Annotated in this window: 80 protein-coding genes, 4 tRNA genes, 8 pseudogenes and 1 CRISPR repeat array (2 of these 93 only partly in view); of the genes and pseudogenes, 39 read left to right on the top strand and 53 right to left on the bottom strand. The window is 45.8% G+C overall.

The window, feature by feature from the left end:
* The 3 genes in view from AADH33_RS03630 to scpB are tightly spaced (at most 45 nt apart) and all read left to right on the top strand, a layout consistent with a single transcriptional unit that may run on beyond the window.
* On the top strand, positions 1–323 hold the end of the coding sequence (locus AADH33_RS03630) for a tryptophan--tRNA ligase (RefSeq protein WP_348549596.1). Its footprint begins 745 nt before the window's first position; the window shows 323 of its 1068 coding nt (coding positions 746–1068); its start codon lies off the left edge, out of view; its stop codon occupies positions 321–323.
* A 45-nt stretch (positions 324–368) separates the two neighbouring features.
* A complete protein-coding gene (locus AADH33_RS03625) occupies positions 369–1298 on the top strand; it encodes a segregation and condensation protein A (RefSeq protein WP_348549595.1) in 930 nt (309 codons plus the stop codon).
* Positions 1299–1323: 25 nt separating this feature from the next.
* Positions 1324–1890: an SMC-Scp complex subunit ScpB gene (gene scpB, locus AADH33_RS03620; RefSeq protein WP_207969657.1), complete on the top strand. Its 567-nt coding sequence runs from the start codon at positions 1324–1326 to the stop codon at positions 1888–1890.
* 81 nt (positions 1891–1971) lie between these two features.
* On the opposite strand, the gene lolA is transcribed toward scpB, so the two are convergent.
* From lolA to rplU, 3 genes are all read right to left on the bottom strand, one after another.
* Positions 1972–2658, bottom strand: coding sequence for an outer membrane lipoprotein chaperone LolA (gene lolA / locus AADH33_RS03615; protein ID WP_348549594.1), 687 nt, complete (start codon positions 2656–2658; stop codon positions 1972–1974).
* A 533-nt stretch (positions 2659–3191) separates the two neighbouring features.
* Complete coding sequence (gene rpmA, locus AADH33_RS03610) at positions 3192–3449, bottom strand: 50S ribosomal protein L27 (RefSeq protein WP_075100627.1); 258 nt, start codon at positions 3447–3449, stop codon at positions 3192–3194.
* 92 nt (positions 3450–3541) lie between these two features.
* Entirely contained in the window at positions 3542–3853 is a 312-nt protein-coding gene (rplU, locus tag AADH33_RS03605; protein ID WP_075100626.1) for a 50S ribosomal protein L21, read from the bottom strand.
* Between the two features lie 579 nt (positions 3854–4432).
* On the opposite strand from rplU, the gene AADH33_RS03600 reads away from it, so the two are divergent.
* The 5 genes from AADH33_RS03600 to hemB all read left to right on the top strand — a co-directional run bounded on the left by AADH33_RS03600 (position 4433) and on the right by hemB (position 13756).
* Positions 4433–5458: a polyprenyl synthetase family protein gene (locus AADH33_RS03600; protein WP_348549593.1), complete on the top strand. Its 1026-nt coding sequence runs from the start codon at positions 4433–4435 to the stop codon at positions 5456–5458.
* A 594-nt stretch (positions 5459–6052) separates the two neighbouring features.
* The gene (locus AADH33_RS03595; RefSeq protein WP_348549592.1) at positions 6053–7465 is read left to right on the top strand and encodes an efflux RND transporter periplasmic adaptor subunit; all 1413 of its coding nucleotides are present in this window, start codon (positions 6053–6055) and stop codon (positions 7463–7465) included.
* A gap of 35 nt (positions 7466–7500) precedes the next feature.
* Positions 7501–10731 carry an efflux RND transporter permease subunit gene (locus AADH33_RS03590; protein WP_348549591.1) on the top strand — a complete coding sequence of 1077 codons (3231 nt, stop codon included), beginning with the start codon at positions 7501–7503 and terminating at the stop codon, positions 10729–10731.
* Positions 10728–12536 carry an efflux transporter outer membrane subunit gene (locus AADH33_RS03585; RefSeq protein ID WP_348549590.1) on the top strand — a complete coding sequence of 603 codons (1809 nt, stop codon included), beginning with the start codon at positions 10728–10730 and terminating at the stop codon, positions 12534–12536. Before AADH33_RS03590 ends, AADH33_RS03585 begins: the two co-directional genes overlap by 4 nt.
* A 212-nt stretch (positions 12537–12748) precedes the next feature.
* Entirely contained in the window at positions 12749–13756 is a 1008-nt protein-coding gene (gene hemB, locus AADH33_RS03580; RefSeq protein WP_348549589.1) for a porphobilinogen synthase, read from the top strand.
* A 162-nt stretch (positions 13757–13918) separates the two neighbouring features.
* On the opposite strand, the gene AADH33_RS03575 is transcribed toward hemB, so the two are convergent.
* Positions 13919–14896: a glutathione S-transferase family protein gene (locus tag AADH33_RS03575; RefSeq protein WP_348549588.1), complete on the bottom strand. Its 978-nt coding sequence runs from the start codon at positions 14894–14896 to the stop codon at positions 13919–13921.
* A 290-nt stretch (positions 14897–15186) separates the two neighbouring features.
* On the opposite strand from AADH33_RS03575, the gene AADH33_RS03570 reads away from it, so the two are divergent.
* Positions 15187–15263 (top strand) — tRNA-Val (locus AADH33_RS03570).
* 220 nt (positions 15264–15483) lie between these two features.
* On the opposite strand, the gene AADH33_RS03565 is transcribed toward AADH33_RS03570, so the two are convergent.
* Entirely contained in the window at positions 15484–15708 is a 225-nt protein-coding gene (locus AADH33_RS03565; RefSeq protein ID WP_348549587.1) for a helix-turn-helix domain-containing protein, read from the bottom strand.
* A gap of 149 nt (positions 15709–15857) precedes the next feature.
* Here AADH33_RS03565 and AADH33_RS03560 point away from each other — a divergent pair, with 149 nt between their 5' ends.
* Entirely contained in the window at positions 15858–16073 is a 216-nt protein-coding gene (locus tag AADH33_RS03560) for a DeoR family transcriptional regulator (protein WP_075102692.1), read from the top strand.
* Between the two features lie 26 nt (positions 16074–16099).
* Positions 16100–16282 (top strand): annotated as a pseudogene (locus AADH33_RS03555) (DUF3596 domain-containing protein); the annotation flags it as partial.
* A 145-nt stretch (positions 16283–16427) separates the two neighbouring features.
* A CRISPR array of direct repeats spans positions 16428–16914; the repeat unit is 32 nt; unit sequence TTCGCACCCATCACGGGTGCGTGGATTGAAAC.
* A 539-nt stretch (positions 16915–17453) separates the two neighbouring features.
* Here the strand turns inward: AADH33_RS03555 and AADH33_RS03550 are convergent.
* Positions 17454–17576: a hypothetical protein gene (locus AADH33_RS03550; protein WP_348549586.1), complete on the bottom strand. Its 123-nt coding sequence runs from the start codon at positions 17574–17576 to the stop codon at positions 17454–17456.
* Positions 17577–18149: 573 nt separating this feature from the next.
* Here AADH33_RS03550 and AADH33_RS03545 point away from each other — a divergent pair.
* Positions 18150–20441: a TonB-dependent receptor gene (locus AADH33_RS03545; protein ID WP_348549585.1), complete on the top strand. Its 2292-nt coding sequence runs from the start codon at positions 18150–18152 to the stop codon at positions 20439–20441.
* A gap of 284 nt (positions 20442–20725) precedes the next feature.
* On the opposite strand, the pseudogene AADH33_RS03540 reads toward AADH33_RS03545, so the two are convergent.
* The 5 genes and pseudogenes from AADH33_RS03540 to AADH33_RS03520 form a co-directional block, all read right to left on the bottom strand.
* A pseudogene (locus tag AADH33_RS03540) lies at positions 20726–21175 on the bottom strand (pre-peptidase C-terminal domain-containing protein).
* A gap of 238 nt (positions 21176–21413) precedes the next feature.
* Positions 21414–22639: pseudogene (locus AADH33_RS03535) on the bottom strand (IS3 family transposase).
* 132 nt (positions 22640–22771) lie between these two features.
* Positions 22772–23236: an NUDIX hydrolase gene (locus AADH33_RS03530; protein ID WP_207969678.1), complete on the bottom strand. Its 465-nt coding sequence runs from the start codon at positions 23234–23236 to the stop codon at positions 22772–22774.
* Between the two features lie 104 nt (positions 23237–23340).
* Positions 23341–23985 carry a type B chloramphenicol O-acetyltransferase gene (gene catB, locus AADH33_RS03525; RefSeq protein WP_348549584.1) on the bottom strand — a complete coding sequence of 215 codons (645 nt, stop codon included), beginning with the start codon at positions 23983–23985 and terminating at the stop codon, positions 23341–23343.
* Between the two features lie 258 nt (positions 23986–24243).
* Entirely contained in the window at positions 24244–24672 is a 429-nt protein-coding gene (locus AADH33_RS03520; RefSeq protein ID WP_348549583.1) for a hypothetical protein, read from the bottom strand.
* 136 nt (positions 24673–24808) lie between these two features.
* On the opposite strand from AADH33_RS03520, the pseudogene AADH33_RS03515 reads away from it, so the two are divergent.
* Both AADH33_RS03515 and AADH33_RS03510 read left to right on the top strand, forming a co-directional pair.
* A pseudogene (locus AADH33_RS03515) lies at positions 24809–26034 on the top strand (IS3 family transposase).
* 313 nt (positions 26035–26347) lie between these two features.
* On the top strand, positions 26348–26503 hold the full coding sequence (locus AADH33_RS03510; RefSeq protein ID WP_207970338.1) for a hypothetical protein: 156 nt from the start codon (positions 26348–26350) through the stop codon (positions 26501–26503).
* 183 nt (positions 26504–26686) lie between these two features.
* Here the strand turns inward: AADH33_RS03510 and AADH33_RS03505 are convergent, their stop codons facing one another.
* Genes AADH33_RS03505 through AADH33_RS03495 form a run of 3 tightly spaced genes read right to left on the bottom strand, consistent with a single transcriptional unit; the run spans position 26687 to position 28464 of the window.
* Complete coding sequence (locus tag AADH33_RS03505; RefSeq protein WP_348549582.1) at positions 26687–27304, bottom strand: hypothetical protein; 618 nt, start codon at positions 27302–27304, stop codon at positions 26687–26689.
* Positions 27255–28124, bottom strand: coding sequence for a DUF1376 domain-containing protein (locus tag AADH33_RS03500; RefSeq protein WP_207970336.1), 870 nt, complete (start codon positions 28122–28124; stop codon positions 27255–27257). Before AADH33_RS03500 ends, AADH33_RS03505 begins: the two co-directional genes overlap by 50 nt.
* Positions 28117–28464 carry a hypothetical protein gene (locus AADH33_RS03495; protein WP_207970335.1) on the bottom strand — a complete coding sequence of 116 codons (348 nt, stop codon included), beginning with the start codon at positions 28462–28464 and terminating at the stop codon, positions 28117–28119. The genes AADH33_RS03500 and AADH33_RS03495 overlap by 8 nt, the downstream gene beginning before the upstream one ends.
* Positions 28465–28566: 102 nt before the next feature.
* On the opposite strand from AADH33_RS03495, the gene AADH33_RS03490 reads away from it, so the two are divergent.
* Complete coding sequence (locus AADH33_RS03490) at positions 28567–29145, top strand: LexA family transcriptional regulator (protein ID WP_207970334.1); 579 nt, start codon at positions 28567–28569, stop codon at positions 29143–29145.
* An 11-nt stretch (positions 29146–29156) separates the two neighbouring features.
* Here AADH33_RS03490 and AADH33_RS03485 read toward each other — a convergent pair whose 3' ends face one another.
* The 3 genes from AADH33_RS03485 to AADH33_RS03475 are packed head-to-tail and all read right to left on the bottom strand — an operon-like array spanning position 29157 to position 35348.
* Entirely contained in the window at positions 29157–32501 is a 3345-nt protein-coding gene (locus AADH33_RS03485) for a site-specific integrase (RefSeq protein ID WP_348549581.1), read from the bottom strand.
* Positions 32483–34837: a hypothetical protein gene (locus AADH33_RS03480; protein WP_348549580.1), complete on the bottom strand. Its 2355-nt coding sequence runs from the start codon at positions 34835–34837 to the stop codon at positions 32483–32485. Before AADH33_RS03480 ends, AADH33_RS03485 begins: the two co-directional genes overlap by 19 nt.
* Positions 34818–35348 (bottom strand): hypothetical protein, encoded by a 531-nt coding sequence (locus AADH33_RS03475; protein WP_348549579.1) that lies wholly within the window; start codon positions 35346–35348, stop codon positions 34818–34820. Before AADH33_RS03475 ends, AADH33_RS03480 begins: the two co-directional genes overlap by 20 nt.
* Positions 35349–35551: 203 nt before the next feature.
* Between AADH33_RS03475 and AADH33_RS03470 the strand changes: the two are divergent.
* Positions 35552–35743: pseudogene (locus AADH33_RS03470) on the top strand (DUF4236 domain-containing protein); the annotation flags it as partial.
* Between the two features lie 439 nt (positions 35744–36182).
* Complete coding sequence (locus AADH33_RS03465) at positions 36183–36623, top strand: transposase family protein (protein ID WP_348549578.1); 441 nt, start codon at positions 36183–36185, stop codon at positions 36621–36623.
* A 53-nt stretch (positions 36624–36676) separates the two neighbouring features.
* Here the strand turns inward: AADH33_RS03465 and AADH33_RS03460 are convergent.
* The 4 genes and pseudogenes from AADH33_RS03460 to AADH33_RS03445 all read right to left on the bottom strand — a co-directional run.
* Positions 36677–36793: pseudogene (locus AADH33_RS03460) on the bottom strand (IS5/IS1182 family transposase); the annotation flags it as partial.
* A 231-nt stretch (positions 36794–37024) separates the two neighbouring features.
* Complete coding sequence (locus AADH33_RS03455) at positions 37025–38194, bottom strand: HlyD family type I secretion periplasmic adaptor subunit (RefSeq protein WP_348549577.1); 1170 nt, start codon at positions 38192–38194, stop codon at positions 37025–37027.
* Entirely contained in the window at positions 38187–40505 is a 2319-nt protein-coding gene (locus tag AADH33_RS03450; protein WP_348549576.1) for a type I secretion system permease/ATPase, read from the bottom strand. Before AADH33_RS03450 ends, AADH33_RS03455 begins: the two co-directional genes overlap by 8 nt.
* 12 nt (positions 40506–40517) lie before the next feature.
* Positions 40518–41936: a TolC family protein gene (locus AADH33_RS03445; protein WP_348549575.1), complete on the bottom strand. Its 1419-nt coding sequence runs from the start codon at positions 41934–41936 to the stop codon at positions 40518–40520.
* Positions 41937–42183: 247 nt separating this feature from the next.
* On the opposite strand from AADH33_RS03445, the gene AADH33_RS03440 reads away from it, so the two are divergent.
* A complete protein-coding gene (locus AADH33_RS03440) occupies positions 42184–42894 on the top strand; it encodes a hypothetical protein (RefSeq protein WP_348549574.1) in 711 nt (236 codons plus the stop codon).
* A gap of 71 nt (positions 42895–42965) precedes the next feature.
* On the opposite strand, the gene AADH33_RS03435 is transcribed toward AADH33_RS03440, so the two are convergent.
* Together AADH33_RS03435 and AADH33_RS03430 are read right to left on the bottom strand one after the other, a co-directional pair.
* Positions 42966–47738 carry a VCBS domain-containing protein gene (locus AADH33_RS03435; RefSeq protein ID WP_348549573.1) on the bottom strand — a complete coding sequence of 1591 codons (4773 nt, stop codon included), beginning with the start codon at positions 47736–47738 and terminating at the stop codon, positions 42966–42968.
* Positions 47739–47816: 78 nt separating this feature from the next.
* Entirely contained in the window at positions 47817–48731 is a 915-nt protein-coding gene (locus AADH33_RS03430; RefSeq protein ID WP_348549572.1) for an OmpA family protein, read from the bottom strand.
* 275 nt (positions 48732–49006) lie between these two features.
* Here AADH33_RS03430 and AADH33_RS03425 point away from each other — a divergent pair, with 275 nt between their 5' ends.
* Together AADH33_RS03425 and AADH33_RS03420 are read left to right on the top strand one after the other, a co-directional pair.
* On the top strand, positions 49007–49363 hold the full coding sequence (locus AADH33_RS03425; protein WP_201585383.1) for an IS630 transposase-related protein: 357 nt from the start codon (positions 49007–49009) through the stop codon (positions 49361–49363).
* Positions 49284–49856, top strand: a complete 573-nt coding sequence (locus tag AADH33_RS03420; protein ID WP_348549149.1) for an IS630 family transposase — start codon at positions 49284–49286, stop codon at positions 49854–49856. The genes AADH33_RS03425 and AADH33_RS03420 overlap by 80 nt, the downstream gene beginning before the upstream one ends.
* An 82-nt stretch (positions 49857–49938) precedes the next feature.
* On the opposite strand, the pseudogene AADH33_RS03415 reads toward AADH33_RS03420, so the two are convergent.
* Positions 49939–50344 (bottom strand): annotated as a pseudogene (locus AADH33_RS03415) (transposase); the annotation flags it as partial.
* 277 nt (positions 50345–50621) lie between these two features.
* On the opposite strand from AADH33_RS03415, the pseudogene AADH33_RS03410 reads away from it, so the two are divergent.
* Together AADH33_RS03410 and truC are read left to right on the top strand one after the other, a co-directional pair.
* Positions 50622–50911 (top strand): annotated as a pseudogene (locus AADH33_RS03410) (transposase); the annotation flags it as partial.
* 713 nt (positions 50912–51624) lie between these two features.
* The gene (truC, locus tag AADH33_RS03405) at positions 51625–52383 is read left to right on the top strand and encodes a tRNA pseudouridine(65) synthase TruC (protein ID WP_348549571.1); all 759 of its coding nucleotides are present in this window, start codon (positions 51625–51627) and stop codon (positions 52381–52383) included.
* Between the two features lie 19 nt (positions 52384–52402).
* Here truC and AADH33_RS03400 read toward each other — a convergent pair whose 3' ends face one another.
* From AADH33_RS03400 to AADH33_RS03345, 12 genes are all read right to left on the bottom strand, one after another.
* Positions 52403–53341: a response regulator gene (locus tag AADH33_RS03400; RefSeq protein ID WP_348549570.1), complete on the bottom strand. Its 939-nt coding sequence runs from the start codon at positions 53339–53341 to the stop codon at positions 52403–52405.
* A 24-nt stretch (positions 53342–53365) separates the two neighbouring features.
* The gene (locus tag AADH33_RS03395) at positions 53366–55726 is read right to left on the bottom strand and encodes a sensor histidine kinase (RefSeq protein WP_348549569.1); all 2361 of its coding nucleotides are present in this window, start codon (positions 55724–55726) and stop codon (positions 53366–53368) included.
* Between the two features lie 289 nt (positions 55727–56015).
* Positions 56016–56429, bottom strand: a complete 414-nt coding sequence (locus AADH33_RS03390; RefSeq protein WP_100749932.1) for a PaaI family thioesterase — start codon at positions 56427–56429, stop codon at positions 56016–56018.
* Between the two features lie 50 nt (positions 56430–56479).
* A complete protein-coding gene (locus tag AADH33_RS03385) occupies positions 56480–57439 on the bottom strand; it encodes a DMT family transporter (RefSeq protein WP_348549568.1) in 960 nt (319 codons plus the stop codon).
* 401 nt (positions 57440–57840) lie between these two features.
* Positions 57841–58305: an outer membrane protein assembly factor BamE gene (locus AADH33_RS03380; RefSeq protein WP_348549567.1), complete on the bottom strand. Its 465-nt coding sequence runs from the start codon at positions 58303–58305 to the stop codon at positions 57841–57843.
* Between the two features lie 81 nt (positions 58306–58386).
* A complete protein-coding gene (locus AADH33_RS03375) occupies positions 58387–66756 on the bottom strand; it encodes a YadA-like family protein (RefSeq protein ID WP_348549566.1) in 8370 nt (2789 codons plus the stop codon).
* Between the two features lie 901 nt (positions 66757–67657).
* A complete protein-coding gene (locus AADH33_RS03370; protein ID WP_348549565.1) occupies positions 67658–68152 on the bottom strand; it encodes a M48 metallopeptidase family protein in 495 nt (164 codons plus the stop codon).
* A 259-nt stretch (positions 68153–68411) separates the two neighbouring features.
* The gene (betT, locus tag AADH33_RS03365; RefSeq protein WP_100749778.1) at positions 68412–70457 is read right to left on the bottom strand and encodes a choline BCCT transporter BetT; all 2046 of its coding nucleotides are present in this window, start codon (positions 70455–70457) and stop codon (positions 68412–68414) included.
* A gap of 356 nt (positions 70458–70813) precedes the next feature.
* Positions 70814–72514, bottom strand: a complete 1701-nt coding sequence (betA, locus tag AADH33_RS03360) for a choline dehydrogenase (protein WP_348549564.1) — start codon at positions 72512–72514, stop codon at positions 70814–70816.
* Between the two features lie 158 nt (positions 72515–72672).
* On the bottom strand, positions 72673–74172 hold the full coding sequence (betB, locus tag AADH33_RS03355) for a betaine-aldehyde dehydrogenase (protein ID WP_348549942.1): 1500 nt from the start codon (positions 74170–74172) through the stop codon (positions 72673–72675).
* Between the two features lie 144 nt (positions 74173–74316).
* Complete coding sequence (locus AADH33_RS03350; RefSeq protein WP_348549563.1) at positions 74317–74892, bottom strand: TetR/AcrR family transcriptional regulator; 576 nt, start codon at positions 74890–74892, stop codon at positions 74317–74319.
* Positions 74893–74923: 31 nt separating this feature from the next.
* Positions 74924–75268 carry a DMT family transporter gene (locus AADH33_RS03345; RefSeq protein ID WP_100749782.1) on the bottom strand — a complete coding sequence of 115 codons (345 nt, stop codon included), beginning with the start codon at positions 75266–75268 and terminating at the stop codon, positions 74924–74926.
* A gap of 617 nt (positions 75269–75885) precedes the next feature.
* On the opposite strand from AADH33_RS03345, the gene AADH33_RS03340 reads away from it, so the two are divergent.
* The 3 genes from AADH33_RS03340 (at position 75886) to AADH33_RS03330 (ending at position 77551) form a co-directional block, all read left to right on the top strand.
* Positions 75886–75961, top strand: a tRNA-Asn gene (locus AADH33_RS03340).
* Between the two features lie 202 nt (positions 75962–76163).
* On the top strand, positions 76164–76493 hold the full coding sequence (locus AADH33_RS03335) for a CopG family transcriptional regulator (protein WP_075100607.1): 330 nt from the start codon (positions 76164–76166) through the stop codon (positions 76491–76493).
* A gap of 323 nt (positions 76494–76816) precedes the next feature.
* On the top strand, positions 76817–77551 hold the full coding sequence (locus AADH33_RS03330; protein WP_348549562.1) for a hypothetical protein: 735 nt from the start codon (positions 76817–76819) through the stop codon (positions 77549–77551).
* A 128-nt stretch (positions 77552–77679) separates the two neighbouring features.
* Here AADH33_RS03330 and AADH33_RS03325 read toward each other — a convergent pair.
* From AADH33_RS03325 to AADH33_RS03315, 3 genes are all read right to left on the bottom strand, one after another.
* A tRNA-Ser gene (locus AADH33_RS03325) sits at positions 77680–77770 on the bottom strand.
* Positions 77771–77862: 92 nt separating this feature from the next.
* Positions 77863–78951, bottom strand: coding sequence for a type I glyceraldehyde-3-phosphate dehydrogenase (locus AADH33_RS03320; protein ID WP_348549941.1), 1089 nt, complete (start codon positions 78949–78951; stop codon positions 77863–77865).
* A gap of 126 nt (positions 78952–79077) precedes the next feature.
* Positions 79078–80991 (bottom strand): AAA family ATPase, encoded by a 1914-nt coding sequence (locus tag AADH33_RS03315; RefSeq protein WP_348549561.1) that lies wholly within the window; start codon positions 80989–80991, stop codon positions 79078–79080.
* Positions 80992–81275: 284 nt separating this feature from the next.
* Between AADH33_RS03315 and AADH33_RS03310 the strand changes: the two genes are divergently transcribed.
* From AADH33_RS03310 to AADH33_RS03295, 4 genes are all read left to right on the top strand, one after another.
* On the top strand, positions 81276–82802 hold the full coding sequence (locus AADH33_RS03310; protein WP_348549560.1) for an acetaldehyde dehydrogenase ExaC: 1527 nt from the start codon (positions 81276–81278) through the stop codon (positions 82800–82802).
* A gap of 97 nt (positions 82803–82899) precedes the next feature.
* Complete coding sequence (gene adhP, locus AADH33_RS03305) at positions 82900–83928, top strand: alcohol dehydrogenase AdhP (protein WP_348549559.1); 1029 nt, start codon at positions 82900–82902, stop codon at positions 83926–83928.
* Positions 83929–84305: 377 nt separating this feature from the next.
* Positions 84306–84632, top strand: coding sequence for a DUF779 domain-containing protein (locus AADH33_RS03300; protein WP_075100601.1), 327 nt, complete (start codon positions 84306–84308; stop codon positions 84630–84632).
* 194 nt (positions 84633–84826) lie between these two features.
* Positions 84827–86455: a GMC family oxidoreductase gene (locus tag AADH33_RS03295; RefSeq protein ID WP_348549558.1), complete on the top strand. Its 1629-nt coding sequence runs from the start codon at positions 84827–84829 to the stop codon at positions 86453–86455.
* Positions 86456–86579: 124 nt separating this feature from the next.
* Here the strand turns inward: AADH33_RS03295 and tkt are convergent, their stop codons facing one another.
* Positions 86580–88577 carry a transketolase gene (gene tkt, locus AADH33_RS03290; protein ID WP_348549557.1) on the bottom strand — a complete coding sequence of 666 codons (1998 nt, stop codon included), beginning with the start codon at positions 88575–88577 and terminating at the stop codon, positions 86580–86582.
* A 279-nt stretch (positions 88578–88856) separates the two neighbouring features.
* Positions 88857–90143, bottom strand: a complete 1287-nt coding sequence (serS, locus tag AADH33_RS03285; RefSeq protein ID WP_348549556.1) for a serine--tRNA ligase — start codon at positions 90141–90143, stop codon at positions 88857–88859.
* 583 nt (positions 90144–90726) lie between these two features.
* On the opposite strand from serS, the gene AADH33_RS03280 reads away from it, so the two are divergent.
* Together AADH33_RS03280 and AADH33_RS03275 are read left to right on the top strand one after the other, a co-directional pair.
* Positions 90727–91386 carry a YcxB family protein gene (locus AADH33_RS03280; RefSeq protein ID WP_317053483.1) on the top strand — a complete coding sequence of 220 codons (660 nt, stop codon included), beginning with the start codon at positions 90727–90729 and terminating at the stop codon, positions 91384–91386.
* Positions 91387–91878: 492 nt separating this feature from the next.
* Entirely contained in the window at positions 91879–92358 is a 480-nt protein-coding gene (locus AADH33_RS03275) for a Dps family protein (protein WP_105243933.1), read from the top strand.
* Positions 92359–92477: 119 nt separating this feature from the next.
* Here AADH33_RS03275 and AADH33_RS03270 read toward each other — a convergent pair whose 3' ends face one another.
* From AADH33_RS03270 to AADH33_RS03260, 3 genes are all read right to left on the bottom strand, one after another.
* The gene (locus AADH33_RS03270; RefSeq protein WP_100749789.1) at positions 92478–93182 is read right to left on the bottom strand and encodes a DUF2057 family protein; all 705 of its coding nucleotides are present in this window, start codon (positions 93180–93182) and stop codon (positions 92478–92480) included.
* A gap of 190 nt (positions 93183–93372) precedes the next feature.
* Positions 93373–94176 carry a DnaA regulatory inactivator Hda gene (gene hda / locus AADH33_RS03265; RefSeq protein WP_075100594.1) on the bottom strand — a complete coding sequence of 268 codons (804 nt, stop codon included), beginning with the start codon at positions 94174–94176 and terminating at the stop codon, positions 93373–93375.
* A gap of 323 nt (positions 94177–94499) precedes the next feature.
* On the bottom strand, positions 94500–95606 hold the full coding sequence (locus AADH33_RS03260) for an AI-2E family transporter (protein WP_348549555.1): 1107 nt from the start codon (positions 95604–95606) through the stop codon (positions 94500–94502).
* A gap of 428 nt (positions 95607–96034) precedes the next feature.
* On the opposite strand from AADH33_RS03260, the gene purM reads away from it, so the two are divergent.
* Together purM and purN are read left to right on the top strand one after the other, a co-directional pair.
* A complete protein-coding gene (purM, locus tag AADH33_RS03255) occupies positions 96035–97096 on the top strand; it encodes a phosphoribosylformylglycinamidine cyclo-ligase (RefSeq protein ID WP_100749791.1) in 1062 nt (353 codons plus the stop codon).
* Positions 97096–97782 (top strand): phosphoribosylglycinamide formyltransferase, encoded by a 687-nt coding sequence (gene purN / locus AADH33_RS03250; RefSeq protein WP_348549554.1) that lies wholly within the window; start codon positions 97096–97098, stop codon positions 97780–97782. The genes purM and purN overlap by 1 nt, the downstream gene beginning before the upstream one ends.
* A gap of 155 nt (positions 97783–97937) precedes the next feature.
* On the opposite strand, the gene AADH33_RS03245 is transcribed toward purN, so the two are convergent.
* Positions 97938–99317: an NAD-dependent succinate-semialdehyde dehydrogenase gene (locus AADH33_RS03245; protein WP_348549553.1), complete on the bottom strand. Its 1380-nt coding sequence runs from the start codon at positions 99315–99317 to the stop codon at positions 97938–97940.
* Positions 99318–99703: 386 nt separating this feature from the next.
* The gene (locus tag AADH33_RS03240; protein ID WP_075100589.1) at positions 99704–100693 is read right to left on the bottom strand and encodes a LysR family transcriptional regulator; all 990 of its coding nucleotides are present in this window, start codon (positions 100691–100693) and stop codon (positions 99704–99706) included.
* An 813-nt stretch (positions 100694–101506) separates the two neighbouring features.
* Between AADH33_RS03240 and AADH33_RS03235 the strand changes: the two genes are divergently transcribed.
* Both AADH33_RS03235 and AADH33_RS03230 read left to right on the top strand, forming a co-directional pair.
* The gene (locus AADH33_RS03235) at positions 101507–103093 is read left to right on the top strand and encodes an isocitrate lyase (RefSeq protein WP_075100588.1); all 1587 of its coding nucleotides are present in this window, start codon (positions 101507–101509) and stop codon (positions 103091–103093) included.
* 131 nt (positions 103094–103224) lie between these two features.
* Positions 103225–104865, top strand: coding sequence for a CYTH and CHAD domain-containing protein (locus tag AADH33_RS03230; protein WP_348549552.1), 1641 nt, complete (start codon positions 103225–103227; stop codon positions 104863–104865).
* 119 nt (positions 104866–104984) lie between these two features.
* Here AADH33_RS03230 and AADH33_RS03225 read toward each other — a convergent pair whose 3' ends face one another.
* Together AADH33_RS03225 and AADH33_RS03220 are read right to left on the bottom strand one after the other, a co-directional pair.
* Positions 104985–105599: a nitroreductase family protein gene (locus AADH33_RS03225; RefSeq protein ID WP_100749795.1), complete on the bottom strand. Its 615-nt coding sequence runs from the start codon at positions 105597–105599 to the stop codon at positions 104985–104987.
* 207 nt (positions 105600–105806) lie between these two features.
* Positions 105807–106346: a L,D-transpeptidase gene (locus tag AADH33_RS03220; RefSeq protein WP_348549551.1), complete on the bottom strand. Its 540-nt coding sequence runs from the start codon at positions 106344–106346 to the stop codon at positions 105807–105809.
* A 146-nt stretch (positions 106347–106492) separates the two neighbouring features.
* On the opposite strand from AADH33_RS03220, the gene AADH33_RS03215 reads away from it, so the two are divergent.
* Complete coding sequence (locus AADH33_RS03215; RefSeq protein ID WP_348549550.1) at positions 106493–107755, top strand: hypothetical protein; 1263 nt, start codon at positions 106493–106495, stop codon at positions 107753–107755.
* A 168-nt stretch (positions 107756–107923) separates the two neighbouring features.
* Here the strand turns inward: AADH33_RS03215 and AADH33_RS03210 are convergent, their stop codons facing one another.
* Positions 107924–109162: an argininosuccinate synthase gene (locus AADH33_RS03210; protein WP_075100583.1), complete on the bottom strand. Its 1239-nt coding sequence runs from the start codon at positions 109160–109162 to the stop codon at positions 107924–107926.
* Positions 109163–109496: 334 nt separating this feature from the next.
* Here AADH33_RS03210 and pyrC point away from each other — a divergent pair, with 334 nt between their 5' ends.
* The 3 genes from pyrC to AADH33_RS03195 all read left to right on the top strand — a co-directional run bounded on the left by pyrC (position 109497) and on the right by AADH33_RS03195 (position 112113).
* The gene (pyrC, locus tag AADH33_RS03205) at positions 109497–110567 is read left to right on the top strand and encodes a dihydroorotase (RefSeq protein WP_198336562.1); all 1071 of its coding nucleotides are present in this window, start codon (positions 109497–109499) and stop codon (positions 110565–110567) included.
* Positions 110568–110790: 223 nt separating this feature from the next.
* Positions 110791–111549, top strand: a complete 759-nt coding sequence (gene rnt / locus AADH33_RS03200; RefSeq protein WP_075100582.1) for a ribonuclease T — start codon at positions 110791–110793, stop codon at positions 111547–111549.
* Between the two features lie 488 nt (positions 111550–112037).
* A tRNA-Glu gene (locus tag AADH33_RS03195) sits at positions 112038–112113 on the top strand.
* A 411-nt stretch (positions 112114–112524) separates the two neighbouring features.
* Here the strand turns inward: AADH33_RS03195 and AADH33_RS03190 are convergent.
* The 4 genes from AADH33_RS03190 to eno all read right to left on the bottom strand — a co-directional run.
* Positions 112525–113148, bottom strand: a complete 624-nt coding sequence (locus AADH33_RS03190; protein ID WP_348549549.1) for a BLUF domain-containing protein — start codon at positions 113146–113148, stop codon at positions 112525–112527.
* A 376-nt stretch (positions 113149–113524) separates the two neighbouring features.
* Positions 113525–114238 (bottom strand): 2-C-methyl-D-erythritol 4-phosphate cytidylyltransferase, encoded by a 714-nt coding sequence (ispD, locus tag AADH33_RS03185; RefSeq protein WP_348549548.1) that lies wholly within the window; start codon positions 114236–114238, stop codon positions 113525–113527.
* A 164-nt stretch (positions 114239–114402) separates the two neighbouring features.
* Complete coding sequence (locus tag AADH33_RS03180; protein ID WP_100749800.1) at positions 114403–114711, bottom strand: FtsB family cell division protein; 309 nt, start codon at positions 114709–114711, stop codon at positions 114403–114405.
* Between the two features lie 119 nt (positions 114712–114830).
* Positions 114831–115343, bottom strand: partial view of a phosphopyruvate hydratase gene (eno, locus tag AADH33_RS03175; RefSeq protein WP_348549547.1) — the 3' end only. The gene runs 804 nt beyond the window's last position; only the last 513 of its 1317 coding nucleotides appear in the window; its start codon lies beyond the right edge, outside the window — the gene reads right to left on this strand; its stop codon occupies positions 114831–114833.

Raw genomic sequence — 115343 nt, 5'->3', positions numbered from 1 at the left:
AATTGCCTGATGAGCCAAAAGACCCTGATGACTCAGCACTCTTTGAGATTTACAAAGCGTTTGCCACTGCTGAAGAAATCGCTGATATGCGCGCACAGTATGCCGCTGGTATCGGCTGGGGTGATGCCAAGCAAGTATTGTTTGATAAAATAAATAGTGAGATTGCGCCATTTCGCGCGCGTTATGAGGAGCTGATGGCCAACCCCAAAGAGCTTGAAGAGATTCTACAAATGGGGGCAAACAAAGCTCGTCGCCATAGCCGCAAACAGCTAGATAAGGCGCGCCGTGCTATTGGGATACGCCCACTTGCCAAACTTAAATAGCTCCTTACGTGGCAAAGTACGTCGCCATCAGGACAGGTGCTAAACATGCAAACCTCAACGACCAAACAATCAGCCGCTTTAGATAAAGCGGCTTTGTCTGCTAGCACACCTGGCAAAAAAGACAGCACCGCTATCAGCCAAATACCGCTACGTATCTATCAAACGCCCGTACAACATCTGCCCGATGATCTGTACGTGCCGCCTGGAGCCTTTGCCATTTGGCTTGAGCAATTTGCAGGACCACTTGATTTTTTATTGTATCTGGTCAAAAAAAACAACGTCGATCTCACGCAAATGCCCATCTTGCCTATCACAGAGCAGTATTTGGCTTATATCAGTGAGCTAGATACCGAGCATTTTGAGCTGGCGGGCGACTACTTACTGATGGCATCCACATTGATTGCGATCAAGTCTGAACTGCTGCTGCCCACGCCTGAGGTGCCAAGTGATGAGCGTGACCCAAAGGCAGAGCTGATCGAGCGCCTTGAAGAATACGCACAGATCAAGGCGGTCAGTCAGCGCTTGGACAATCTGGTGCGTCTTGAGCGTGATGTGTTTTTGGCGATGGTCAGCATGCCCAGCACCGAGGTGATGAGCGCCGAATTACCTAGCTATTCACCAACTCTGTTGATCGATAGTTTGTTTAAGATGCAATTGCAGCCTGATTATCAGATGCACACCATCAAGGTCGATGCCGTACCGCTGTCTGATCGCATCGCCAGCATCAGCCGTCAGCTAAGCACGGATGGCGCGCGCTCATTTTATGAGCTGCTGGACAAAACCCAAGGTAAGATCGGTGTGGTGGTCAGCTTCGTTGCCGTACTGGAGCTGATAAAACGGCAGCTGGTTGGCGTGATAAATACCGATTTAGAAAGTCGCCCTAACGATGCTGGTACTGATGCTGATGCTGATGCTGATACAGGATCTGCAGAAGACGACCACATAGGACAACTAACGCTACAGTGGCTGGCTTAATATTTTTTAGTAGAGAATATATGCAATGACAGACAACCAGCACCAATCGCCAACACAGACGGACGATTATTTAGAGACGATGAGTAAGCATATCGAAGTGCTGTTGCACGCATCAGAGACACCTCTTACTGACACGGTCTTAAAAAAACAGCTGTCGTTAACGGTCGAAGAGCTGACCCAAGCGCTAGAGCGGTTACAATTACGCTTAGCCAGCGGCGTGCTTAGGCTGTACAAGACCGCCAGTGGTTATCGACTACAAATCTCTGACGACTATAGCGCGCTCATTCAGCGCGTGTTTCCGCAGCGTCAAGAGCGCCTAAGCCAAGCCTTGCTTGAGACTCTAAGCGTCATCGCCTATAAGCAGCCTGTGACCCGTAGCGATATCGAGCATGTCCGCGGCGTGACGCTATCGAGTAACATCTTGCGCCAACTGTTTGATAAAGGCTGGATCGTCGAGGATGGCTATAAAGACACCTTAGGACGCCCTGCACTGCTGCATACCACGCCGCAGTTTTTGGACGCCTTTGGGCTGACGCATTTGGATGAACTGCCGCCTATGCCAGACATGGAAGCTATCCGAGCGATGTCTTAGAGTCTTGCTGCCATAAAAAAGGACAAACCACGCAAGGCTTGTCCTTTTTTTATCCATAGTCGTTTGTTTTGATGGCTAAACTTACTGATTGATGACGTCCACACCCTTTGGCGGAGTGAATTTAAACTGGCTACTACCAATACTGGGGTTTAGCTTGATATTGCTAAACTTGATAGACGTAGTCTGACCCAAACTGTCATTGAGCACCATCATCACAGGCTTGCCGCCGCTAAAGCTCATCGACAGGCTCTTAAAGCTCGCGCTATCGGCTTTTGGATAAAGCACGTAGTAGTTTTTATTGTCATAAGGCTGGGTGATTTTGAAGTTTTTATCAATTTTACTGGGATCACCTGACAGCAATAACGCTGGCGTGTTGCCTACTTGGCTATCGACATTTTGTTTGGTCGCTTGCTCTAAGTCTTTGTCATAGACCCACATCGAGTTGCCGTTGGCCACGATAAGCTGCTGCGACGGGGATTTGGTTTCCCAGCGAAAATTATTGGGACGCTGTACACTCATCGTGCCTGTAAAGGTGCCGCTATTGGCGCCTTTGGTGGTTTGGCTAAAGTTTGCGGTCATACTTTTGGTGTTTGCCAAAAGCTTATTTAAGCGCTTAGCGGCTGTTAAATTGTCCGCAGGGGCGGCGGTTGCTGATTGGCTGATCGCCATCATAGGAGCAGCCACGCCAAGCGATGTCATCAATACACCTGTCAACGCACTGCTCATCAGTTTTTGTGTTAAAGTGGTTGGTTTGCTAGATACAGTCATACTCATTCCTCTCTCAACATGCAAATCGCATAAAAATAAAATGTCTTCATTAAAATTGTTTTTTTCAATAAGTGCTCATCCCGCGCCAAAAAATCGACGTGAGTAAACAATGCAGACAGTGTGCCAGTTTTTTTATTACACGCCTAGTCATCGTTTGCAATCTTTACTACGGCTGCCATACACGCTTGTAACTGATTGACGCGCGGCGATTGTACATCATAAACCAAACGCACTGCCCTATGGCGCGCGATTGGGCAATTGTTTTAGATTCCTTCCAAACCGGTCGTCTAATAGACCAGTAGCCGTCTTTTAAACTCGTAAGCGGGCATACAATCGCTGATACAAAGCGCCCAACAAAACACTTAGCTCAAAGCACTTAGTACAAAACGCTCAATAACGTTCGTGAGAAATGACTGGCATAAAAAAAGCTCCTACTGACCTCAGACAGTAGAAGCTTTTTTGTTGTCATTTTATACAAATGAAAGATAAATAAAATGACGTCGCATCATTGCTAAGCCGTTATAGGCCATGAATTATGCGCTTTCAACCGATACATAACGACGGTTGAACTTACCTTTGGTCGCAAACTTTACAACGCCGTCATTTAGGGCAAATAAAGTATGGTCACGACCCATGCCAACGCCTTCGCCTGCGTGGAACTCTGTACCACGTTGACGTACGATGATGTTACCAGCTGTGATAGCTTGGCCACCAAAGATTTTTACGCCGAGCATTTTTGGGTTTGAATCACGACCGTTACGAGTCGAACCGGCAGCTTTTTTATGTGCCATGAGAAAATCTCCTTGTTAATGTGACTTACCGCCAATGCGATAACTCTTAAGCATTTAGTGCGCTAGTTTAGCGATAATCGCTAAATAGGGAATTAGGCATTAATGGCTTTGATTTTTAACAAGGTGTACCATTGGCGGTGACCTTGCTCTTTGTGATAGTGCTTACGACGGTTGTGCTTGATGATACGGATTTTTTCGCCGCGACCATGCTCAACCACTTCAACTTCTACGCTAGCGCCTTCAACAACAGGCTGACCGATTTTGACGTTATCGCCGTCAACAACCATCAACACGTCTTCTAGTTTGATTGTCTCGCCTTTTTCTGCTTTTAGTAGCTCAACTTTTAAAAGCTCATCGACGACAACGCGGTGCTGCTTACCACCAGTTTTGATTACTGCGTACATTGTATGACTCCGTTTAACCCGTGTGCCGTGGCTGATGTTATATCAACGCTTCGATAACGAACACGACAGGGAAAAATTAAAGGCAAGATTTTACGGCTTTTTGCTCATAAAAGCAAGCCGCGCCTCTTGTTTTTGTAAGGTGGTTACCTAGATACCATCGTCCGTATCTCTCTGCTTGTCAGTGACGATCAAGCTTTATAAAGGTGTTCGCTATTGCTACACACTTTTTATGGCCTGTGACTGTTTATAACCTACAATCAATGATTGTGAATGCCCAGTTACTTAGTCTAGCAGACACGCTAGCAAATACGACGCATGGCTAATCCCTAACGGTGGCCATTATAGCTTATACAATCAGTGACTTACAGTGCTTTATTTACTCTTTGGTTGTTTTTAATGTCTATTCTCGGTTGGCTTTTAGCGTCTACCTTCCCAGCCCAGCACCTATCCGCATCAGCGCACTACACTTTAACCAACCATTCAAAAACACAGCTATGCTATTATAACCAAAACGACGCCTTTGCTATATAAGACCGAGGCTACCAAACTTTTTTATTTTGACTGATATGACGATTTATTATGACCAGTACCCTTTTAGACACGAATACGCCTAACGCTCAGCCCACGCCCAGCTATGCCGATATCCAAAGTATCGTGGCCGATGATTTTGAGATCATGGACAAACAAGTATTTGGCAGCCTGAACTCCAAAGTACAACTCGTCATGAGCGTCTCACAGCATGTGATCAATGCAGGGGGCAAACGTATGCGCCCACTTATCACCTTGCTATGTGCTCGTATGTTTGATGACCACCCATCACAATCAGCCATGCATTTGGCGGCCATCACAGAGATGCTGCATACTGCGACGCTGGTACACGATGATGTCATTGATGAGTCAGGTCAGCGCCGTGGCAAGCCCACGGCCAATGCTACGTGGGACAACGCCACCGCCGTACTGGTCGGTGATTATCTGATCGCCCGCGCCTTTAATTTATTGGTTGGCTTTCAAAGCTTGCCGCTATTGCAAGTATTCTCTGATGGCACCTGTGATATCGCTGAAGGCGAAGTCTTGCAGTTGCAGCATCAGCATAATCCTGAGGCCACTGAGACCGATTATCTCAACATCATCGATGGCAAAACCTCACGGCTGTTTATGATGGCGACCCAAGGCGCGGCGATTTTGCAAGGCAAGACAGAATATATGCCAGTGCTTGGCAATTTTGGCCAACACTTCGGCAATGCCTTCCAAATCATCGACGATGTGCTCGACTACAGCGGCGACAGTGAGCTGATGGGTAAAAACCTTGGTGATGACTTGGCTGAAGGCAAGCCGACACTACCGACCATCAAAGCTCTTGAGCTCCTCAAGCAAAGCGACCATGAGGGTTATGAGCAATTAAGAATCGCTGTACAAACGGGCAAAACCCCCAATGCCGCGCAGCTCATCGAACTGGTCCGCCAATCAGGTGCGTTAGACTACTGTAAGCTGCGCGCCTTAGAAGAAACCAAGCTGGCGCAACAGGCGCTTGAGAGCTTGCCTGACAACCGCTACCGTCATGGTCTGTATCAATTGACTGAGCTTGCCAGCGCGCGCTTGCTATAGGCTGTAGTGTCATTAGCAGTAATATCGTCGCACTCTTTACCCAATGACCGGGTGATTAAGCGTTTATTTCCGCGGTCACAATTATGGCTTGCCAACGCCGATTTTTTGTAGACAGAGGCGACTTAGGAAGCAAAAAACACCTTAATGATTATAGGGCTTTGCATTTTTAACAAAAGTTAACATTTATTTTTGCTGATTAATAGCCGGTTATTGCTGCTCAGTTATTTGACATAACGCTGATATCACGGATAGTTAGCACTTATAGCGCTGCCAACATTGCTGATTTTTATGACAATCCGCGATATTAGTCACTTGACTGTGGGGTTACCCCTATAGTTTATAATTATTTATTCATTTTATACATCCATGTTGCCGCTTACTCATAGGTCTTCTACCCCTAAGCGGCGACTAAAACACAAAGCGTCTTACCGCGGTACCTCATTTATATAGCGCTATCAGATGTCCTAGTAGCGAGGTTTTGAAGATGGTATAGGTGCTTTGAATCAATATTAACTTTTATATTCAATACGCTTAGGTTTATTGATAAACTTTTTATACTGCCATTATTCTTTATACATATTGCCGAGGACATTGATGAAGCATTCTACTCTTGCGCTTGTAATAGCATCTGTACTATCTGGAGCTGTACTGGTTGGCTGTGACAAAAACGAGGACGCCGCTGGCGCTGAAGCCGCTCAGCAGCAGATGCCGCCTGCGGTCGTCAACGTCCAAACCGTTACATTTGATACCGTCCCTCAAGTACAGACATTCTCTGGACGTACCGCCGCGTATCAAACCGCTGACGTCCGCCCACAGGTCAATGGTGTCATCGACGAAGTGCTGTTCCGTGAAGGAAGCAACGTCAAAAAAGGCCAGCCCCTTTATCGTATTAATACCGACAACTATGCGTCTTCTGTCGCCAGTGGGCAAGCCGCGGTGCAGCAAGCACAAGCCAACTATCAGACAGCACAGGCCAACAACGCCAATGCCAAAGCTGAGCTAGCCAGCCGTCAAGCCTCATTGGCACAGGCGCAAAACGACTTACAACGTCTGCAAGGGTTGGTCGATATCGATGCCATCTCCAAGCAGCAATACGAACAAGCACAAACCGCGGTACGCACCGCACAAGCTGCTGTACAAAGCGCGGCTGCCGCTGTCGGACAGACCCAAGCGGGCATCGAAAGTGCCAAAGCAGGCATTCAAACGGCTAAGGCTGGGCTACAAGCCAGCACGCTAGACCTCAACCGTACCATCGTACGTGCGCCATTGACGGGTCGCACGGACCGCTCAAGCGTAACGGCGGGTACACTAGTGAGCGCAGGTCAGCCTGATCCGTTGGTGACCATCTCTCGCTTAGACCCTATCTATGTCGATATCAGTCAGTCATCATCTGAGCTACTAAAGCTACGCCAACAAATATCTGAAGGCAAAGCACAGCCAGGTATGAACTCTGTGGAGCTGGTATTAGAAGACGGCTCGGTCTATCCGGTACGCGGTAAGCTTGCGCTGTCTGAGGCCAAAGTCGATGAATCCACAGGCGCGGTCACCTTGCGCGCGATTTTCCCAAATAGCAACAATATCTTGTTGCCAGGCATGTACGTCACCGCTCGCCTCACGCAGAGCGTCATCACCAACGCCGCCTTAGTACCACAAAGTGCGGTCATGCGTACGCCTAAAGGCGACACGCAAGTGTACATCGCTGACAAAAACAACAAAATCCAAGTGCGTCCAGTCACCATCAATGGTACTTATGATGGACAATGGATCGTCACAGATGGCCTGCAAGCGGGTGATAAAGCGGTCGTGATTGGTGGCTCGAAGGTCAAACCTGAGCAAGAAGTGGTGGTAAAACCACTAGAGAGCGCCAATCCAGCACCATCTGCAAAAGGCTCTGAGGCCAAAACACCGCAGCAAGCGGCAAAAACAATGGATAAGAAGCCAGCTGGTAATGACACCTCTGAAAACAACGCTACCAAAGAAAAATCTACAGAAGCCGCTGCTAAATAATTCCATTCAAAGATAGGAAGACTTAGGGAAATACTATGTCACGTTTTTTTATTAATCGCCCTATTTTTGCATGGGTGCTGGCTATTTTGGTCATGCTCATCGGGGTGATATCGGTCATCAATCTACCGATCGAACAGTATCCACGTATTGCACCGCCGACGATTTCGGTGAGTGCCAGCTATCCTGGTGCCAACGCCCAGACCGTCGAAGACTCCGTTGTCCAGATCATTGAACAACGTATGAAGGGCCTTGATGGCCTGATGTATATGTCATCGTCGAGCTCCTCAAACGGTAGCGCCTCTGTGACGCTCACCTTTGAAAACGGCACAGACCCTGATACGGCACAGGTACAAGTACAAAACAAACTACAAGCGGCCATGAGCTCGCTACCTGAGTCGGTGCAGCGTCAAGGCGTCAACGTCAACAAATCCTCTAGCAGCTTTTTGATGGTACAGGGTTTTATCTCCGAAGACGGTAGTATGGATCGTGCGGATATCGCCGACTATATCAACTCAAACGTCGTCGATCAGCTAAGCCGTGTCGAAGGGGTGGGTGAAGTACAGGTGTTCGGTTCGGCGTATGCTATGCGTATATGGCTGGACCCTGCGCGCTTGCGTAGCTACAACATGGTGCCCTCTGATGTGGTCAATGCGGTACGCTCACAAAACGCGCAAGTCTCAGCCGGTCAGTTAGGGCAAGCACCTGCTGACACCGATCGACAAGTCATCAACGCCACCGTCACCGTACAGAGCTATCTACAAACTCCTGAAGAGTTTAAAGATATCTTGCTAAAAACAGACACATCGGGCGCGCAAGTACGCCTCGGCGATGTCGCTGATGTCGAAATCGGTAGTGAAAACTATAGCGTCATCTCCTTGTATAACGGTCAAGAAGCGGCAGGTCTAGGTATCTCATTGGCTGCAGGCGCAAACGCGCTAGAGACCCGTGAGGCGGTCGGCGCACGTATGGCTGAGCTAGAAGCCAACTTCCCAGCAGGCCTTATCTCTGTTGTGCCTTATGACACCACGCCATTCGTACGTTTGTCTATCGAGCAAGTGGTTCATACACTGATCGAAGCGATCGTGCTGGTATTTATCGTCATGTTTATTTTCTTACAGAACTGGCGCGCCACTATCATTCCGACCCTTGCTGTCCCTGTCGTTCTACTCGGTACTTTTGCTGTACTGTATGTCGCAGGGTTTAGTGTCAACGTCTTGACCATGTTTGCGATGGTACTGTCCATCGGTCTGTTGGTCGATGATGCCATCGTCGTGGTAGAAAACGTCGAGCGTATTTTAGAAGAAGATCCGCATATCTCTATCAAGGATGCCACCCTACAGTCTATGGGTGAAATCAGTAAAATCGTTATCGGTATTGCCTTGATATTGTCAGCGGTATTCGTACCGATGGCTTTCTTTGGCGGATCAACTGGGGTCATTTACCGTCAGTTCTCCATCACCTTGATCACCAGTATGGTACTCTCTGCCTTGGTCGCGCTGATCTTTACGCCAGCGCTGTGTGTGACCCTACTAAAACGTAGTAAGAGTCACGAAAAAGGCAGCAACGAAGAACAAAAAGGCTTTTTTGGCTGGTTCAACCGCGGGTTCTTTAAACTTAGCCGCTCGTATGAAAACTTCGTTGGTAAGAGTATTCGTTTTAAGTGGTTGTACCTGATCGGCTATGCCGCCATCATCGGTATCATGGCAGTGGTGTTCTTGCGTATTCCAGGTTCGTTTTTGCCAGAAGAAGACCAAGGTATTATGTTTACCTTAGTCCAGCTTCCTGCTGGCGCCACGCTAGATGAAACACAAGACGTACTCGATAAAGTCAGTAACTATTACGACACCCAAGAAGGCGACAATATCGCCTCTGTCTTTACCATTGCAGGCTTTAGTTTTGCTGGACAAGGGCAAAACATGGGTCTGGCCTTTGTGCGCTTATCTGACTGGGCGGATCGTCCTGGTGAAGAAAACACCGCACAGGCTGTCGCTGATCGTGCCATGGGATATTTCTTTACCCAGCTAAACGAAGCACAAGTCTTTGCCATCGTTCCACCAGCGATTACTGAGCTGGGTAACGCCAGTGGTTTTGACTTGATGATTCAGGATGCCGGCAACCTCGGACACGAAGGCCTGCTCGAGGCGCGCAATATGCTGCTTGGTATGGCCGCGCAAAACGATCAAGTCGCAGGCGTGCGCCCTAACGGCCAAGAAGATGCGCCGCAGCTCAAAGTCAATATCAACCAAGAGCAGGCTGCCGCTTATGGCCTATCGCTTGGCAGCATCAATAGTGTTATTTCTACAGCTTGGGGCTCAAGCTATATCAACGACTTCGTCGATCGTGGTCGTATCAAACGCGTCTTTGTCCAAGGCGAGCCTAGCAGCCGTACCAACCCAGATGACATCGGTAAGTGGTATGTACGAAATGATACGGGCGATATGATTTCATTTGACGCGTTCTCTAGCAGCGAATGGCAATCAGGCTCTCCGCGTCTGACCCGTTATAACAGCTTGCCTTCTATGAACATCCAAGGTAGCGCCGCGCCTGGTCTTAGTACTGGTGAGGCAATGAGCGCGATGGAAGCCATGATGGAAAAACTGCCTGATGGCGTCGGCTACGAGTGGACGGGTATGTCGCTTGAGGAGCAAAAATCAGGTGCTCAAGCGCCCATGCTATATGCGCTGTCTATCTTAGTGGTATTCTTATGCCTAGCTGCTCTATATGAAAGCTGGTCTATCCCCTTCTCTGTCCTACTGGTGATTCCACTTGGGGTATTGGGAGCGGTGATATTTACTTGGCTACGCGGCTTTAACAACGATATTTACTTACAGGTGGGTCTACTCACTGTCGTTGGTCTGTCTGCCAAAAACGCGATTTTGATTATCGAGTTTGCCAAAGAGCACCAAGAAGAAGGTTATAGTCTAAAAGAGGCGGTAATGACCGCAGCACGTCAACGTCTGCGCCCAATTATCATGACCTCACTTGCCTTTGGACTCGGTGTTGTGCCATTATTCCTCGCCACAGGACCAGGTTCGGGCAGTCAAAACGCCATTGGTACCAGTGTGGTTGGCGGGGTTGTCACCGCGACATTCTTAGGTATCTTCTTTATCCCTATGTTCTACATCTGGGTGCGTAGTTTGTTCCCGCACAAATATGAGAACAATCAACCGAATGATAAAGATGGTGGCAGTGGTCCAACTGGCCCACAAACCCCAACGCCTTCTGAAAGTTATCAGCCTGCAAGCTTTGGAGACAATACACAATGAGTGCTCAAAAAACCTTAACCCTAAGCTCAGCTGCGGTAGCCAACACGGCTACCCCTGCCCACCCAACGCGGGCAGCACTGCGCAAAAACGGCGGTCGTCTTATCGGCTTGACCGCCTTGGCGCTCAGCATGGCAGCCTGTAACACCATTCCAAAGGCGGATATGCGTCCTGTATTGGCTGAGCCCAATGTGCCGATTGAGCAAACCTACGGCGCATTTGACAAAGAAACCGTCAGTAGTGGCGAGCAGCCAAGTATCGCAGGACAGCGCTGGCAGGACTTTTATAGCGATGAGCGCCTAAAAGGTCTGATTGCGTTAGGATTGGAAAATAATAAAGACTTTGAAAGTGCGCGCCTTGCAATTGAGAAAGCGCGCGCGCAATATCAAATCACTGACATCAATGATTTGCCTGCGATCAACGCCAGTGGCGGCTACAAGCGTCAGGCGCAAAATAGCGTCGATAAGAACCCCAACAGCAGCTATAACGTCAACCTAGGCTTGGCCAACTATGAGCTGGATTTTTGGGGCAAAATTGCCAGCTTAAAAGATCAAGCCTTGCAAAATTTCTTAGCGACGAGCGCCGCCAAAGACGCCACGCAAATCAGCTTGATTAGTAACATCGCCCAAAGCTATGCCAACCTAAGCTATAGCTTGGCGCAGCTAAAACTGGCAGAAGCCACTGCTGAGAGCCGTGAGCGCTCGCTGTTTATTGCCGACAAACGCTTTGAGGCTGGGGTCGATCCCAAACTGCCCTCATTGCAAGCCAGCGCGTCTTTAGAAAATGCCAGACTGGCGGTACTACGCGCCCAGAGTAGTATTTTGACCTCGCGTAATGCCTTGCAGTATCTGATTGGCGCCCCGATTCCAAATGAGCTGATTCCAGCGCCTGCCGTCAGCAATATCACAAGTCAGCAGATCTTTAATGCCGGCTTGCCAAGTGAGCTGTTGCGTTATCGCCCTGACGTCCTACAAGCAGAGTACAGCCTCAAAGCGGCTGGTGCCAATATCGAAGTGGCACGCGCCTCTTACTTCCCCTCTATCAGCCTAGCCAGTAGTGTGGGCGTGAGTAGTGGTAGTTTGGATGACTTGTTTAAGAGCGGCTCGGTGGGCTGGTCGTTTGGCCCAAGTATTAGCGTGCCTATCTTTGATGCAGGTCGCCTAGATGCCAACTATGATGTGGCCAAAATCGAGCGCGAGCAGACCTTGGCAAATTACGAAAAATCTATCCAAACCGCCTTCCGTGAAGTGTCAGATGTATTGGCCACACGTGCGACGCTAGGACAACAGCTCGAAGCACAGTATCGTCTACAAGACAACTTTGAGCAAACCTATCAGATAGCAGATGCACGCTTTAAGGCTGGTATCGCAAACTATCTAGACGTACTCGATGCCCAGCGCTCGCTGTTCTCAACTCAGCAAGGTATCTTGGATTTGGAGCTACAAAAAATCGTCAGCCAAATCGAGCTATACCAAGCGCTCGGTGGCGGTGCCAACCTTGATGTACCAACAGCCATTCCCGTACCACACAAAAACTTGGTACAATTGGTCAACTTACCTGCTAGCACCAACAAAGCAAAAGCAGTAAACGCTATCGAGGCTGCCAGCTCAGCACGGGTAGCCTCGCCGCAAGAAGCAGGTGCAATCAAGCAAGCGCAGGCCAAAGAGACCGCAAGCTTTGAGCCAACTGCGGTGGTCGATGTCAATGACGATGGTACAACAGATGCTGCAGTCGGGGTGATCACCGAAAAAACCACCTTTGACACCAGTACAGAGACCGTCCCTGTGACCCAGATCGTTGAACCATAAGCAGTCTTAACGAGGGCAAGGCAACACAATACCCCTCACCCTAACAGTCGATACGTACCATCAGCCCTACCGACTTGGTAGGGTTTTTTGCTTTTGACCGTGGCTATTGGGTACAGTAGTCAGACCATACTAGCCAGCCTCACATAGCCGTATCAGACGGCAACGCTTAGAGCATGTAAACCCATCAAACAAAACAAATATAAGGAATGATTATGAGCTATACCTTTAACCGCCAATATCCTGCCACTCGCTTGCGCCGCTTACGTTATAACGACAATGTACGCGCGATGATTCGTGAAGTGGAACTACACCCCAAACACTTTATCGCCCCCGTTTTTGTCTTAGAAGGTAAAAATCAGCGTGAGGCCATCTCTAGCATGCCAGGGGTCGAGCGTCTATCTATCGATCTGCTGATCGATTATGCCAAAGCACTATTAAATGAGGGCGTCACAACCATCGATATCTTTCCCGTCATTGACAATGCCCTAAAAACCCCAGACGGCAAAGCAGCCTACGATAAAAATGGCCTGACAGCGCGCGCAGTAAAAGCCATAAAAGACGCCGTACCAGAAATGGTAGTGATGACTGACGTAGCACTAGACCCGTATACCTCACATGGCCAAGATGGTCTGCTCGACGATAGTGGCTATGTCATCAACGATGCCACCATCGAGGTATTGGTCAAGCAAGCCCTCGTCCATGCACAGGCTGGCGCTGATATCATCTCACCAAGTGACATGATGGATGGCCGTATCAAAGCCATGCGTGATGCCTTTGAGAGCGAAGGTCTTGTCAATACCGCTATCATGGCTTATTCTGCCAAATACGCCTCGGCTTATTATGGACCATTCCGTGATGCTGTCGGCAGTGCAGGCAACCTAAAAGGTGGGCACAAAAAACAATACCAAATGGACTTTGGTAACCGCGCCGAGGCTCTACACGAGGTGGCCATGGACATCAACGAAGGTGCCGATATGGTGATGATCAAGCCCGGTCAGCCTTATCTGGATTTGATTCGCGAAGTCAAAAACACCTTTGGCGTGCCGACTTTTGCTTATCAAGTATCTGGCGAATATGCCATGCACATGGCCGCGATTCAAAATGGCTGGCTGACTGATGCGGTGATCTTAGAGTCTTTAATTGGCTTTCGCCGCGCGGGTGCCGACGGCATCTTGACCTATTTTGCCTTAGAGGCAGCGCGTCATCTAAACAACGCTTAAAGATAAGTTTAATCAATAACTTATCATTCAAAAACGCCCCAGCTAACATCGGTCAGCTGGGGCGTTTTTTGTTGTGATATTTTTTATCAGTATCCGTTAACTTCTGCCTGCGAACCTTTTAAACACACAGACAATTTGATAAATAGTCACTTTAAGACAGACTTATGCCTTATCACGCTGATGTGGTGAATGAAAATCAATCGCAGGCCCGACAGGGACGATACGTGTTGGGTTGATATTGGCATGACTGCCATAATAGTGCTGTTTGATATGCGTCATATTGACCGTCTCTGCGACGCCTGGCACTTGATACAACTCTCGCAGATAGCCCCATAGATTGGGGTAATCAACAATACGGCGTATGTTGCATTTAAAATGACCAAAATACACACTATCAAAACGAACAAGCGTGGTAAATAAGCGCCAATCTGCTTCTGTGATCGTCTGGCCGACCAAGTAACGCTGCTGGGACAAGCGCGCCTCGAGCATGTCTAACGCCGCAAATAGCGCCGTCACTGCCTCTTCATAAGCAGCTTGCGTGGTAGCAAACCCTGCCTTATAGACGCCATTGTTTACCGCTGTATAGACCCTATCGTTGATCTCATCGATTTCGGCTATCTTCTCTGCTGGCAAAAAGTTACCAGCACGCGCGCCGACCTCATCAAAGGCGGTATTAAACATACGGATGATCTCTGATGACTCATTACTGACGATGGTGTTGGTTTTTTTATCCCACAAGATAGGCACCGTGACGCGCCCTGTATAATCAGGCTTCGCCGCAACATATATCTCATAAGCATAATCGGCATCGTGTAGCGGATCAGCAATCACGCCCTCGCCCGCGGCAAACGTCCAGCCCTTATCACCCATAAATGGATGCACAACCGACAACGACACCATATCCTCCAAGCCCTTGAGCTTACGATAAATGGTGGTGCGATGCGCCCAAGGGCAAGCCAGTGATACATACAGATGATAACGGTTTGGCTCGGCTTTAAAACCGCCTACCCCTGATGGGCCTGCGCTACCGTCTGCGGTCACCCAGTTTCTAAAGCCTGCGTCCTCACGCTGAAAGCGGCCCCCACTGGATTTTGTGTCATACCACTGATCTTGCCACTTACCTTCGACTAATAATCCCATAACCTATCCCATTCTACGTTAATATCATCATAGCCTTGTCACCGTCATCATTGAGTCCTGACATCAAACAAAACAGTCTGAACAACGACCTCTGATCAAAACCATTGCTCTTTTATGAAAACCACTGAGCCTTTATGAAAATCATAGTAACATCAATGCCGGTGATATCTCTATAAAGCCATAAAAAGCCTCAATCTGGAAGGAATTATAAGTATTTTCATAATAATTCAATTTTTTTATAAAAAAGGCTTGCAAAGTCTTAAAAACTTGCTAAAATGCTCAACCTAAATAGGCGTATAGCTCAGTTGGTTAGAGCGCTACCTTGACATGGTAGAGGTCGCTAGTTCGAATCTAGTTACGCCTACCAGATTCGAAAAGCCCCAATCTTTATGATTGGGGCTTTTTTATGCCTGTTATATAAGGGCTGTAGCGGAAATATTAGGTTAGCATTAACCAAAATCTTCATACTTCCAGCCACTTCAAAAGTGCTCAAAAATATCTGTGTGCCCAAATTGTGCCCAAATTGCGCCTTCTCTAAATTTTACTTATATATAAAAAAACATTTTCGACCTTCACTCTAATCCTCTTCACTCTCCATTTTCTACCAAATTATTTGGTACGTAAGTGAACAAATCACCCACTCCTATATCTAGTGCTTCACAAATTTTATCCATAGTTTCAAAGTCTATTCTTGATGTTTGCTCATTATAAATTTTGTGCATTGTAGATTTACTAATACCTGTCATCCGTATTAAATCTGCTACCTTCATTCTGCGTTCAGCTAATAGTACTGGCAAATTACATAAAATCATAAGAAAGTCCTTAATAAGCAAAAAAGTACTTGCATCGAACTACAGTTACTTGTAAAGTACCTCTATCGAACAACAAAGTTGTTCTATATGTTAGATTTGTTTGTCGATAAGCAATATAAGTAGTTCAATAAACTCATAAGGAATATATTATGTCACACACCTACCTAACAACCCAAGAGCTTTCTGAGCGTATCAAATATAACCCGCGTACCATTCGTAACGACTTAAAGGACACCGTACTTATCGAAGGCATTCATTATATTCGTCCGTTTGGAGGTCGCAAAATACTGTATGTGTGGGAAGAAGTCGAAAAAGATATGCGTACCAGCATTAAAGGTACTGTCAATGCCATGGCCCTACAATAAGAACCATTACAACAAGGAGAATTATAATGGCCAGCATTAGAGTAAGAAAAGGCAGTAATAAATTATTTGTCGATTTTAGATTCATGGGTATCCGATGCCGAGAGATAACCAATCTAGTCGACACTCCTGCCAATCGTAAAAAACTTGAAAAAATTATTGAAAAGATGGAAGCGGAACTTACGTTAGGCATTTTTGATTATGCCAAGTATTTTCCTAAAAGTGATAAAGCACAGGAGATGGTGGCGCTGCGTGATCGTAGGGCTTGTATTGAAACTGATATGCCAGCGTTTAAAGAGTTTGCGGCGCTTTGGTTCTCTGAAAAAGAGATTGAGTGGCGTGACACCTATAAACGTATTCGCACCCATCACGGGTGCGTGGATTGAAACGACCTAAAAACTAACGCCCTAGCGGTTGTTGGGTTCGCACCCATCACGGGTGCGTGGATTGAAACAGTTAATCAACTAGGAACTGCTGTTCCTAGCTTTTCGCACCCATCACGGGTGCGTGGATTGAAACAGTGTATAACCACCAAAAACCACGTAACGTAGGTTCGCACCCATCACGGGTGCGTGGATTGAAACTGATGCTTGCCCTGCCAAAAGCACATCATTACGTTCGCACCCATCACGGGTGCGTGGATTGAAACCAGCCCTGCTCTGGTGTCAATTCATGCCCTGTTTTCGCACCCATCACGGGTGCGTGGATTGAAACGGTGGCGCTATAGGTGCTCTCTGATATGCTCTTTTCGCACCCATCACGGGTGCGTGGATTGAAACGATAATATCAAACGGTAGATGACGGATGCCCTCTTCACACCCATCACGGGTGCGTGGATTGAAACAGTCATTGGACATCCTCTAGTCGTGGTTGCATTTCACACTGTCCAGTGTTCATCTTTGAGCATAGTGTGAGGCATAGCGAACGATATCTTTTTTGTGTGAGAAATTAAAGATTAACCGTTCGCTTTTTTTTGCCATTAATTTGTCGCCAATGTTCAACACGCCCTAATGATAAGCTGGTAAATAAGTTATTCTGAAAAATACATATAAAACGCATCTCTCTAAAACAAAACTTGTAAAAGCTCTACTGACTGTCTTAGAATGGCATTGTTAAAAATCCTGTCTATTTTGTTAAGCCTTCTTTCTAAATTGCATCAACTTTAGGGTTTAGTCGAACAGGTCCACTTATCCATATATGTTACTTATACAGCATTCATAATGCTGAAAACACGATGACCCTATCATGTCTACTAAGCATCGAAAGCTTGTTTTACGATATTCATCACCAGTAATGATGTGGTTTGGCATGTTGGTCGCATGTTTCGCTTGGATCATGCACATCACGCTTTTTCTAACACCTTTATGGGACGATAACCCTCACTTAGGTCATGGCGTCTGTGCTGAGCTTGCACCAGTAGTATCGGTCATCAAACAGTATGAGCAAATACAGACTGATATTGCGTACACCAATCATCACATACCCATTGATAGTGCTGCTCATCATTTACCACACCAAGCATCGACTGCGACCGTTAAGCCTGTCATAACGGTTGACGCCGCATCTTCGCAGGCAGCCTTATATAACAAAGATAAGGTTGAACGCTCTGAATCTAACCCTAATGCCGTCAAATACCGTGGCTGCGACCTTTGCACTGTCATGTCTGCGGCACTATTACCAGTCGCTTTTACACATACTGACTCGGCTTTGATTGAGCTGTCTCCTGTCTCAGTCACATTTTTATATCGCTCACATAGTTATTATTCGGTTAGTTTTCTAAGACCCCTCGCACGCGCTCCTCCACTAGTCACATCCATATAATCATTCACATTTATAGGCCAATATTTTTAGAGCATTAATAACGATACTCCCCATCAACGCACATACTTGGCATGTTGATTGAGGTGCTTGTATACGCTTGCTTAAAAAAACCATGCTCAAAATTCTATCTCTTTATATCGAGAAACATTCAGTAAATGCTTACTCTAAGCCCATAAGTGGCTTGTCTGACATTCTATCTTGGTAAAAACTGAATAATCGATTTCATAAAATATTTTTGCAAATTTCTAGGAACATAAGATGTCATCTTCATCAATGAACGTTGTACCTATTTTAAAACTAAGTGTTTTAGCCTTGTCTTTATTGCATATCAGTAGCGCTTATGCCGATTCTACAACCGTAAAGGCGTATACGCATACTACGGATGATGAGCCACATATCCGATTGCCAGAAATCGTCGTTTATGCGAAGCCATCTAGTACCGATGCCCTTGGAAAAGCAGCCAGCATTAATCAAAAATTTATTAACAGCAAACAAGTGGCAAGCAGTGATACGGCCACTATACTGACAAAAATACCCGGTCTTAATGTACAAAGTGCTGGTGGTATCTCAAACCTACCTGTGATGAGAGGCTTGGCGGACAATCGTCTACGTGTTTTAGTAGATGGTGTTGACTCAATCGCCTCTTGTCCAAATAGTATGAACTCACCCCTTTCTTATATCGCACCAAGCTCTGTAGATGAAACCACCGTCTATGCAGGTGTGACGCCTGTGAGTGTCGGTGGTAATAGTATTGGTGGCACTATCGTTGTCGAAACAGCAGAGCCTGTCTTTTCAACGGATAGCGACATACTAACTTTAGGTGAGATTGGCACATTTTATCGTAGCAATGGTGATGCTTATGGTGCCAACTTGTCGACCACAGCGGCAAACGATCAACTTAGCCTCACCTATAAAGGCAGCTTCGCACAGGCAGATAACTATAAAGCTGGTGGTAATTTTAAATCTTATACCCAAACAGGGAATCCTAATAAAACATTAGCAAAAGATGAAGTTGGTTCAACCGCTTATGAGAGCAAAAATCAATCATTAGACATTGCTTATAAGAATGGTAATCATCTGCTACAAGGTACTTATCTGTGGCAAAACGTACCAAAAGAGCTATATCCAAATCAGCGGATGGACATGCTCGACAATCAGCTTGACCGTATTAATCTACGCTATCAAGGAGAGTTAAACTGGGGACAGTTAGAAGCACAGGCCTATCATGAAGATGTCGATCACTATATGAATTTTGGAGAAGACAAACAGTTCTTGTACGGTGCCGCTAAAGGTATGCCTATGAGTACCAACAGCAAGACGATTGGAACCAATTTAAAAGCGATTGTCGACTTAGCTGAGCAAGGCACACTTAATATAGGGGCTGAATATCAAGACTATACGCTTGATGACACGTGGGCAGCATCTGGCAACGGTATGATGTCGCCAAACAAATTTCAAAATATCAACAATGGTCAACGTCAGCGTATCAGCATCTATGGCGAATGGGAAAAAGACATCTCTCCTGAATGGACAACTCAGCTTGGTACCCGCTACGAAAACGTACGTACCAGTGCTGATGAAGTACATGGCTATCAAGTCGGTGGTCAAAACAATATGACCAATCAGTTGCGAGATAGCGCTAACTTTAATGCCAGCGACCGTAGTACCACTGACCACAACATCGACGTCACCGCGATCGCCCGCTACAACATTGATGCACAAAAAACCTTAGAGCTGGGGCTGTCGCATAAAGAACGCACACCCAGCCTCTATGAACGCTATACGTGGTCGACATGGCCCATGGCGGCTGTCATGAATAATACTGTTGGAGATGGCAATGGCTATTTTGGTGATCCCAATCTGAGTCCTGAAAAATCAAATACCCTATCAGCTACCTTAGACTGGCGCGCTGATGATGACAGCTGGGGTATTAAAGCCACACCTTATTATTCATATATTGATGACTATGTTGATGCCGTACAGTGGAATCGTATGACCAATACAGCGGCGGGTACTCAAACAACTAATCAATATAATGTACTGCGCTATACCAACCAAGATGCTGAGATATATGGCATAGATATCTCAGCCAATCGGGAGTTGGCAGCAAATGCTTGGGGGTACTGGGATATAGTAGGCTCTTTAAGCTATACCAAAGGGGAAAATAAAGACAGCGGCTCAGACTTATATAACATCATGCCATTTAATGGCAGTGTCGCCCTGAATCGGGAAAATAACGGTTGGACAAACCAAATCGAAGTGGTGGGTGTCGCGGCTAAAAAGGATGTATCCACCCCTCGCAACGAAATTAAAACCGCGGGTTATGGTCTCTTAAACCTCAGTACGGGCTATCAGTTTAAAGAGGTCGCAATTGAGGCTGGTATCGATAACGTATTTGATAAAAACTATGCATTACCTCTAGGGGGCGCATACATGGGTCAAGGTAGAACCATGTCTATGAATAAGGAGATAGATGGCAGCTCTAACTGGGGCACATCTGTGCCTGGCATGGGGCGCTCATTCTATATAGGTGTCAACTATAAGTTTTAGTTGTCATTAAGATAGATTTCTAACTTTTTTTATACCATTTCCAAAAATGAGAATAACAAAGAAAACTTGTGTGATATGGCCACTAACAGGTTTAATAAGTCACACAAGGCTAATCGTATTTTTGGATTTGGTATTATTTTATGGAACCATCTTTAAGACTATAGTATTGTTCACTGCGACAGTTTATATAAGATTTTTAATGCAGCGCATTGTTTTATTGATTATGAAGCTGTATTCATATATGTATCAGTATAGAACAGTAATAGGAGAGTAAACTTAGATACCTACAAAATAGATATCTCTAGCCAGTATACAGGTTTTTTCCCTCTAGATGCCTGAGAGCGTGGCTGAAGAACACGCAACTCATATTCACCTGAATATGGGAGCGTGTAATAACCTTTATCATCCACTTCAGGTGCGTACTCTCCTACGTTAACAGAATTTGCTAGATTCTTATGGAATAAATAAGTGTCTACATTCCCTCCCGCTATTTTGACAGAAAGCTTTTGGTTTTTTTTGGCATAAAATGTATAGGAATCATACTTATTGCCTTTTAATTACCCATAATAGTTGGCTGAGCTGGCACCTTTTTTAAATTGAACATCAACAGCTTTAGCCACTGCATCTGAAGATGCAGATGCAGATGCAGATGCAGATGCAGATGCAGCCATGACTGTAGGGCTGACTACTAGGATAGGAAGTGCAAGTAGAATAGAAGTAGTTAAGTTTTTCATATTTTAAACACCCGAGCAGTAAAAAACACTGATTTTAACTTACTTCACACTGTTAAATTTTATAGATATGTTACATTAGCATTGCTAACATAAGAAGTGTATGGATAAGGTATTAATTAACCTTACCCGTACTGAGTAGTATGAATCAATGCACTAGCCTACCGCAAACCAAACCATGGTAATAATCCGAATTGACCCCTGCCGTCAAATCCGTACAGTTAAACTTGGGAGATTTTAATTACGCAGCCTGACGATAATAATCAAACCACACCTGTCTTGGCGATTTATAGCCCAAGCCCTTTTGAATCCTCGTTTGGTTGTAGTACAGCTCGATGTATCTAATAATATCGTTGATAGCTGTAAATCTAGCCTTATAATCCTGATGATATACCAGCTCATTCTTTAAGACGCCCCAAAAACTTTCTATGGGAGCGTTGTCGAAACAATTGCCACGACCACTCATTGATCCTATAAACTGATGCTGATTGATGATCTTGTGATAAGCATGGCTACAATACTGACTACCTCTATCTGAATGCACAATCAGTCCTTTACTTGGGCGTTTATTCTTAATGGCCATGTTGAGTGCACGGCATACTAAGTCTGCTGTCATGCGTTTATTGATAGCATAGCCAACCAGCTCTTTGGTGTATAAGTCTTTGACTCCAGCTAAGTACAACCAGCCTTCACTTGTCCAAATATAAGTGATGTCACTGACCCAAGACTCATTAGGACGCTTAGCATCAAACTGCTGATCTAGCACGTTTGGATAAACAAGCTTGTTATGATCGGAGTCAGTAGTGACTTTAAAGCGTTTGTGACGACGGCATTTGATGCCGTATTCTTCTTTTATGCTTCTAACCATGTATAGGCTAATGTCATGGCCTTGCTCTGTTAGCTTTGCATGCAAACGCTCAACACCATAACGTTCTTTAGTTTCATTGTGAGCGGCTTTAACCAGTAGCTCACAATGGTTGCGATGTATCTGTTGATCGCTGAGACCGCGGCTTATCCAGTCGTAGTAGCTTGATGGCTTTACGTTTAATACACGGCACATGGAGCCGATACTAAAGAGCGGCTGATTGTCTTTGATAAAGGCGCACCTAACTAGCTGTGCTTGGCAAAGTACGCCGTGGCCTCATTCGAGCATAGCTCTCATCTTGCGTCGGGGCGAAGCAGCGCTTCGCTTTATCCCTCCTCATTTAATATCTCTCGTTCCTCTTCAGCCACTTTAAGCTGTCGTTTAAGCTGCTTTATTTCCTGAATAGCTGCCATAAGATCAGGATCATATTGTTCTGTGCCGATAAGCTTGCCTTGATTGGCTTTATTGTGCCAATTAGATAAGGTCTGCATGGAGATGCCAAGCTGCTTTGCGGTCGCTGAGATATTGCCATTATTGTCTGCTATCTTCTTGACGGCCTCGGCTTTAAATTCGTCACTGTAACTTCTTACTTTCTTGGTCATGATAAACTCCGATTAATACGCTTAGTTTACCAAGTTTACATCTACGGTTTCTTCAGCATAGCTCATTCTGTGTAACTCACACTTCTTAAGTTTAACTGTACGGATTTAATGAAAGAGAACATGTTTTCTATTTTAGAGCAACTCAAAAGCTTGTAAAGCAACCTCTTTAACATCTAAGCTAAGAGCTAAATCTGTATTAACCAAATCTTTAATATCGAAAAAATTAGCTTCTAGGGCATCATCTCCTGCTAGAGGATCACCAGAAACCCAAATACAAAGTACGGCTACAAGAACAAAATGGTGGCGAAGCTTACCACTACTATCAAAGTCAAACGCGTCAACAGCGTTAAATGCTTTAGAGGCATTTGATACAATACCTGTTTCTTCATAAAGTTCACGAACAGCAGCATCTTTAACAGTTTCACCACGTTCGATTTTACCGCCAGGAAAACCCCATAAACCAGCATCAGGTGGATTAGCACGTCGAACTAAAAGTACTTTCCCATCTTTGAAGAGTACCCCAATAGTAGCTGCTATTGGACGTAGGCACTGTGGATCGTATTGTATTATAGGCACATTAATTAGCTTATCAGACATAAGAACTCAGTTGAAAAAAGGATAGAGAATACTAAATGATACCATCGTAATCATTTTTTCTTTAGAGTATTAAACTATATTTTTTAAATGACTACCGCAGTGAACTATTTTAAATAGTCATCTTTTGATAGGCCTTTCCAGTAATCATAAAGAGCACTGATTTGTGAAGAGAATAATAGCTCCATAGCTGACTTTAATTGCTCTTTACTCCATAGCCACCACTGCATCTCTAACAACTGCGCTATTTCAATTTCTGTAAAACGATAGCGTATATGTTTAGCTGGGTTTGAACCCACAATTGAATACGGCTCGACATCTTTAGTAACGACAGCGCGACTACCAATAACAGCCCCATCACCAACAGTAACCCCGCCCATAATTATGGCCTCTGTACCAATCCAAACATCATTACCAATAACGGTATCTCCTGAACGTTCAAACCCATCCTTCGCGCCGAGAAACTGCTCTTCGCTTTGATAAAAGAATGGAAAGGTGCTTATCCATGAGTTTTTGTGACCTTGGTTTCCTGCCATCATAAATATTGCACCTGAACCTATGGAGCAATAACGCCCAATAATTAATTTATCTACGTCCGTTCGATCTGGTGCTAAATATCGGGCACAATCATCAAAATTATGTCCATGATAGTATCCTGAATAGTAGCTGTGCTCACCCACAATAATATTAGGGTTAGTAACTTGTTCTTTAAGAGGTTTGCCTTCAAAGGGGCTTTCAAAGTAATTATTCATGCTATCAATACCTTTTTAATATTTTTACTTCAGTAACCGGCCTAACTCGTATCAGTTCATAAATATTGCATAATTTCGATAGCTGCGCTATTTACTTCGATAAAAGCCACTATTAGTCCCCCACTTGGTGAGTTGGGTTCAATAGTTACTTTTTAGTTTTCAATTCTTTAGTTAGGCCATCTACTACAAACGCTACGTGAGGTATACTATTCATTCAATGAGTTAGCAGCCTTTTCCGATATCGCTTAGATTTATCTCTTATGTGGGCGCAGTTTCTATTGCACCAGCAACAGCACAACCCTGATATGTTTTGCCTGCATAGCTTAATGTGGCAGTAAATTCATTTTGATAGCCATTGTTATCGATACAAATATTTTTCCGTATATTCAAAATAATAGGTTGCCCGTTTACTGTGCTCGCATATTCTATATCTTCAGTATTGGCGGACCCCACTACTACAACTGTAGTAGGCTTTAAGAAATCTGCTTCTATACTTAATTTACTCTCTTCAACCACTGTTCGCCAACTTTTATCGTTGTTACCAAAAGCGGTAAATGCCGCTGACGCTATTGGCATTTCTATTGTAGGTTGCTGACTAAAGTCCATGGTGGTGGCTTGATGGTTATTACAAGCCACTAGAGCTAAGCTACCCGTTAAGCACATTGTCATTAGAAGCAAAGAACGCATAATTTTCCCTTTGAATATAATAGGAGAATACTGCTATCTAGCAGTGTTCTCTTTGTTTACATGATGAAATTTGAGCTATGCTGAAGAAACCGTAGATGTAAACTTGGTAAACTAAGCGTATTAATCGGAGTTTATCATGACCAAGAAAGTAAGAAGTTACAGTGACGAATTTAAAGCCGAGGCCGTCAAGAAGATAGCAGACAATAATGGCAATATCTCAGCGACCGCAAAGCAGCTTGGCATCTCCATGCAGACCTTATCTAATTGGCACAATAAAGCCAATCAAGGCAAGCTTATCGGCACAGAACAATATGATCCTGATCTTATGGCAGCTATTCAGGAAATAAAGCAGCTTAAACGACAGCTTAAAGTGGCTGAAGAGGAACGAGAGATATTAAATGAGGAGGGATAAAGCGAAGCGCTGCTTCGCCCCGACGCAAGATGAGAGCTATGCTCGAATGAGGCCACGGCGTACTTTGCCAAGCACAGCTAGTTAGGTGCGCCTTTATCAAAGACAATCAGCCGCTCTTTAGTATCGGCTCCATGTGCCGTGTATTAAACGTAAAGCCATCAAGCTACTACGACTGGATAAGCCGCGGTCTCAGCGATCAACAGATACATCGCAACCATTGTGAGCTACTGGTTAAAGCCGCTCACAATGAAACTAAAGAACGTTATGGTGTTGAGCGTTTGCATGCAAAGCTAACAGAGCAAGGCCATGACATTAGCCTATACATGGTTAGAAGCATAAAAGAAGAATACGGCATCAAATGCCGTCGTCACAAACGCTTTAAAGTCACTACTGACTCCGATCATAACAAGCTTGTTTATCCAAACGTGCTAGATCAGCAGTTTGATGCTAAGCGTCCTAATGAGTCTTGGGTCAGTGACATCACTTATATTTGGACAAGTGAAGGCTGGTTGTACTTAGCTGGAGTCAAAGACTTATACACCAAAGAGCTGGTTGGCTATGCTATCAATAAACGCATGACAGCAGACTTAGTATGCCGTGCACTCAACATGGCCATTAAGAATAAACGCCCAAGTAAAGGACTGATTGTGCATTCAGATAGAGGTAGTCAGTATTGTAGCCATGCTTATCACAAGATCATCAATCAGCATCAGTTTATAGGATCAATGAGTGGTCGTGGCAATTGTTTCGACAACGCTCCCATAGAAAGCTTTTGGGGCGTCTTAAAGAATGAGCTGGTATATCATCAGGATTATAAGGCTAGATTTACAGCTATCAACGATATCATTAGATACATCGAGCTGTACTACAACCAAACGAGGATTCAAAAGAGCTTGGGCTATAAATCGCCAAGACAGGTGTGGTTTGATTATTATCGTCAGGCTGCGTAATTAAAATCTCCCAAGTTTAACTGTACGGATTTGACGGTAGGGGTCAGAATGACCCCTGTCGTACAGGAATGACGTTGTCCAAATTGGTATAGTCACTGCTCTACAAAAGAGTTATGATTTGGATGAATTGAACCACCCCAGGATTGTCATATTCTCTCAGAATTTTGAGTCTCCGGAGCCCACCCTTGGGCGGTTCATACATAGTATGAATAGTTTGTGAAAAGAATAAGCTACAGTTCTATTTATTTCTAATTCATATAAAATATGTCCAATTCAATATTGTTGTAGTTACTTGTTTACTTGGGATCTTTATATGAGTATTAAAATGATAGTAATCATGGCTGTTACTGCCATTCTTGCTTTCTGGCTTGGTATTAAAGCTCACGAACGTCACTATAATGATATTTGCTTAGATCTAGGTGGAGGCCAAAATCCAGGAAACCATCCTATCTGTGTCATTGATCGATAACCGAGACCATCCCAGATTCTGTATAACTGCCATTTAAATTTCACTATAATAACGAAAGACCCAATATGGGTAATGGTGGCTTTACGCCGATTCAGAGACTTAATATGGCAGCTTAGTTCTACTTATTTGGTGTTTTAAATATGGGGGTACTTCCCTAGCAAGTAGCTTTATCCTACTTCATATTCACTGCATATCACACCGGCTAAACCCCTCTAAAAATGCATTCACGGTTGCAGCAAAAGGGCTGTCATCTCTCATTGGCATATGCTGATGGGTGACGCGCTGCGTTTTTGGTAGAGTAAATGACGCACCATTAGCGTGCTCCGAGCATACTTTTGGATAAATCTGTTGCCAGCGTTGATAGGTGATTGCCTCAGCGCGGCTTTTTATATCCCAAAACCCAACGCGCCGCGCAGTTTCATACACCACAGCATGCGCATAGCGTTTGGATGCAGCGCTCAAGTAAGCTTCTCGCATATCAGGGTAGCCAGATGCATCTTGATCGGCAAGCGCTAATAAATCACGCGCTGAGCTTGGTGGCCATTCTTCAAGAATGGAGCGCTCTTTTGCTTGTTGCCACCGCTCAGCACTTGGCTGCAAGTGCAAGACCACCTTTGCCCACAATAATGCTTTTTGTACCGGATAGTCTGCTGCCTTGGCCTTATTACCGAAGTTTAACTGCCATTCACCAAATAGCCGTACGATGTCATGAGTCAGTGCGCGTAGCTGCTCATTACTGCATCTGGCTTTATCACGCTGTGCCTGCAAAGAGAGCATCGACGCTTTGCTGGGTGTGCTCAACGTAATTGGCAGCTTGTTCAAATGCGTTGTCAGTTTTGTGTCTTGTACGAAGTATTGATGCTGTCCCATCAGTTTGCTCCTTTGTCTTTTTATTATGGCGGCGATATTTGTTGTCGTTACCAATCCAAGCGATAAGCACATCACATCGCCTCTCGTGAGTGAGGATCGGTCGTCCTAGCAGCTCTTGTTCACTGTAGTAATTTTTAAAGGTCGTCACATGCTGCTCATAATCGTGAGCGTTTAACTGTGGCACATGGGGCGCTGACTGTTTGAGACATTTATTCACCTCATCTTGTGATGGCACTATCCAATTTTTTATATCAGGCATTTTTGCTGCTGAGTGAGAAAGAGAAGATTTAGATGATGATGACGATAATGGGCACACCTCAAGCATCTTGTAAGCATTGCCTGAGCATGATGAATCAGATGCTTGAGGTATGCTTGTAGGTTGCTTGTTGTCTTTAGTATTTTTATGCCACCGCGCATCAGCGGCTTTTTTGGCGCGCTCTGATTTTGTTTTTTTATTAGTACTCGCTTGCTGCTTTTTGTCATCTAGATAGTTTGAATACAGACTGCCCTCATGCTCCTGAAAGATACCTATGCTTAATACAAGAGTTATAAAGCACTTCGATTTTGACTTTGATAGCCCTGTGATGGCTGCAATGATGGTATCATCATGCGGTATCACGCCATTTTTCCAATAGTCCATCATCAGCAGGTGCAAAGCGCCGATTTGCTCTGTATTTAGCCTTGTCGTCATCGCCAGCATCTCACCGATGTAGACCGGCAGCCAGATACCGACATCATCAGATTTACTCATGACATCCCCCCTTCTCTACTTCAGGCATCATCAAAAATGCATCCACACTCTCAAAGCGCTCAAAGCTGTCTTTTGCCAGCTGAAATAAAATATCAATCTTGTGATGGTCATAACACTGCATCTGTATAGGTACAACCCTCAGCTCACAAATGGCCAATAAGGTCGCAAACTGTTCAAGGCGACTACCCGCTTGACTGCTATCCATCCATCGACCTATGGTGGTGGGATCAACGTTGAGACTTTGTGCCAGATAACAGCGTTTATGAATGGCAACTTTTTGCAGTATGTCAGCTTGGATACTGCGTGAATGTGCAAGATGTCTATCGGATAATGAATTCATAACGGGCTTCCAACAGCTAAGGTAAGTTTACTTACCTATTAAAGCACACAAAACTTACCTTCTCAACTGCTAAGATGAGGAGATAATTAAAAAGGTGAGGTTATGCAAACACTGGGACAAAAACTATACCAATTGAGACAAGATAAAGGCCTTGCCCGTACAGCCTTGGCAATAAAAATAGGCGTATCGAAAACAGCAATAAAAAACTGGGAAGATGATGAGAATATACCAAAACTGGAGTATTTGCAGCTGTTAGCTGATTACTTCGATTGCGATATAAACTATTTAATGCAAGGTGACAACAAAGAAAACTTACCTTCATTAATTCAAGAACAGCAAATACCCACAATAAATAAATCAGATGTATTATCATTTCGGAAATATAATGAACAGCTATATTGGCTCATAATCGATGACGACGCTATGCAGCCTGTATTTAAGCCAAAGCATCTGGTACTTATTAACCCCACCCTAATGCCTCAGCCTGGCGATTACGTGGTGGGTATAAACGATGATCAGGTTCTATTTAGAAAGTGGCGCGATTGCGGCATTGACGACACACGAGGGCAAAACTACTCACAGCTGGTAGCGCTAAATCCCGACTATCCGCCCCTTGATAGTCGGTTTACTACGTTTGAGGTTTGCGGGGTCGCCACCGAGCACAGAATAAAACTAAAATAAGCTGCGAGCGCTTATACTGATTCTGTCAATGATTGATCGTTGTCGATTGCCAGAGCATCATCGGTGATAAGCATCATATGTACAAAAAAACGCAATAATGGTGAAAACTTCCATGCACTTTTATTGCGCTGAGACTCTCGATTATCTGGCGTGGCAATACCAATATGTATGGTACTGATATCTGCTTTATGAATACGCCTGATCTTATCATCTGCAATACCAGCTACTTTTGACTGCTCCTCATCATGACCAGCCATAAGCCAGTTTTTGGCAGGTAGCAGCTGTGTGGCAATATCTATAAAACGCCGTAGCATTTGCGCCTCTTTATAAGGAAAAGACACGAAGGCTCTACTACCAGATAAGCGCTGTTGGCTTGTCCTTATAAACCACTGCCAATCATCTATTGAAGTATCACGTAGGATAAGCGCGCTGTTTTGGAGCGATGATAATAGCCGAAAGTCACTTTGGTATTGAATACTGATAGGGCTGATATCTTCAGATTTTGTAAACCGGCCTTGACCTCTAATCGATATAATCTTAGCAACCGTGCGCGCTCTATCAACGATAATAGTGGCATCATAAATATCGATATGAGTGAGTAAAGCGGCATTTTTTACTGACTCATTTTTATCGATATGCCGTAATAGTGCCCACACCCGATTGATGCCATAGCGCATAAACAAACTGTTAGATGACACAGCAGATGCGATTAAAGGCGTTGATAAATCCGTAAAAAACTTTGGTGAGGCGCGCTTATGCTTCACGATATTTCTTAATAACAGCACGCGGATACTAGGCAAGCTGACCTTATCGTTTTGGATGATCGCATGGTTTTGCTTAAGCTGTTTGTTGGCAAACCCAGTAATATTATTGATGATTTGAGTTGACAGCTTGATATCAGCAATGCTTAGAGCATAAGTTGCCATGAGTACGGCAAAGTGATGATAATACTCAAAGCTACGCTGCGGGGACAGATGCCCCATAATGCCAGATAACGCATACCAGCGATCCTGCGCGTGAATGTGTTCGCCCAATACGCTTGTCTTTATGCGTAAAATATCTTGCTCATTATAGTCCGTTAACGCGCAAGTTAGCTCAGTATCCCCGCATAACAACAACGCAAGATTACTCACTGCAGTATGCCGAAACGCATGAAAGGTATGACTTAATTGATTATCATCTATTGATATATCGTTTAAGAGACGTTTTAGCAATTGTAGCGGTACATGATCATCAACCGGATTTTTTGATGAGGATAAACTAAACATGAAATGATTAGGGTTGATACCTATGCTGCTTTGGGCGTATCTGATAAAAAACGCCAGCTCATCCGGCTGCAGTAGCGCAAAAATAGGAATACGGCGGTTGCTGCTGGCTGTTTTTAGGCCGCGATAGCTGTTACTGCGGACCACTATTGATGGCATCAATGTATCCAGCCCCTCGATATCTATAAACCTCAAGCCCAAAAGCTCTTTTTTACGCATACCAGTGCGGTATACCAATATAAACATCAGCGCAAACATCTCACGCTCTAGTATATCTACGCTGGTTAAAACCTGCTTAATCAGCGCATGATATATCGGCGGTGATACCAGCTCAGCTCGTACGCGGTGACCGCCTTTTTCATAAGGAATAATAGCGTGAGCAAAATTATAATGATCGCGTGCAAAGTTATGCAATCGCTGAAATAATTTGGCGTAATAAGACACATCACTATGATGACGTGCGATACTTTTATATTCTAAAATGTCCTCGTAGAGCATCTCAAAATCTTCAGCATCGAAAGACTCAAGGTTTTGACCTTGGGTAAAATACAGCCATTCATAACCGATACTTTTAACATATTGCAAAACGGATGAATGCTTGGGAGCTTTAGAGGAGTCATTGGTTAAAAAGTCCATTATCCAATCTAACAGCACGCGTGCATTCGTGGCAGTGTATTGCTGTCGGCGCTTCTCAACTCTCTCGATCAAGGCGGGCGGCGGGAGCTTTAGTCGTTTATTTTTAAGCTTTTCTGCAAGCTTAAAATCTTTTGTGATATCTGTAATCAAGTCTGAGTGCCGTACCTTTTTATTATGCCGACTTTGGGCATCGTTTTGCATCATTGGCTCAAGGGTTCGAATAGACAGCTGTAAAATATCATCCAAATCATAAACATAATCAGTGTCATGATAGGTAGGGCTTAAAAACTGCTCAAAGCTTTTCTTAGTCAAACCTGCCGTATCTTGTCTACCACAAAGCACAGTCACTAAGGCTTGATCGATATTGACATCATCCATCTGCTCCCAATGGTAGCTTGCATAAAATAAAAACTGAGTGAATGTTGGCACATGTAGATCAAGCGGTACCGCAATCATTGCCAAAACTCTCATAAGATAGTATTCCGCGCTTTGAAGATCATTTTTACGCGTATTTTCATACTCTTTTTGATAGCGAATAATCCAGCACTGAGTGACCAGATCAACGACACTCTGCTGAGTATTGTAGAGCTGATGACTATCGGCATCGCGCTCATTGCCATAACGCTTTTGCGCAAATCGTGGTGACACTAATAATCGCTGATTGATAAAGGGCTGATATTGCCCTGCAAGTAATGCTTTAAACCAGCCCTCAAGCATAGACTTATTATTAATGCCGCCATAAATCACACCTGAGAATATCAGCCATCCTAACACCTCGTTCTCACTATAGCTTGTGGTATTTTGCCAGAGGACCTGCGCGGCGCGCACAAGCGCGTTGATCTGTTTACCTCGAGCCACCCAACCTTTATCGATAGCGAGCAGATTATATTTGCTAGGAAATGAGACGGTAATGTTGGGGTAAATAAAATCTGCCAGCATAAAATGCCGATTTTGATAATCAATAAAGCGATTGGCCGTTTTGTAGTCACGTTTTATTTGCTTTTTTGTGTGGTTGTTTTTTGATATATGATCATGGATGAAATCTTGAAAGACCGCAAATCCTGCCGAATTGATGGGAGTCACTTGCTCATTTAGGGCCGTATAAAATGCTGCTATCAGTAGATCCCAGCGTAACCACCGCCGATCGATATTGAGATTATGGGTAGCGCTGATTGTATTAACAACCGGTAGAAAAGTTTGTGTATGATAGGCGCAGGCTTTGCGGCAGTACTTATGCGTTCTTTTTACTTTACTCAAATCACTAGGATAGTCTTGCCGTAATTGCTCCCATTTGGTTTGTAAATTAGCGAGCAGCTCAATCTCATAATTACGAGCTTCGCTACTTTGTGCCAGAACATCAGAATATGCCACGTAACGCTTTTTTCTACCGTCAAACTTGGCAAGCTTACTAATGATATTCGGCAGCTCTACACTGTTTATAATGATTGGCAGCATGACGCACCCCTATTTATACTTATTTTATCTAAGCCCAGCATCACCGCGATGCGCTCAAACGCGTAGCTGACACTTTTTATTTGAGACTTACTTGAAGATGAGAAACGGCCAAGTACTTCTTGGCGAGCTTTTTCATGACCGATTACAGCATTAATAAGTACTAATTCCACACCCAGTTTTTCAAGCTGACTGCGTACAAAATGACGTGTCCAGTATGGATTTTCATCGATAATTGACTTGGTCATCTGATAAGCATCGCCGCGTTTAATAATGGTCAAAGCATCAAAACTATCAGACAGTAAACGTAGCAGCGCCACCTCATCACCTAAGCGTATTGCATCGATGTCTGCGCTAATGTCATGTTTTAATAAGTGACTCAGCTGATAATTTATCAAATAGTTTTTATAATCGTTCAGATAGCGCTGTAGCGTTGGACATAAGGGCACAAGCCTTTGGCTTTGTACTTGTCTGATAGGCTTGTCATCAATCAAAAGCCACCCTGATATAAGATCGATATCACTCATGTACCCAATACCATTGTTTGGACGTACGCCTGTTAAGAGGCAAAAAACAAACCATGTAAAAATACTGACTCTATTAAAATGCGTATCGGCATCAAGACTGGTATTGGTTAAGTCATAAATGTCGCGTATCACGCTGTAAGCATACTCAGGCGTTAATGCAAACACAGAGCCTGTGCTATATTTATGCCAAGGTGTGATGTATGAGCTGTCAAAATTGCAGCCATTATTTAACACCTCAAGTGATGACTTATAATGCGCAAAAATTTCCTCGCTACGATGACCACTGTAGTACATAGCAGGTGCCAGCGGCGCGGGCGTCCTACAAATCAGATCGGCAATATGCGCGTTACTATCGGCAGTGTAGCGCGACAGCACAATAGGCAGCGCCGTCTCAATTCGGCTCACTGACAGATACGGCAGCCCAATTTGCGCACGCAGCTGCTTGATATAGGCATTAATATCATTAATTGATGGTAAATCCTGCTCTAACAGATCATCAACCAGCCATTGCGGCAGGGGAATTTTAATCACATCAAACTGGTTTTCGTGCTTGGACTCATCAAAACGACCATCGCGTTTGGTGATGCCCAAACGATGCTGAATGTAGCTGCGCTGAGTGCCTATCTTAAAAATACTGGGATGACCGATATAGCCTGTTATTAATAACGACTCGACGGGTAACGCGGTGATCATAGACAACAACAAGATGCTAGCGCAGCTACGATAACTAGCGTCTATAGATTTAGCGTCTTGGTGAAGCGTGGCAAAAACGGCCTGATAGCTGTTTTTGGGTAGCGCGCGTACGTTTGAATTAAGCGCTAAATCATTTTGAGCAATATGATTTTGTTGTAGAGATAAATCGATGGTTTGGAGTGGTACTGAAAGCACTGACTTTGCTAGATTTTCATTCATGCTCTCATAGTGGATAAATGACGGCTCATAGTGATCAAGAATTTCCTCATGACTGGTGACAAGACCTTCATGCTCTTCAGTTTGCGGCGTGTAGTTTTGAGACTGCAGCGCTGGCATTTTATGATCAATGTCATGATTGGTATCTGACAGCGAGTGCACTATTTTAGCTTTTTGTTTTGGCTGCAAATTTGACATTACTGTCAGATTAATGGGCTTGATGTGTTTAGCAGGTTTGACTTTTATGCGCCGCTTTAGGTAATGCGCCTCTCTATAGGCGTTAATGATCTTGCTGATCTGACTGATTAAAGGTTTTATCAATACTAGCTTATCAATTTCAATTTCAGCCTGACTCTCCAGATTTACTAAAATGTTCTCTAACGAGGCTAAGATACCGTTTGCACTCATTGTTGGCGTATCGGGTAGCTCATCCCAAATCCAAGTCCGCTTATTAGATTCTGAAAACTGCGCCAATTTAAACTGCATGAGCATATTGTTCGTATGCGTTTTTTTATTGTAATGCATAAGTAGTACAGCGGTATGCATGGCAATCGCTAGCCACAGTAGTTTCTGCTGAGCGCTTCTTTGACGTGTTACAACGATATCCTGCATCAAAATCAGCAATTGCATGATGAGCGGTTTTTTAGCCAAGTCAGATTTGCTGATTTTCATCTCATAACGTACCACAGGTCTGAGCACTAATATCTGAATAATTGCTTCAATTAAAACGTTCTGACCATCTGTGCCGTGATAGCTATCTTGTATGGCTATCACGACATCTATGATGGCTTGCAGCGCAGCTTTTCGATGATTAAAACCGTCAATGCCTTTCAAGTCTTTGATTGTATTTATAATGAGATGTCTGTTCAGCGGCTCACGTAGCTTATAGTTGTGTTTTGACACTTGAGCCTCCCTTTTTGCAGCGCTTATAATAGGTCTGCTCATGAATGTTAATCAGATAGCAAAAAGTGGGTATAGAAAAGATATTTTTTTCAAACAGTTGCTGGTTCAGCTCTGGTGTTAAAAACTCATTCAGATCTTGATAGATCGCCTCAATGTTTAATATTTTTTGATATCTAGTAATAATATCAATGAGTTCATAAAACACAGTGTCTACAAAGAACTGGTCTTCGCTGATTTGTACGGTTAATATTATCTGACTTAATAAAGCTTGATCGATATTGGCTGTCTTTAGAAGATAAAAAATCTCAAAATTATTGGTTAAAAATATTCTGTTATCCTTTTTCATTAACAGTATAGGTTTGACAAAGCTCATTTTTTGATGAGTGGATAAGTGGTTAGACGCTTGGATTTGTGGTCTGATAAGCCGCTGATAGATATAAAATAAGGTACTACTCTCTGGAAAAGTAAAGACGGACTGTTTTTTTAGTTTAGCAATAGAAACATTTTCCATATTTATCACTCTCTAGTTTTTAGTTACCTCCACTCTAACTATACGATTAATATTGGCCAGATAAAACAGTCGATAGAACGATATGCGTCAACTAGTGTCGCCTATTGCTAGTACGTAATTCTGTGAGTGGTTTAAAGACAAAAAAACCTGCCATTTGGGCAGGCTTGATAAATGACATTAGATTTAAAATAGGCGTGAATAGTATGGGTTTTCGATTTAGAAAAAGTATTAAGCTGGCGCCTGGTGTACGCCTTAGTATCACTAAAAAAGAGAGCTCTAGTTTGTCGGTAGGCAAACGCGGCGCGACAGTGAATGTTGGTAAAAAAGGCACACGTGGTACGGTAGGCATCCCCGGTAGCGGCTTGTCGTACTCATCTTATAAAGCACATGACAAACCTTTGAGATCTAAAACTCGCTCCTCATCACCGCACAGTTCTGCTAACAACGTTGATCAGCGTATTATCAGTAATACTGAAAGAAAAGTGAGTGCTTGGCTTGCTATCGGTATCTTGCTATTGCCGATTATTTTTGCCTGGTTCACGTTAAGGCAGGGACACTCGACGGTTAGCCGTGTGGTGAGTATGGGATGGATAATTGTTACTTTGTTCATGCTGCGCTAACATTCAACTGTCTAGGAAATTCATTATCGTATGAATCACCTGTTGTACCAATAGAAGCGATTAAATAATTGAAAAAAATGTTATCCGGCTTAGATAACGTTTTTTTCAATATGTGCTGTTTATAAAAACAGTATTTTCTTGCTTACAGTAGACCTCTTGTAAAAGTAATTGTAAGACACAACGTATATTATTGAACTCTACTTACTTAATAGATATGCCAAACATAGATAAGCTACTCGAACAAAGTGACGCTGGTTTTAAACGCTACACTGGCATTCATAAAGCCACTTTTTATGACATGCTTGAGGCCATGCAAAAGCATGAAGCATCTAAGACTAAATCAGGTAGACCAAGTGTGCTCAGTCTTAAGGAGCAGATACTACTAGCCCTGACTTATTGGCGTGAATACCGCACGCTTTATCATATCAGTATGGACTTTGGTATTCATGAGTCTTCTGCTAGCCGTATCATTCGTAAAGTAGAAGACGTACTTATCGATTCAGGTAAGTTTGAATTACCTAAAAAGCTGCCTAGTCGTGTCGATGACGACATCAATTGGTCAGTCGTCATTGTCGATGCTACCGAAACCCCTATTGAGCGTCCAAAAAAAACCAAAGAGACTACTACAGCGGTAAGAAGAAACAACATACCTTAAAAGCGCAGGTTATCGTCCATTGGCAAACCGGCTTGATACTGGACATGCAAACATCTAAACAATATGGCTTCCATGACTTGTCTGTCGTTTTTCCAAGTATGACAGCCATGAGCCTTCATGCTACTTTGGAGTTGTTCCCATGTATTATCATTAAGCACTGTTCTTGCCATAATTTAGAGAGCCATGTTTGAAATAGTCTCTTTATTTCAAAGCCTTTATACTTACTTTTCCAGATTAGGGACACACCCTAAAATCTCTCAAGTTTATGTTTACAGGATTGACGGCAGGGTTAGGGCGCGTCTTCAATTCACTCAATAGTTATCTAAATGTGTTGAAAACTACTATCAATAAAATATAGCAGATATATGGTAAACGCATCTGCTTAAAGCTTTATACAAGTCTTAACGCTCACCTAACCCTTCAGAGAATGTTTTGGTGATAGGCTTGGTAATATAGGACAGCACCGAGCGTTCTTTGGCTTTGATATCGACTGAGGCTGTCATACCTGGTTTAATGACTATTTCGTCACGGTGGTCTTCAAACTCGGCGCCCGTAATTTTGATTTGCGCTCGATAATACGGCTCTTCACCTTTCGGTGTTTGCTCCATCAGAGTATCGGGACTGATATAAACCACATTGCCATTCATAGCACCAAATATAGAATAATCATAGGCATCCAGCTTGACAGTAGCCACCTGACCTTCTTTCACATAAGCAATATCCATTGGGCTAATCTTGGCCTCAACGATGAGATCGCTACTGGTTGGCAATATTTCCATAATAATCTCACCAGGCTTTACGACCCCGCCAATAGTGGTAATGAGGATATTATTGACTTTGCCATCTGTGGGGGCATATAGGTTTTTTTCTTGCAATACTTGCGAGTAGTCGCGCAGCTGCTCAAGCTCAGTATTGAGCTCCTCTTGCGCCTTGGTCATTTCCGACTGCGCTTCTTCAAAGTATTTATTACGTTTGTTGGTGATTTGCGCCTGTATTTCTGCCACTTGCCGACGGAGCTTAATTACATCAGCCTGACTGACATCTCCATGAGCAAGTAAAGGCTCGTTCATACTCAGCTCTTGATTTGCCAATACCATCATTTTTCGTAAAGAACTAACATCCTGCTCGATAGCACGGCGGCGGCGATTGTACAGTTGCGTTTGATTGTTTATATATTCATCATACTGCAAAATATCATCTGGAAACGTTAATGGTCGCTCATATATTTCAGCTTCAAGTCGAGCCAGCTTGGCTTTTAGCGCTGCTATTTTTGAGCTGATATTAGCGACTGCTGCTTGTGCACGCTCTTCTTCTAAGGTAACGACCAGTTGCCCTTTAGTGACGTCTTCACCTTCTTTGACTAAGATATCAGTCAATACGCCACCCTCAACCGCTTGAATGTCTTGTGTACGAGCACTGGCGATAACAGTTGCTGTGGCTCGAGTCACCTGATCTATTTTTGCAAAATAAGCCCAAATAACTAATACAATGATACCGAATAGAGCGCCCCAAATAATGATACGGGTACGTCCAACTTTAGGATCATAAGACTTATGTTGGTAATTATTCATTGGCTTGCCCTACATTATCATCTTTATCAGACTGATCATCAGCTTTCACTTCAATACTTGAGGTTTTTTTACTGATAACACGAGTTTTTGGTTGGCTGACCTTTACTGCGGTTTTATGAGCAGGTTTTCGCTCTTCATTGCTTTGTAATTGGGCCAGCACTTTTGATTTTGGCCCATCCATCACGATTTGTTGATTGTCCATAATGATGATGCGATCAACCAATTGCAGCAGTGGCATTTTGTGAGTGGCCACGATTAAAGTGTGATCTTCTCCAAAATGCTTATGCAACACATCGATACACTGTGCTTCCTGCCGATTATCCATAGAGGCGGTTGGCTCGTCCATCAATACCACCGAAGGCTTGGTTAATACTAAGCGTGTAAAAGCAACCAACTGTTTTTGTCCTCCTGATAATCCCTTGCCTCCTTCACTAATAGGCAGATCTAAACCACTAGAGTGGCTGGCAACCAGTCTAATCAGTCCCGTCTTGACCAACGCATCATGCATAACGTCATCGCTAGGCGCTGGTAAGCCGATCAATAGGTTTTCTCGTAGCGTGCCCTCAAAAAGGCGATGATCCTGTTGTAGGTAGCCCACTTGCGCACTCAAAGACTCACGACTGATCTGCTGCATGTCAAGCCCATCTAACAAGACCCTGCCCTGTGTGGGCGCATATAATCCAGACAACACTTTTAATAGGGTTGATTTGCCAGAACCAATAGGTCCTAAAACAGCAATACGCTCGCCTGCTTTAATCTGTAGCCTACTGATAGCTAAAGCGGGCTGATCATTATTTTGGTAGTTGAATATCACTTTTTCTAAGTCAAAATTACCTGAGATATGACTGGGCGATAACGGGTGACTGACACCGTGATTGTCTTGCTCTAGTGAGAACAACTGCTCTATATTAAGTTTGGCAGCTTTGGCATGTGAGTGCTGTACCAATAGATTAGGAATACCCATCACTGGTGCTAAAATACGACCGCCTAAGATTGAGCAAGCGATCAAGCCACCCATGGTCATATCTCCTGACATCACTACAAAAGAACCCACAATCACAATACCGACATAGCTGACCTGTTGTATCATCTGTGACAAGTAACTTAAGTTGTCATTGGCATGCTTCATATCCAAATCATTTTTTGTGGTGATGTTCATCACATCAAGCCAGCGTGACAAAAACTTCCAGTTGCCTGATCCGGCCTTAATCGTTTCAACGCCTTCTACCGTCTCTACTAAGATACCTGTCTTGCGATAAGAGGCTTGCGCGCCCACAGCGGCGATACTGTCGATTTTTTTGCGTGCACTAAGACCTAGTACAATCGCCACCACGGCGGCAACAATAGGCACTAAAGCGACTAATGGATTACCAATAATAATAATAAGGGTCACAAATATGATCGCCATCGGTATATCGACCAAGCCAAACAACGTACTTGCTGTATAAAAGCTGCGAACCTGCTCATATCCACGCAGCTGCGCTGCCATAGACCCCACAGACCCTGGCATCTGATCGATACGCACGCCTAATAGACGCTGAAAAACCTCACGTGATAAATACTGGTCGAGATTGACCACCACTTTGTCCATAATCTTGGAGCGGGCAAACTTCATAAAAGTTTCAAATAAGATGACCAGACCTACCCCACTCGCTAAAATAATCAAAGTGTATTCGCTACGAGTTGGAATCACACGATCATAGACCTGCATCGAAAACAGCGATACGGCAAGCGCCAACATATTGATTAAAAACGAGGCAACAACTGCCTCTATAATAATGCCACGGTAGTTTTTGAGGTCTTTTTTTAGAATCTGATCAAAGCTTAACCGTTTACGCTTACTAGGCTCGCCCTCTAATCGTATTCGCAATAGCTGAGTAAAAGCATCACTTGGATGAGCACTCACATGCTCAGCTTGACGAAACTGCCACAGCGCTTGTGGTGTTTGCTGTTCAATCACACCCCAGCCTTGTGTAGGATGTAAGGCCAATAAAGGTAGAAAAGCTGCATCTGGCATGGGTAATGCCTCTGGCAGTTGCTCAACCCCTAATTGCTCCAGTACCTTAACAACACTAGATAGAGTCGTCAGCTCCGTTTGTTGATGCAGCACGCCATGGAGACGGACACTATCTACAGGATAGCCTTGCTGGGTAAGTAAAGTACGTAACGCAGTGGCCAATTGTGTTGCTTGTTCACTCAATTGCTCATCAGCAGTAGGTATCGATAGCTGGGCGGTGGTATTTTCTGCAGCATCATTTGGTAATTCATCATCGGCTTTAGCCTCATCAGAAGCTGAAAAAGGGGTACTCATGATACATATATCCTACTGGTTTACTGGGAGGGAATAAGTGTTTACCCCTGTCGCACTCTTGGGTTTGGCGACATGATCTGATTGCAATACGACTGGCTCAATAACTGCCTGATCGGGCACCTGCCTAGCAGCATCTTGACGAATAAACCAGTTTTTGACGGGATCTAGTGGGCGGAACAGCGGGTCTGGCTGACGACTTTGATCAAACTTCTGCCATGGCATCATGCCAAAATCAACTTGCAGTTTATAATATGCTGCAATAATAGACGTTCGTGTCTCAACCAACTGCGCCTGATATTGAGAATGCTCGCGCACCGCATTGAGCACCTCAAGCCAAGACTTGCGTCCAGCGATAAACTGGCGGCGATAAGAGCTCACCACAATTTGTGCGCCTGCGACTGCTGCGATCAAAGAGCGCTCTTGATCCTTAGCACTAGCAAACTGCTGATATTGGGTTTGGATAGTCTCAAGCACTTGTCGTCTTGACGCTTCTTTTGACTGTGAAAGGCTGTTTACTCGTGAGGCTGATGCCCGGGCTAGTGCCAAATTAGATAGACCCGCTCCTGGATCATAGCTTAAGCCTACCGAAAACTCACCTTCACTATTATTCTGATTGTTGTTTCTATTTTCATCATGATAATAGTCGTATTCGTACTGTGCATAAAAAGTCGGATAACGCGCCGCCTGTAATGACTTAACTTCTTGCTTAGCCGCTTCAACTTGATAGTGCCCTTTTACCACAGTAGGATTATAAAAGCTGGCCTGATCGAATGCCATTTTTTCAAAGGTTTGAGAGTAGCCTTTGGCATAGCTGACAAGCTCACCGATATTCGGCACTGGCAGATCAGCTGCTGACAGCTTACGACCAGTGATTTGCTCTAATCGAGCGATAGCAATACGCTGCTGCTCTACTGCTGCTTGATACGAGTTTTGCTCTTGTAAGATGCGATTGGTTACTAAATCCATCTCGATACGCGCCGATACACCTTGATTGACTCGGCGCTGCATCATTTCCTCAAACTCTGTCAACAGTTGCAGATTGTCATAATAGACTTGCTGCTTAGACACAGCAGTGATATAGCTTTGCCATGCCTCAATGGTGGTTTTGGCGACTTGATTCTGTTGCTCGTAAATATACTCTGTGGCGGCTTTATCATCAAAAAGTGCTTGATTGACGTTGGCAGTAAGTTTGCCACCCGTCCATAATGACTGCCGTAGCTGAAACTGAGAGACCATGCCATCGTCACGGTCATAGCCTGATGACAATGTCGGTGCTGGCAGCAAGTTGAGCTTGGCAGCACGGATACTCTCTGTCGTCGCCTGCTGCTCAGCACGTGCCGAACCAACGAGAGGATGGGTTTCAATCGCTTGGTCAATCAATGTATTGATGTGCGTATCAGTGCTAGAAAAAGCAGAGATTGATATGCTCATAAATAGTATACTTAAGCATAGCCGATATCCTATGATTTTTATAGAAAACAGATTGTTCAATACTAACTGTGACGGAAAATGGTGCAAATAGACTTTCATTTAAGACTCAGTCCTACTACAAAAATAAGAATGCAACATAATATGATGGCTTCTCTGTTGTTTTTTATAAAATAATACAAATATTAGCGCTTACTTAACGTTGCCATTGAAGATTTGATGTCTTTAATATTAACAGAGGGACCAAGATATGACTTTCTCGTCTCGTTCTCCTATAAGAAAGCCGAAAGAGAAACCCGCTCTAACCATTATATTGGCTCTATTACTACATGTATGGCTGGCAATCATTATATATTTCACCGTGTTTGACCATAAAAACACGCCTGAATCACAAGACTTGATGACCAGAGATAAACCTGTAATCAGTGCGCCTTCCAGTACAGAAAACACTAAAGCGACAGCGAATCAGGTCGCAATCAATGATATAGAGGCTATTTCAACTACAGTAAGCATAAATACAGCGGAACCTACCGTACCACAAATGCTTACCTCAAACAGAGATGTTGCAACTCAGAACCATAAGTCGCAAAAGCAATCTCCATCACCCAAGCCCACTTCATCACAAACTCAGTCTTTAACAGAGGAAAATCTCTCTCCTGTAAGTCATGACGATTCAGCTACTTACGATGAACCTATCACTAAAAAGCCACAAAACCTACCCAAGCATCAACTGCAAAAAACCAAAGAATATCAAGTATTAGAGGACGAGATGGACGAAGACAGCGAACAGCTCTCAACGTTGATCAATGAAATCAAACAGCGCAATCAACAGCAGATTGACTCACAACACGTCACCCAACCTATAGAGCCTTCTGTACCCGCAAATCCCACTGATGAAGTGCTGATACCTGATTATCCCATCACCCCTATTACCTCATTAGACAAGTCAAAAAGCAACTAAATACGTAACAAAAAAGCCATCACAAGTATGGCTTTTTTGTTTACATCAAAATTATCTATAAAAAACAGCAGTTATATCACGGTAATATCAGTATCGACATATAGAGTCAACGATGGATCCAATGCGCTCTGATACTGAGCATATCCTGCTTCATTGGTGGTTTGCTGTTGAACAAAATCCGCTGTTAAAGAAACACTATCAGCATTGTCGCCATCAATAAATAGCGTATTGTTGCTATCAGTTATATTGATGACATCACTGGTAGTAAGATTAGTCAATGACTGTGCACCATCACCTAACTCAATAAGTTCCATATTATCAATCTTATTGCTATCAAAGCTACTAAAATCAATACTGGTATCTACCAGTAGCGTATCAAAACCTGCACCACCATCCATCGAAGCTTTATCTGCTGAAAACTCAATGGTGTCATTATTGCTACTTGAAATATTCAGCGTTTGTTCAGCATAAGCTGTATCACCATCCTTATCTTCTACTGAGAAAGAAATGTCTTCTTTATACGCGGTACCGTCAAAATTAGGTTTAGCGTAATAAGTGTAATCTCCTGACTCAAAGTTTAGAGCAATAGTACCACCAGCTACAGTTTGAATGGTAACCGTGGTACTTTCTTGGTCGTAAGTACCCCCATTGACGCCTTCTACAGTCATACCCCCTGTGGTACGGCTATAAGTATAAGTACTTCCATCTACAGTAAAACTCAGAACATTGCCTCCATCAGCGCCGTATCCCGCCGTTATTCCTTCTGTAACACCACCTTTAATCAAATTCGTGGTACCTTGAGGTCTATTTTCAAACGCCGACCCTTCAAACAAGGCATCTAATTGATTTATATCAGTTACTAAAATAGCAAGTTCACTATCGTTATCTTCACTTTTTTGTCCATCAAAAGAGATAGGTGATATAGAGTCAACAGAATCCACATCTCCTATCGCAAATGCATAAGACTTAATATTGTTTGCAATTAAAAAATCTGTCCATATTTTTTCTTCACCAGGCTGAATACCTGTATCCTCATCACCACTGTAACCAGGAGATAACGAATTTACTCCACCTTGCCCGTAAGCAGGCTCACCATCTGTTAAAAAGTAAGAATAGTTTTCCGCGCCTTCGAGCTTCCCAGGTTTGTCAAAACCTTGTATAGCAAGATCAAGGGCAGCATCATAATTGGTACCACCACCCTTAGTACTTGCATTATTAATGAAGCTCTTAGCATCAGTTGCTGTCATCCATACATCTTGCGTAGAAGCTTCACCATCAAATAATGTTATTTGTACCATGACGTCACCCATTCCTGAATAACTATCAATCAATTTGTTAATTGCATTTTTCGCGACATCTAAACGAGTTTCGGTATAAGAATTAGTATAGTCTGCAAGTGCCTCCATACTACCTGATATATCTAAAATAACTGATAAATTAAAAGCTGCAGGCTCTATGAATATAGAGATGTCTCCTGAATCAACGACAGGAGAGTCATCTTCCACTGTTACGACGAGATCTCCACTTGATAATATCTCTGTACCATTATTTACCTGTAACTCAAATGTAAGATCTATCTCATCTTCAATATTTTTCTCAGGATGATCAATCGCATGTAGTAATGTCGTTTCATATGATGCCACATAATCCAAACCATCAGCTTCAACGTCATTTACCTTTATAGTCATAACATCAGTCGCAGGCTCACCTACATTCAAAACTACTTGCCCTGTCAGAGTGTCTGTATCACTATCCCAGTTCCAGACAACATCTTTGCCTTGTACTGTAATACCCTCTGGCCCTGTCAGTTGAATACTGAGATCGGCTAAAGGAATATTTTGTGCTGCAGTTAGCACTATTTGACCCATAGCCGTAGTTTCATTAGTAGTGTCCTTGTTTCCTTTTTCATCAGCAAGACCACTCTCTAATCCTTCCTCCGAGACATTAACAGTCGTTGCCGAAAGTACCGGAGCATCCGTACGACCATTAATAGTAATAGTTAACGTGGCCTCTGAGGTGTCGCCATCAGCATCAGTAATGGTGTATTTGATACTGTCTGTTAATGTATCACCATCATTCAGCGCATTCACGTCAGTATTATCATTATCAAGAGTATAGGTATAGGTGCCATCAGCATTGATGACAAAGCTACCATAGAGACCTGCTTCAGTTTTCGCTTCAACAGCAGGTGCCCCTTTACCATCCACGCCAAAGTCATCATTGGTGGTCACAGTACCACTAGCTATCAACTGGGTGTCTTCTGTCACGCTATTGGCATCATCTTTAGCAACAGGGGCACTGTCGGTAATGGCAATGTCTAAACTGCCACTGCTGGTCTTGCCGTTGCTGTCGGTGGCGATAATAGCAATCTCATCTACGACAGGGGCATCTTCAGTGTGCTCTTGTACTTCTGGATCATAACTGTAGCTCACCTCTCCTGTCGCAGGGTCATAGCTCTTAACAACCAACGTCCCTTTACCCGTGTTAATGGTGGTTTCTGCAATGGTGCCATCAGCTGCTACCGCTATCTCAACACCACCAACGCTGATGGTAGTGAGGATAGTGTTCGGATCTGCAGGATCTGTTGTGACTGTAAAGCTACCATCAACAGGACCATCACCCTCATAAACGGTTTTGTCACCAAGACCATTAGGGTTCTCAGGCGTAGCTGGGTTGCCTTCGTTCACTGGGCCATTCGGTTCAGTGGGATCAGCGGGTTGAGGATCTACAGGTACATTCGGTGGTATCTCAATCGCCGGATTGCTATCCGTACGACCATTAATAGTAATAGTTAACGTGGCCTCTGAGGTGTCGCCATCAGCATCAGTAATGGTGTATTTGATACTGTCTGTTAATGTATCACCATCATTCAGCGCATTCACGTCAGTATTATCATTATCAAGAGTATAGGTATAGGTGCCATCAGCATTGATGACAAAGCTACCATAGAGACCTGCTTCAGTTTTCGCTTCAACAGCAGGTGCCCCTTTACCATCCACGCCAAAGTCATCATTGGTGGTCACAGTACCACTAGCTATCAACTGGGTGTCTTCTGTCACGCTATTGGCATCATCTTTAGCAACAGGGGCACTGTCGGTAATGGCAATGTCTAAACTGCCACTGCTGGTCTTGCCGTTGCTGTCGGTGGCGATAATAGCAATCTCATCTACGACAGGGGCATCTTCAGTGTGCTCTTGTACTTCTGGATCATAACTGTAGCTCACCTCTCCTGTCGCAGGGTCATAGCTCTTAACAACCAACGTCCCTTTACCCGTGTTAATGGTGGTTTCTGCAATGGTGCCATCAGCTGCTACCGCTATCTCAACACCACCAACGCTGATGGTAGTGAGGATAGTGTTCGGATCTGCAGGATCTGTTGTGACTGTAAAGCTACCATCAACAGGACCATCACCCTCATAAACAGTCTTGTCACCAAGACCATTAGGGTTCTCAGGCGTAGCTGGGTTGCCTTCGTTCACTGGGCCATTCGGTTCAGTGGGATCAGCGGGTTGAGGATCTACAGGTACATTCGGTGGTATCTCAATCGCCGGATTGCTATCCGTACGACCATTAATAGTAATAGTTAACGTGGCCTCTGAGGTGTCGCCATCAGCATCAGTAATGGTGTATTTGATACTGTCTGTTAATGTATCACCATCATTCAGCGCATTCACGTCAGTATTATCATTATCAAGAGTATAGGTATAGGTGCCATCAGCATTGATGACAAAGCTACCATAGAGACCTGCTTCAGTTTTCGCTTCAACAGCAGGTGCCCCTTTACCATCCACGCCAAAGTCATCATTGGTGGTCACAGTACCACTAGCTATCAACTGGGTGTCTTCTGTCACGCTATTGGCATCATCTTTAGCAACAGGGGCACTGTCGGTAATGGCAATGTCTAAACTGCCACTGCTGGTCTTGCCGTTGCTGTCGGTGGCGATAATAGCAATCTCATCTACGACAGGGGCATCTTCAGTGTGCTCTTGTACTTCTGGATCATAACTGTAGCTCACCTCTCCTGTCGCAGGGTCATAGCTCTTAACAACCAACGTCCCTTTACCCGTGTTAATGGTGGTTTCTGCAATGGTGCCATCAGCTGCTACCGCTATCTCAACACCACCAACGCTGATGGTAGTGAGGATAGTGTTCGGATCTGCAGGATCTGTTGTGACTGTAAAGCTACCATCAACAGGACCATCACCCTCATAAACGGTTTTGTCACCAAGACCATTAGGGTTCTCAGGCGTAGCTGGGTTGCCTTCGTTCACTGGACCATTCGGTTCAGTGGGATCAGCGGGTTGAGGATCTACAGGTACATTCGGTGGTATCTCAATTTTTGGCTCAGATAGCTCAGTTGGCTCTGGGTCTTTGTTATCTTTAATAAATGGCAATGGAATTAGTCCTAAACCAAGCCACCATGGGAAACCTGCTGGAGCAGCTATCCACCACGGCACTACCATTTCTTCACCACCTAACGCCTGACCTTCAACATCACCTATTTCCAGTTGAGTTACATAATCATAAACCTCACCTGTATCTGGAATATAATGGTAATATTCACCATCTTCAGCGATACCAACTAATGCACTGTCTGGGTTATCATAAAAACCTTGTATAATAAGATCGCTTTCTTGACCTTCTTCTTCAAATGAAACATGTAAGTCATTTTTCAGACGTTTAGTGATGATATGGTTAGGCGCTCGACCGATAGCAGTATCATGAAACTCATAATTCACCTTATCCATAGCTTTAATAATGGTAGGCTTACCGTCCTTGGTCACGACTTGTACTTGATCTATGGTTTGAGTCGCATCATTTGTCTTCACAATAATCGTATTCATTTTTATCTCTCATATTCTTCAATCAAAATTTTAGAACTTTACAGTCTTATGTATTAAGATGTCTAAATCGCTAAAAACTCATGGCTTAGCTAGGTTTTCTTCGACCACAGCAACCACTCGGCGATTGAGCTGCCTTCCTTCTACTGTGTCGTTGCTTGCTCTTGGCTGCGACTCGCCATAACCAATGGCAGTTAAACGATCTTCTGCGACTCCAAACTGCGAGATCACCACTTCTTTTACCGCATTTACACGACGTTGGGATAAAGCTTGGTTATAACTCTCCTTTCCACGGCTATCAGTATGTCCTTCTATGATGGCAGCAGTATTTGGATACTGGGTCATAAATTCAGCCAGCTCAGCTACTTTGGCATAATACTCTGGACGTACGACCGCCTTATCTGTCTCAAATAACACCTCAAGATCAATCGTCACTTTTTCAGTTAGCACTGGTGTTTCTTTTTCTACTGTCAAAGGTGGTGTCACAGCGGGCATAGCAGCGACAGGTGCTGGACAATTCGGTACGACACGACTGATTTGATGAGACTGATAAGACTTATTTGCCAATAGCGGTGATGCACTGTCAGGCGTTATCTGCGTCAATGCGCTTCTGCCTGTTTCGTCCATTTCGACATAAAAAAAGTACGTTTGGCCACCTGTTAGCTGATAATCTTGCTTATCTGCTAATAAGTTATTACTTTTAAAGCCAGTCGCCTGAGCACTCAACTGATTACTTCCAGTACAAGAGTCCACCACCGTGTAGTTGTTCGCATGCAAACTGACTTGAAACCTGTTGTTGATAGAGATATTGGTACTTGTTTGCTCAGAATGATTATCGTTCTTCCGTATAAATACTAATCGAGTCTTATCAGACGCCACTTCTTGCTTGAGCACCTCTTTGAAGTCAATACTTTTTTTATTGTTCCACATAACGCCATCGACATGCTGGGTACGGCCTTCACTATCAGCACCACCAATGACAGCACAAGAAGGCATACCAAGCAATGTTATTGGTAAAATAATAGCAACTATATTCTTTCTAAGTATCTTGTTCATAGTATTAACCAGACTTCCATTTTTTTTGATAGGTAATATTTTTAAATTGACAAGCAGATGGATTTATATGTTGTTTTTCAACGACCCTGACAGCTATAGTTCTATTTGCATATATACAGTACATTTTATGTATAACAAACGTTAGTAGTATATAGTCAAGACCATATAAAAGTGTTATAAACTAATTATCAAACCCAATTGTTATTATAAAGACCATGACTTACTCACTAGATTTTCGCAAACAGGTACTAAAAAGTATAGATGACGGTATGACCTTTGCCGAGGCAGCTGAGTTTTACAATCTCAGTCCAACCACTATACAGAACTGGAAGAGACGTATTTATAGCAAAACAACCAGGCAAACCAAGCCCTATAAAATACCAGATGACGTGCTACTTAATGATGTCAAAGAACATCCCGATGATTACCAGTATGAGCGAGCGCGTCGTCTGAACTGTAGCAAAACAGGCATTTATCATGCTCTAAAGCGTCTTGGCATCAGTCAAAAAAAAGACCTTAGAACATCCAAAAGCTTGTCCGATCAAAAGAGCGGCGTATCAGGGAAAGCTTGATCGCTTTACGCAGCAAGGCTATCCCATCGTCTATATGGATGAAAGCGGCTTTGAGCACGAGACCATCCGCTCTCATGGTTACGCGCCTATTGGTAAGCCATGTATCGATAGCTACAACTGGCAAGGTAAAAAGCGAACCAACGTTATTGGTGCTCTGTATAACAAAATGCTGTTTGCGCTTGATTACTTTAATCTCAACATTAACAGCAGCATATTCTACAACTGGTGCAAACACAAACTAATCCCAAGTCTTAAAACAAAATGCGTGATTGTGATGGATAATGCTCGATTTCACAAAAACAAACGCGTTCAAAAGCTACTCAACAGGCATGGTCATCGTATACTATGGCTGCCACCTTATAGCCCTGATTTGAACCCTATCGAGAAAAAATGGGCTCAGGTGAAGTTTCTACGCCAAGGCTGGATGGAGAATGATTTATCTAAATTGTTTTATGATATTTGTTCAAGGCATAACAATTTTATTTTGAACTGACTATATCGAGATGATGATGTTATATTGTATTTGGGGCTATAGTCGAATCCACATGAGTCAGCTACATGGCTATCAAGTTGCCTACACCTAACGTATTATAACTTCGATAACTATCAGTATAAATAAAGCTATCAGGCTTGATTTTACGCTCGATAATAGGCTTGAGCGTGCTTTACTTAGTGTCTGCTATGACATTACTATTTCGTATTAGAATACCTAATACGACTGTTTTGCCAGTAGCCTCGCCATCTCACTTGCCTTTGCCTACATCGCCGAAGTAGCTTTCATATAATTCTACTTCACCATCAAAAGGGGCATCAGCTTATAATGAAAGATAGTGATCTATAACAAGCCTGATTTTATGATAAAAAAGTGCAGCCGTTTTAGGCTAAATATCCAGCAAATTTGCGGCTGCTCTAACAATAACTTCAGCCGCGAAAAACTCTAAGAGCGTAAGATGGACTTAGTTTACAATGAGTTACCCTCATAAAAGCAGTTGAGCACAATGTTAATCTAACACAACCCTAACATTTTTATAAAAATAATTATTAGTATCTCTCCTCCAGTATTCACTCAGAGAAAAGCCGCCGTTAAGCTTATCGAAAAATATAGTTTTCCATGAAAACATTGTTACAACTAAAGGATAGTAAGTCTTTCAAAACATGATGAGCGGGCTATAAAGAAGATAGACGGTATGATTTCGTCTTTAGCTACATGTTAACTAGGGTTTGCCTTCATTTCAAAAATAATGATAAAGGGGCGATTTTTTTTGACCTACGAGTAAGTATTGATGAAGAATGGGTATTCACAGACGGAAGATACATCTCGCCATCGACTCGCATGGAAACCCGATTGATTTTAAAATCACTGGGGTGACGTTCACGACAGCCAAGCGGTAGATGACATCATAAAGATGTTAACAGATGCGACCTACTTCACTGCTGATAAAGCTTATGATTCTGAAACCATTAGAAACAGGCTACGAGAAACTGGCTCGCAATTACAAGTCTATGCTGTATCTGGCTTGTACTATGATTCATAGTAAACTGAATTAGGGACAAGCCCTAGAGAAAAATAGCAGATTTTTTCGCCTAAACGCCGGTAAAGTGGAGGTAAAAACGCTATAATTTTATAGTGCCCGATTTCTTAATCTACTTTGAGATACTTAAAATGACGTCATCTTAGTAAAAAAATAAACCATTGAAAATCAGCAATATACATTAATACCATATGGAGTTTTTTAATAGCTTTTGGTTGACCTACTTTGACATGGTAGAGGTCGCTAGTTCGAATCTAGTTACGCCTACCAGATTCGAAAAGCCCCAATCTTTATGATTGGGGCTTTTTTTATGTATCCCGTCCTGAAAAAAGAAGGTACTACTTATCGTTCGCTATTTTCTTGACAGCTTTAGCTTTGAATTCGTCACTGCAAGCTCTCACTTTCTTGATCATAGCAAACTCCGATTAATGAGCTTAGTTTATCGAGTTTCTCTCTACGGTTTTTTCAGCATGGCTCAGTCTGATAGTATCAGTCATTTTCAGAAAGACGCTAAAAAAGCGATATCGTCATTACTACATAAAAGAGATACACTGTATATATTCGCTAGACTGATATAAATTTTCTTGCGTGCTGTGCCTGCGCCGACAGGTGCTACGTAAAACTTATCTCAGTCTCGCTGTATCCTGTTTATATTGACCTGACTATATATAAAAACAGCCGATGTATAATGAATATAAAACGATAGCCTCTACAGATGGGTAAAAAAACATGAATATCGAAATTGATAACGTCAACCAAGTAGAGATTGTTTATGAAGATGAGTTTTTGGTGGCAATTAATAAAGAGGCGGGATTATTGGTGCATCGTAGCTGGCTGGATAAGGGCGAGACGCGCTTTGCCCTGCAGCTGACCCGTGATGCCGTAGGCTGTCATGTGTTTCCCGTACATCGTCTGGATCGGCCGACGTCAGGGGTATTATTGTTTGCCAAAAGTGCGGACGTGGCGCGCTCGTTGACCGAAGCTTTTACTACGCGCAAGGTAACCAAGCAGTATTTGGCGGTGGTACGCGGCTTTATGCCAGAGCAAGGCTCTGTCGATCACGCGCTAAGCTTTCAGCCAGACGCCATCGCCGATAAGTTTGCCAATGTGGACAAACCTGCTCAAGAAGCGGTGACTCATTGGCAACGCTTAGCACAGATCGAACTGCCATTTGCCGTATCAAAAAAACACAACACCAGCCGCTACAGTCTCATGCGCTTGATGCCCGTCACTGGCCGCAAACATCAGTTGCGCCGGCATATGAAGCATTTGTTTCACCCCATCGTGGGTGATACCAGTCACGGCGATGGACGGCACAATCGCTTTTTTCGTACTCAGTATGATTGCACGCGCATGCTACTGCATGCTCACAGTTTGGCGCTCAGCCACCCTGTCACCGGTGAGCCACTGCTACTAAAAGCGGGACTGGACGAGCAGTGGCGACACATTATAGAGACCTTTGCTTGGACAGAGAGTATTACAGACTAGGCACAGTTATCCATCGGTGCTATTTACCGATGCGCCAGCTTTTTATTTTGGTAAAAAAACCTTTTATTCTCTCAGAAAAGCTAAACGCCTCGGACGCAGGCACCGCCTCGACCTGATGGCGCGCCGCCAGTATTGGCTGCTGGAGTAGTCGCTCATGATGATCAAAGGCTCGATCCAAACTGATACTCATCATAGAAAAATTGGTCGGTCGTGGTAAGCAGCGATATACTTGACCCTTATTGATTAAGTCAATCACCATATGAGCATCTTTAAATTCAGTCAGCATCAACACCATCAAGTCTGGCTGGATGTTTTTTAGGGCATAAACCACAGGCGTGATGTTTTCTTCGTTGAGCGTGGCGTCAGTAATGGTGACCCCAAAGCGCTTTTTTTGTAACAAGCTTGCTGCCTGCTCCAGCGTGTTTGCCCAGCTCACTGTATAGGCACCCTTAAAATGACCTTTTATTTGCTGATAGACATGCTCGTCATCGTCTAATACCAGTAGATGGCGCTTGCCAGCTGCATTACTGTATGCAGGGTGAGACAGTGCGGTGTCCCCAAAAATACTCGGGGCAATGTCTTGTGTTTGTTGAGCAATCTCTGTCGCTTTGTTGATGACGTCTTTTAGCTCGTCATTTTGCCAAGGTTTGGTGATATAACGATAAATCTCGCCTTCATTGACCGAATCAATCACCGCGTTTAGATCGGCATAACCGGTCAATAAAATACGAATGGTATTTGGTGATTTCTCTTTGATATCACGCAGCACTTCTGTCCCTTGCTTATCTGGCATACGCTGATCACTGATGACCACTTGGACATCGTGGCGGCTGACATACGCCATCAGCTCGGCGGCATCAGTGGTGGTAAACACATCGTGCGACTGGCGAAAGTGCATCTTTAAACTGCGTAAAATGCGCGGTTCATCATCGATAAAGGCGATCTTTGGTTTTTGCATGTCATTCTCTTTATAGTTTTAAGTCTATTCATTTTCAAATAAAGCTCGAGCTGGTTTGCTCTTATCAGCAGTCGACTGCACAGGCAGCAGCAGCGTAAACGTCGTGCCCTCCCCAACGACTGAGCTGACCTCCATACGTCCATGATGCTGCTCCATGATTTGCGCGCTAATAGCCAGCCCTAGACCTGTGCCTTCACCGGCTTTTTTGGTGGTAAAAAATGGCTCAAAAATCTGTACCAGCTTACTCTCCTCAATGCCCACGCCATTGTCTTTGACACTCACGGCTAGGTACTGCTGGGTGTCATCGACAGATGACGTAATATGCAATGTGCCTTTACGATCGGCTGGCATGGCTTGAGCGGCATTATTAAATAGGTTTAATAACACTTGGTTGATTTGTGAAGGGTTGCATTGAATCAACGGCAGCTTGGCAAGCTCTGTGCTGACGTCTAGGGTTTTTAGATTGTTTCGTGCCATGACAAGGGAGGTGGTGATACAGTCATTGATATCGACTTCTTTGACTTTAGATTCATCAATTCGAGAAAAATCACGCAAGCTGACGACCAGCTCTGCAATCTGATCGACGCCGTACAGCCCGTCTTTAATCAAATCGGCCAAGTCCTCACTGACCTCATCTTCTTTGATTGCCTCGCAGCATTGTAAGGTTTGCGCTATCAGCTGCTCGGTTTTTTCTGGCGGGGTATTTGGTGCTTTTAAGACCTGCAATAACTGCTCGGTATGCTGTATCAGCTCATCAAAACGCCCAAGATTATCACCCACCAATTCCATATTGCTGCGCACATAGCCAAGCGGGGTATTGACCTCGTGTGCCACGCCTGCCACCATCTGGCCGAGCGTGGCCATTTTTTCGGAGCGTACCAGCTGCACTTGAGAGGCTTTTAGCTCATCCATGGCTTGCTGTAGATCTTGGGTTCGAGCTGCGACTTGCTTTTCTAGATGGACATTGATTTCAGCCAGCGCACCTTCGTTTTCGACGATACGGTCGATCAGGTGATTGGTTTGTTCACTGATGACATGGATTTCACTGACCGCTGAGGCTGGCAGTTTGTGCGCGCTTAACTGCTGATATTGTTTTTGTTCAATCAGTGCACCCATGTCAGCCACAGCATCGGCCATCCGCTTGAGCGGCCGCGTGAAGTAGCGACGAAACACCCATGCGGTCAATAATAAGATCGGTATAAAACCCAACAACATGGCCTGAATCAGCTTGTCAGACAACGCATTTGCCACGCTCATCATATCGTTATCAGGCTTGACGACGACCATCTTCCAATAGGTAAACGGCATACGAAAGACAAAAGCGGTCGCTGGCTGCTGCAATATAAAATCATCGGGCACAGCAATGGTCTCAACCAAATGACTGTCTACAAGCGCAAACGTCTGATCGATATTTAATAGCAGTAAAGCAGAGAGCAGTTTGGACTCCTGCTCGCTAATTTTGTCTAGATTGGTGGTGCTCAAGATACTACGGGCAGCGAGTGTAAAGCGGCCTTCATCTTTTGCCAGTGCTTCATCGATCAGCTGATGATTGATACGCTCTAAGCTGTCCGCAATCGGCGCAAAACCAGGGCTTTGGGCGGCCAGCTGCCGTGCCGTGACTACCTCACCTTGCGGGTTATTCTCAGTCGTTTGTGTGACCTTCGATTGCTCTGGAAAGGCCAAAAACCGATTGTCCAAATCGACCAAAAACACATAACCACCGAGCTTGTCTTGCCACCTTTTCATGGCAGCGCCGAGGTTATCCAGCAACAAATTAAAGCTCACTACCCCATCAAACGCCTGATTGCGACTGTCATACAGCGCCTTGGCACAGGTCATTACCCGCTGATTGCTCACAGGATCGGCATAGGCTCGGCTCCAGACACAGTGGTCGTGCCGCGCATACATCGCAGGGATGTACCACCAGTCCCGATAATACGGGGTTGGCGTTTGACGGACTTGATTATAACGCGTCAATGGCTGCATCACGCCTGACGTGTCTCGCGCCCACACAAACGACTGGCGCTCGCGGCCTTGTACATACATATTGGGGTCAAACCACACACCGCCGCCCACGATACGCACATCCGTCTGCTGCATGAGGTTGCCAAAGGTTTGTTTATAAATGTCATCTTGTTTTGGCAAGCCGCCTGCCATCGTGCTGGTGGCTTTGGCCAGCCCATCGACATGATTGATACTGGCCATGATGCTATTGATGGCTTCGTTGCCAGTTTCTACGACTATCTCTGACGTCATCGCTAGAATGCGCGGTTTGGCTTGGGTTTGTATGACCCAGTACACCAATAAAATAATCAGCAAAAAAGCCAGTGCCAAAATAACCAAGATACGAGTGGAGATACTGCCAAACCGACCAACAACCTTCATAAACATCCCTAATGGCTATGCGTTGACTGCTATCGACATATCAATAAATAACTAAAGATATGAGTGTGATGCAACCACGATTTATCGTGAGCACAAGGATACGACGCCGTTATGACAATATGATGACAAAACTGGTGTTTACTATTATTCAGACCATACAAATAAAAAAGCCCTCAGCAGTGACGCTAAGAGCTTTTTTAGAAAACAACAATAAACTTTACTTCACTAATGTTTTAGATGATAGTAATTCAGATAATAGTACTTTAAATGATTTGTTGTATGACTGGCATTATGTGAGCGCTGGTGGCACCGAGTATGTACCGACAACATGAGCCACCATATCGCTTGAGCCTTCTGAGTACAGCGACACCTCACCCACTATTAGGGTGCGTCCCACTTTCATCAGGGTACACTCCGCTATGATGCGAGCCTCAGACGAGGGTTTTCGCAAAAAATTAATCGTCAAACTGGTGGTCACGGTCAAAGGTACGATGCCGATCCTACCGAGGATGGCCACATAAATTGCCACATCCGCGATGCTCATCAATACAGGCCCTGATACTGTCCCACCTGGGCGCAGCTCATCTATGCCAATATCATGTGATAGCACTGCCCCTTTATCATCTACCGACTCGACCACGCATTTGGTCTGCGGAAACTCTGCTGCCATAAAGGCGACGATCTGTTCTTTAGTTGCCGACATATACGCTCCTTGTTCAGCGGTCCTTATTCCTTTATAAGTTACTTTTTTGCTTATTGCTGTTTTGTATCACTGTCTTTTGCTGCTCGCGCCGTCACTCTTACCCCGCCCCACGTCACCAAAACCACACCTACCGCAATCAGTGAAGCGCCTAAAAACAACCCCTCAGGCGGCGTCTCTTTTTGCAAAAAAATAGCGATTGGCACGCCGACGACCGCGCCCACCGCGCCCAATAAGCTAAGCAGGACTGGGCCACCCGTCTTTTGTAATAAAAACAATAGCAAAAACTGCCCAGCAAAGAGCCACGCTTGTAAGACAATCACAGCAATCGGCAGCCATCCTGTATGCGGTAACGCCACTGAAAAGCCCGGTAACGCTGCACACAATAATAATAGCAATGCCGCCGCCAACAGCATCCCTGGCGCTAGCGAGTGGGGAGAGGCACCCGCAGGCCAGCGCAACGTGCGGTAAATATTACCCACTGCCAGCAGCACTGGCCCACACAGCGCGATCAATACCCAAAACATACTGGTGTCTGGCGCAGATAATTTATGTACCGCCAGCACTCCCGCCCCCAGTAGCGCAGCCCCCACACCAAACGCACGACTGATATCAAAGCGCTCCATGCGTAAAGTAAGCGCGGCCAGATAAGTAAGCAGCGGCGGCAACGACACAATCAGCGCCACAAACCCTGCACCGACATGAGGAATGGCCGAAAATAGCAACAAATTAGACCCCGCCACACTGACCAAAGCGGCGCTAACATAATACTCAAAGCTGCGTTTACTCAAGGGTGGCAACTCGTGCCTAAGTACAGCCATCACCAACAGTATGAGAGCGGCACCTGCTATCGACCAAAACAAAAACGCCAATGGTGTCAGCCCCACCACTCCTGCATATTTTGCCACATTGGTCGAGACACCGATCAGTGCCCCACCCGCCAACAGACACAGTACGGGGACAAGCCATGTTGCTTTACCCGAACGTGTGGGCGGCGTCATGCGTGTACTCATCGGCTATCCTATCGGATCGTATTTTATCGTTGATCGTCATACTCATACGGTTTCATTCCGATGATGATTGGCCCCACTAGCGTAAGGGCCGCGGTAAGACCCTTGCCAATATGAAAAAACATCCATGTTTCACCCATTAATCATAAACATATGAGATTAAAAACTGACGCTACCAGTCCTTTTATAGCAAAACCAAGAAACCACATAAGCTCTTTTAGAAATACTTGGTTTATCTTTAGAACGACTACCATAGCACATATCTTTGTGACTCCATCAGGTAATCCACCAAGCAGCTGTCAAGCATAACCATCAAAAGCAAAAAAGAGTAAGACACCATGCCTTACTCTTTCATCTATGCGCTTTTATTTGTGCGCCTTTAATCGTGAATACAGATCAAGCCATCAAGGCGTAAACTGTGCGTATTTTGCGCAAGATGCTGGCTGCCAATAAAACTCAGTGGCGAAGAACTCATCATCACGCAGTCTGCCTTCATAGCTATCATCGAAGATAATCTTATACTGGCAAGTTTCTACGTTATTATCAGCATCATAAAACGTGAGGATATAATCCCATTCACGAGCATTAAAACCTTCGCTAAAGTGCGGTGTACCGATGAGCTTGTAAATTTCATCCTTTGTCGTCCCTACGCTAATCTTGGCAACATCATCGTGATTGACGATAGTACCGCCTTTTTGCCATGCTTTGTCGGGGTCAGGAAAGACCAAGTCATCGGCATCGACAGAGCCATGCTGCGCCCCAGCGGTTAAGTGCCAAGTTGGCAAAATGTTTTTTTGGCTACAGCCCGTCATCGTAAAAAGTAATGCCGTCGTTGCCAGTAAGCCATAATGATATACAGATTTTTTCATTATACATCCCTAAATATGTTTTATAAGTGAGTTGACAGCGTCTACTCACGGGTAAACGCTGTCACGACATCGCATGATCGATTAGAAATGGAAGCCTGCACCCACTGCGCCGCCAGCATTGCCTTGGGTATCTGCGGTGCCATTGACTTTAATGACCCAGCGGCCATTGTCAGACACTTTAGACACACCAATTGCCACGGCACTTTGACCATTATAAGTGGCGATACCACCGCCGACCATCGACTTACCAGGGATGTAAGCTTGTGGCAGTGACGACATTGCCATTGCTGCCGAAATACCCGCATTGGCATCGTCTTCTACTTCATTGATTTTGTAACCGAGCTCATTGACGCTGTTACTGAGCTTCCCATCCAGCGCATTAAGCTGACCAAGGTTGACAGCATCATTGACTTCGATGCCATCAGCGACACCAGTGATTGTTTTATCACCGGCATTGATACCGTCTGTGGTCATGCTTGGACCCTCTTTGATGGTGATGCCATTATTGCTGACTGTGGTATTACCTGTGGTCACACTATCAGCCGTGACACTGTCCACACTGATATTGCCGTTTAAGTCAAACTTGATACCGTCACCAGTGGCAGAGGTGGTGATATTATTGCCGCCTTCAAACTTAAGCGCACTACTGTCACCAATAGGCTTGTTGATATTATCCCCAGTGTCTGCCCCAAAGCTAAGACCTGTATCGAGCCTGTCAGTATTGGCTTGGATATTATCAGCATTGACTTGGATGTCTTCGTTGGCCTGAGCATTACCTTGGTTAATAGAAGCAATAGCATCGCTAATGTTGCCTTTACCAGTCCCGCCGATATTATTAGCAGTTAGGTTGCCATTTGCATCATAAGTTGCATCACCACCGATAATACCCGCGACATCGCTACCAAGATTATGCAATTGACCACCATTGATGGCATCAGTACTACCTGCAGCGATAGAGCCGCCTTTGACATTGGTGATAGTGGTACCTGCTGCGCCGCCTAATGTAATGCTGCCTTTATTGACAGTATCATCTGGGTTTTTGTCGTATTGCACGGCAGCGTTACTGAGCGCTTCATTGCTATCACCCAACGCATCACTGACTGCTTTTAGCTGTGAGACGTTGACCGCATCGGAATCCGCCGTACCTGCGGCAACGCCAGTGACTTGACGATATACGTTATTAGCCGCATCACCCACAGCAACTGCGCCTGTAGTACTGGTTGTGGCAGCAATAGCAGCATTGCTAACGGCCCCAAACCCTGCGATACCCGCGCCCGTCATCGCTGCAGAGCCGGTACCCAATACTACCGAGCCTTCGACAGTTTGAGTCACATTATTACCGAAGACAAAGGTGTCATTACTATTAATTGTATTGTTATTACCCACTGAGTAACTGTTACTGCCATCAATAATACTTGGATCACCAAAGGCACCAGAGTTATCGCCATTAACAACGTTGCCGGTACCGATACTAATGGACTGATTACCTAACGCTTGCGCGCCATCACCAATAGCAATTGATGACTCACCTGTTACCTCTGACCCTTTACCTATAACGACAGAGTTTGTCGCATCGGCCGAGGCAAACGTGTCATGACCTAAGGCTACTGTGCTATCAGCGCCAGCTTCGATAATGGCGTTGACACCGATGGCAGTAGAGTCTAGACCACCTGCGCTTGAGTCATTGGTTACACCATTAGCAATGTCGCCTTTGCTTTGACTACTAGCATTGGTATGCGCAAATTTTACGCCTTCCGTGTTCATTTTTTGCACCGTCTCACCGATGGTCAAGCGATCAGTGACTTCTTGGCCTTCTTTATTGTAGGTTAAGAATAAAGATTCTAAGTCATTGTTATTTACATTGTTGTTAACCACTTGATCTGCCAAATTTACCGTGATCTCATCACCGTTTTTATCAAAAACTTTGACCTTAGTAACACTATCAAGCTGACCTTTATTAACTGCATCAGAGGCGTTGATACCATTGGCAACGTTAGTAAGCGTCGTTCCACCACTAACGACGATGTCGTTATCATTGTCATCTTTACCGACAATAGCTGGTGTACCAGCGAAGCTGACTTGGTCGTAGTTTACTGTATCATCAGTATTACGATCATACTGAACCCCGCCTGCGGTAATATTGCCAGTAATAGCGTCTAACTGACCTTTATTCACTGCATCGCCAGCGTTTATGCCATCTTTTAGGTTGGTGATGGTAGAACCACCGGCATCAATGCCACTTGCAGTAATGCTTGGACCGGTTACATCACCTTGGGTGTCTGTAAAGCTGAGGCCGCCTTGATTAAAGATACTGCTGTTACCCGTTGCATCTGTAACAGTAAAGCCATCAGCGCCATAGTTACTGGTGTTGGTGCCGTCAGTGACTTCAGTGCCAGCACTGGTGACAGCGGTGATATTGCTACCATCGGTGATGGTGACGCCGTCGTTGTTTAAGACACTGTTGCCTGTGGTGACGCTATCAAGAGCAAGGTCACGCTTGGTCTTCACTTCGTAGTCGGTCGAGCCATCAAGGTTGGTCGATTCCGTGACGACAATGTTCTCACCTTCGGTCACGGTGGTCTTGGCTTTGGTTGCCGCATCTTTAACGTTGGTAATAGCACCATCAATGGTGTTTGAACCCGTGCCGCCAATGTCAGTTGAGGTGATTAAGCCTTCGTTATTCACCGCATTGCCGCCAATGACGCTTGCTACTGAGTCGGCTGAGTCAAACAACTGGCCGCCGTTGATGGCGTCTTTGCTGTTTAAAGTGACACTGCCGTTATCAACATTGGTGATCTTTTTATTGCCTGCATTGATACCGGCGCTAGTTACGCTTGGACCGCCAGCAATGGCAAAGCCATCAGCGCCATAGTTACTGGTGTTGGTGCCGTCAGTGACTTCAGTGCCAGCACTGGTGACAGCGGTGATATTGCTACCATCGGTGATGGTGACGCCGTCGTTGTTTAAGACACTGTTGCCTGTGGTGACGCTATCAAGAGCAAGGTCACGCTTGGTCTTCACTTCGTAGTCGGTCGAGCCATCAAGGTTGGTCGATTCCGTGACGACAATGTTCTCACCTTCGGTCACGGTGGTCTTGGCTTTGGTTGCCGCATCTTTAACGTTGGTAATAGCACCATCAATGGTGTTTGAACCCGTGCCGCCAATGTCAGTTGAGGTGATTAAGCCTTCGTTATTCACCGCATTGCCGCCAATGACGCTTGCTACTGAGTCGGCTGAGTCAAACAACTGGCCGCCGTTGATGGCGTCTTTGCTGTTTAAAGTGACACTGCCGTTATCAACATTGGTGATCTTTTTATTGCCTGCATTGATACCGGCGCTAGTTACGCTTGGACCGCCAGCAATGGCAAAGCCATCAGCGCCATAGTTACTGGTGTTGGTGCCGTCAGTGACTTCAGTGCCAGCACTGGTGACAGCGGTGATATTGCTACCATCGGTGATGGTGACGCCGTCGTTGTTTAAGACACTGTTGCCTGTGGTGACGCTATCAAGAGCAAGGTCACGCTTGGTCTTCACTTCGTAGTCGGTCGAGCCATCAAGGTTGGTCGATTCCGTGACGACAATGTTCTCACCTTCGGTCACGGTGGTCTTGGCTTTGGTTGCCGCATCTTTAACGTTGGTAATAGCACCATCAATGGTGTTTGAACCCGTGCCGCCAATGTCAGTTGAGGTGATTAAGCCTTCGTTATTCACCGCATTGCCGCCAATGACGCTTGCTACTGAGTCGGCTGAGTCAAACAACTGGCCGCCGTTGATGGCGTCTTTGCTGTTTAAAGTGACACTGCCGTTATCAACATTGGTGATCTTTTTATTGCCTGCATTGATACCGGCGCTAGTTACGCTTGGACCGCCAGCAATGGCAAAGCCATCAGCGCCATAGTTACTGGTGTTGGTGCCGTCAGTGACTTCAGTGCCAGCACTGGTGACAGCGGTGATATTGCTACCATCGGTGATGGTGACGCCGTTGTTGTTTAAGACACTGTTGCCTGTGGTGACGCTATCAAGAGCAAGGTCACGCTTGGTCTTCACTTCGTAGTCGGTCGAGCCATCAAGGTTGGTCGATTCCGTGACGACAATGTTCTCACCTTCGGTCACGGTGGTCTTGGCTTTGGTTGCCGCATCTTTAATGTTGGTAATAGCACCATCAATGGTGTTTGAACCCGTGCCGCCAATGTCAGTTGAGGTGATTAAGCCTTCGTTATTCACCGCATTGCCGCCAATGACGCTTGCTACTGAGTCGGCTGAGTCAAACAACTGGCCGCCGTTGATGGCGTCTTTGCTGTTTAAAGTGACACTGCCGTTATCAACATTGGTGATCTTTTTATTGCCTGCATTGATACCGGCGCTAGTTACGCTTGGACCGCCAGCAATGGCAAAGCCATCAGCGCCATAGTTACTGGTGTTGGTGCCGTCAGTGACTTCAGTGCCAGCACTAGTGACAGCGGTGATATTGCTACCATCGGTGATGGTGACGCCGTTGTTGTTTAAGACACTGTTGCCTGTGGTGACGCTATCAAGAGCAAGGTCACGCTTGGTCTTCACTTCGTAGTCGGTCGAGCCATCAAGGTTGGTCGATTCCGTGACGACAATGTTCTCACCTTCGGTCACGGTGGTCTTGGCTTTGGTTGCCGCATCTTTAATGTTGGTAATAGCACCATCAATGGTGTTTGAACCCGTGCCGCCAATGTCAGTTGAGGTGATTAAGCCTTCGTTATTCACCGCATTGCCGCCAATGACGCTTGCTACTGAGTCGGCTGAGTCAAACAACTGGCCGCCGTTGATGGCGTCTTTGCTGTTTAAAGTGACACTGCCGTTATCAACATTGGTGATCTTTTTATTGCCTGCATTGATACCGGCGCTAGTTACGCTTGGACCGCCAGCAATGGCAAAGCCATCAGCGCCATAGTTACTGGTGTTGGTGCCGTCAGTGACTTCAGTGCCAGCACTAGTGACAGCGGTGATATTGCTACCATCGGTGATGGTAACGCCGTTGTTGTTTAAGACACTGTTGCCTGTGGTGACGCTATCAAGAGCAAGGTCACGCTTGGTCTTCACTTCGTAGTCGGTCGAGCCATCAAGGTTGGTCGATTCCGTGACGACAATGTTCTCACCTTCGGTCACGGTGGTCTTGGCTTTGGTTGCCGCATCTTTAACGTTGGTAATAGCACCATCAATGGTGTTTGAACCCGTGCCGCCAATGTCAGTTGAGGTGATTAAGCCTTCGTTATTCACCGCATTGCCGCCAATGACGCTTGCTACTGAGTCGGCTGAGTCAAACAACTGGCCGCCGTTGATGGCGTCTTTGCTGTTTAAAGTGACACTGCCGTTATCAACATTGGTGATCTTTTTATTGCCTGCATTGATACCGGCGCTAGTTACGCTTGGACCGCCAGCAATGGCAAAGCCATCAGCGCCATAGTTACTGGTGTTGGTGCCGTCAGTGACTTCAGTGCCAGCACTAGTGACAGCGGTGATATTGCTACCATCGGTGATGGTAACGCCGTTGTTGTTTAAGACACTGTTGCCTGTGGTGACGCTATCAAGAGCAAGGTCACGCTTGGTCTTCACTTCGTAGTCGGTCGAGCCATCAAGGTTGGTCGATTCCGTGACGACAATGTTCTCACCTTCGGTCACGGTGGTCTTGGCTTTGGTTGCCGCATCTTTAACGTTGGTAATAGCACCATCAATGGTGTTTGAACCCGTGCCGCCAATGTCAGTTGAGGTGATTAAGCCTTCGTTATTCACCGCATTGCCGCCAATGACGCTTGCTACTGAGTCGGCTGAGTCAAACAACTGGCCGCCGTTGATGGCGTCTTTGCTGTTTAAAGTGACACTGCCGTTATCAACATTGGTGATCTTTTTATTGCCTGCATTGATACCGGCGCTAGTTACGCTTGGACCGCCAGCAATGGCAAAGCCATCAGCGCCATAGTTACTGGTGTTGGTGCCGTCAGTGACTTCAGTGCCAGCACTAGTGACAGCGGTGATATTGCTACCATCGGTGATGGTAACGCCGTTGTTGTTTAAGACACTGTTGCCTGTGGTGACGCTATCAAGAGCAAGGTCACGCTTGGTCTTCACTTCGTAGTCGGTCGAGCCATCAAGGTTGGTCGATTCCGTGACGACAATGTTCTCACCTTCGGTCACGGTGGTCTTGGCTTTGGTTGCCGCATCTTTAACGTTGGTAATAGCACCATCAATGGTGTTTGAACCCGTGCCGCCAATGTCAGTTGAGGTGATTAAGCCTTCGTTATTCACCGCATTGCCGCCAATGACGCTTGCTACTGAGTCGGCTGAGTCAAACAACTGGCCGCCGTTGATGGCGTCTTTGCTGTTTAAAGTGACACTGCCGTTATCAACATTGGTGATCTTTTTATTGCCTGCATTGATACCGGCGCTAGTTACGCTTGGACCGCCAGCAATGGCAAAGCCATCAGCGCCATAGTTACTGGTGTTGGTGCCGTCAGTGACTTCAGTGCCAGCACTGGTGACAGCGGTGATATTGCTACCATCGGTGATGGTGACGCCGTTGTTGTTTAAGACACTGTTGCCTGTGGTGACGCTATCAAGAGCAAGGTCACGCTTGGTCTTCACTTCGTAGTCGGTCGAGCCATCAAGGTTGGTCGATTCCGTGACGACAATGTTCTCACCTTCGGTCACGGTGGTCTTGGCTTTGGTTGCCGCATCTTTAATGTTGGTAATAGCACCATCAATGGTGTTTGAACCCGTGCCGCCAATGTCAGTTGAGGTGATTAAGCCTTCGTTATTCACCGCATTGCCGCCAATGACGCTTGCTACTGAGTCGGCTGAGTCAAACAACTGGCCGCCGTTGATGGCGTCTTTGCTGTTTAAAGTGACACTGCCGTTATCAACATTGGTGATCTTTTTATTGCCTGCATTGATACCGGCGCTAGTTACGCTTGGACCGCCAGCAATGGCAAAGCCATCAGCGCCATAGTTACTGGTGTTGGTGCCGTCAGTGACTTCAGTGCCAGCACTAGTGACAGCGGTGATATTGCTACCATCGGTGATGGTAACGCCGTTGTTGTTTAAGACACTGTTGCCTGTGGTGACGCTATCAAGAGCAAGGTTATCTTTGGTTTTAATAATAATATTACTACCGGAACCTGTATCAGTCCGAGTAATCTGAATATTTTTACCATCTACAAACTTAATAGTATCACTTGATTTGACCGCTGATGCTGTATCATCATTAGCTTGAACCTTAAAAGTTTGATTCGTTACTGTTTTTAGCTGCGCGACGTTTACTGCGTCAGAGTCATTAGTCCCTGCCGCCAATCCAGTCAATTGGCGAGTGATACCATTAGCACTATCTCCAAAAGCAACTGCGCCACGAGTAGACTGCCATACGTTTGACGTCTGATTCGTTGCACCACCTGTAGATGGATCAAAACCTTTAATACCTGAGTTGATCTTTGCAACCGCTTCTGTACCAATAGCTACGCCACCATTAACGGTAGCTTTAGCACCAGCACCAATAGCGGTCGCGCCTTCTGCTGCACTCGATGCACTACCAATCGACGTTGCATTCGCACCTGATGAATTAGCTCCTGTCGCTGGAGTACTGCCTGAACCAATAGCAATGGAGTTTAAGCCGCTTGATTTTGAGTTGATCCCTAATGCCACAGAGCCTTTTTCAGAAGCGTTAGAAACAGCGCCTATTGCTAGGGCGCCTTCTCCTGAGGATTTGGCATTAACACCTAAAGCTACAGAGGCCGCGCCGCTGGCTTTTGATGTCATACCGATAGCACTTGAGAAGTTGCCAGATGCTACTGACTGCACTCCAAATGCTGAAGCACCTGCACCACTAGCCTCTGTATTGGGATACTGACCTGCAGTTAAAGTCCCTCCAGTAATAGCCGTATATTGTGCAGACTGTCCTGTATTATTAGCAATTTTGTCAACATCATCTCCACCCACTGCTACCGACGAATTGCCCGACGCTCGTACATTGGCACCTAAAGCAACAGATTGATCCCCCTTTGCTTGCGCGTCAAAACCGATAGCGACACTTTGACCACCTTGCGTCCCCGAGTCCACTTTGGTAGTCGCATTACCGCCTATAACAATAGCGTTTGAACCAGAAGCATTGCTTCTACAGCCAACCGCAATATCACCCGTAGACTTGTTGGCAGCAGTATTAACTCCGCCACTGACAAGGCATTCGTTAGTATCTATTGAACTAGCACCTATAGCCGCCGATGCCTGCATACTAAATCCAGCACTAGCTAGCCCCACACACAATGCACTCAATTGCAATAAATGCACACCTCCTATTGCTGAGTTATCGGAGGCAGGGCCGCTTGAGCTCACAGCGCTATTAGAAGTCTTACCACGGCTCTTGGCATACTCTGTGACAGCCATAAAACAACCAAGCGAGCGGTTCCAGATAACTTTATAATTGCGATTCATGACATAATTCCCTTGCTATCAACTGAAAAAGTTTTTCACTTATATAGAAATAACCTATATCGCCAACGCATTAAAAGACAGAAAAAATATAGGCTTTTTATAAACAACTAAAATAAATGTAACTATAGCTACTAAGATGACAATTTTTATATTTAATTTACTATATTACTACATATATCCACATGCTCAATTCTGTTCATCCTATCAATATAACCTTTTATCTGAAAACAGATATAGAGCTAATGAAAACTCCATATTTATATAAATGAAAATAATTTGCTGCTATACAACCTACTATTAAGTTATATCTGTCAGATAATAAGAAGGTGAATGGTTGTTATTTAAATAATAGAAGTTACTTTTTACTGAGCCACGTGAATATCTGTATGATGAGTTTTATTCAAATAATGTGAGGCAAGCTTATGTAAACATACGATCAGAATTACAAGTCAAATCCTGTATTGACGGGCTTATAGAGAGTGACAGCAGTACTTTATACTCTAAGGATATAGTAAGTTCAGTATAAAAACGATGCAGTGGGACTGGAATGAATTTTACGAAGCATTGAGCAGCGCACGCACAGCACGCCATAAAATCTGTACTCTTTTTGTTTATGGTTTACTAAATCAATATTTTTAAAACAGAAGTCCGAGCTGCGCTATGAACCAGTTAGCTTTATGTCTATAGCATCAGAAATTAAATATACGTATGATAAAAGCTTAAACTCTTAAATTCAATTATATTCCTTATTTGATATATATAAATTCATAAAAAATAATATATTTGTGAGAACTATATATAGTTAAACTTAAATAAAGCTAGTACACAAGGAAAGTTAATACAAGTAACACTATACCTGTTTTAAAGTCGGTTAATTATATTAAGTTTTATGAATATAAAACTAAGACCTCAACTCACGCCAATGCAGCCATAAACGCGTGTCTAATTCAAACTGATGATACTCTGGCTCCATATGACAGCATAATTGATAAAATGCTTTGTTGTGCTCATGCTCCTTAAAATGTGCCAACTCGTGCACGACGATCATGCGCAAAAACTCAGGCGGCGCGTCTTTAAATAAGCTAGCCACCGTAATGCTGTTGTGCGATTTGAGCTTACTGCCTTGGACGCGAGACTGCGTGGTATGAACCCCCAGCGCCTGTTTGAGGACTTTTAATTTGCTACTATAACTGACATTCGATAGCGGGCCGATTTTGCGCATAGACTGGTTTTTTATGTCATTTATATATTGATAAAGCGCCTTATCGCTTTGCACTTGGTGCCGATTGGGATATTTGCTTTCTAGATAATCGCCCAGCCTGCCCTCACTGATGAGCCGAGCCGCTTGGCTTTGGATGTGCTCAGAATAATGAGCGATATACTTGAGTGTGGTCACAGATTTATCCTTTGCTGATATAGGGTATGTCTTAGTCAAAATACTTTGAGTACACTATGGTACTGCTGGTATAGATATCATGTTTCACTGACTATACTTTACAACTTGTCTGTATATATTTTACTTTATACCACCTATTTACTTATCGTCAGCTCATAAATAAACCCCATAAGCTAACTGTAACTTATGGGGTCATCTAAAAGACAATCTTGTCACGGCATCTAGCCAGTTAATATCTGGTTATTCAACATCTAGATAATTAACGCTCTAAATGTAGATACTGCAAATGACACTCATACTGATGCAAGATATCGACCAGCACTTGCTCTTTGGTGTAGCCAACCAAGTCGTACTCCTGTGAGCCATCGCTTAAAAACACCTCAGCACGGTAGTAAAACTCTGCATGCTTGGTTGAGGTGTTTAAGGTAAAGTTTGGACGCTCAGCTTTGATGAGATTGACCTCATAAATAAAGTCATCTTCATCGCCATGACCGACGCGCAGCTTGATACCATCTATTTGACCATTGTCATCGTCTAGACCTGCATCGAGATCGTCACCGATATTGGCCAGATTTCGCACATCCAATGACGTCTTTAGACCGCCAGCTCTTAGCTCTTTTTCGACATCACTCATGGCAGGTTTGACGATGTTCTGTAAAAACCGCTCGACTTGCGTATGGCTTGGAAAACTAACAATACGCTGCAGACGCGCTTTCCAGCTCTTACCACTATCGAGCACGTTTGCGGTGCCAACCGTACTGGCTTTACGCTTATTGCCCTCTTCTTTTAGGCTGCGCCACATCGACATCATGTAAAGCACCAAAATCAGCGAAAATGGCAAACCTGCGATGACAGACACCGACTGCAACGAGGCAAAGCCGCCGGCGAACAGCAAGCCTAGGGTAATTAAACCTGTTGCCGCTGCCCAAAACAAACGCAGCCAAACCGGCGCATCAGTATCATTGGTCATACCTTTTGAGCTGAGATTGGCCAGTACTAGCGCACCAGAGTCCGCTGAGGTCACAAAGAAAATAAGCCCGATAACCACGCCAGCGAATGATAAAACATCACTAAAAGGGAAGTACTCAAACAAGGCAAACATACCCATTGCCGCGTCATTGATGGCGATTTCACCAAGCTCCGTCGCGCCATTGGCCACCAAGTCTATCGCTGAGTTACCGAAGATAGAGAACCAAGCAAAGATAAAGCCCAGCGGGATAAACATCACACCAAAGACAAACTCACGCAAGGTACGGCCACGGCTAATACGCGCAATAAACAAGCCGACAAAGGGTGCCCAAGCAACCCACCATGCCCAGAAAAATATCGTCCAGCCTGATTTCCAATCGGCACCAGCGCTGCCGTCATAAGCATAGACGTCGAATGTTTTGAAAACGATGGTTTGGAAGTACTGACCGATACTTTGGGTAAAAGTATTGAGCAAGTACACGGTATTGCCCATCACCAGTATCGCGATCAATAGCAATATCGACGAGAGCATATTGAACTCAGACAGGCGGCGTACACCCTTTTCTACACCGGTCATCGCTGAGATGGCAGCAGCTAAGACCACGCCCAAGATGATCAAGCTCTGCACCATCTTGCTCGACTCGATACCGAAGACATGCGTCAAACCTGCGTTGGCCTGCAACACGCCGATGCCTAAGCTGGTGGCAATCCCCATTAAGGTACAGACCACGCCAAAGGTATCAATGCCATCACCGAGCCAGCCTTTGACTAGGCGCTCGCCAAAGATAGGCGTCAGCGGTGAGCGTAGCGCCAGTGGCATGTTTTTGCGATAGGCAAAATAGGCTAGCGCCATACCAATCAGCGCATAAATACCCCAGCCATGCAGACCCCAATGCAAAAAAGTCTGAGATAACGCTTGGCGCATCGCTTCGGCACTGGCAGGCTCTAGCCCCGTATGCGGGGTGAGATAATGCATCAACGGCTCAGAGGCACCAAAAAACAATAAATCGATACCAATACCAGCCGAAAACAGCATCGCCGCCCATGCTAAAAAGGGAAACTGGGCTTTTTCGTGGTCTTGCCCCAGCTTGATATCGCCGTATTTTGAAAAGCCCACAAACAAGGCAAAAATACTATAAGCAGCTACCACCAGCATGTAATACCAGCCAAAACTCTCTGATACCCACGCCATGCTCGCGCTTAATAATGCCTCACTATAATCTGGCAAGGCAATCGTCCAAACAATCAATAAAATAGAAATAATCGCTGAGCCTAAAAAAACCGCTTTATTTAGACTCAAGGGTTTCGTCGCATCTTCTGATGGCGAGCTGTACATAAAAGACCTCAATAGGTAAATGAAACACCGTATGATATTGCTTTGTCCGTCATAAACTGACGACTCATCGCCACATTATGTGTCCATAAATGCATGACGCACAAAGCAGTACCAATCAATAAAAATTTGCTAAACAGTCCGCAGACCCCTTAGCAACACCTTTAAAAAATAATGAAAAGATAATCGGCGCAAAATAAAGCCGATATGCTCATTTGTGTGCGGTACTGATGATGTCAGTGCTCATAAGAGTACCAGCAAATCTGCACTGATAAAAAAGACCTTTACGTTGAAAGGCCTTTTATTTGAAATTGACGTTATATTATCCTGATATCCTGCCTACTGGCTGGCACGTTTATTTATACAGTCGTATGATAAGCACGCATTGGCTCGGCTCTGAGCGGTGCGCCATTGGCGACATAATAATCCGCCGTCGAGCGTGGTAATTGCTTGCCGCGCATCTTATCGACGATTTTTTCGGCCAGCATAATGGTGGTGGCGTTTAAGTTGCCGCTGATGATATTTGGCATAATCGACGCATCGACCACGCGTAGGCCATCGATACCATGTACCAGCCCTTCACCATTGACCACCGAATCATTGCCCTCACCCATCGCACAGGTGCACGACGGATGATAAGCGGTCTCGCTATGATTGCGGACATACTCATCGAGCTGTGCATCGGTCACCAGATCATCGGTCGGCGCAATGGCGCGGCCGCGATACGGGTCAAGCGCTGGCTGATGCATAATCTCGCGAGTGATACGCATCGCCGCGCGGAACTCTTGCCAATCTTGCTCATGCGACATATAGTTAAATAAGATACTTGGATGCGCGCTTGGGTCTGTTGAAGTGAGCTTAACGCGGCCACGACTCGGTGAGCGTAGTGAGCCGACGTGCGCTTGGAAGCTGTGCGATTTTACCGCACTGCGGCCATCGTAACGCACCGCTAATGGCAAGAAGTGATACTGAATATTGGGGTGAGTAAATTTCTCATCGGTACGAATAAAGCCGCCGCCCTCGAATTGATTGGACGCGCCAAGACCAGTACCATTAAACAACCACTCGGCACCAATCGCAGGCTTATTCCACCATTTATTGGCAGGGGCAATCGACACCGGCAATTTACATTCGTACTGCATATACAGCTCTAGATGGTCTTGTAGGTTATTACCCACGCCCGGTAACTCTAAAACCTCGTTAATCCCCAAGTCTTTGAGCCACTGACCAGGGCCAATACCAGAGCGCTGCAATAACTGAGGCGAAGCGATAGCACCCGATGAAACAATCACTTCTCGAGCGGCATAGAATTTCTTGGTTTGACCTTGATGCTCGACTTTGACACCGACCGCGCGCTTACCATCGAACAAAATCACATCGGTCAAGGCACCGGTCAAAATGGTGATATTGCTGCGCGGTTTGGCACGGTCGAGATACCCGCGTGCCGTTGATGCGCGGCGACCATTTGGCGTGACGAAGCGATCCATTGGCCCAAAGCCTTCTTGCTGATAGCCGTTTAGATCCTCTGTACGCGGATAGCCAGCTTGTACGCCCGCTTCAATCATCGCTTCAAACAGCGGATTGACGCCAGGTTTTGAGGTGGTCATCTCTACCGGACCACCGACGCCATGATAGTCATTTTCGCCTGCATCGCAGTTCTCTGACTTTTTAAAGTAGGGCAAGCAGTCGAGATACGTCCAGTCCTCTAAGCCTTTGATTTTCGCCCAGTCATCAAAATCGAGTGCGTTACCACGGATATAGCACATGCCATTGATAAGTGATGAGCCGCCCAGCCCTTTACCGCGGCCACAATCCATGACGCGGTTATTCATATATGGCTCAGGATCGGTTTTGTAGCCCCAGTTATAAGTAGTGCCTTGTAGCGGCATCGCGAGCGCCGCTGGCATCTGCGTGCGAAAGTCTAGTCGATAATCGGGTCGACCAGCTTCTAATAGCAACACCTTAATGTTGGCATCTTCGGTCAAGCGCGTGGCCAGCACGTTTCCGGCTGAGCCTGCACCGACAATGATGTAGTCATATTCAGGTGTGGTTGATGTCATAAAACGCTCCATAATAGTAAAAATACGTCATGCCATCAGTAAGCTCACATCATGCCGGCGTATTTGCCTACAGGACGCGCTTACTGACGACAGCTTTCTTTGTACATTAAAACAGGTGGTTAAAACAGATGGTTGAAACACAGGCAGTTAATAAACCATTAAAATACCGACTCAAACTTACCCAGCTCTACTTGGATAGATTTGGTCTGCGTATAATGCTCAAGGGCTTCGATGCCATTTTCGCGGCCGATACCTGAATGCTTATAACCACCAACTGGCATTTGCGCTGGCGACTCGCCCCAGGTATTTAGCCAGCAGATACCCGCCTCTATCTGACCGATGACACGATGCGCGCGGGTTAGATCTTTGGTTACCACCCCTGCCGCCAAGCCGTACTCGGTATCATTGGCACGGCGAATGACTTCTTCTTCGGTCTCATAAGTCAATATCGACATTACTGGACCAAAGATTTCTTCGCGCACGATGGTCATATCATCGCTGCAATCGGTAAACACCGTTGGCGCGACAAAGGCACCGTCGGCCAGCTTGTCTGTGGTCACTCGCTCACCGCCCGCCAATAGACGCGCGCCGCCTGCTTTACCTTGCTCGATATAGCCGAGCACACGCTCCATATGCGGGAAGCTAACCAGTGGTCCCATATTGATATCTTCATCCATGGGGTTACCAAGTTTGATACGTTTGACCCGCGTCAAAATCGCTTCTTCAAACTTGGCTTGTAGCGCTTTTGGGATAAATACCCGTGTGCCATTGGTACAGACCTGACCGGTGCTATAGAAGTTCGCCATCATGGCGATATCCGCTGCCATATCGATATCGGCATCGTCAAAGATAATCAATGGCGACTTACCGCCCAGCTCTAAGGTTACGTCCTTGAGCGACGATGATGCGGCGCTTGCCATGACTTTTTTGCCCGTTGGCACGCCGCCAGTAAACGAGACTTTGGCAATATCAGGATGCTCAGTTAACGCTTGACCTACCTGATAATCGCCTTGTACGACGTTAAATACGCCATCTGGCATGCCAGCTTCGGTAAAGATTTCCGCCAGTTTCAGCGCCGTTAGTGGCGTGACTTCTGAAGGTTTAAAAATCATCGCGTTACCTGCAGCCAATGCTGGTGCAGCCTTCCACATGGCGATCTGAATCGGATAGTTCCACGCACCGATACCAGCGACGACGCCAAGTGGCTCACGGCGCGTATAGACAAAGCTGCTATCACGTAGCGGAATCTGACGGCCCTCAATCATTGGCGCAAGACCGGCATAATATTCAACGACATCGGCACCAGTGACGATATCGACATACTTAGTCTCAGAGTACGCTTTACCGGTGTCCTTGGTTTCAAGCAATGCCAGTACGTCATTGCGCTCACGCAATATCTCTACTGCCTTTGACAAAATACAGCCGCGCTCAACTGCGGTCATCGCCGCCCATACTTTTTGCCCTTGTTGCGCCGCTTTTACCGCTTCATCAATTTGCTCAGCGGTGGTTTGCTGAATGGTCGCCAGCACTTCACCTGTCGCTGGGTTGATATCGTCAAAGGTAGTCAGCGACTCGTCGACCGCCAGATAGCGACCGTTGATATAAGCGGTCTGTGTCTGTGTTAAATCAATAATGTCTTTTAAGCTGCTTGGATTCATTGTAGTAGTTGTCATAAGTTCTCCTTAGGGCGACTAAAGCTTTATAAAAAAGCGTTCAGTAAATCATGCCGTCATGGGTTAAAGGGTAAATGTTCTGCGTGCGTGTTATGGGTTGAAGCTGTTTGTCAAAGTCAGTTATCAAGGCTATTTGTCAAAGTCTTGCTGCGTCATATTTATCAAGCGCTCACGTATTGAGGCTTTGTCCGAGATATCGATACCCGAAAAGTCCGAGAGCCAAATACCATCGGCGACCAGACGTACCATGCATAGCGTTTCGCTATTGTCAGTATCCGCGTGTTTTTTTAGCTGCGCATTGGACCACTCAGCCCAGCGTTCGCGCAGCATCCGGTCTCCTAGCATCAACACATACAGGGTCGCTTGGCTATTAAACTCTGCCTGCCCTTTTTCGCCCAAGCTAATAGTGGCATCGATATAAGCGCGGGTAAACGAGCCGTAGCTGACCGGATCCTTTGCCATGGCGGCATTGACTTCTGCCTCAAACTTGGCCATCGCATCATAAAACACCTCTAAGATAAGCGCGTCCTTGGTAGCAAAGTGATGCATCACTCCGCCTTTGGTCACGCCGACGGCATCTGCCACCGCTTGAAAGGTCACTTTAGACAGGCCCTGCTCTAGCGTGATACGTGCTGCTTGATCGAGCAGCGCCCGCCGCACCAGCTCTGGCTGTTTTTTACGTTTATGCGCGTTTTGTGTTTCCATTTTTGTGTCCATGTTCATTTTTACCTACCTGTCAGTGCACCACCGAGTTTGACAATACGTTCATCACCACCACGCCGCCGACGATCATCGCAATGCCGACTACCGCCGCGGTATCGAGACTTTGCTTAAAAAAGAACACCCCGACCAGTGAGGTCAGCACAATCCCCAGACCGCCCCACAGCGCATAGGCGATGCCAAGTGGTATGGTCTTGATGGTCTGGGTCAATAAATAAAACGAGATGGCATAAAGCACGCCCATAATCAAGGTCGGCACCAAACGGGTAAATTGCTCTGACTTGACCAAAAAGGTCGTGCCCACCACTTCACAAATGATAGCGATGGCGAGATAACCGTAAGCAATGATGGTAGGACTCATAGCTAAAACACCTGTGTTAAATCCAGCGTACACGCTTGATTGAGTGAAATGGATAAGCAATAAATAATAGAATGTAGCCCCCAAAGAAACCACACGGTCGGTATTTTATAGAAATAATCCAGCAATGTGAAGGGCAACCCAGCAGTTTTTTTGTTTCAAGCGATGTACAGATTGCTTTTATATTCAAAAAGATAGCCAAGTTGTCTAATCAAATTACCCGCAAAGGCTTGATAACCAACGCTGACAGCAGATTGCTTAAGCCATAAATAAAAGTAGCGTATCGCTGATATTTTTTTGTTGCACGCCGTAGGTAGATGAAGAATTTAGCAACACAAACATGCTATCAAGCCTACCTATACCCAGACCTATCCGCCCTAACGCGCCATTTCATAAACACCTCATTCTGAGGTACGCTTATGACATATTAGGGTCATTTTTATCACTAAAATGCGCCAAGGAATGAGGGCTGGCAGTCAAATTTCACAACGACTAAAGAATATTTGCAAATAATGTCAAAATAAGGTTGACAGCCTATAACGACTTGGCTAAAATGTGCCCCACATAACGCAGACAGCAATTACTTTTAGCTTGTCATATTTACCGTTATAACAGCTTATTCTCCAATAGCTCAGTTGGTAGAGCAACGGACTGTTAATCCGTGTGTCCCTGGTTCGAGCCCAGGTTGGAGAGCCATATACGAAAAACCTTCATCATTATTTGATGAAGGTTTTTTTATGGCCGTCATTTTTGGCTCAGACAATTCTCTTATTAAATCAGTGATATAAATACCGCTGCGGTGTTCATTTGGGCGATTTTGTTGTATGGTAAGAGTAGTTTGCTTGGGTTCGTTTTGTCTGAATATTTTACTCCTACTCACTAGAAATAATGGTTTATTATGATACCTGTACGTGTAAAAAATAAGTTTTCTGACCATCCGCAAAAAATCATGCGTCCGGTCAGTATTCGGCTGTCTGAAGAGATGATCGCATTATTAGAGACCACCTCAAAAGAGCTGGGCTTTAAGCGTATTCAAGGACTGATTCGCCTATACATTCGTCAAGGGCTTGATCGTGATCATCAAGACTATACCCTAGCGCATGATGAAGTGTTTATCGAGTCTCTGCGCAAGCGCGGCGTCAGTCAACACATCATCGATGAGGCCATCGTGGTGACTCACAATAACAACATCTCCCACCCCCTATCCGAGCTACAAAACGACGATTAGCAGAGATGATTAAGAAAGCCGATTCGATATACTGCCGACTATATATAGACGACAATATATAATCGACGATACATAAGCGACAGTATAAAAAACTGCTTTCTTAATGATGAACTAGATAGGCTGCGTACCAAAAGACTGAGCTTGCCCATGGCGCTCAGTCTTTTTTGTGCGCCAAATGATGGTTGTCGCCCGCACACAGTCTTTAGCCATAATCCAACACAACACCCAAAAAAACCAGCTATATTAAAACCAGCCCTACTCATAACAAAAGCCAATGACAATCACTGTCGTTGGTGCGAAACAAACTGACACGGAGGTGTACGATGGGAGGTTTATATCCGCGTTTTAACCAAGCATTATTGTTGACGATGGCATTAGTATTACTACCTGCTCTCTCTGCGTGCTCACAGCCGCAGGCAGATCCTAGCAAAAAAACCATTCCGACCAACTCTGATCAGTGGCAAAAAAAACTCGGCGATACTTTTGAGCAACTGCCTAAGACCGATCAGCAGCTGCTCAGTCGCTATATGCTACGCATGAAGCTCAGCGGCGCCTATGAGTCTGGTGCGATGCCGCGTATTACGATCAAACAAGCCTTGATACAGCAGCGTGAATATGAGCGCTTGCATCCCAATAATCCCACAGGCAAGAAAAGCCCCATCATAAAAAGTCAGCAAGCGGCCACGGCCAATGCGCAACACTACCCTGTGGCGCTCTTGCCAGTCAAAAGTAGTGACAGCGACAGCTTAAACCAAGTAAAGCTCCAGTTTATGCTATCCAACCACGGCGAAGTCGCCATCGATAGCTTTAAGGGTACATTGGTGATGAAAGACATCGCTTTGACCCAAGGCAAGCGCTTTAATGTCCCGTTGACTGTGTTTGAGCCTGCTATCAAACCTGAGCAATCTGGCAAAATTATCATCGAGAGTAGCATTGAGGACATCAATGTCATGCGCGCTATCAGAAACACCAGAGACATGACTATTGAGATTAGCGAAGGGACGTTGACACTAGCAGATGGTCAACACGTTGAGTTTGATGAGTCTTTAGTCAAATAAAACGCCACTAGGTAAGAGACTGGCTAAAAAGTAATAATCACTCTTTTGTCATTATTTAAGTAATAAAGCGCGCTGATACACGCCCATAAAAAAAGCCCCAATCATTGTTGATTGGGGCTTTTCGAATTTGGCGGAGACGGAGAGATTCGAACTCTCGAAGGGCTATGAACCCTTGCCGGTTTTCAAGACCGGTGCATTCAACCGCTCTGCCACGTCTCCGTTGGTGCATCATTATATAGATATCATTTCATAATGCAAGCAGATAATCTAAAAAAATTAAATTAATTTTTCGATGGGTACAAATCACGAATTTAATGACCGCTGGAGGCCAAGTGCAAACACATATCAAGCAGTCTATTGGCATAGCCCCACTCATTATCATACCAAGCAAAAACCTTGTACTGCGTACCGACCTGCATCAGCTGCTGACCATCAATGATAAGCGACTCGGTCTGATGGATAAAGTCGCTGGAGACCAGTGGCTCATCAGTGTAGGCCATGATATCACGCAAATGACCGTCGCTGGCGGCTGTCAGTACTTCACGAATCGCCGCAATGCTGACAGGCTGGGTGTCAAAGACAAAGGTCACATCAATCGCTGCAACGGTGATGGTGGGCACACGAATAGAGTGACCATTGACCTTGCCGACCATCGCCGGTAATACACGCTCGGTCGCAGCGATACTGCTCGAGGTCGTAGGTATGATGTTATGACCTGAGGCACGGGCGCGTCTTGGATCTCGGTGCGCTTGATCGAGCACAGTCTGGTCAGCGGTGACTGCATGAATCTCTGTCATCATCGCGGAGGTGACGCCAAAAGCCTTATCAAGGGTATCGATCAGCGGTACCAGCGCTTGGGTGGTACATGAGACGCTCGAGATAATCGGTAGCGCCCGCGTCAAAGTATCGCTGTTGACGCCCATCACGATACAGGCATCGACATCATCGAAAGGCGCTGCACCGATGATGACCTGCTGCGCGCCTGCCTCGATATGCAGATGCGCCTGCTCATAAGAGCGAAAATGCCCCGTACACTCCAGTACTACATCGACCCCTAACGCTTGCCATGGCAGGCTCTTGGGATCCGGCTCTGAGAGCATATTGATACAATAAGTCAGGCTGTTTTTGGTCAGGCACAGCTGGGTTTTATTCTCATCCGTACTGGCTACCACCAGCTCAGCTGCCACGCCCAGCTGACTTAAGCGGCCATGCGCACTATCAAACTTTAATAAATGCAATAAAATATCAGCAGGTGCCAAGTCATTAATTGCCACCACATGAATCGCACGACCCAAGACCTCAAAACGCTCTAATAAGGCGCGCAGTACATTACGCCCGATACGGCCAAAGCCATTAATCGCCACTCGTAATGGCTGGGTATGCTCGCCTGTATAAGACATCGCGGCGACGGCTGGATCAGAGGTCAGTTGATAAGTGGCGCTAGAAAAATCAGGCATAAAAACATATCGCTATAAAGATAAAAAACACGGCAAATCACTGAGACGATATCACATCATCGCCTAGCCCTATGGGGTAATAAAAATCAAGGCCAGACGAATGGTGTTGTAATCGATACGCTGCTTGAGATGCTCAAAGATTGGGCGAAGCTTAACACTACCATCGTCATTAAAGTCATTGGGATTGTTGGCGACTTTGATCGCGATATAAGCGGTACCTACTGCCGTCATCACCTCATCGTCTGGGCGCAGATGGTCACAGGCCAAGCTTGGGTCCTGCGCTTTTAACTCTGCAATATGGCGCATGATGGTAGATTGCGACAGCTGGCGCGCTTGTGATATCTCAGCGATAGACAAACTCTCTTCGAGGAGCGTTTTGGTTGCCAGCAAGGCGCTTTGGGACTTATCAGCGACCTGGTTGCGGCGTTTTTGTTTTTTGTCAATCTTTGCTTGCTGCTGCTCACGGCGCTTTTTTTGTAGCGCCGCGTAGGCATCAATCACTGATTGATTCAGCGTACCGCCCGATTTTAAGACAAACTTGTCATGCGCCTGTGTCAGACTCTCTTCATTGAGCATGGCATAGTTGGCATCCGCTTCTTCGGAGAGCGCCAAAAACCGCTTGTCCGCCCCGCGTGCTAGGGGGTCTAACTGCAGACTCATCTCATTCATGCCAAGTAGCTGCAGCCCTGCTAACGACTTGAGGCGTGAGAGCGCCACATAGCCTTGACCCAGCTCAAAAGTGCGCGACAGATCAATCTCTGCGGCCTCTAGGGTCATACCTTGCGATTTGTGAATGGTAATTGCCCAAGCCAGACAAAGCGGCACTTGGCTGTAGCTTGCCAGCACCTCCCCTGTTTCATCTTCGATGATCCACTCTTCTGTCTCAGCGACGACCTCACGGCCTGAGTTTAGCCGCACCACAGGCGTTTTTTGCGTGGTGGGCTTTTTGGTTTTTGCCGTCTGCTTGTCTGACGTATCTGTCTTTTTGGCCGTCTCTGCGTCATCGCCTGTATCGACTTCTTCAATTAAGACTTCGCTATTACCCTTACCATCGTCTATCTTGACAGCGGCAAAGCCAACTAGCTCCCCCATGGTGCCATTCGAGACGCCAAGCTCGGTGTTATTTTTGATAAACATCACCTTAGCGCCGACTTTGAGCGTCAGCTCATCTTGGGTACGCACGGTCTTTTTGAGAGTGTCGACCAGCTTACTATCGCCCGTCGAGGTCGCCTCAAAACGCATCATCTCACCATCTAAGGCGGCCAGCTCTTTGTCGTTGATTTTATTGACGTTGAGATTGTGAGTATACAGTCGGGTGCGCTTGATATCGACGTCTTGATCATAGGTCGCCTCTAGTGCCGCAATCGCCTCAAAGGTGACTTCCTGACGGCGAATTTGGTTGAGAATGTCATCCAAATCCAGTCCGCCATTGGCCGCCTCGCTCACTTGACGATGCTGCTCAGACAGATAGCAAATATGAAACTTGGCATCGAGCCATGCCTCAGACATAAAAGCGAACTTTTCGCGGTTACTCTCGCCGCGACTGCCAATCGGTGGCAGCTGAAAAAAGTCGCCGGCAACGACCACTTGGATACCACCAAAGGCACTGTCGTTTTTGCGCACGTGTTTGAGCACTTGATTGACTAAGTTTAGCTGCTTGGCATGCAGCATCGATATCTCATCGATGATAAGTACCGCTGTTTCTTTTAGGCGATCTGCCAAAAACTGCTTGCGCGATAAATTGCTCAAATCGCGCTCCGTCAGCTCATCTTTGATGCCTATTCCTGACCAGCTGTGAATGGTGGTGCCGCTCATGTGCGTCGCTGCAATGCCTGTACTGGCTGTGACCGCCACTGGCACACGGCGCGCGCGCAAATAATCAATATATTGGTTAAGAGTATAAGTCTTACCCGACCCTGCCGATCCAGTCAAAAAAACGTTTTGACCTGTTTTTAAAATATTAAGAGCAGAAGATTGACGCATATATCCAAACCAATAAGTAATAAGAGAAAATAGGAAGTAAAAACACCGCATGGCATCGCACCCAAGTATGCGGCACTGCCATCTAATTATAACAGCTGCACTCACTTTACAAAGCACTTTAGCAGGCGCTAACCGCATAACATAAAGTTATATGATACGAAATATATCATTATAAAAAGTCATTATCTCTCAACGCCAAAGCTCAGTACGATAGAGTCATAGCTTGGTCAGGAAGGCCGAATATTTATGTTTCAACCATCATAATACCCAACAAGGAGTCGTTCATGTTATACGCTTATCCCAATACTGAAAACAGTCCCGTCCAATTCCGCAAAAAATACGACAACTTCATCAATGGTGAGTGGGTCGCCCCCATCGATGGTGAATACTTTGACAACCCAAGCCCCATCGATGGCAAAATCATCTGCCAAGTGGCACGCTCAAAAGAAGCCGATATAGAAAAAGCACTCGATGCTGCGCATGCTGCCAAAGACGCTTGGGGTAAAACCAGTGTCGCTGAACGCGCCAACTTGCTCCTCAAAATCGCAGACAAGATGGAAGCCAACCTCGAAGCCATTGCTATCGCCGAATGCTACGAAAACGGTAAGCCTGTGCGTGAGACTTTGATGGCGGATATCCCGCTGGCTATCGATCAGTTTCGCTACTTTGCCAGTGCCATTCGCGCCCAAGAAGGCGGCATCAGCCAGATCGATGAAGACACGGTTGCTTATCACTTCCATGAGCCACTAGGCGTGGTCGGACAGATCATCCCATGGAACTTTCCTATCCTGATGGCAGTGTGGAAAATCGCCCCCGCCCTCGCTGCTGGTAACTGTATCGTTATGAAGCCAGCTGAGCAAACGCCAGCGTCCGTGCTATTTATGCTAGAAACCATCGGTATCGCTGACATTTTGCCAAAGGGCGTGCTAAACATCGTCAATGGCTTTGGCGTTGAAGCTGGTAAACCACTGGCCTCTAACCCGCGCATCAACAAAGTCGCCTTTACAGGTGAGACCACAACCGGCCGCCTTATCATGCAGTACGCCAGTGAAAATATCATTCCTGTGACGCTAGAGCTGGGCGGCAAAAGCCCCAACATCTTCTTTGCCGATGTGATGGATGAAGACGATGACTTCTTGGACAAAGCGGTCGAAGGCTTGGTCATGTTTGCTCTCAATCAAGGTGAGGTCTGTACGTGTCCGTCACGCGCACTGGTACATGAGAGTATCTATGATGAATTTATGAAACGCTGTATCGAGCGCGTCAAGGCCATCAAGATGGGCAACCCGCTAGATACTGATACCATGATTGGCGCGCAAGCCAGCTCAGACCAATTAGAAAAAATCCTCTCTTATCTGGATATCGGTAAGCAAGAAGGCGCAAAAGTATTGGTCGGCGGCGAACAAGCCAAACATGATGGCGAGCTGGGCGATGGTCATTATGTGCAGCCAACCATCTTTGAGGGCACCAATGACATGCGCGTGTTCCAAGAAGAAATCTTTGGCCCTGTCCTTGCCGTCACAAAGTTTAAAGACGATGACGAAGCCATGAAAATCGCCAACGATACCTTATACGGCCTAGGTGCAGGCGTCTGGACTCGTAGTGTACATAAGGCGTATCGCTTTGGCCGTGGTATCCAAGCGGGCCGCGTCTGGACCAACTGCTATCACATTTATCCATCACACGCAGCCTTCGGTGGCTACAAGCAATCAGGTATCGGCCGCGAAAACCATCTAATGATGCTCGACCATTATCAGCAAACCAAGAACATGCTGGTTTCTTATAGTCCCAAAAAGATGGGCTTCTTTTAAGCCTGTCTGTCACGCACTTTATGGCAGCCACCATAAAGTAATGAGTTGGTAGATATGATATCTATCAACTCACCATCCGCGATAAGGAGAATGCAACGTGAGTAATAAAATGAAAGCGGCCGTACTACATGAGTTCGGACAACCCTTGCAGATTGAAGAAGTGGATATCCCAACCCCAGGTGCCGGTCAGATTGTGGTAAAAATGCAAGCTTCTGGCGTCTGTCATACTGACTTACACGCTGTCGAAGGCGACTGGCCTGTCAAACCAAATCCGCCATTCATCCCAGGCCATGAAGGCGTCGGATTGATCACAGCTGTCGGCGACAACGTCCACCATGTCAAAAAAGGTGACCGCGTCGGTGTGCCTTGGCTCTACTCTGCCTGTGGTCACTGTACGCATTGCCTAGGCGGCTGGGAAACGCTCTGCGAGCAGCAAGAAAACTCCGGCTACTCAGTAAACGGCAGTTTTGCCGAGTATGTCTTGGCCGATGCCAACTATGTCGGCATCATCCCTGAGGGCGTCGACTCTATCGAGATTGCCCCGGTGCTGTGCGCGGGTGTCACCGTCTACAAAGGTCTTAAAATGACGGATACCAAGCCTGGCGACTGGGTGGTGATCTCAGGTATCGGCGGACTTGGGCACATGGCCGTTCAGTACGCCATTGCCATGGGCCTTAATGTCGCGGCGGTCGATATCGACGATGAGAAGCTTGAATTTGCCAAAAAGCTGGGTGCCAAAGTCATCGTCAATGCCAAAGATACCGATCCTGGTGAGTATCTCCAAGAGCAGATCGGCGGCGCTCATGGCGCCCTTGTGACAGCAGTATCGGCCAAAGCCTTTGACCAAGCGCTAAGCATGCTCCGCCGCGGCGGCACCTTGGTGTGTAACGGCTTACCAACAGGCGACTTCCCTGTCTCTATCTTTGATACCGTGTTAAATGGCATTACCATTCGTGGCTCGATCGTCGGTACGCGCCTAGACTTACAAGAGTCGCTAGACATGGCGGCGGCAGGCAAGGTCAAGGCCACCGTCGCGGCTGAGCCACTTGAAAATATCAATGATATCTTTGCGCGGATGCGTGATGGCAAAATCGAAGGTCGCATCGTCATTGACTATAGCATGTAGGCTCATGACGGTATAGTGAGTTCAGTATAAAAACGATACAGTGGGACTGGAATAAATTTTATGCAGCATCGAGCGGCGCAGGCACAGCACGCAAGGAAAATTTATACCAGTTCCACGTTGACATATAATGTATCTGTTTTATTGAAAATCGACTATATGATAGATCTGTGCTGCTTTATGCCGATTCTCTCTTAGCGCAGCACTGGCTTGTTGTATTTTATTTAGCCCTCTTAGTCGTATCGTTTTCACTCACATGCTATCTTTGGTGTGAATGAAGAGGGTACGACTTTTTATATGCCTCTGATTTTATACAGATAGTTAAACAATTTACCCAGTTTACTCACTCAAGACACACCACCAATGGTAAGGACATCATGATGAAAGTCACTGCTACCCCATCTTGTAAAGCACTGATCGACTTACTAAAATCCAAGCATGGCGAGCTGATGTTTCATCAGTCTGGTGGCTGCTGCGATGGCAGCTCGCCGATGTGTTACCCCTTAGGCGAGTTTGTCGTGGGCGGCCAAGATGTTTTGGTCGGCCAGCTGGCAGGATGTCCTTTTTATATGGGCAAAGCCCAGTATCAGCTATGGCAACACACCGATCTTATCATCGATGTGGTCGATGGTCGCGGCGCCAGTTTTTCGCTGGAGATACCCGAGGGCAAGCGCTTTATCGTGCGCTCTGAGGTGTGCAAGGTATAGCTGGCAGTTGTCGATGCTACACACCATCATTGCCTCTGTAATATTGCTACAGTCTAAAAGCTGACTATCAAAAACCTATCTGCTGATAAAAACCATTTAACATCGCTATGACTTTGGGTCTATACTGATTGACGTCTGTATCGTCTGGGTCATCACACCCAGCTCAATTAGCATGGAAGCTAAGGAAATATCGTATGGAATCTGATGCAATTTTTGACTACATCATCGTCGGTGGCGGCTCTGCAGGCTGTGTGCTTGCCAGCCGCCTGACAGAAAACCCAGACATCCGTGTCTGCTTGTTAGAATACGGCGGCGCAGGCAAAGACCTTGCGGTTCGGGTACCAGCTGGACTTATCCTCATGGTGCCAGGCAAGCCGCTAAAACTCAATAACTGGTGCTTTCACACCACCCCACAAGAGCACCTTAATAATCGTAAAGGTTTTCAGCCGCGTGGTCAGTGTTTGGGCGGCTCATCCGCCATCAATGCCATGATTTATACGCGCGGCAGTGCGCTTGATTATGAGCGCTGGGTTGAGCAAGGCTGTACAGGCTGGGGGTTTGACGATGTCCTCCCCTACTTTATCAAAGCTGAAAACAACATCCACGGCGCAGATGCGCTACATGGCGATAGCGGGCCTTTGCACGTCAGTGACTTGCTCAGTCCGCGCGATATTTCCAAAGCCTTTGTAAAAGCGGCCATCGCCAATGGTTTAGATCACAACCCAGACTTTAATGGCAAAAAACAAGACGGCGCAGGCTTATATCAAGTCACGCATTTTCATGGTGAAAAGCAAGGTCAGCGCTGCTCTGCCGCCGCCGCTTACCTGCATCCAGTACAACGCCGGCCAAACCTCACCGTCATTACCCATGCTCAAGCCAATCGCGTTATTTTTGAAGACAAAAAAGCCGTTGGTGTCGCTTATGAAAAAGACGGCGTCGAGCATACCGTCATGGCACGTCATGAAGTGATTTTATCAAGCGGGGCTTTTGGCTCACCCAAAGTCCTGATGCTCTCAGGTATCGGCCCTGCCGAGCATCTACAGTCCCACGGGATTGAGGTAATCGTGAATGCGCCCGAGGTCGGCGGTAACTTACAAGACCATCTAGACGTGGTGTTTGATTATGAGGTCAATACCACCGACGTCATCGGTATTGGTATGGCGACGCTATCAACCTTGGCCAAGAGCATTCGGCAATGGCGCAAAGACGGCACCGGCCTACTGTCCACCAACTACGCAGAAGCAGGCGCTTTCTTCAGTGTCGGTGATGCCCCAAAACAATGGCCCAACATCCAACTGCACTTCGTCATCTCGCGCGTCATCGAGCATGGCCGCGATCTCAAACGTGGATTTGCGGTTTCGTGCCATACTTGCTACTTGCGCCCTGAAAGCCGAGGGACTGTCCGGCTGGCGTCGGCCGACCCTACTGAGGCCGTTCTGATCGACCCCAATTATCTGTCGCACCCCAAAGACGTAGAATATATGGTGGCTGGCGCCGAGCGCACTCGCGCCATCATGCAAGAGGCACCTATGGCCACCTACATCACAGAGGACTACCCTGCGCCTTATATCAAAAAAGACGGCATGCTCGGCTTTATCCGCAACAAGTCAGACACCATCTACCATCCTGTCGGTACTTGCCGCATGGGCGCAGATGACGGCTCAGTCGTGGATTTGGCATTAAAAGTACGCGGTGTCAGCGGATTACGAGTCATCGACGCCTCTATCATGCCGACACTAATTAGCGCCAATACCAATGCACCAACGATTATGATAGCGGAAAAAGTCGCTGATATGATTAAGGCTGAGCATCATAGCGCTTAGTACAATATCCTCAAAGTTTCAACGTCTATAAAAAATCGACCGATCAATTTACCAAAAAAAGAGCCACCAGATTACTCTGGCAGCTCTTTTTTGGATTCAACAACTCAGTCTAAGCTCTGATTAATCAGACCAAACTATTTACTGCTTCAACCACAGCGTCAGTGGTAATACCAAACTCTTTATACAAGTCGCTGGCTGGTGCTGACTCGCCATAAGTGGTCATACCGATGACTTTGCCATCGAGACCGACAAACTTATGCCAGTAGTCTACGTGCGCTGCTTCTACTGCGACGCGGGCGCGGATGGTGGCAGGCAATACTGACTCGCGATACTCAGCGTCTTGCTCCATAAAGATCTCGGCACATGGCATAGAGACCACACGCACGCCAATGCCATTTTCGCTAAGCGTCTTGTGCGCTTGCATCGCAAGACCAACTTCTGAGCCGGTGGCGATGATGATTGCTTTTAGCTCGCCTTGTTCTTTGGCTAGTACGTAACCACCTTTGGCGATGTTCGCGACTTGGCTCTCATCGCGCGCTTGATGTGGCAAGCTCTGACGGCTAAAGATCAAGGCAGATGGATTGTTTGCTGACTTAATCGCTTCTACCCAAGCCGTAGCCGATTCGGTCGCATCGCAAGGACGCCATGTGCGTAGATTCGGCGTGGTGCGTAGGCTAGTCAATTGCTCGACTGGCTGATGCGTTGGGCCATCTTCACCCAGACCGATCGAGTCGTGCGTATAAACATGAATGATGCGCTGCTTCATCAGTGCGCCCATACGCACGGCGTTACGCGCGTACTCCATAAACATCAGGAAGGTCGCCACGTAAGGGATAAAGCCGCCATGCAAGGCGATACCATTGGCAATCGCAGTCATACCGAACTCACGCACACCATAATAGATATAGTTGCCGTCGCTGTCGGTCTCAATCCCCTTTGCGTCTTTAAATAGCGTGAGGTTTGAGCCAGCAAGATCGGCTGAACCGCCCATGATCTCTGGCAACAATGGCTGCAAAGCATTGATCGCATTTTGACTGGCTTTACGACTGGCGACATCACCGCCTGCTTCTTGGGTTTGCTGGATATAGTCTTTTGCTTGGCTAGCAAAATCTGCTGGTAAATCGCCATTTAAACGACGTAACAATTCTGCTGCCAGCTCTGGGTAGGCTTTTTTGTACGCTGCAAAGTCAGCATCCCAGTTCTTTTGTTGCACATCGCCTTTGGCTTTGGCATCCCATGCTTCGTAGATTTCATCGTCTAGCTCAAATGGGGCATGCTTCCAAGACAACGCATCACGAGTCAAGGCGATTTCGTCATCACCAAGTGGCGCACCATGGCTAGCCGCTAGACCTTGCTTGTTCGGACTACCAGCACCGATGGTGGTTTTACAGATGATTAAGCTTGGCTTTGCCGTTTCGTTAATGGCCTGCTCGGTGGCCGCGGTGATCGCGTCTGCATCATGACCGTCAACGGTGATGACTTGCCAGCCATAAGACTCAAAGCGTCCTTTGGTATCGTCGGTGAACCAGCCCTCAACATTACCGTCGATTGAGATGCCATTGTCATCATAGAAGAAGACCAGTTTGCCAAGCCCTAGCGTGCCTGCGAGTGAACACACTTCGTGGCTGATGCCTTCCATCAAGCAGCCATCGCCCAAAAACGCATAGGTATGATGATCGACGATGTTATGGCCGTCGCGGTTAAACTGGGCGGCAAGGGTTTTTTCGGCAATCGCAAAACCAACAGCATTGGCGATACCTTGGCCGAGTGGGCCTGTGGTCGTCTCAACACCAGGGGTATAGCCATACTCAGGGTGACCTGGGGTTTTTGAATGCAGCTGACGGAAGCCTTTTAGGTCATCGACACTGACGTCATAACCAGTCAAATGTAGCAATGCATAAATCAGCATCGAGCCATGACCATTTGATAAAACAAAACGGTCGCGGTTGTGCCAGTTAGGATCGGCAGGGTTGTGCTTTAAAAATTTACGCCACAAAACCTCGGCAATATCGGCCATGCCCATCGGCGCGCCCGGGTGTCCTGAGTTGGCTTTTTGAACCGCATCAAACGACAGTACACGGATGGCATTGGCTAGTTTACGTTCGCTAATTGGAGCTGGCATAGAGTGTCCTAATATTCGAATCAGAAATGTGGAGCATAAGAGGAGAGTTTACTCGAGGATAGTCTGCCAAAAACGCCTGACGCATCATCGACAGACAGACGATAAAGTCAAAGTGCTATATTAACATATTTGCCATCAGGCACGCTAAAAATGCGCTGATAGAATCGTTTGTATTTAATCATCATTTGTATCAGTTTTTTCAAACCAACACAGATCAAAAAACCGCGAGCCCATTGATGACCCGCAGTTTAGATAGCAGCTTATAAAAACATCACTGTATTAAACCAAAATGGTCTCAGCGCCGCCCATATATGGACGCAGCACTTCTGGAATGCTAATACTGCCATCAGCGTTTTGATGGTTTTCCATCACTGCCAGCAGCGTACGGCCAACAGCAAGGCCTGAACCGTTTAGCGTATGAGCAAGATTGGTTTGTTTGCCATTTTTGACTCGCGTGCCCATGCGGCGTGCCTGAAAGTCACCGCAGTTTGAGCAGCTAGAGATTTCGCGATAGGTGTTTTGGCTTGGTAGCCATACTTCGATATCGTAGGTTTTTTGAGCCGCAAAGCCCATATCACCTGTACATAGCTGTACCACGCGATAAGGCAGATTTAGCTGTTGCAAGATATCTTCGGCTTGACCTGTCATCGCCTCAAGCAAATCATCTGACTGCTCGCTAGTGGCGATATTGACCATTTCAACTTTTTCAAACTGATGCTGACGAATCAGACCACGGGTATCACGGCCATGCGAGCCAGCTTCACTACGGAAGCATGGCGTATGGGCGGTAAACTTCAATGGCAGCTCTTTGATATCCAAACGCTCGCCGCGTACCAAATTGGTCATCGGCACTTCTGCAGTCGGAATCAAATAAAAGTCCATCTCATCGTTATTGGTATGATTGGTCAGTTTAAACAAGTCTTCTTCAAACTTTGGTAGCTGACCGGTGCCTTTTAGGCTCTCGCTATTGACGATATAAGGCAAATAAGTCTCAAGATAGCCGTACTTGACCGTATGGGTGTTCAGCATAAACTGAATCAAAGCGCGATGCATCTGCGCCAGCTGCCCTTTTAGCACATTAAAACGACTACCGGTCAGCTTGGTGGCCGCTTCAAAATCCAGCATGCCCAAGGTTTCACCGATATGGGTATGGTCTTTGATGTCAAAATCAAACTGACGCGGCGTCCCCCATTTGCGCACTTCGACATTATCATCCTCTGACGTCCCGACAGGCACATCTGCGGCTGGAATATTGGGGATTTGCATGGCCGCTTGTGTGATGCGCTCTTGCAGGGTGCGCAGCTCATCTTCTGCCGCCTTAATCTCACCGCTGATGCTTTGCATTTGGCCCAGTAGCTCGCTGGCATCTTCGCCTGATTTTTTTAGCACGCCCACTTGCTTTGCCCCAGCATTACGGCGCGATTGCAGCTCTTCGGTTTTGACTTGTAGCGATTTACGCTCGGTTTCGATATTTTGCCAAAAAGCCATATCAAGCTCGTAGCCGCGAGTGGCTAGCTGCTGTTGTAAATCACTTAAATCGCCGCGCAAGAGTTTCGGATCAATCATAATAGTCGCCTGTAACGCTAAATGTGGGTAAAATTTTAATAGGGCGTGTTGATAATCAGATCAGCCAATCAGAGCATTATATCAGGCCAATTCCACTAAGATAATAGACTTACATGGCCTGTTAAAGGACCATCGCATTATCCTAAAATGGTTCTGATGATTGTCTTCATGACGCACTGATGGATATCAAGCCGCCTGATGTACCATGCTGGTTATAAGAATATATAATAGCCGCTATGATACCAAGACCCAGCAGATTTGACCATGTTTTGCCTATATTTTGGCGATGTTCTCAGTGATATCGCGATAACGCCCTAACAAGACTTTTGTGGTGCCATATTCACGCCGTAGCGCTTGTTATGCTGGAGTGGTTTTTATTTTATATAAATACCACCTGAGCACAGCGCATCCATAGAAATATAAGACCAATCCCGCCATCGCACCGCTTATATGTTTCATTTAAGAGCGCTTTTCGGTAAGATAAGCGCATATCTTTTTTCTGTCTTTAGCCAAGTATGGCGACGCTGTCCTGCTTTGGCGATCGAAACCCAACGCTGTTAACACAAGTATCTGAGAAACCTCTATGGCCCTGTACCCTTACACGCTCCAACCCATCGCCTTAAACCTCACCGAGGCCGAATTTCATCAAGCACAGTATGAGCTGTTTGCCAGTGCGAGTCCCTCATTTGGTCTATCCAGCTTTAAGACCAAAGAATGGGTCGTCATGGCCGTGGTCGTGATACTAGCGATTGCAGGTTTGGTGTTTGTCACAGGCTACTCTACGATTATCTTTTGGTTAATGCTGGTGGCCGTGGTGATTTATGTACTGGTGCGTACCCTTGGTTTTAAATGGTACGTCAAAAGAGAGTTTGAAAAACAAGTGGCCGATCAAGAAATGCCCGATGAGATGCGCCAGATGAAGCTGGGCGTACAAAAGCACGGACTGGTGATGGCCATGCCTGTCAATCAACCAGAGATGTTTAATAGCAATCAGATGCGCGGCATGCAGATGCGTGCAGGCCAAACTCAGCAAGCCGTCATTCCATGGTCTGCTGTCAAAAGCTGGGATGAAACCGACGATTACATTTTTATGATGTTTGAGGTCAAAGGCCAACAAGGCAGCCAGATCGTCCCAAAACGCCTACAAGCGCAAAAGTTTCCGATCGATACCGTGCGTCAGCATCTCCAAGAAGTGGTGCCTGTCAAAGGCTTAAACCCTGAAAGCTTGCAACCGCCTGCTTAATAATATTTTTTTAGCAGCTTATGATACAAAAGCGCTCTATACTCTTATAGGGCGCGCCTTGGTTCTAAATAACCAATCACATGGTTAATATTAATAAATTTAACTTATCCATGATGTTTTGCTATGATAGTCACCAGTAGAAGAAAAAAGGGTTTAGAAGTCCCAAGAAAGTAGGTGTGAGGACGATACCTACTTTTGATAGTAAATACCTTTGTTTATGATACTGATTATCGGCCGCCTTATAGGCAACTGAAAACTGATTTGGTGCGAGTATCGCCGTATCATTTATATTGTTATTTTTTTTGGTAAAACGGCTATATTATATGAATGAGCATAGCCACGTAGCCCATGACTTGCTACACTCTTAGTCTTCTTTATTATCAAGCTTTTTAGTGGTTTTTTGGTCATCTTTTTGGTGACTCAAGATTACGTACGCTACTAGGCTTTTTAATACGACTTTTTATTGAACACTCAAACTATAAGGATAATATCATGAGTAATAATGCAACCAACCAGATTGGTCTAGAAAAAGCAGACATGAGCGAAGTCATCAGCAAGCTAAATGACTTACTATCAAGCTATCATATGTTTTATATCAACGTCCGTGGTTATCACTGGAACGTCAAGGGTGAGCATTTCTTTACTTTGCACCCACAGTTTGAAGAGCTATATACCAGCCTACAAGTAGAGATCGACGAGATCGCTGAGCGTATCTTGACATTAGGTGGTACGCCACTACACGCTTATAGCGACTTTGCTCAGCACACCAGCATCTCTGAAGACAAAAACGTCAAAGATGGTAACGCTTGTGTGAAAGGTGTGGTCACTGGTCTAAAAGCTTTGATCGAAGAGCAGCGCGACGTGTCATTAGTGGCCGAAAAAGCTGAAGACCAAGGCACAGCAGACTTGGTCGATGAATACGTACAACAGCAAGAAAAACTGATCTGGATGTACAATGCGTTTTTGGGCTAAGGCTATAAAATACGATGCCTATACTTATACATAAGCACTAAAAGTATAAGTACGAAAAACATAAGCATTAAAAAAGCACCCAATGGGTGCTTTTTTTTGGTTCAAAACACTTAGGCTGCTTATTTTTGAATCCACTGACGGATTTTTTCGCGCTCGGCAGGGGTCGCCTGTAGCCATAGCTGCATAAAGCTATCAAGAGTATTACCGGTTTGCACAGCCGCTGGCACAGATTGCGCGGTGCCTATATTGACACTACTCTGGGCCGGCTGAGTCGCTGGTGGCTGCTCTAAAGCGGCAATCGCTCGCTGGTTTTGTCGCTCGGCGTCACCTGCACCACCAAACACGCCGCCGATGGCTTTACCCAAGCCTGAGAACAGTCCGCCTTGTTGATTGCCAAGGCTTTGCTGGCTGGCGATCACAGTATTATTTTGCTCTACAGCCAATGTCGGACGTTTGGCGTACTCTCTCGCTGCTTCGTACGCTTCTGGCTGATTTGGCATGGTCAGACGATAGGTCTGATTGTCTGCTAATTGCGCGGTCACACTGACATTGCCTGAGCGCAAATAGTCGTGCTCATCACGGCGCAAGTTGTACAAACGGTCGTATTTGGCCGTAATCGCATGCGTACCAGGCTGCAACGTAAACTTCTTTGTGAGCGGCTGAAAGGCACTCTGCTGCACTTCTTGACCATTGATGGCAGTGACCTTGATATGATCATCGACCAACAGCGTCACGGCTGCGTGCGATAGCATAGAGACAGAACCTGCCCCTATGAGCAAAGCACTGGTGGTCAGTTTTTTTAACAAAGAAGCATGTGGTTTCATAAGTGGGTCCAGTAGTCATGTGGCGTTTTAGAGAATAAAGCGGGTTGGCAAACAGTTGGCAAACAATGGGTAAAAACCGTTGTTTTTTGTATGACAGCGTATGGGGTTACTCATAACATACGCCGTTATTTATCGCGCATTCAAACTTAGAAAAAGCAATCAAACCTATTAGAAGTAAGAAACACACCGCCTAAAAGTCGAGTGGCATGGTATGTTGGTCTTGCTCTGCTGTGCTGTTATCTACTTGCGTCTCTTGAGCAATATCTGCCAGCTCAGCGGCCAACGTTTGCTCATCGATGGTACGCAGCGCATCACTGATGACGGCTTTGGAGATGTTGCTGCGGCCAAGATTGGAAAACATGGGCTGAATATAATTGAGCACGTCCATCATCGCACCGATACGGTGTGGTCCGTCGGTCAGCAAGTGATCGATGATACGGTCGTCAAACTGCCAGCCACGGCGGCGCAAGATAGATTGCAGCAGCGCTTGACGGTCAGCGAAGTCATGGCCATTAGGAACCTTAAAGGTCGGCGATTGAGCCAAACGCGTCAGCAAGTCCCTTAGCCCAAACGGTAGCTCACTTGCAGGTTTGTTGGCAGCAAACAATAGCTGGCGCTGCCCTTCTCGGCTACGATTGATCAGATGAAACAAAGCCTCTTGCCACTGGGTGCTTTGCTCTAGCACCTCCAAGTCATCAATGGCGATTAAATCAAAGTTTTCTAACGACGAGAGGACATGGACATCTGTATGAATCAGCTCATTGAGCGATAAGCAGATAGCCGTCTTATCCATTTCTATATACGACTCACAAATAGCGGACAACAGATGAGACTTGCCCGTCGCAGGACTGCCAAACAGGTATAACTGACCGATCAGGCCGACATGTAGCTGCCTGACTGCATCAATAATCGACATCCAACCAGGACCTGCAAAATCGCTAAGACTTGCATCGTGCTTAATGTCCAGATTGAGACTTAGCTGTGCTTCTGCCATGAATCATCAACTCGGTTTGCGTAGCGCAATCACTAAAAAGGCTAAACGACTAATATTTTTAAACTGACTTGGGTAGCTTGTGCTTTTATAAACGCTGACCCAAGCCAACCTAGGAACGATAAATACCGTGGATACTGCGCCTATATATAACATATTTGTAAAATGACTGACAAGTCTTTTACCCTTTACCTTGCATCAATCGGCATTCACGCTCATACAATCCACGTTATCCACGGTATAACTTTTATCACTCATCATTCGGGCGTATCCTCATTTTAAAATGGTGATAACAACGGGATAAATAAAACCCTAAGACACATGAATCATTGATCCTTAAACAATGTCAGTTGCTTGTGGCCTTTATACAGATCGGTTGAGCGATAATAATCATACAAATGGCGAAACAACACATTCAGGACAGCTGACACAGGCAGTGCAATCAGCATCCCGACAAAGCCTAATAAGCTTGCCCCTGCCAATACCGCAAAGATGACCCACAGCGGCGATAGACCAATCTTATCCCCCAACAACAGTGGCTGCAGGATATAGCCCTCTGCTGCTTGTCCCACCAAAAACGCCCCAACAATCAATGCCAAATAGGTCCAGTCTAGCCCAAACTGAAACAAACAGGCGACAATGGCCGCGATAAAACCGATACCAAACCCCAGGTAAGGCACAAAACTTGCGATACCTGCTACCATCCCGATGATCAGACCCAGCTCAAGGCCGATAAGCTGCAGCTGCACCGCATATATCGCGCCCAGTAGTACCATGACCAGCAGTTGACCTTTGATAAATGCCATCAATGCACGGTCGCACTCATGCGCTACCTGTAACACTTTTTTGCAATAGGGTGCTGGTATGGCCATCTTCCAAGTCTGCAACCGCTGATCCCAGTTGAATAAAAAATAAAAAGTCAAAATCGGTACTAATACGATAAGACCTGCATTGTTAATAAAATTCATACTAGAGGCGATGATTTGACTCATCATCGTACTGGCATCTGCAAACTTATAGTTCGTCTGCATATAGTCGACCAAGGTTTCAGAAAACCCTTTGGCTTCTAGCTCAGGCAAACGAATACGGCTGTTATTAGCAAACCATTCACGCACGACTTGATTGTACCAATTTAGCACCTTTGGCAGATATTCCCAAGCCGCTTGCAGCTGATGCCATAACGTCGGTACCAGCCACCAAAGCAGCAGCACCATACCCAGCGTGATGGTGGCATAGACAATGAGAATCGCCACCCAGCGCTTAATATACTTTGATAGGCGCTTGACCAGCGGATTAAACAAATACGCCAGTACAAAAGCAAAAACAAACGGAATAATGACTGGCATCATCAAATACAATAAAAAAAGCGCCACCACCATCGCCGCCACAATAAATAAGCGCCGAAAAAAAGGATCTATGGTTTGGTTTATCATGGTGGGTAACCCTGCGATTGGCTAATAAAAATAGTAAACAATGAAAAATAGTAAACAATGAAAAATAGTAAACAGTGATTGACAATGATTTTGCGTTCTATTATCGCAAAGTACAGCAAAAAATCCGTCATTTTTTGTTTCTTATATGATTGTAAGTAGTAACATGCCAGCAAAACCATACGGAGCAATCACAGGTAACAGTCACTTTTAGTCATTCCCTATAGCCATGATATTTTATAGTTTGATAAGAGTTTTTTGGCAACCGCTGACGATCTGGCGCAAACTGATGCAAATATAGCGAATAAGTGGCAAGTTGCTTTGCGAGTCAGGGCGGTTTTTGGGTATAATGCGCCCACGACCTTCAGAGTTATCACAACCAACTCGCTTTTTGACCCACCTTCATTCCTTATAAATTTTGTGAGATGACCATGAGTAACAAGCCTTCTTTAAGCTACAAAGATGCTGGCGTTGATATTGATGCTGGCGATGCGTTGGTTCAACGTATTAAATCAGTGGCAAAAGCCACCTCTCGCCCTGAGGTTGTGGGCGGACTTGGCGGCTTTGGAGCGCTTTGTCGTATTCCGACTGGTTACACCTCGCCTCTACTGGTATCAGGGACGGATGGTGTCGGCACCAAACTTAAATTAGCATTGCAGCTACAACGTCACGACACCATCGGTATCGATTTGGTCGCTATGTGCGTCAACGATTTGCTTGTATGCGGTGCTGAGCCATTGTTTTTCTTAGATTACTATGCGACAGGCAAGCTGGACGTCGATGTCGCAGCGACTGTGGTCACTGGTATTGGCGAGGGCTGCAAGCTGTCAAACTGTGCGCTTATCGGCGGGGAGACCGCTGAGATGCCTGGCATGTATCAAGACGATGATTATGACCTAGCGGGATTCTGCGTCGGTGTGGTCGAAGAAAGCGAAGTCATCACAGGCAAAAACGTCAGCGAAGGCGATGTATTGATCGCCCTTGCCTCTAGCGGCGCACACTCAAATGGCTACTCATTGGTGCGCAAGGTCATCGACGTAAGCGGCGTGGATGTCACCACCAGCGATGAGATGCTTGACGGTCAGCCTATTCAGGATGCCTTGATGGCACCGACTCGTATCTATGTCAAAGCCATCAAAGCGCTGCAAGATACCCTTGGCAGCTCAGCCCTGCACGCCATGTCGCACATCACCGGCGGTGGTCTCACGGACAACCTGCCCCGTGTGCTACCAGACGATCTGGCCGCTAGTATCGACACGGCGAGCTGGCAGTTCTCAGAGCTGTTTACTTGGCTTCAGACCCAAGGTAATATCGAGCAAAGCGAGATGTACCGCACCTTTAACTGCGGCGTTGGGTTTGTCATCGTGGTACCAAAAGACAAAGCGCAAGCAGCCATCGATACCTTAAATGCTGCCGGCGAAACCGCATGGCAGTTAGGGGAAATGGTCAAACGCAGCGCTGATGAGCAGGCAGATGCGGTGGTGTACCGTTAATGTCAGATAGCCATCATACAGCTCACCATCAGCCACTACGCGTGGCGGTATTGGTCTCTGGTAGCGGCAGTAACCTGCAGGTCTTGATAGACGCCATGCAAGCAGGGACGCTACCGATTGAGATCGTCGGCGTCATCAGTAATCGCGAAGACGCCTACGCTGTCACCCGCGCAAAAGACGCAGATATTCCAGTCGCCGTATTGTCACATGTGGCCAGCGGCAAGCGCATGAGCATTAAGACTTTTGAGGCTCATGCCAGCACACAATTGAGCGATTGGCAGCCAGACTTGATTGTCTTGGCAGGCTTTATGCGGGTACTAAGCGCTGGGTTTATCGACCATGCGCCTGCGCCGATGATCAACCTGCACCCTTCGCTATTACCTGTTTACAAAGGCCTTGATACTCATCAGCGCGTCATACAAGCAGGCGATCGCCATCATGGCTGTAGTATCCATGTCGTCACTGCCGAGCTTGACGCAGGTGCGGTCTTAACCCAAGCACTGCTTAGCGTTACACCTCAGGACACCGCTGATGGCCTGCAAACAAGGGTACAACAGCTCGAGCATCAGCTGTTGCCTTGGACACTATTACTCATAGCGACAAAGGCACTGCCTCTACAAAGCCCATCTATATCGGCTCAGCCGCATTTGCCCTCATTACCGCTCAGGCTGTATTTCGACCGATGATGCAATAGTACCCAAAAATCAGTACCCAAAAATCACGAGCCGGAGCCAAGCGTATAACAGCACCATGAACAAGCCCCCTCATTCAATAGTTGAATGAGGGGGCTTGTTGTATGCTAGTACACACTATTAGTACCTGCTAATGGCTTCGTATGGCATTAGCCATTATGCACATGAATGGCTTTGATATTGACGAATTCTTTGATACCAAAACCGCCATGCTCGCGGCCATGGCCAGAGTTTTTGACGCCGCCAAATGGTAGGGCTGGATTTGCCAGTCCATAACCATTGATATAGACCATACCGGTGTCAAACTCTTCACGCGCCAAGCGGATGGCTTTTTCTTCGTCCTTTGAGAAAATAGCACCACCGAGTCCATAGCGACTATCATTGGCGATACGCAGCGCATCTTCTTGATCCTGAGCACGTATTAGCGAGGCCACAGGGCCAAACAGCTCGTCATCATAGGCAGGCTGGCCTTTTTTTACGTTTTCTAAAATAGTTGGCGGATAAAAACTGCCCTTGCCTTCTGGCAGCTCACCACCGACGGCAACGGTCGCGCCTTTTTTCACACTGTCCTCAACCTGCTCATGCAGTTTTTCTTGCAAGTCTTTGCGTGCCAATGGCCCCAAATCTGAGCTGTCATCCATCGGGTCGCCTGACTTTTTGCTTTGGAACTTGTCGATGATACGCTGACGAAACTCGTCATACACGCTATCTACTACGATAAAACGCTTGGCCGCTACACATGTCTCACCGTTGTTGATCAGACGCGCCTGTGTACAGGTCTCAACGGCCAGATCCAAATCAGCATCTTCTAGCACGATAAAGGCGTCATTTGAGCCCAGTTCTAAGACGACTTTTTTGATAGCCTTGGCGGCTTGCTGGCCCACCACACTACCTGCGCCATCACTACCAGTGAGCGTCACACCACGCACTTTATCGTTACCGATCAGAATCTCTGATTGATCATGATCAATCAAAATCGTGCGAAACAGGTCATTTGGTAAGTCAGACTCATGGAAAATTTTCTCGATTAATAAGCCAGAGCCTGTAACATTAGCAGCATGCTTTAGCAAAATACTGTTACCTGCCATCAAATTGGCAATGGCATAGCGAAAGACTTGGTAAGCTGGGAAGTTCCATGGCTGCATACCGTAGATAACACCAATTGGCTGATAAGTTACGATGCCTTTTTTCATATTTTCGATATCGCGCTCATCGTCAGCTAATGCAGTGACACCTTTTTCTGCCGTATAGTCGCAGATGGATTTACACAAATCTATTTCCTGCAGGCTCTGACTATAGAGCTTACCGCGCTCTTTGGTCATGAGGCGAGACAGCTCTTCTTTATATCTCATCAAGGTCTCGCCAATCGAGCTAATAACCTTCGCCCGCTCCTCGTGGCTGGTTTTACGCCACTTTAAAAAAGCTTGGTGCGAAGCATCGACGATTTGATTGACCTCGTCATTGCTCATGTAGTTATATTCTTCGATATTTTCGCCCGTTGCTGGGTTTACTGTCGTAATATCTGCCATGATGTATGTCCTTGTTGTTATACATGATAATGGTTTATTTGAATCAATTTTAAAGTATTGATCGACTTTCAATCGGCTCACTTAAATGATGATATCGAGTCATCTTTATAGTGTTATAAAACTTAACAATAGCCTTGTTCATTGTTTTTTTTCTTAAATCTCATTTATCATAGCAAAATGCTCAGCAAGTAGGTTTACAAGATATAAAGAAGTGTGCATAAGATGTTAAGAGTGTCACTGAGATATTAATCTCTCTTGTCTAATAGAGGTTTAAAAGATGGGTGCTCAATTCAGTTAATGGTCATTGACTGAGTTAAAAACAAAAAACCAGCCCTATGGCTGGTTTTGAGAGAGTAAGCTGATAAGTAAAGGCAAGACGTATTAAATCAAAACAAATGATTAATGACAGGTATGTTTTGTGGCGGATTTTCCTCTTCAGCGACCACCTGACGCGCCACGTGCATGATCAGCTGACGCAACCAGCGATGGGCTGGATGATGCTGAAGTAGTGGCGACCAAGCCATCGTCAGCTCAAATTCAGGAATAAAAAATGGCGGCTCTTCCATGATGATACTGTCGTTGTTGGCCTGCATACGAGCCACGCGTGTCGGCAAAGTGGCAATCAAGTCTTTATTTGCTGCGAGCATAGCTGGCATCTGATAATGGCGAGTAAAAACGCTGATTTGCCGTTTTTGACCCAAGCGCTGCAATGCTTGGTCGATAGAGCCAAGCCCGCCAGACTTTTCAGGGTTGACCCCAAACCCGACCCCCATACCTGTTTTGGATACCCAAACGTGCTGAGCTTTTAGGTAGTTTTTTAGATTAAAGCGGTTGGCATAAGGGCTTTCAGAGGACAGCAAACAACTGAAGGTATCACGCCAGACCAGCACTTGGTGAAAGCTCTGCGGTATCTCATTAAAGCGGTTGATCGCCAAGTCCACACGGCCCTGCTCCATATCACGGTAGGAGACATCAGAGGGCGTCAAAAAGTCCAAAATCACATTGGGCGCTTCAGAGCGCAGCGCTTTGACCAGCTTTGGCACCAGCGTCGCCTCGGCGTAGTCTGAGGTCATGATGCGAAACACGCGTGAGGTGCTATAAGGACGGAATTCTGTGCGTGGTTCCAGCACTTGCGTCAAGTCAGCCAATATCTCACGAATACGTGGCTGCAGTTCTAATGCACGCTCCGTTGGCGTCATACCCTCGGACGAGCGCACCAATAATGGGTCATTAAACAGCTTGCGCAACCGCCGCAAAATATTGCTCATGGCAGGCTGGGTAATGCCAAGCTGCTCGGCTGCCCGCGTGACGTTTTTTTCTCGTAACAACACATCTAAATGTACCAATAAATTTAAATCTACCCGCTGCAAATTCATATATATTTCTCTTGGCTTTTGAATAAACGCCTTTTATAAGCTTGGCATTTTTTGTGCAATTATGCTGACCATCAGCCTGTAACTGCATAATATCGCTATTTATTTTATATTTTGCGTTAGCGCCCACTGATGATAACGCGATTTACCAGTCGTAAACCGCTGTTATCTATACATTATAACCCATAAAAATACTAAAGATAACTATCATAAATTAGATAAATCTTGGTAAGGCAGTTATAGTGAATCCCGTAGATGATTTGCAACACGGACCACAACCATCCTATTTGTGCGCTATTGATACCGGTCTATCAGACTCTGATGAGCCGGTCGTACAAGCCGCCAAACCGTGTTGACAAAAGATACATTTATGAAAGTCATCGCTGCGACAACGTTATAAAAATCCCGATCGCAGGCCAGCTACCCAGAGGATATCGGTCATGGATTGCGACCAAACCCAGCGATTACGGCATTGAATATTGTAACATCTCTTATCGCCAATGATGACACTGCTGTCTAATAATTTAGCGTAAGCCCCTGAGCAATATATGGATACGCCCCATTGTTATCGATATTTTACCCATTATCTGTCGACGACCAAGTTTAGTAGCTTACTTGTATTTGTGAGCAGGTTTGTTTAGGGTAACTAAGGCTTGAACAGATGCTCGAACGGATGACTGATGATGGTCTCTGATCTGATAAGCCGCCGATAACACTCAAATAAAGCATCACGATACGCTTATTTGGTCAGACACCATTAGCGTTATTTTAACATGGAATTTTTCGTTTTTTTACACCCCACCAAGGAGACTATAGATGTCAACTGCATATAAATCAGCGATCGACGTAGTACGTGAATTAAAGCAAAAGCACGGTAACTGGCAGAATATCAGCGAGACTGATGCGGCACGTATGATGATGCAAAACCGTTTTAAAACCGGTTTGGATATCGCCAAATATACTGCAAAAATCATGCGTCAAGACATGGAAGACTATGACAACGATACGTCTCAATACACACAGTCTTTAGGTGCTTGGCACGGTTTTGTCGCTCAGCAAACCATGTATGCAAAGAAAAAATACTTTGGCACCACATCTAAAACCTACATCTATCTATCAGGCTGGATGGTAGCTGCCCTACGCTCTGAGTTTGGTCCACTACCTGACCAATCTATGCACGAAAAAACCTCTGTGCCAAAGCTAATCGAAGAGATCTATACGTTCTTGCGTCAAGCCGATGCTAAAGTACTAAACGACTACTTCCGTGAGCTAAACGCAGCTGAAGAAGCGGGTCAAGATACCTCAGCTATCTTAGAGAAAATCGAAAACTTCGACTCGCATGTTGTGCCAATCATCGCCGATATCGACGCAGGTTTTGGTAACGAAGAAGCCACTTACTTGCTAACCAAGCAAATGATCGAAGCCGGTGCTTGTGCCATTCAGGTTGAAAACCAAGTATCTGATGCCAAGCAATGTGGTCACCAAGCAGGTAAAGTCACTGTACCGCACGAAGACTACATCGCCAAAATCAATGCCATTCGTTACGCATTCTTAGAGCTTGGTGTTGAAGACGGTGTTATCGTTGCTCGTACTGACTCTGAAGGCGCATCGTTGACGCAAAAAATCCCAGTATCAAATGAGCCAGGCGACCTTGCTTCTCAGTACATCGACTTCATCGACGTTGAAGAAATCGACATCGCTGACGCAAAAGAAAACGACGTCCTTCTAAAGCGTGACGGTAAGCTGGTTCGTCCAGTACGTCTGGCTAACGGCCTATATCAGTTCCGTGAAGAGACCAACATCGATCGCGTCGTACTTGACTGTGTGACTGCGCTTGAAAACGGTGCTGACCTACTGTGGATCGAAACACCAACGCCAGATGTTGCCCATATCAAATCAATGGTAGATCGCATCAAAGAGCAGCAGCCAAAAGCCAAGCTTGTATACAACAACAGCCCATCATTCAACTGGACGCTAAACTTCCGTAAGCAAGTAATCGCTCAGTGGGAAGAAGAAGGCAAAGACGTATCAAGCTATGACAAAGATAACTTGATGAGTAGCGATTACGACGGTACTGAGCTTGACGCTGCCGCTGACGTTGCTGCACAAAACTTCCAGCGTGATGCGTCACGTGAAGCAGGTGTCTTCCATCACTTGATCACCCTGCCAACTTACCACACCACAGCGCTTAGCGTACATGAGCTTGCTAAAGGCTACTTTGGTGAAGAAGGCATGCTTGCTTATGCAGCTGGCGTACAACGCAAAGAAATCCGCGAAGGTATCTCTTGTGTTAAGCACCAAGCCATGGCGGGCTCTGACTTAGGCGATGATCACAAAGAGATCTTCTCAGGTGACAACGCACTAAAAGCTGGCGGCGAAAAGAACACCATGAACCAGTTCTAATCATCGACTACTTTTAAGTATAATTGATACAAAAAGCCGTCCTACATACTGTAGGGCGGCTTTTTATTGTCCTATCATCACGCATAGGATGGTAGACTAATAATCATTCGTCGTCATTATTAGGAGTCATTATGCAAGAGATCGAACTCAAGTTTTTGGTCCCAGAGTCGCGGCTTAAAGGCTTGATGCGTCAAGCAAAAGTCAAATCCTCTCAAACCACACAAATGGCTGCCCACTACTATGACACCCCTGATCAGCAGTTGGCGCAAGCAGGGATTGGCCTACGCATTCGTAAAGAAGATGATACATGGGTGCAGACCATCAAAGCTGGCGGCGATGGTCTGGCAGCTCGCCTAGAGCACAACGCCACCTTAGACCCTGAGCACGTACAAGCCATGCTCGCTGACAAAGCGCTTATGCCTGATTTGAGTATATATAAAGACACCGCCATCGCCCCTACTCTTGCGTCCTTTAAGCTCAAAAAACTCACCAAAAACCTCACTCAGCTGTATGTCACTGATGTCGAGCGCACCACCCGCCTGTTAATAGAAGACAATGATGAAGGCGCAGACAATCAGCTGGAGATGGCCTATGACTATGGAGAGATTGTCCACGGTAATGATGATGCGCTGCGTGATTGTATTCAAGAAATTGAGTTTGAGCTGGTGTCAGGCGCTATTGATTTTTTATTTACGACAGCCAAAGTCTGGTGCAAGCGTTATAAGCTGTGCTTATCTACCATCACCAAAGCCGAGCGCGGTGGTCTATTGATTACAGGACAAACGCATAGCCCTGCTGTCACTGCTGATACTCAGCTTTCTCATATCGACAACCATACCAGCATGCCTGCGTTTGTACGGGCGGCGGTACATCACTGCCTACTACATATGCTGCCTAATAGCAGCGCTATCGTCTCTGGGCGCTATGATGACGCCCATGTCTTGCAGCTAGCGATCGGTATCACTCGCCTGCACGCTGCTCTGCAAGCGTTTGCCAGCTTCTCTGATGAGATCAACCCTGAGTGGTCACCTATACTAGAGCAAACTCAAGCGTTACTCAGTGACTATCAGCACCTTACTCATCTGGTCTCTACTGTAGAGCCACATTTACAGCAATATGGCGCGCCTGCTGTAGAATGGGGGGCTGATATTGACGCTATGAAAGTACGGCCCATGGACGCTGTCTGTGCCAATGACTTTCAACTAACCTTACTGGAGCTGATTGCTTTTGCGATGAGTGATCCAGCGCTTGAGCCGCACGCGGACAAGAGCGCAAAAGAGGCGCTAACAGCCGTGCTCCTCAAGCAGCAAAAAGCATTTGTGCAAGCCGAGGAGCGGCTACAACATAAAAGATCCCCATGCTTAGATGGCGCTGAGTCAGAAGAGAGCGCTACCGACGATACCAAGAAAAACGGCGGTGCCCAAGAGATGAAAGACACCCAAGAGAGTCAGCAAGCCCTACTAGCGTTAAACCAGCAGGTGACGACCTTATATTATGTCCATGAGTTTGCTACGCCTTTGCTCAAGACAGGCCACAAAAAAAAGAAAGCGAAAAAGAAGCTCAAGCACCAGCGTAAGCACTTGCTCAAAGCAAAACAGGTACTGAGTCACTATGACGACGCCATGCGTTATGGCCAGCACTATCAGCAAAAATCAGCGACAGAGACGCGGGCGCTATTTGGCGCAGGCTGGTTTGCTGCTACCCTAAAGACCCAACATAAACCTCTTCAAAAACGTTTGGCCAAAGTCAAAAAATCGCTGATATCAATCTAAACCATTATGTTACATACAAAAAAAGACAGCTCATGGTTGATGAGCTGTCTTTTTATCATTGATATCGGTAACACAAGGCCACGTTATCATCAGGCAGGCCTAGGGCGTGTCTGACTCTCTTATAGACCCAGTACTTTCATACGCTCACTGACCGGCTGATAGGTTTTTTCGCCAGCAGGGGCTTTGATATTACCAAATGGCATCTGTGCTATCAGCTCCCAACTGTCCGGAATAGCAAACGCTGCCGCGGCATCTTCATCTACCAGTGGGTTATAATGCTGTAGGTTGGCACCGATATCCAGCGTACGCAGCTCTGTCCACATGGCATACTGGTGCATGGCCGAGGTTTGCTCTGCCCAAATAGGGAAACGCTCAGCATATAAAGCAAATTGCTCTTGCAATGACTTGGTCACGTTTCGGTCTTCATAAAATAAGACGGTACCCGCCGCCGCTCGAAAGCCGTCCAGCTTTTGCTGACTGCCTGAAAAGTCACCGTCGCCGACCGCTGCCCGCAGTTTTTCTTCAGCGATATCCCACAGCTTTTGGTGCTCGTCACCAAACAACACCACCAGACGTGAAGACTGCGAGTTAAAGGCTGAAGGCGTATGCAAAAGCACTCGTTCTGCCATGTTGATAATCGCTTGCGGCGCGACTGGTAATTCATTGCCCAATGCATATACCGAACGGCGCTCATCAAAAGCTTGTTGTAACGTGACTAGACTTTCTTTAGACATTATCGTTATCCTTATCATAAAAGAGGTCATAAGTGAGCGGTATCTGGCACGACACGCTCACTTTTAATAAGGCAAACATTATATCAATATACTAAATAATATCCAGTCTCTATAAAGTTGATTTTATCAATCACTCCGTAAAGTTATTCTGCTTGATGTTGCAATGTATCTGACACGCTTGCTTGACCAAAGCCACTATCTGCTCATCTACGCTGCCACGATAGACACAGGCGTACCTTCCTTGACTTGCGCAAATAACGCTACGATGTCGTCATTGCGCATACGCACGCAGCCATGCGAGCGCGCAACGCCCATCGGCTCGGTGTCGGGGGTGCCATGAATATAGATATAACGCTGATAGGTATCACAGCCACCTTGGGCATTACAGCCTTTATTGTACCCTTCCTCGAGACCACTTAACCATAAAATTCGGCTTAGTATCCAGTCGCGCTCAGGATACTGCTTTCCGAGCGCATCATCATAGATCTCCCCAGTTGGCACCCGCCCGACAAATACAGCATTGATCGGCGCATCGCCTCCTATTTTTTGAGCAATGACATGCTCGCCAAGCGGCGTACAACCGCTATCTTGCTGGCTGCCGATACCGTTTTTGGCGGTAGATACGGCGTATCGCGCTATTTTTTTATCATATTGGTAGAGTGTTAAGGCTTGCTGAGCAATATTAATCACCAAATGCATATCAAGGTTTTTATCAAAGCTTTTATCAACGTTTTCATTATTTTTCATAGGATATATCCAGCGTTCAGTCATCTAATTGATGTCTGTGTCAACCGTGTTGTGAGTCAATGAATTGAATTTTTCTATTATTAAGGGATTGTGCCGAGACATTTGGCACCGTAATATAGGGGCACACTTTTTGATGCTAGCAGATTATGACGACTATTTCACCGACACGTGTGTCGATGTATGATTTTTTATATCATGATACCCAGCCTATGGTGTCGCTTTTGGCAGATGCCGCCCAGCTTTCACTGCCGCAGGCGCGCTTAGCAATGGATGCCAGCCTACAAGCTATTGTCAGTGCGCTCCTCGCCTATCAGCAGCGCTATCAAGGACAGGCGGTCAGCAAAAAGCTATTTGGGCGCGGCGCGGTCAAAGAGCTACGCCAATACAACTCGATGAACTTTGCCACGTTAGGGGCGACGTTGTACCATCGCCACGACGCTGCTGATGCGATATTTAACGATAATGCCCGAGTCATCAAAGCCAGTGAGCGCATTGCTTCTCAGATAAAAACCACCTCGCCACAAGTACAAATTTTGCTCACGTTTTTGTGCGTGATTGCACTACGTGAGCTGGCTATCTTAGCAGATTATAGTCAGCTAGATAATGATGAGATCGATAAGTGGTTTGCGCTGCAGCCGCAGTTTTTAGCAGCTGAGCGTTTTGCGCAGGCTCATACGTCTAAGACGGTCGCCGCACAAGCACCGAGCCAACATGACAATATAGACACGCCGTCTGCTGCGACAGAAGCATCATCTGTAAGTGCCGCCGAGCGCCGTCTATTGAGTAGCGCGCAGCTATCTAGTACGCCCCCGATTTTTGACCCTTATTGGTACGAGCTGACTGGGTTTAGACCTGACAATCAAAGCCCTGTACAAGATATGCAGCTGGCCACTGGCAACTACCTTAAGGCCATCGGCCGCTCACCTGACAATGTCCAGCAAGGTCATCACAATGATATGCTGGTCTTTGCCCAAATGCCTGCCGTCGCGCTACCGCATCAGCGCTGGCTATTACAGCTGGCAAAGATATCTGATATCTATTTGAGCCGCAATCGCCTGCGCATAACTTCCGAGCCTGCCAACCCACCAAAGCCGCCTTTGGTCAGTTTAGGGTTAATCGGCGGTAATAACGACAACACACCAGCCACCATCAGCGAAAAACCGATTGAATATGACGCGGCCACGCCACTTTGGAAAAACCCCGTTATCCTTTTGATCGTCGCTGTGATCGGTGTCCTTGGTGCTCTTGCGATGCTCAAGTATCAAAACCAAAAGTCAGATGGTATGGTGCTGGCAACTGAGGAAGTCATAGAGCAAGACCGCCTAAAAGAGCGTCAGCAGCAAGATGTCGCCATTGTTCGAGTAGACGATGACGAGACTGCACCCGCAAATGACCAACAAACCAAATAGATAACCTTTTTTATGACCAGACTTATAACATCCTTATAACATCCTTATAACATCTTCATAATACTGTCATAAAAAAAACAAAGGCCGCTATCGATAGCGGCCTTTGTTTTATATTTTATATAATGACGTGCTTTTTGATGATCAATTTATCAAAAACAGCATAAGCGCTTATTTTGATAAATCACGACCGCGGCTGGCTTCGATGGCCAAACGCAAGCCGTTTAGACGGATAAAACCTTCTGCGTCTTTTTGATCATATGCGCCCGCATCATCTTCAAACGTGGCGATTTTTTCATCAAACAGTGAGTCATCTGACTTACGACCAACCACGCTCACCGCGCCTTTATACAGCTTCACACGTACCGTACCATTGACATACTCTTGTGATTTGTCAATCAATGCCTGTAGCATCATGCGCTCAGGGCTAAACCAGTAGCCGTTGTAGATGATTTTTGCATAGCGCGGCATCAGCTCGTCTTTTAGATGCGCCGCTTCACGATCTAGGGTCAGCGACTCGATACCACGATGCGCTTTTAGCATGATGGTACCTGCTGGCGTCTCGTAGCAGCCGCGCGACTTCATACCGACATAGCGGTTTTCGACGATATCCAAACGACCGATACCGTGCTTGCCGCCTAGCTCATTTAGCTTAATCATTACCTCATATGGCTTGAGGCGCTCACCATCAATCGCAACGATATCGCCTTTTTCATACTCTAGCTCTAGATACTGCGCCTCGTCTGGGGCATCTTCTGGGCTGACCGACCAGCGCCACATATCTTCTTCTGCCTCGGCGTATGGGTCTTCTAAGATACCGCCTTCATAAGAGATATGCAGTAGGTTGGCATCCATTGAGTAAGGCGATTTTTTCTTATTGCCGGCATAGTCAATGGCAATATCATGCTCTTTGGCATATTGCATCAAGCTCTCACGGCTTGACAAGTCCCACTCACGCCACGGCGCAATGGTCACAACATCAGGCGACAACGCGACCGCACCAAGCTCAAAACGTACCTGATCGTTCCCTTTACCTGTCGCACCGTGACTGATGGCATCGGCGTTGTGCTCTTTGGCAATCTCCACCAAACGCTTGGCGATGAGCGGACGGGCAATAGACGTACCGAGTAAGTACTCGCCTTCATAGATGGCATTGGCACGGAACATCGGGAAGACATAGTCACGCGCAAACTCTTCGCGCAAATCTTCGATATAGATATTTTTGATGCCCATGGCTTGGGCTTTGGCACGGGCCGGCTCAACCTCTTCGCCTTGACCGATATCAGCGGTAAAAGTAATCACCTCAGCATCATAGGTTTCTTGCAGCCATTTAGCGATGATGGAGGTATCAAGACCACCTGAATAAGCCAATACGATTTTATTAATATTTTTTGGATCAAGTTGAGCCATGAATAACTCCTATTATAAAGTTTTGATGATGAGAATTGAGTGGGGATAAAAGCGCTAATCGTAGACAAAAAAATAAGCCACCTGCTCAGTGTACATCATATTTACTATGGGCAAAAGTACCACTGCCCCGTGTGGCACGCTTTTGCGTTAAATCTTAAATAAATATGTTTTGGCGGTAGTTATTTGGCATGCCAGCTGGGTCATTGCCCACCTGTCTCTCATAGCGACTATATCTGGTCACATATTTAGTCAAGTAGGCAAATCTGTTATGATAGTCGGGCAGTATCACTCCCTTTTATTTCCCGTATATGACGATATAGAGCGCGACGACCTTATGACTGATTCGATTAGAGAGTTGACCATTCTTCAGCCAGACGATTGGCACATTCATTTGCGCGACGGCAAGGCACTGGGTACGACCGTGCCACATGCTGCAGATAGCTTTAACCGTGTCATTTGTATGCCAAATCTTGTCCCCCCTGTCAAAACTGTCGATGATGCCCGCGCGTATCGTGAGCGTATCATGACGCACTTGCAAAACAGCGACATAAGCGCTGAGCGCATTGCAGCGTTTGACCCCCGCATGACGTTATACCTCACAGACAACACCACGCCACAAGACATCGAGATGGCCGCAAAATCCGGTATCGTCCAAGCGGTCAAACTTTATCCGGCAGGGGCCACGACCAACTCGGCTGATGGTGTCACTGACATCAGTGCATGCGTCGATGTGTTTGAAGCGTTAGAAAAATACGACTTGCCGTTATTGTTACATGGTGAGGTGACGCAAGATCATGTGGATATTTTTGACCGCGAAAAGCGGTTTTTAGACGAGGTATTGGCACAAATCATCGTCAAATTTCCCACTCTAAAAATCGTCGTCGAGCACATTACCACCAGTGACGCCGCTGATTTTGTCTTGGCACAAGGCAACCATATTGCCGCGACCATTACCCCGCAGCATCTGATGTTTAACCGCAATCATTTGCTGGTCGGTGGTATCAAGCCGCACTTTTACTGCTTACCTATCTTAAAGCGTGAAAGCCACCAAAAAGTCCTGTTAGACGTGGCCACAAGTGGCAATCCAAAGTTCTTTTTGGGCACCGACTCCGCCCCGCACGCAACCGACAAAAAAGAAGCCACGTGCGGCTGTGCCGGCTGCTATAGCGCCTCTATCGCTTTGCCGTTATATGCCACTGCCTTTGACAGTGTCGGCAAGATAGACAAACTAGAAGGGTTCGCCAGTCGTTTTGGCGCGCAGTTCTATGGTCTGCCTGTCAACCAAAGCACCATCACCCTTGTAAACACACCAATGCAAGTGCCAAACGCTTATCCGTATTTTGACGGCACTTCATTGACACCGCTGCTGGCGGGCGAGACACTCCCTTGGTCAATTAAAGACTAATTCGACTAAAGACTAAGTTGATTAAAAACTAAGCTAACTTAAGAATAAGTGGCAGCGGACGTCAAAACCCGCGCTTTTATTTGCTATCCGACGATATCGACGCTACCTTGATTACCTAAAGCGTAGCTGAGATCGTAGGATGGTTTTTTAGTGATTGTTTATTCAATTTAATAATTATTTATTCAATACAACAGCACGACTGACAAAAGTGATTTAACGTAATATGACCATTCAAAACGATACCGCCTTACCCCGCAACCCTGAGCACACACCGGCGACTAGCGCAGATAGCACTGCAGGTTCGTCAGATGAGCAAGCACCACTGAGCCTAAAAGACCGGTTTCGTAAATTTTTGCCTGTCGTCGTCGATGTGGAGACAGCAGGGTTTAACGCGCAAACAGATGCGCTACTAGAGATCGCCTGTATCCCCATCTTACTCAATGAGCAGGGCGTGTTTTATCCAGGAGATGCGCTAAACGCCCATATCGAACCCTTTGAAGGGGCAAACCTAGAGCCAAGTGCGCTGGCATTTACTGGCATAGATCCCAAAAACCCTATGCGCAAAGCCATCGCCGAAGACGAAAAGACTGCTTTACGGCGTATCTTTAAAGGTTTAAAAGAAGTCAGACGTGCAGAAGACTGTCGTCAGTGCGTGCTCATCGGTCACAATGCCCATTTTGATTTGGCGTTTTTAAATGCCGCAGTGCTACGTACCAATAGCAAAAACCACAATCCTTTTCATAACTTTTCGGTATTTGACACCGTGACACTGTCGGCCCTTGCTTTTGGTCAGACGGTACTGGCACGAGCCTGTAAAGCAGCAGGGTTAGAGTTTGATGGTAAAGACGCGCACTCAGCGCTATACGATACGCAAAAAACTGCCGAGCTTTTTTGTCATATCTTAAACAGCTACCCCATGCTCGCAAATGCCATGGCTACTGAGCCTACCGAAGCTGACACCGCTACGCAAACTGACAAATAAGCCTTTAATCACATATCCTATATTGTTATGCCTTCATAATAATGCTATTGGTAAGACTAGCTGACTTTACCCTCTTGGTGTTTTAGTCGAAAAGGATATGAGAATAAAAACAGTACGCTGACGAGCCATACCAGCCTACTGTTTAGCGGTCTTATCATCCTACAGATGGTCAAAGTCGCCCACACGTCCTTGCAGTATGTGAGTCATAACTGCAAGGCTTGATAGGAGGGACTCTACTATGGATCCACAGCTTAAGTTATGGGGCACCATCCTCGGTTATATGCTACTAGCCCTGACTATCAGCGCTTGCACCTCTCTATGGATTCGGCATCATTTAAAGCGCAAAGACCTGCATCCGCGCCGCGCTATCAAAAAAAGATATTTAATTTTAAAAAGACGAAGAAAAAGGCTTGACAGAAAACGCAGACGCCATTAGAATACGCACCACTTCAGCATAAATGGTGAAAGCAGCTGAGGTGTTGTTACTAGTCCCCATCGTCTAGAGGCCTAGGACACCGCCCTTTCACGGCGGTAACGGGGGTTCGAATCCCCCTGGGGACGCCACTATAAGGCGTCACTTATTAGCCCTTTTGCTTAGCATAGCTTTTACTTAGCATCAGATAAGACTGATAAGCGTACCATCGAAAAGCCCCACTCATAAGATATTATGAGTGGGGTTTTTTTATACTGGTTTTTTGACTCAATGACTTGGTTTAGCCAAGCCAAGCAAACCACACCCTTCTCTGCTAATGAGTCACCCTTTTTCTAACTTTTAAGCTCTAGACTCTATTGACCTACTCCTGCCACCAAAATTAAACGCTATCTGTCTGATAGATAGCCACAAAAAAGCCAGCAATAAATGCTGGCTTTGCAAGTTTAAAGTTGGCTACACACTGCTTATAGTCCGGTCAAATAAATAAGATATAGCGAAGCTGGTATAAATCTTTGCCGTACCCGTCGGCGCAGGCTAACTTCCTACCAGATTTTATCTGATAGCATCAGCCACAACAATGCGACGACTATCATCGAGCCCAATACCGTTTGAATCAAAAAGAACGCTTGGTGTTGACCGACTACTTTACTTAAGGTTACCCCTAAGGTGCTGTACTTGATTGGCTGGGCATCAGTATTGCCTGTTCTGATTTGTTCTTCGTAGTAGTTTTGCAAGATATCCAAAAACCTGCGCCACTCATCCGCATTCCAGTTATAGGGTTTAAACGGCATAAATTTCTTTAGCTCAGCATTTTTTGTCATCCAGCGCTCAAGTGTGATAGAGCGCAGCGACCAGCTCGAAAAACGGCGCTCATCAATCGCTGAAAAATCCAAAATCTCCATGTCTTTGTGTCGCTCATCTGCCAACAAGCGATTTTTTAGATTGGTCAAAGCTTGCTCCGACCCCTCTACACATTGCAAAAAATACCCATTGCCATAGCAAAGGATACCAGTAATCTCATCCGTTTGGTTACGTTCAATCGCAATCTCTGAGATGTCATTAAGTGTACTGGGACTTGACAGACCAGTCGAAGTAATCCGGCTGATGTACACCAGCTGGCAAAGATCCGTCGTTACTGGATTTGTCGAATCATTGATTATTGACAATCCGCTTCTCCCTATATTTAGGTTAATGTAGTTAAAACAACCATACTAACGTTAAAAAAAATCTAGAGACAAGACAATCAAAAGTCATCAACTGGCTTGTTATATTATTGATTTTATAAGTGTTTATATCAATTGTATTAAGTTAGTTACATCATAGGCTAGTTTCGTCATCAAAGCAACCTATGTTTACCTTATAAGTTTGGTTGTAGATAAATAATGATATATTAGTATGCCATTACATTCACTAAAACAAATATAATAGAAATATCGCTTTGTATTTTTTGCAGCGATAATATACGGTTGTATCAAAAAATCAAGGGGTTTAATAAAACTGATGGTTCTAGCGTCTACGTAAAAGCTATCAAGGTAAAAGCTATCAAGTTTGCAGACTCAAGATAGCAGAGAGCAAGGCGGCATCATCAGGATACGTCAATTTGATATTTTGGCGACTGCCAGCCACCAAGCGGATGGGTAACCTCAGAGACTCAAAAGCACTGGCTTCATCTGTGATTGCTATCTGCTGTTCACTGACATGCTGTAGGACTTTTTGTAATTGGTCTAGCCGAAAGACTTGCGGCGTTTGTGCTTGCCATATATTGCTGCGATCAAGCGTTTGCGCAATATAAGTAGGTAGCCTCGCGTCTTGTGCATAGGAGTGCTTGAGGGTATCAGCGACTGGCGTGGCTAAGATAGCGCCATACGGCTCATGCATCGCCGCCGTAATGACCTTATCGATATCACAGCTGGGCACCGCTGGGCGCGCAGCATCATGAATCAAGACCAAATCGGTATCTGCAGCACCCGACTGCCGAATGGCTTCCACGCCCGCCTGCACCGACTGCCAACGCTCAGCACCGCCAGTGGCATATTGTACCGGCATGGTAAAATCGAGCGTTTGCGCGGTGGTGTCGTCCGCAGCGATGACCAGCCAGCACTGCTCGATAAAGACACTACAAGCGAGCCGCGCCACGCTATGCTGCAGCAAGGTCTGGCCTTGAAACAAGGTATACTGCTTGGCCATAGACGCACCAAAACGACTGCCGCGACCAGCAGCAACGATCATGGCATGTATGCGAGGAGTGGTATTCATGAGCCAAGGCCTATCAAAGAAAAATCACGGGGAGCCATGAAGCGGCGCTAAAAAAGGGGAAAAGATAAAAAGAGAGAGACTGAAAAGTGTCTGAATGTCATCGTGGTTATAATGATAATGACAAGACCAAGATATCGCCAAACGACTGGCTTAATGTGCCCGCCTTAATAACGACTGTGCGTCGTCGGCGCCGTGGAAACCTGTACAAAGGTTTCATTGGGTTTGATCAAACCTAAGTCTAAACGAGCATGCTCTTCTACCGCCTCAAGACCGTTTTTTAGGTCATGAACGTCCGTACGCAACAAGTTATTTGCTGATACTTGATTGTCATTTAAGCGCTGCTGCTCTTCGATTTGTGTCAGCAGTTTTTGATGCTCAAAATGGCCATTTTCACCCAGCCAGTACTGATATTGCAGACCTAAAAGCACTGCAACGGCTAAGGCAAGTAGCATAAATTGGCTAAAGTATTTCATAAAGGGTTTGCGCCAAACAAGACAGAGAGAATCAACACAGCTCAATATGCTGAACGATACCGCAAAAGCAGCCTATCGTCCAGCATACACTTACTTATCGACTGTAACTATAAGAGCGTTTAGCCACGTAGGCCAATGAACTCTTCACGGCCACGGTAGCTGGCGCGTACTTGCTGCTCGATACGTAGCAATTGGTTGTACTTCGCTACGCGGTCTGAACGGCATAGTGAGCCTGTTTTGATTTGACCGGCTGCGGTACCGACTGCCAAGTCTGCAATGGTGCTGTCTTCTGTCTCACCTGAGCGATGCGAGATAATCGTCGCATAGCCATTTTTCTTCGCCAGATAAATGGCATCTAGGGTTTCTGACAGCGTGCCGATTTGGTTAAATTTAATCAAAATCGCATTGGCAATGTGCTTGTCGATACCTTCTTGCAAGATAGCAGGGTTGGTCACAAACAAATCATCACCAACCAACTGAACTTTATCACCGATTTGCTCAGTTAAGTACTTCCAGCCGTCCCAATCTGACTCATCAAGGCCATCTTCGATAGAGATGATCGGATATTGACGCGTCAGGCCTACGAGGTAGTCTGAGAAGCCTTGGCTATCAAAGGCTTTGTTGCCCTCACC

The sequence above is a fragment of the Psychrobacter sp. KFRI-CH2-11 genome (genome assembly GCF_038239325.1).
Classification (GTDB): domain Bacteria; phylum Pseudomonadota; class Gammaproteobacteria; order Pseudomonadales; family Moraxellaceae; genus Psychrobacter; species Psychrobacter celer.
Note: the sequence above shows the minus strand (reverse complement) of the source record. Positions and strands in the feature narration are given on the sequence as shown.

Coding starts and splice junctions, on each gene's coding strand:
- AADH33_RS03625 (WP_348549595.1), top strand. CDS start 369: ATGCAAACCTCAACGACCAAACAATCAGCCGCTTTAGATAAAGCGGCT.
- scpB (WP_207969657.1), top strand. CDS start 1,324: ATGACAGACAACCAGCACCAATCGCCAACACAGACGGACGATTATTTA.
- lolA (WP_348549594.1), bottom strand. CDS start 2,658: ATGACTGTATCTAGCAAACCAACCACTTTAACACAAAAACTGATGAGC.
- rpmA (WP_075100627.1), bottom strand. CDS start 3,449: ATGGCACATAAAAAAGCTGCCGGTTCGACTCGTAACGGTCGTGATTCA.
- rplU (WP_075100626.1), bottom strand. CDS start 3,853: ATGTACGCAGTAATCAAAACTGGTGGTAAGCAGCACCGCGTTGTCGTC.
- AADH33_RS03600 (WP_348549593.1), top strand. CDS start 4,433: ATGACCAGTACCCTTTTAGACACGAATACGCCTAACGCTCAGCCCACG.
- AADH33_RS03595 (WP_348549592.1), top strand. CDS start 6,053: ATGAAGCATTCTACTCTTGCGCTTGTAATAGCATCTGTACTATCTGGA.
- AADH33_RS03590 (WP_348549591.1), top strand. CDS start 7,501: ATGTCACGTTTTTTTATTAATCGCCCTATTTTTGCATGGGTGCTGGCT.
- AADH33_RS03585 (WP_348549590.1), top strand. CDS start 10,728: ATGAGTGCTCAAAAAACCTTAACCCTAAGCTCAGCTGCGGTAGCCAAC.
- hemB (WP_348549589.1), top strand. CDS start 12,749: ATGAGCTATACCTTTAACCGCCAATATCCTGCCACTCGCTTGCGCCGC.
- AADH33_RS03575 (WP_348549588.1), bottom strand. CDS start 14,896: ATGGGATTATTAGTCGAAGGTAAGTGGCAAGATCAGTGGTATGACACA.
- AADH33_RS03565 (WP_348549587.1), bottom strand. CDS start 15,708: ATGATTTTATGTAATTTGCCAGTACTATTAGCTGAACGCAGAATGAAG.
- AADH33_RS03560 (WP_075102692.1), top strand. CDS start 15,858: ATGTCACACACCTACCTAACAACCCAAGAGCTTTCTGAGCGTATCAAA.
- AADH33_RS03550 (WP_348549586.1), bottom strand. CDS start 17,576: ATGATGAGCAGCACTATCAATGGGTATGTGATGATTGGTGTACGCAAT.
- AADH33_RS03545 (WP_348549585.1), top strand. CDS start 18,150: ATGTCATCTTCATCAATGAACGTTGTACCTATTTTAAAACTAAGTGTT.
- AADH33_RS03530 (WP_207969678.1), bottom strand. CDS start 23,236: ATGTCTGATAAGCTAATTAATGTGCCTATAATACAATACGATCCACAG.
- catB (WP_348549584.1), bottom strand. CDS start 23,985: ATGAATAATTACTTTGAAAGCCCCTTTGAAGGCAAACCTCTTAAAGAA.
- AADH33_RS03520 (WP_348549583.1), bottom strand. CDS start 24,672: ATGCGTTCTTTGCTTCTAATGACAATGTGCTTAACGGGTAGCTTAGCT.
- AADH33_RS03510 (WP_207970338.1), top strand. CDS start 26,348: ATGAGTATTAAAATGATAGTAATCATGGCTGTTACTGCCATTCTTGCT.
- AADH33_RS03500 (WP_207970336.1), bottom strand. CDS start 28,124: ATGAGTAAATCTGATGATGTCGGTATCTGGCTGCCGGTCTACATCGGT.
- AADH33_RS03495 (WP_207970335.1), bottom strand. CDS start 28,464: ATGAATTCATTATCCGATAGACATCTTGCACATTCACGCAGTATCCAA.
- AADH33_RS03490 (WP_207970334.1), top strand. CDS start 28,567: ATGCAAACACTGGGACAAAAACTATACCAATTGAGACAAGATAAAGGC.
- AADH33_RS03485 (WP_348549581.1), bottom strand. CDS start 32,501: ATGCTGCCAATCATTATAAACAGTGTAGAGCTGCCGAATATCATTAGT.
- AADH33_RS03475 (WP_348549579.1), bottom strand. CDS start 35,348: ATGGAAAATGTTTCTATTGCTAAACTAAAAAAACAGTCCGTCTTTACT.
- AADH33_RS03465 (WP_348549578.1), top strand. CDS start 36,183: ATGCCAAACATAGATAAGCTACTCGAACAAAGTGACGCTGGTTTTAAA.
- AADH33_RS03455 (WP_348549577.1), bottom strand. CDS start 38,194: ATGAATAATTACCAACATAAGTCTTATGATCCTAAAGTTGGACGTACC.
- AADH33_RS03450 (WP_348549576.1), bottom strand. CDS start 40,505: ATGAGTACCCCTTTTTCAGCTTCTGATGAGGCTAAAGCCGATGATGAA.
- AADH33_RS03445 (WP_348549575.1), bottom strand. CDS start 41,936: ATGAGCATATCAATCTCTGCTTTTTCTAGCACTGATACGCACATCAAT.
- AADH33_RS03440 (WP_348549574.1), top strand. CDS start 42,184: ATGACTTTCTCGTCTCGTTCTCCTATAAGAAAGCCGAAAGAGAAACCC.
- AADH33_RS03435 (WP_348549573.1), bottom strand. CDS start 47,738: ATGAATACGATTATTGTGAAGACAAATGATGCGACTCAAACCATAGAT.
- AADH33_RS03430 (WP_348549572.1), bottom strand. CDS start 48,731: ATGCCTTCTTGTGCTGTCATTGGTGGTGCTGATAGTGAAGGCCGTACC.
- AADH33_RS03425 (WP_201585383.1), top strand. CDS start 49,007: ATGACTTACTCACTAGATTTTCGCAAACAGGTACTAAAAAGTATAGAT.
- truC (WP_348549571.1), top strand. CDS start 51,625: ATGAATATCGAAATTGATAACGTCAACCAAGTAGAGATTGTTTATGAA.
- AADH33_RS03400 (WP_348549570.1), bottom strand. CDS start 53,341: ATGCAAAAACCAAAGATCGCCTTTATCGATGATGAACCGCGCATTTTA.
- AADH33_RS03395 (WP_348549569.1), bottom strand. CDS start 55,726: ATGAAGGTTGTTGGTCGGTTTGGCAGTATCTCCACTCGTATCTTGGTT.
- AADH33_RS03390 (WP_100749932.1), bottom strand. CDS start 56,429: ATGTCGGCAACTAAAGAACAGATCGTCGCCTTTATGGCAGCAGAGTTT.
- AADH33_RS03385 (WP_348549568.1), bottom strand. CDS start 57,439: ATGAGTACACGCATGACGCCGCCCACACGTTCGGGTAAAGCAACATGG.
- AADH33_RS03380 (WP_348549567.1), bottom strand. CDS start 58,305: ATGAAAAAATCTGTATATCATTATGGCTTACTGGCAACGACGGCATTA.
- AADH33_RS03375 (WP_348549566.1), bottom strand. CDS start 66,756: ATGAATCGCAATTATAAAGTTATCTGGAACCGCTCGCTTGGTTGTTTT.
- betT (WP_100749778.1), bottom strand. CDS start 70,457: ATGTACAGCTCGCCATCAGAAGATGCGACGAAACCCTTGAGTCTAAAT.
- betA (WP_348549564.1), bottom strand. CDS start 72,514: ATGACATCAACCACACCTGAATATGACTACATCATTGTCGGTGCAGGC.
- betB (WP_348549942.1), bottom strand. CDS start 74,172: ATGAATCCAAGCAGCTTAAAAGACATTATTGATTTAACACAGACACAG.
- AADH33_RS03350 (WP_348549563.1), bottom strand. CDS start 74,892: ATGGAAACACAAAACGCGCATAAACGTAAAAAACAGCCAGAGCTGGTG.
- AADH33_RS03345 (WP_100749782.1), bottom strand. CDS start 75,268: ATGAGTCCTACCATCATTGCTTACGGTTATCTCGCCATCGCTATCATT.
- AADH33_RS03335 (WP_075100607.1), top strand. CDS start 76,164: ATGATACCTGTACGTGTAAAAAATAAGTTTTCTGACCATCCGCAAAAA.
- AADH33_RS03330 (WP_348549562.1), top strand. CDS start 76,817: ATGGGAGGTTTATATCCGCGTTTTAACCAAGCATTATTGTTGACGATG.
- AADH33_RS03320 (WP_348549941.1), bottom strand. CDS start 78,951: ATGTCTTATACAGGCGAGCATACCCAGCCATTACGAGTGGCGATTAAT.
- AADH33_RS03315 (WP_348549561.1), bottom strand. CDS start 80,991: ATGCGTCAATCTTCTGCTCTTAATATTTTAAAAACAGGTCAAAACGTT.
- AADH33_RS03310 (WP_348549560.1), top strand. CDS start 81,276: ATGTTATACGCTTATCCCAATACTGAAAACAGTCCCGTCCAATTCCGC.
- AADH33_RS03300 (WP_075100601.1), top strand. CDS start 84,306: ATGAAAGTCACTGCTACCCCATCTTGTAAAGCACTGATCGACTTACTA.
- AADH33_RS03295 (WP_348549558.1), top strand. CDS start 84,827: ATGGAATCTGATGCAATTTTTGACTACATCATCGTCGGTGGCGGCTCT.
- tkt (WP_348549557.1), bottom strand. CDS start 88,577: ATGCCAGCTCCAATTAGCGAACGTAAACTAGCCAATGCCATCCGTGTA.
- serS (WP_348549556.1), bottom strand. CDS start 90,143: ATGATTGATCCGAAACTCTTGCGCGGCGATTTAAGTGATTTACAACAG.
- AADH33_RS03280 (WP_317053483.1), top strand. CDS start 90,727: ATGGCCCTGTACCCTTACACGCTCCAACCCATCGCCTTAAACCTCACC.
- AADH33_RS03275 (WP_105243933.1), top strand. CDS start 91,879: ATGAGTAATAATGCAACCAACCAGATTGGTCTAGAAAAAGCAGACATG.
- AADH33_RS03270 (WP_100749789.1), bottom strand. CDS start 93,182: ATGAAACCACATGCTTCTTTGTTAAAAAAACTGACCACCAGTGCTTTG.
- hda (WP_075100594.1), bottom strand. CDS start 94,176: ATGGCAGAAGCACAGCTAAGTCTCAATCTGGACATTAAGCACGATGCA.
- AADH33_RS03260 (WP_348549555.1), bottom strand. CDS start 95,606: ATGATAAACCAAACCATAGATCCTTTTTTTCGGCGCTTATTTATTGTG.
- purM (WP_100749791.1), top strand. CDS start 96,035: ATGAGTAACAAGCCTTCTTTAAGCTACAAAGATGCTGGCGTTGATATT.
- purN (WP_348549554.1), top strand. CDS start 97,096: ATGTCAGATAGCCATCATACAGCTCACCATCAGCCACTACGCGTGGCG.
- AADH33_RS03245 (WP_348549553.1), bottom strand. CDS start 99,317: ATGGCAGATATTACGACAGTAAACCCAGCAACGGGCGAAAATATCGAA.
- AADH33_RS03240 (WP_075100589.1), bottom strand. CDS start 100,693: ATGAATTTGCAGCGGGTAGATTTAAATTTATTGGTACATTTAGATGTG.
- AADH33_RS03235 (WP_075100588.1), top strand. CDS start 101,507: ATGTCAACTGCATATAAATCAGCGATCGACGTAGTACGTGAATTAAAG.
- AADH33_RS03230 (WP_348549552.1), top strand. CDS start 103,225: ATGCAAGAGATCGAACTCAAGTTTTTGGTCCCAGAGTCGCGGCTTAAA.
- AADH33_RS03225 (WP_100749795.1), bottom strand. CDS start 105,599: ATGTCTAAAGAAAGTCTAGTCACGTTACAACAAGCTTTTGATGAGCGC.
- AADH33_RS03220 (WP_348549551.1), bottom strand. CDS start 106,346: ATGAAAAATAATGAAAACGTTGATAAAAGCTTTGATAAAAACCTTGAT.
- AADH33_RS03215 (WP_348549550.1), top strand. CDS start 106,493: ATGACGACTATTTCACCGACACGTGTGTCGATGTATGATTTTTTATAT.
- AADH33_RS03210 (WP_075100583.1), bottom strand. CDS start 109,162: ATGGCTCAACTTGATCCAAAAAATATTAATAAAATCGTATTGGCTTAT.
- pyrC (WP_198336562.1), top strand. CDS start 109,497: ATGACTGATTCGATTAGAGAGTTGACCATTCTTCAGCCAGACGATTGG.
- rnt (WP_075100582.1), top strand. CDS start 110,791: ATGACCATTCAAAACGATACCGCCTTACCCCGCAACCCTGAGCACACA.
- ispD (WP_348549548.1), bottom strand. CDS start 114,238: ATGAATACCACTCCTCGCATACATGCCATGATCGTTGCTGCTGGTCGC.
- AADH33_RS03180 (WP_100749800.1), bottom strand. CDS start 114,711: ATGAAATACTTTAGCCAATTTATGCTACTTGCCTTAGCCGTTGCAGTG.